Raw genomic sequence first — 114,511 nt, forward strand, 5'->3', positions numbered from 1 at the left:
GGGTAATCGGGGGCTGGGCAACCGGGTTTTCCGGTTGCGGTCCCGGCTGCGGCGTCCAGTTGGGCGTCACCAGACCGGCCGAAATCAGCAGCTTGATGCCCTCTTCCGGTGACATGTCCAGAAGCTTCACCTTGCTGCGTGGCACGAAGATCAGGAAGCCTGCGGTCGGCACAGGGGTCGGCGCCATGAACACCGCGATCATTTCCTCGCCATCCTCGTTGAGTTTGGCGGCGATCTCACCCTTGGCATCGGTGGAGACGAAGACCAGAGCCCAGCTTCCGGGGCCGGGAAACTCGATCAGGCCGACCTTCTTGAAGGAGCTCGACTGCTCTTTCAACACCGTCTCGAAGATCTGCTTGGTGCTTTTGTAGACCGTGCGGACCAGCGGCATACGATGCAGTACCGATTCGCCGTAGGCGACGATCGAGCGTCCGATCAGATTCTTGCCGAGGAATCCGATCAGGGTGATGGCGAACAGTGCCAGCAGCAAGCCGGTGCCGGGAATGGCGAACTGTATATAGTTTTCCGGGTTGTAACGGTCCGGAATATAGGGCTTCACCCAGCTATCGGCCCAGCGTATGAAGGTCCAGGTCAACCAGATAGTGATCGTGACCGGTGCGCAGATGATCAAACCCGTCAGGAAGTTGTTCCTGAGCCGTGTCGCAACCGAAATCGTATCAGAATTTTCAGTCATTAACCGCCGTTATTGTGCAGTGCCGTAAAAACCCGGATGGAAGGCGACAATGCCCAAGGCGTCCGGACCATGCAAGAGCAAAGCCTGGAAATGTCCCGGCGGAACGTCGGGAAGCACGAGACCGTGATCCAGACGGAAACCGAAGCGTTGATAGTAAGCCGGATCGCCGAGCAGGACGCAGCCGGCAGCGCCGAGTGCCCGCAGCTCATCCAGTCCCTCGGAGACGAGACGCGAACCAACTCCCTTGCCTTGATGTGCCGGCGCAACGCTGATCGGGCCGAGGCCGTACCAGCCTTCGTCTCCGCCAGAAAGCGATATGGGCGAAAAGGCGACATGCCTGACAATCGCTCCAGCCTCCTCGGCCACCAGCGACAGTGTCAGCGCACCGGCATCGCGCAATCGTTCGATAATCAGCGGCTCGGTCTGGTCGCTATAGAGCATGCCGGCAAAGGCCGCGGCGGTGACCATGCCGATGGCGGCCTGTTCACCTTCGCGCTCTGCCCGGATGATCATTCCACAGTGACCGACTTGGCCAGGTTACGCGGCTGGTCGACGTCCGTGCCCATGAAGACGGCCGTGTGATAGGCAAGCAACTGAATCGGCAGGGAGAAGACCATCGGCGAGATGATCTCGGCGACATTCGGCAAGACGATCGTCGCCATGGTCTCGAGCTTGGAGGCCGCCGCCCCCTTCTCGTCGGTGATGAAGATGATCCGGCCACCGCGGGCCGCCACTTCCTGCATGTTCGACACGGTCTTTTCGAAGAAGCGATCATGCGGCGCAATGACGATGACCGGCATGTTCTCGTCGATCAGCGCGATCGGACCGTGCTTCAACTCGCCGGCCGCATATCCTTCCGCGTGGATGTAGGAGATCTCCTTCAGCTTCAGCGCGCCTTCCATGGCGAGCGGATAGCTGGTGCCGCGGCCGAGATAGAGAACGTCCTTGAACTTGGCGAGATCGCGCGACAGGGCCTCGATCTGCGGCTGGATGCTGTTCAGCACCTGGCTCATGATCCGCGGCATTTCGGCCAGATGCTTGACCAGCTGCTTTTCCTCGGCTTCCGTCACAGTGCCGCGGGCAACACCGGCAGCGATCGACAGCGATGCGAGAACCGCCAGCTGGCAGGTGAAGGCCTTGGTAGAGGCTACGCCGATTTCAGGACCGGCCAGGATCGGGAAGATCGCGTCGGCTTCACGGGCAATGGTCGATTCCTTGACATTGACCACGGCGCCGATCTTCAGGCCGTTTTCCTTGCAATACCGCAGCGATGCCAGCGTGTCAGCGGTCTCACCCGACTGCGAGATGAAAAAGGCAGCCTGATCCTTGGACAGCGGCATCTCGCGGTAGCGGAATTCCGAAGCGACATCGATCTCGACCGGCAGGCGGGCATAACGCTCGAACCAGTATTTGCCGACAAGGCCAGAGAGATAAGCTGTGCCGCAGGCCGACATGGCGAGGCCACGCAGATTGGCGAAATCCAGTTCGCCCTCGAAGGGCTTGATCCTGTTGGCGGCGAAATCGACGTAGTGCGACAGAGCGTGAGAGATCACCTCCGGCTGCTCGTAGATTTCCTTTTCCATGAAATGGCGATGATTGCCCTTGTCGATCATGTATGCGCTGGCGGACGAGATCTGCATCTGGCGCTCGACCGGATTGCCGTCGAGATCAAAGATATGGGCACCACGGGCGCCGATCACCGCCCAATCGCCATCCTGCAGGTAGGCGATGCGATTGGTGAAAGGCGAAAGCGCGATCGCGTCGGAGCCGAGGAACATCTCGCCATCGCCGAAGCCGATGGCAAGCGGCGGACCCGAGCGCGCTGCCATGATGGTCGAAGGATCATCCTTGAAGATGACGGCCAGCGCATAGGCGCCGGTTACCTGACGCAACATCTTGTGCATCGCTTCCCGGCGGCCGAGGCCGTCGCGGAGATATTTCGCCAGAAGTTGCGCCACGACTTCGGTGTCTGTCTGCGTCGCAAAGGTTGCGCCTTCGGCAGAGAGTTCGTCCTTGATCTCGGAGAAGTTCTCGATGATGCCATTGTGAACGACGGCAACACCATCGACGAAATGCGGATGGGCATTGGTTTCGTTGGGCACGCCGTGGGTTGCCCAGCGAGTGTGGGCAATGCCGATATTGCCGGCCAGCGGCTCGGCGGCCAACTTGGTCTCGAGATTGAACAGCTTGCCTTCGGCGCGCCGCCGCTCCAGCGTGTTGTCATGGATCGTCGCAACACCGGCAGAATCATAGCCGCGATATTCGAGCCGCTTCAATGCATCGACGAGGCGCGCCGCGACCGGCTGGTTACCGACAATACCAACAATACCGCACATGAAATTCTCCGTCTGGCGTCAATAATTTGCGTCAGTCCTACCGGTTTTGCCGGAATGCGCAATCTTGGGTGAGGTCAAATTGCATTTCGTAGCGTAACGCAATGCAGCAATGGTGAACGCATTGCGATACAAGACTTAATTGCCAGCCTTCCTTGCTGCCTTGATCGCCAGGTTCTTCTCGCGGATCTTCTTGGCACCGCCTGGCTTCATCTCCTGGCGCGCGCGACCAAAAGCGAGTGCGTCCGCCGGCACATCCCTGGTGATGACACTGCCCGACGCGACCAGAGCGCCATCGCCGATAGTCACCGGTGCGACCAGCGACGAGTTGGACCCAATGAAGGCACCTTCACCAATGCGCGTCTCATGCTTGTTGACGCCGTCATAATTGCAGGTGATCGTGCCGGCGCCGATATTACTCTCGGCACCAACAAAAGCATCGCCGATATAGGTCAGATGGTTGACCTTGGCACCCTTGCCGATCTCGGCCTTCTTGACCTCGCAGAAATTGCCGACCTTGGAGCCCTCGGCCAGGTTCGCGCCCGGACGCAGGCGCGCATAGGGGCCGACGGTGGCGCCGGTCGCGACATAGGCACCTTCGAGATGCGAGAAGGCGTGGATCACGGCACCACCCTCTACGACGACGCCTAAGCCGAAGACGACATTCGGCTCGATCAACGCGTCCTGGCCGATTTGCGTATCGTGGCTGAGGAAGACGGTTTCGGGGGCAATCATGGTGACGCCGGACACCATCAGTTCAAGGCGGCGGCGCTCCTGCCAGAGGCGTTCGATGACAGCCAGTTCGGCGCGATTGTTGCAGCCTGTCAGTTCACTTTCCGGCGCATCGACGGCAACCGCGCGGCCACCGAGCGAACGGGCGATCTCGACCAGGTCGGTCAGATAGTACTCACCCTTGGTATTGGTGTTGCCGATGCGCGACAACAGGTCGAGTGCCTTGCGGCCATTGATGGCCATCAGGCCGCTGTTGCACCAGGTCACGGCGCGCTCGGCGTCGGTTGCGTCCTTTTCCTCCCGTATCGCCACCAGCTCGCCGTTTTCAACCAGCAGGCGTCCATAGCCGGTCGGCTTCTGCGTATGAAACCCGATCACGGCCACATCCGCACCATCGGCCAGCGCTTCGCGTGCGGCCATCAGCGGTCCGGGCGTAATCAGCGGCACATCGCCGTAGGCCACGAGGATTTCATCATAGCCGCGCGCAATCGCATCGCGGGCCATCAAGACGGCATGGCCGGTGCCCAGCCGTTCAACCTGCAGGATACTCTCCACGGTCATGCCCTCGAGGCTGCCCGCTTTTGTCACCCGCTCGGCATCGCGCCCGACGACAAGGGCGACGTCATTGATACCGGACGCCGCAATGGAAGCCATGACATGGGCAATCATCGGGCGTCCGGCCACGGGATGAAGCACCTTGGACATGGATGATTTCATCCGGGTGCTGTCACCAGCGGCGAGAATGACGGCGAGACATCTGCGTGCCATGAAAAACTCCGGGCTTTGCTCTGATGAAATTTCACTAGCGAGCCGCTGTCGAGGCCGCAAGCTGAAAAGCAATGCCGGTCAGGACGTGTGCACCCGTTCGACCGCATAGATCGCACTTCGACGGCCAAGCTGGATGACATTTTCCATCGCCGCGCGTGCCCCGTCCACGTCGCCGCGCTCCACCGCCTCAACGATTGCCATATGGGTGTCGCGCATTTCGGCGTCCCGGTTCGGCACCGGCGGCTTCAGCGCCAACGTAAACGCCCCCTCGAGCGCCGCGCGAATGAAGCCGACCATGCTTTCCATGAACGGGTTGCCGCCGACGAGCATCAGCAGCAGATGGAAACAGAGATCGGCTTCCACCTGAGACTGCCAATCGAATTCCGGCGAGCCGAGCTTTGCAGCAAAATGGCGCAATTGGGCACAGTCATCGGCGGTTGCCCGTTTCGCCGCATAGGCCGCCGCCGCAGGCTCCAGCAATAGGCGAATATCATAGAGATGGTCGATAAATGCGGCGGATACGCCACTTCTGAAATGCCAGCGCAGGACGTCCTCATCCAGCAGGTTCCAGAAGCACTGGTCCGTCACGCGGGTGCCGATGCGCGATTTCGCCACGACGAGGCCCTTGGCCGCCAGCGTCTTCATCGCTTCGCGCAGCACTGACCTCGAAACTTCAAAGCGCTGCTGCAGTTCCGGGTCGCCAGGCAGAACATCGCCGACGGCAAACTCACCAGCGACGATCGCCAAACCAAGCTGCTCGACAACCCGGGCGTGGTTCGTCCGTGGCTTCGAGGCCAATAACCAGCCGGCAATCGCTTCCTTGCGCATGCCTGTGCTCCCTTGTGTCTTTGCGATTCGCTACGTTCTGATGGCTTCTCGTAGCAATGCACAGCATCTGCAAGGGCTGTATCTTAGCATTTCCGTATTTTTGTATATCCACAACAAAGAAAGGGCGCCGAGGCGCCCCTTCCGTGATCGCGACAGAAATGTCCGACCGATTATTGCGGCAGCTTGTCGTCAACACCTTCGATGTAGAAGTTCATGCCGAGGATGGTGCCGTCATCGGCGCTTTCGCCTTCCTTCAGCCACGGCGTACCGTCCTGCTTGTTGATCGGCCCTGTGAAGGGCTTCAGTTCACCGGCCTTGATCTTCGTCATGGTCTCGGTTGCCATCGCCTTGACGTCGTCCGGCATGTTGGTGAACGGTGCCATCGTCAGGATACCGTCTTTCAGGCCGTCGAAAGTCTGCTGGCTGGCCCAGGTGCCGTCAATCACGGCCTGGGTGCGCTTGATGTAGTAGGCGCCCCAGGTGTCGACGATCGAACTCAGCTGGGCGGTCGGGCCGGCTGCAATCATGTCAGAAGCCTGGCCGAATGCCTGGATGCCGCGTTCCTGAGCAACCTGCATCGGCGCGGTGGTGTCGGTATGCTGGGTCAGGATGTCAACGCCCTGGTCGATAAGGGCCTTTGCGGCGTCAGCTTCCTTGCCGGGGTCGAACCAGGTGTTGACCCAGATGACCTTCAACTTGAATTCAGGGTTCACGGTGCGGGCACCGTGAAGGAAGGCGTTGATGCCGCCAACCACTTCCGGGATGGGGAAGGACGCAATGTAGCCGGCTACACCCTTCTTCGACATCTTGCCGGCGATCTGGCCGTTAATGAAGCGACCTTCATAGAAGCGCGAGTTGTAGGTGGCGACATTGGCAGCCGTCTTGTAGCCGGTCGCATGTTCGAACTTCACGTCCGGGAACTTCTCGGCAACCTTCAGGGTCGCATCCATGAAGCCGAACGAGGTGGCGAAAACCATGGCGCAGCCCGACCGGGCCATGCGCTCGATGGCACGCTCGGCGTCGGGACCTTCCGGAACGCTTTCGAGGAACGGCGTCTCGATCTTGTCGCCGAAATGGGCCTGCAGTTCCTGGCGGCCGATGTCATGCGCCTGGGTCCAGCCGCCGTCGGTCTTGGTGCCGACATAGACGAAGCAGATCTTCGTCTTGTCCTGGGCGGAGGCAGGCGCTGCGACCGCGGCAAGTGCCGCAGCCGAGGCGGCAAGCGCGAGGAGGAATTTCTTCATGATGTACCCCTGTCTGGTTAGGTTGAAGCTTTTGTTTTCGTTTAACGATCCGGCACGAAGGGCTTGCCCAGCGAGGCCGGTGTATTGATCAGCGTTGTGCGCCGATTATGGGAGATAATGATGAGGACGACAATGGTTGCGGCATAGGGCAGCGCCGATAGAAACTGTGATGGAAGACCGATGCCGAAGGCCTGGGCATGCAGCTGGCCGATGGTCACCGCGCCGAACAGATAGCCGCCGGCCAGCAGGCGCCAGGGCCGCCAGGCGGCAAAGACGACCAGCGCCAGCGCGATCCAGCCGCGGCCGGCCGACATGTTTTCCACCCATTGCGGCGTGTAGACCAGCGACAGCTGGGCACCTGCAAGGCCGGCACAGGCGCCGCCGAACATGACCGCGAGATAACGCGTGCGGATGACCGGCAAGCCTAGCGTATGGGCCGAACCATGACTGTCACCGATGGCACGCAGTTTCAGGCCGGCACGGCTCTTGAACAGGAACCAGTTGACCCCGACCACCAGGGCGATCGACAGATAGAAGATGATGTCCTGCCTGAAGAACAACGGCCCGACGACCGGAATATCGGCCAGCAGGGGAATGGCGATCGGGGCCAGCTTGACGCCGGGCACCCCGACCAGGCTCTCGCCGACCATGCCGGATACGCCAAGGCCGAGAATGGTCAGGGCGAGACCGGTGGCAACCTGATTGGCGACCAGGGTCAGTGTCAGGAAGCCGAAGAGCAACGAGAAGGCCGCCCCCGCCAGAATGCCGGCCAGAACGCCGATGAAGGGAGAGCCGGATGCCTGGGCCGCGGCAAAGGCGCAGACGGCGCCGATGATCATCATGCCTTCGACGCCGAGATTGAGCACACCCGAGCGCTCCGTGACCAGTTCGCCGAGTGCTGCAATGACCAGCGGGGTCGAGGCGGTGATGACGGTCAGCAAGATCGCTTCAACAATCATGATGCGCTCCTGCCGGCGAGCTTGCGGCCACGATCGAAGACGATGCGTACCTTGTAGAGAATGAGCGTGTCGCAGGAGAGCACGAAGAACAGCAGCAGCCCCTGGAAGACCCGGGTGACCTTGTCGGAGACGCCGATCGACAGCTGCGCGCCTTCACCGCCCAGATAGGTCAGCGCCAGCACCAGACCCGCGGCGACGATGCCGAGCGGATTGAGACGTCCGAGGAAGGCGACGATGATTGCGGTGAAGCCGTAACCCGGGGAGATCGACGGCTGCAGGTGGCCGATGGATCCGGACACTTCGGTTATCCCGGCGAGACCGGCCAGTGCGCCGGAAAACAGCAACGAGAACCATACCATGCCGCGCGACGAGAAGCCGGCGAAACGCCCTGCCCGCTCGGACTGCCCCAGCACCACGATCTGGAAGCCCTTGAGCGTGTAGCGCATCATCAGCCAGACGGCGACGGCGGCGAGCAGCGCGAAGGCGAAGCCCCAATGGGCGCGGCCGGAAGACGACAGGATTTCCGGCAACACGGCTTCGCTGACGAAGCTGCGGCTCTGGGGGAAATTATAGCCACCTGGATCACGCCAGGCGCCACGCACCAGCCAGTCGAGGAAAAGCTGGGCGATATAGACCAGCATCAGGCTGGTCAGGATCTCGTTGGTGTTGAAGCGGGTCTTGAGCAGGGCCGGGATGCCGGCATAGGCCGCCCCGCCCAACGCGCCCATGACCATCATCAATGGCAGCAGAAACGGCGAATGCCATTCGTAGAAGACGATCGGCAGAAGCGAACCGGTGATCGCGCCGACGGTGAACTGGCCTTCTGCGCCGATATTCCAGTTGTTGGAGCGGTAACAGACCGAGAGGCCGACAGCGATCAGGATCAGCGGACCGGCCTTGATTGCCAGTTCATGCAGCGACCAGACCTCGAGAAGCGGTTCGATGAAAAAGCTGTAAAGCGCAGAAACAGGATCCTTGCCGAGCAGCGCAAACATGATGCCGCCGAAGAACACGGTGAGTGCCAGCGCCAGCAACGGCGAGACGATGGCAAACAGCGCCGATTGGCGCGGACGGCGTTCAAGTTCAATGCGCATGCGCCGTCTCCAAGCCATGCATGCCGCCCATGAGGATGCCGATCTTTTCGCGGTTCATGCTGCCAGCCGGATGGACCGCCGACAGCTTTCCCTCGGAGATTGCCGCAATGCTGGAGGCGACCTCGAAGATTTCGTCGAGATCCTGGCTGATCACCACCACGGCCGACCCGCTCTTGGCCAGATCGACCAGCGCCTGTCGGATCCTGCTTGCCGCACCGGCATCGACACCCCAGGTCGGCTGGTTGACGACCAGCACAGAGGGCTGGCGGTCGAGTTCGCGCCCGACGATGAATTTCTGCAGATTGCCGCCAGATAATGAACCTGCAGCCGGATCATCGCCGCTTTTGCGCACATCCATCATCTCGGAGATGCGCCGTGCCGCCTGTTGCACAAGACCGTGGCGAATCAGTCCCAGTTTTCCGCCGGCCAGGTAGGCCTTGCGATCGGAGGCATTGCGCGACAGGAACAGGTTTTCCGACAGGCTCATCGCCGGCACAGCCGCATGGCCATGACGTTCCTCGGGGACGAAGCCGGCGCCGAGCAGGCGGCGTGCATTGATGCCGAGGCGGCCGACCGCGTGGCCGCGAATGCGGATCGCATCGGCGCTTTCGACCGGATATTCGCCGGACAGCGCGTCAAACAGTTCACTCTGGCCATTGCCGGCAACACCGGCGATCGCCAGGACTTCGCCGGCGCGCACTGTCATCGAGACCGATTTCAGCGGCATGGCAAAGGGTGAGCGAGGGCTTACCGACAGCGCAGTCACTTCAAGCTGGATGGCGCCATCGGCCGCCGGCTCTATTTTTTCGACGCCAGCAACCTCGGCTCCGACCATCATGCGGGCAAGCGAGGCCGGTGTTTCCTGGCGCGGGTCGCAGGCACCGGTGACCTTGCCATGGCGCAGTACGGTCGCCCGGTCGCAGATGCGCTGCACTTCCTCCAGCCGGTGGCTGATATAGAGGACGGAGCGGCCTTCTGCTTTCAGCTTGAACAAGGTCTCGAACAAGCGGTCGGCTTCCTGCGGCGTCAGGACGGAAGTCGGTTCATCGAGAATGATCAATCTGGGATTTTGCAGGAGTGCGCGGACGATCTCGATGCGTTGGCGTTCGCCGACCGACAGATCGGCGACGTGAGCGTCGGGATCGAGCGGCAGACCGTAGGCGATCGACAGTTCGGCGGCTTTCTTCGACAGTTCGGAAATCGAGATCTTCTCGTCGAGCGACAAAGCGATGTTTTCGGCGACGGTCAGCGCTTCGAACAGCGAAAAATGTTGAAACACCATGCCAATTCCAAGGCGACGTGCCTCGGCCGGATTGGCGACTGCCGTGTCTGTGCCCTGCCAGGAAATCGAACCTGCCGATGGCGCAAGGATGCCGAAAAGCATCTTGACGAGAGTGGATTTTCCCGCGCCGTTTTCACCGAGAAGCGCATGAATCTCGCCGTGGCCGATATCGAGATCGATGCCATCACAGGCCTTGAAGCTGCCGAACAGCTTGCTGAGGCCACGCACGGACAAGAGCGGCAATTCGCCTGTCGATTGGTCGTACGCCACATGTCCCCCTTGCATTGCCAGGCTCCCAGGCCGGGTCTTGCGCCCGGTCCGTAGCTCAATTCATAACCGGTTTTCCGCGCCGCACAATATATAGGCAGGAGTTTTTTTGGTTTTGCGCAGGCAAGGTTACCGCGTCAGTCTGCGGCGCGGCCAAGGCTCGGGAAAAACTGCAGGATTCCGCCTATCAGGTAGAGATAGAGGCCCGTGACAACCGTGCCGGCAACGACCCAGGACGGGGTGTCGAAATGCAACAGAAGGGCATATCCACCAAAGGCGCACCAGAGCAGAAACACCGCCATATTGAGCCCCCGCAACCGTTTGACGCGGACGGGATGAAGAAAATAGATCGGCAGGAATGTCAGGAAGACCGAGACCAGGACAGCAACAAGTGCCGTTGTCGCGCTTGCATCGATGACGAAGAGCGTGAAGACCAGCATGTTCCAGACCACGGGAAAGCCGGAGAAGAAATACTCATCGGTCTTCATGCCCATGTCGGCGTAGTAGATGGCGCTTGAGACGACGATCAGGCCAGCAGCGACGAAGGACCAGGGTTCACCGATCATCCCACTCTGATAGAGCGCAAACGCCGGCAATAGAACATAGGTCACGTAGTCAATGATATTGTCGAGTGTGTCGCCCGACCAGTTCGGCAGCACTTCCTTGACGCGCACCTTGCGGGCAATCGGACCGTCGATGCCGTCGACCAGAAGCGCCAGACCAAGCCACCAGAACATATCGACGAAGCGATGTTCGGCAGCAGCAACCACACCCAAGAAAGCCAGGAATGAGCCCGATGCGGTCAGGATGTGGACCGAAAACGCGCGGATTTCCGCGTAGGGAACCCGTTTGTAATTGAAGATCTTCATCCCTGCTCCAAGCTATCAGCCTTCCGGTGCCCTCGGTATCCGATGAAATCCTGTCATTTGCAACAGAGGACCGAAAACGCGACCGGTTTTACCGCGAAATCAACGGATGCACCAAGTTGGACGGAGACGTCCGGACTGCGCCAATACAGCCCATGGATTTCGCCGGCCAAGCGCTCTAAATAGCAGATGAGTTTGCCTGATCGGACGCAGAAACCATGAACCACTACGATATTGCCATCATCGGTGCTGGCCCCGCCGGCCAGATCGCTGCCATCGCCATGGCGCGCGGTGGCCGCCGCGTGGCGCTGATCGGCCCTGAGCCCGATGGCTCCGACCGGCGTACCACCGCGCTGATGCATCAATCGCTGACGATGATGGAGCGCCTCGGCCTCTGGGAGGGCCTGCGCGCCCAGGCGGCCGCACTGTCGACGATGCAGATCATCGACGGGACCAAGCGCCTGCTGCGCGCGCCGACGGTTGCTTTCCGCAGCGCTGAAATCGACCTCCCGGCTTTCGGGTTCAATATTCCGAATTCCGCGCTGGTCGCAGCACTCTCGCAGGCCGTTTCGACGGAACCGATGATCGAGCGCTTTTCCGTCGCGGCGGAGGCGATCGAGATCGCCGAGGATCGTGTGACCGTTCGCCTGCCGCAGGACGAGGTCATCATGGCGGACTTCGTCATCGGCGCCGATGGCCGAAAGTCGAAAACCCGCGACAGCGCCGGCGTCGGTGTGAAGACCTGGTCCTATCCGCAGACGGCCGTGGTGTTGAACTTTGGCCATACGCTGCCGCACCAGAACACCTCGACCGAATTTCACACCGAATCGGGTCCGTTCACGCAAGTGCCCCTGCCCGGCATGCGCTCCAGCCTTGTCTGGGTCGTCACACCTGCGGAAGCCGAGCGCCTGCTTGCCCTTGATACGGCCAGCCTGTCTGGAGAGGTGGAAAGCCGGATGCAGTCGCTGCTCGGCAAGGTGACCGTCGAGGATGGTGCACAGGCATGGCCGCTGTCGGGCATGACTGCCAACCATTACGGACGCGGCCGCGCCGCCTTTGTCGGCGAAGCGGGTCATGCCTTCCCACCGATCGGGGCGCAGGGCCTCAATCTCAGCCTTCGTGATATCGCAGCACTCGAGGACATCCTGATCGACCCCAACGGTGAGCAGATCAGAGCCACCGCCGGCGATCACTTCGACCGCAAGCGGCGCCTCGATATTTCCAGCCGCACCGTCAGTGTCGACCTGTTGAACCGCTCGCTTCTCTCGGGACTGCTGCCGGTGCAGATGATGCGGGCGGCGGGCCTGCAGGTGCTGGCAAGCTTTGCGCCGCTGCGCAATCTGGTGATGCAGGAAGGTGTAGCACCCGGCCGCGGGCTGAAAAGCCTGCCGCAGGTGTTACGGGAAAAGATCCGGCGGTAAGACGCCGCTTTTGATCGCAAACAGCAGGGCAGAGACGGACAATACCGAGATGACCGTGGTGATCAGGATTGTCGCCGAAGCGCGCTCCTGCCAGACGCCATATTGCTGGCCGATGACAAAGACATTGGTGGCGGTCGGCAGCGAGGCAAGCAGGATCGCCGTGTAGAGCCAGAGCGGATCGAAATTGCCGACGAAGCTCAAGACGACATAAACCAGGATCGGATGCAGAACGAGCTTGATCGGCACGATATAGCCGATCTCGACCGGGATACGCTTGAGTGGCCGCAGCGCCAACGTCACGCCCATGGCAAACAGCGCGCATGGTGCGGCAGCCTGTGCCAGGTAATCGATCAGCCGTTGCAGCGCGACGGGTGGCTCGAAGGCGAAGGCGGCGGCAACGAAGCCGACCAGTGTTGCGATGAATGGATGCGTGATGATCTTGCGCGCCACGTCCAGCGCCAAAAGCAAGGGCGGACGCCTGTCGCCGCCGGCAAAGGCCATCAGTGCCGGAGCCGCGATGAAATGCGCCGCATTTTCAAAGCAGAACACCAAAGCCACCGGCACGGCCGCCTTCTCGCCAAAGGCAAGCAGCGCAAGTCCCGGCCCCATGTAGCCGATATTGCCATAACAGCCCGCCAGCGCCTGGACGGTGCATTCGGCGATCGTGTTGCCGCGGATATAGCGGCCGATGGCGAAGACCAGCAGGAAGATCGTGTAGGTGGAAGCAAGGGCGGCAGCGATGAAATCGACACGGGTGAGTTCTTCGATCGGCGTGCGCGAGACCAGCTTGAAAAACAGTGCCGGCAATGTGACGTAGATCACGAAAAAATTCAGCCAACCGAGTGCACCGGCGGAATGGTCGGCAATCCTGCCGGAAACATAGCCGATCAGAATCAGTCCGAAAAACGGCAGCACCAGCGCGACAATGTCAGCCATTGGCAAAGTCTTTCTTCATCACGCTTCACTCGCCGCGCAAACCGTGCGCCCCATCCGGACTTAGCCGATTTGCGACAGGATGGGAAAGGTTTGCTGAAACCAGATGGCCATGTCGGAAATGTAGCCGAAGATGAAGGCAAGCCCGGTTGCCACCAGCAAGCCGCCCATGATCTTTTCGACCAGGCCGAGATGGTGACGGAAACGCGCCAGGAAACGCATGAAGGCACCGGAGAAACCCGCCGCGATCCAGAACGGCACGGCAAGCCCGAGGGAATAGATGGCGAGCAGCAACGCGCCGTCGCCAACCGTCTGTTTGGAGGCCGCAACGCCGAGGATAGCGCCGAGGACCGGACCGATGCACGGCGTCCAGCCGAAGGCAAAGGCAAGACCCATGACATAGGCGCCCGACAGCGTGGCCGGCTTGCCGCCGCCGGCGAATCGCATTTCGGACGACAGGAAGCCAAGACGGAAGAGGCCGAGGAAATTCAGGCCCATGACGATGATGATGGCTCCGCCGATCTTGGCGAGCAGGTCGAGATGCTGGCGCAACAGGCCGCCGATAGTCGAGGCACCAGCCCCCAGCGCGACGAAGACCGTAGCAAAGCCAAGCGTGAAGACGAGCGACGTCAGGAAAACGGTGCGACGGGCGGCGGCATTCTGCGTCTCTTCGCCGGCCCGGAACTGATCCACCGAAATGCCAGCCATATAACAGAGATAAGGCGGCACCAAAGGCAGAACACAGGGAGAAAGAAAGGACAGAGCTCCCGCCAGAAGCGCACTGACGAAAGAAATCTCGGCGATCGACACACGCAACTCCACAGTGAATGTTATTTGCCAGACGGATTGGCGCCCTTCCTATCCGGCAGAATGGAGGCTTGCCAATCACCTTTGCGTTCGTTGCGACAAAAGGACCTTTTCATTGCGGAGAACGCATTTTTCCGGTTGACCGGATGAGGTCGCCTGCCTATGTTCCGCGCACTTCCAAAGGCGGGGCACAAACCCTGCATGGAAGAGCGTGGCTCAGCCGGTTTGAGCAATGATTTTTAAGCTGTTTCAAGCGGTTTTTAGTCAAAGAGTCGCGCAACGGAAATTGTGTGAGAGGCTAGCTCAGCTGGTAGAGCAGCGCACTTTTAATGCGCGGGTCGTGGGTTCGAGTCCCACGCCTCTCACCACTTCCCAACCAATCGTCAGAATATATCCGGTTCTCGCCATGGCCGCGAAGACGGTCAAGCCTCTGGCTTCGACGACAACCAACCCATGTTCGGGCCATGTTCGGGCGGCTGCATTGCCGTTTCACCGCTGGACCCGCCCGCCTTGGCCGTGTAGGTCGATCACTGTGTTTCGAACCGCAGACTCTTTGCGCCCCTTTGCCCCCGAAGTCCAAATTCCATGGCTCATATCCGTTCGCCGAAAACTGAGAGATCTGATCCTGAACACCCGATCGAGTGTCAGGAAGCGATGGAAGATGCCTTTCTAGACATGGTCAACCGAGGCGTCAGGGCGGGATGGGATGTCGAGCAGGTGATCTCGGCAGTGATCGAGCTTGCCGATACGCAGATGGTCCTGCGCCAGGAGGATGCGCGGCTGGAAGGCACGCTGCGCCGGATGCGCAAGGATCCGACACTGGCGGAACTGGGGATTATCGCCTTTTTCGGCATCGTCGGCATCGCCCTTCTGGCGACCTTCATCCTGAGCATTTTCATGTGAATACAAGCGGATCGGTGCAAATGGCGCCGTTCAATTCTTACCAATTATTCACTGGGGTTTTGTCGCGATCCGTGGAAGAACCGCAACCACAAGCGGCAGGCCGCCCGGCAATTGATTTCAATCAAGATGAAAACTGCGGGAAACGGCATCCTCTCCGCGCAACAATATGACAATGGTGCCTTCGTGACGATCGACACAGACAGCCGCTCCAAAGACCCTAGCTCCAACGTAGAGGAGCTGAAGGCGCTGATCGGCACACCGCGTGGGAAAAAGCCTCGCTGGATCCTCAGGATTGTCACGCTGGTGCTGGTCGCGGGTGCCGCCTATGGCATCTACACGCTGACGACGCGCACGGCATCCTATACCTATGCCAGCGCCGAGGTGAAAAAGGGCGATCTCACCGTGATGGTCACCGCCACGGGTTCGGTCGAGCCAACGGTGCAGGTCGATGTGTCGAGCGAGCAGTCCGGTACCGTGCGCGAGGTACTGGTTGCAGAAAACACCCAGGTCACCAAGGGCGAAGTGCTGGCGCGGCTCGACACCGACAAGCTGACCGCGGAACTGAAAGGCTCGGAAGCAGCGCTGGCGGCGGCGAGAGCCAGTGTTTCCAAGGCCGAAGCCGACCGACTGTCTGCCAAGGTAAGTCTCGACCGGCAAAAGGCGCTGGTTACCAGCCGCGTATCGAGCCAGCAGGATCTGGATTCGGCAAACTTCAACTATGAAGCGGCGGTGGCCACCAAGGCGAGTGCCGAGGCCAATGTGCTGTCCGCCGAAGCCACGCTCGAGCAGTCGAAGCTGTCGCTGAGCAAGGCGACCATTGTCTCGCCGATCGACGGGATCGTGCTGGCACGTGACGTCGATCCCGGTGCGACCGTTGCCGCCTCACTCGAGGCTCCGACCCTTTTCACCCTGGCAGGCGATCTCAGAGAGATGGAACTGCAAGTATCGATCGACGAGGCGGATGTCGGACAGGTGGCCGTCGGGCAAAAGGCGACATTCACCGTTGATGCCTTTCCCGATCAACGGTTTCCGGCGGAAATCACCTCGGTGCGCTATGCCTCCGAGACCGTCAACGACGTTGTCACGTACAAGGGCATCCTGTCGGTGCGTAATGAAGACATGGTCCTGCGCCAGGGCATGACGGCGACGGCCGATATCGTGGTGAAGGCGATTTCCGGACAGCTCCTCATTCCAAACGCAGCCCTGCGCTATTCGCCGCCTGTTACCGCGACCCGCGAAGGTGGTGGCAGCGGCATATTCAGCCTGTTCCGGCCACCGCGCATGGGCTCGCTGACCACGGCCCAGCCAACGGGCAGCGAACGCACGGTCTGGGTCCTGCGCAATGGCGTGCCTGCCGCCGTCAATATCGAGATCGGTTCCAGTGATGGCCAGAACACCGTACTGGTGAAGGGCGATATTGCCGAAGGCGACCAACTGGTCACCGATTCCACCGAAAAGAAGAGCTGAGGACGCCCGTATGGCCCCTGCCCCTCTGATCCAGTTCCGCCAGATTTCCAAACTCTATGGGCGCGGCGAGGCCACGATCCGCGCGCTGGACAGCCTTGACCTGACGATCGAGGCGCATGAATTCGTCGCCATCATGGGTCCGTCGGGTTCGGGCAAATCCACCGCGATGAACATTCTCGGCTTCCTCGACGTGCCAAGCTCCGGCCAGTATCTGTTCCAGGGCATGGAAACGACGGGGTTCGACCGCTCACAATACACGTTGCTGCGCAGACACATGCTCGGCTTCGTCTTCCAGGGGTTCAATTTGCTGGCGCGCACCTCGGCCGTGGAGAATGTCGAGTTGCCGCTGATCTATCGCGGCATGGATGCACGGGAACGGCGCCAGCAGGCGCTCGAGGCACTGGCCCAGGTGGGTCTTGCCGGGCGCGAAAACCACACCACACAGGAACTTTCCGGCGGCCAGCAGCAGCGCGTCGCGATTGCACGCGCCATTGTTACCAAACCGGCGATCCTGCTGGCGGATGAGCCGACCGGCAATCTCGACACCCGCACCAGTCGCGAGATCATGGAGTTGATCACCTCGCTGAACCGGGATCGCGGCATCACCGTGATCATGGTCACACACGAGGACGACATCGCCGCCTATGCCAGGCGCACCCTGCGCTTTGTCGACGGGCATCTTCAGTCCGACAGCAAGACCACGGAGGTGGCGGCCGATGTTCACTGAAACGATCAAGCTTGCGCTTCGCGCGATTACCCGCAACCTGCTGCGCTCGTTCCTGACCGTGCTGGGCGTCGTGATCGGTGTTGCTGCGGTCATCGCCATGGTGACGATCGGCAATGGTACGACCGCACAGGTGACGTCGGAGATCTCCAAACTCGGGACCAATCTTCTGTTTGTCCGTCCCGGCCAGTTCGGCCCCGGCCGTGCCAGCGCGGATGCGAAGAAATTCTCCGAACGCGATGTCGACGCGATCCGCGACCAGATCAGCGGCCTGAGGGCTGTCGCCGGCGTCAATCAATCCAGCCAGACGGTGATCTTCGGCGGAGAAAGCCGGGCAACGACCATTGTCGGCACGGTCGGCGACTATCTTGTTGCACAGGACTGGACGCTTGCCACCGGCCGCACTTTCCTTGCCTCGGAAGAACGTGGCGGACAGGCCGTCTGCCTGATCGGCGAGACTGTACGCTCCAAGCTGTTCGGCTCGACACCGGCGCTCGAGCAGACTATCCGCGTCGACAATGTCGCCTGCGAAATCATCGGCACGCTGTCGAAGAAGGGCCAGAGCGGCATGGGCAGCGACCAGGACGATGTGGTGATGATGCCGCTCAAGGTGTTCCAGCGGCGAATCGGCGGATCACAGGATGTATCCAGCATCATGCTGTCGGCTGAAAACGGCGTCTCCACGTCCAAGGTACAGGCCAGCGTCGAATTGTTGCTAAGGGAGCGTCGCAAGATCGTTTCCGGGCGCGAAGACGATTTCAGCGTCAACGACATGACGCAGATGGCAGCCACCCTGACCGGTACCACGACATTGATGACCGGCCTGCTCGGAGCGGTGGCGGCGGTCTCGCTGCTGGTCGGCGGTATCGGCATCATGAACATCATGCTGGTTTCGGTTACCGAACGGACGCGCGAGATCGGCATCCGGCTGGCGATCGGCGCGGTGGAAAGCCAGGTGCTGATGCAGTTTCTCGTCGAGGCCGTGACGCTCTCCGTGTTTGGCGGCGTGGTGGGTATCGTGCTGGGGCTGACGATCGCCTATACGGCCGTCAGCCTGATGTCCGTCCCGTTTGTTGCCAGCCCGTCGATCGTTCTGCTGGCCTTCGCATTCTCGGCAATCATCGGCATGGTCTTCGGCTATTTTCCAGCGAGACGCGCGGCGCAGTTGAACCCAATCGAGGCATTGCGGCACGAATAATTCCATCGAGCCTTCTCAAACTTCCGGCATTCATCAAAGCCGACCGAGCACCCTGATATATCAGCCCGACTTGCCATTCCATCTGCGACATGCCACAGCTTGGTATATCAGTGGAGCGCGCATGCAGAACAAAAGCCCCTCGCAAAGCCATCTCGCCTATCTCGAGCTTGAACGGCAGATCGTCATGCTCAGGCTCAAGCCAGGTGCTACGGTCAGCGAAAGGGAACTGATCGAGGCGTCCGGTTTCGGACGAACGCCGGTCCGCGAGGCCATTCAAAAGCTGGAGTGGCAGGGTCTGATGCTGGTTCGTCCGCGTGTCGGGCTGCAGATCTCCGAGATCAAACCCTACGATCATCGGGCAATCATGGCGGTTCGCCTACGCCTCGAACCCTATGCCGTCCGGCTTGCGGCCGAGTCCGCCAATGCCGAGGTCAAGTCCGCCCTTGCCGACTGCGCCACCGCCATGACGACCGCCGCGACTGCCGGCGATTTCGATGCCTTCCTCAGGGCCGACAAGGTTTTCGACGTGCTGATCGAGAGCGCCTGTCCGAACTGTTTCCTGACCACAGCACTCGCGCCGCTGCAGACCCATTCGCGGCGCCTCTGGTACAGCACAGCGACCGTGGAAAAGATGGATCAATCGGTATCGATGCATGTCGCGGTAATCCGCGCCGTCCAACAGGATAAAGGCGTCGAGGCTGAACGCGCCACGGCCAATCTGATCGGCTATCTCAGCGAAAACTGACGCCCTTTATTGAAAACGCCCGGACAAGCCGGGCGTTTTCATCTCACTATCGTTTCGAGCTTAGCCGACGAAGGCGCGCTCGATAACGAACTCGGCCGGCTTGTTGTTGGCGCCTTCCGACAGACCCGCCTTTTCAAGGATCACCTTGGTATCCTTCAGCATGGCTGTCGAACCGCAGATCATGCCTCGGTCGATGGCCGGATCGAGCGTCGGCACGCCAAGATCGGCAAACATCTTGCCGTTTTCCATCAGGTCGGTGATACGGCCCATGAACGGATAGTTTTCGCGGGTCACCGTCGCATAGTGCTTCAGCTTGTCACCGACGACTTCAGCCAGAAACTCGTGGTTCCTGATTTCCTCGACCAGGTCGAAGCCGTATTTCAGCTCGGCAACATCGCGGCAGGTGTGGGTGAGGATGACTTCCTCGAACTTCTCATAGGTTTCCGGATCGCGGATCAGGCTGGCAAAAGGTGCGATCCCGGTACCGGTCGAAAACATGTAGAGCCGCTTGCCGGGGGTCAACGCGTCGAGCACCAGAGTGCCGGTCGACTTCTTGCGCATCAGAACCTTGTCACCCGGCTGAATGCGCTGCAGGTGCTGGGTCAGCGGACCATCCTGAACCTTGATCGAGAAGAATTCGAGTTCTTCGTCCCAGGACGGGCTGGCAATGGAATAGGCACGATAAATCGGCTTTCCTTCGACCATCAGGCCGATCATGGCGAATTCGCCCGAGCGGAAGCGGAAACCTGCCGGACGGGTCATGCGGAAGCGGAACAGATGGTCGGTATAATGCGTCACGCTCAGAACCGTTTCGGCATAGACGCCGTCGGGCACGATCATTTCGGCATTGTCGGTCTTCACAAGAGCATTCATAGGCTGTCGGTCCTATCGTTCGGTCACGTGGGGCAGCCTATAAAGCAGACTTCGCCATTCCACAATTCAGCCGGCATGCAGTTTTTGCAGCCATGGGATGCCTGAAAGCAAAGGCAGCGTCCTTGACCCCGGTCAAATCGCCGCCATCACATAGGCTATTTATTATATTTCAGGCGCCGGTCGAGCCGATCCGGCGCCAGCTATAGCCGGCAGCAGCCTTGGAAGACCGCGCCGTTGGCTGATATTGCTGGGCCACGCCCATCAGACAGTGTTCGTCCAGCCGTTTCAGCGCAGTTTCATTGGTCACGGCAAAGCTGTCGAAACCGGTGCGCAGCATCAAGGGCACCTGATCGATCAACACGTCGCCAACCGCACGCAATTCACCCTGATAGTCGAGGCGTTCACGCAGCAGGCTCGCATGGCTGAAACCACGACCATCACTGAACGCCGGGAAGGCAATGGCAATCAGGGCGATGCGGTCGAGATAAGGTTCGAGCTTGCTCACGTCATCGGCCGGTGCGACCAGAACACCCAAGCCACCCTCATTGGTATCGGCTGCCGCCGCCAGGAAGGCGTCGAGGCCGCGGATCGGCGTTTCGCCCTCGCCTGCCTTCACATCGTCAGTTTCGATGACCCAGGCATCCTTGGCGACAAAGCCGGTTTCTTTCCAAATCTTGGTCATGGTCTCAGTCATCCTTACGCGGCTTCCGCCGTCGCGCCGTAGAGGGCATCCTTGAACGGCTTGGGGCCGACGCGACGATAGGCCAGAAGGAAGGTTTCCTTCGGATCAAGGCGCAGGCCAAGATAGGTATCGACGATGGTCTCGATGGCGTCGGTCACCTTTTCCGGCTCGAAACCGCGGCCGATGATCTCGCCGATCGACGAGTTCTCGTCACCGGAACCGCCCAGCGTGATCTGATAGAGTTCGGCACCCTTCTTCTCGACACCCAAAAGGCCGATATGGCCGACATGGTGATGACCGCAGGCATTGATGCAGCCGGAAATCTTGATCTTCAACTCGCCGATTTCCGCCTGGCGCGCCTGGGAGCCGAAGCGCAGCGAGATTTCCTGGGCCACCGGGATCGACCGAGCATTGGCCAAAGCGCAGTAGTCCAGGCCCGGACAGGCAATCATGTCGGTGATCAAGCCGGCATTGGCTGTGGCCAGGCCTGACTTCTCCAGCGCCTGATAAACCGCGTAGAGATCGCCCATGGCGACATGCGGCAAGATCAGGTTCTGCTCGTGGCTGACGCGGATCTCGTCAAATGCGTAGCGTTCGGCGATCTCGGCGACCAGATCCATCTGCGCATCCGATGCATCTCCCGGCGTGCCGCCGATCGGCTTCAGGGAGATCGTGACCATGCCGTAATCAGGATGGCTGTGCGGCTGGACATTCTGTCCGACCCACGTAGCGAAGGCCGCATCGGCTTTCTTGGCGCGGGCGAGTGCTTCCCAGCCTTCGGCACGATCGGCGAGAGCCGGCGGCGCGAAATAGGCCTCGATCGACCGAATATCGGCCTCCGGCAGCTTCAGTTCGCTGTCGCGGATCTGGTCGAACTCAACCTCGACCTGGCGGGTCAGTTCCTCGACGCCGGTCTCATGCACGAGAATCTTGATGCGGGCCTTGTACTTGTTGTCGCGGCGACCATTGAGATTGTAGACGCGGACAATCGCCGTGACATAGGTCAGCAGATCGGCCTCCGGCAGGAAGTCGCGGATCTTCTTGGCGATCAGCGGCGTGCGGCCCTGGCCACCACCGACATAGACGGCGAAGCCGAGTTCACCCGCTTCGTTCTTCTTCAGATGCAGGCCGATGTCGTGCACCTGGATGGCCGCACGGTCGCTCGGCGCGCCGGTGACGGCGATCTTGAACTTGCGCGGCAGGAAGGAAAATTCAGGATGCAGCGACGACCACTGGCGCAGGATTTCGGCGTAGGGGCGCGGGTCGGCGACCTCGTCAGCGGCAGCACCGGCGAAATGGTCGGCCGTGACGTTGCGAATGCAGTTGCCGGAGGTCTGGATGGCGTGCATTTCGACACTGGCCAACTCGCTCAGGATATCCGGCGTGTCGGACAGTTTCGGCCAGTTGTACTGGATGTTCTGGCGGGTGGTGAAATGGCCATAGCCGCGATCATACTTGCGGGCGATGTGGGCCAGCATGCGCATCTGCTTCGCGTTCAGCGTGCCATAGGGAATTGCGACGCGCAGCATGTAGGCGTGAAGCTGCAGATAGACGCCATTCATCAGGCGCAGCGGCTTGAAAGCGTCCTCGGCCAGGTCTCCCGACAGGCGGCGGTCCACCTGGTCGCGAAACTGCTCTACGCGCGCCGAAACGAAGGCGTGGTCGAATTCATCGTAACGATACATATCTTACCTCAGGCCTTTAGGCGGCAATGAATGCGGGGTCGGCATAACCATGACCCTCGGCATATGCAATGGTGGGTCCTTCTGCGCGGATGCGTTCACGAAGGCGCAGCGGACGGAGAAGGCCGTCTTTTTCCTCAATGTCGATGACGTTGACATCGACAACGAGGTTGCTGGCGAAAGCCTGCTTGCCGGCGACTTCCAGTGCGTCGACTGCTTCTGCATGGCGTGCGACAAAAGCATCCTGCAGACGTTCGGTCCATTTGCCGTTGGCATCAAGCCAGACAGCGATGCCGTCGCTCAGCCGGTTGGCGGTCAAGACTTTGTCAGCCATGGTCAGTTCCTCACAGTTTCAAGTTCAGCCGACTGGCGCGCACCGAGCGGTTCGGAGCGGCTGAAGTCAGCGCCGGCAACAGCGTCGCCGATAATTACCATTACCGGCCCGGTCAGCTCAGTACGGGCTTCCAGTCCGGGCAATTCCTTCAAGGTGCCATGCATCCGGCGACTGTCGCGACGGCCAGCATTCTCGACGACGGCGACCGTCGTATCCTCGGCGAGGCCTGCGGCCATCAGCCGTTCCGCGACGGAAGCAGCAACTGTCCGACCCATATAGACGGCAACAGTCGTACCCGACAGTGCAAGGCGCGCCCAATCCGGCAGAATATCGCCATTGAGATCGTGACCGGTGGTGAAGACCAGCGAGGACGATACGCCGCGCAGGGTCAGCGGCAGCTCAAAATCGGCAGCTGCGGCGAATGCCGAGGTAACGCCCGGGACAATTTCATAAGGGATGCCGGCATGGCGCAGCGCCGCCATTTCCTCCCCTGCCCGACCGAAAATCAGCGGATCGCCGGATTTCAGCCGAACTACACGCTTTCCTTCGCGTCCGAGTTCGACCAGCAGGTCATTGATCTCGTCCTGCGACTTGGAATGGCAGCCCTTGCGCTTACCAACGGGGATACGGTCGGCATCGCGTCGGCCCATGTCGACCACTTCACGCGGCACCAAGGCGTCATAGACGATGACATCGCATTCCATCATCAAACGGTGCGCCCGCAACGTCAGCAGATCTTCGGCACCTGGACCGGCACCGACCAGGAACACCCGGCCCTCGCCCTCGGATGCAGCAGTCGCCCGCAACAGTCGCGTAGCCTCGCGCCGGGCCTGGCTGACATCATCCGCCTCGACCGCATCGGCGACCTTGCCCTTGAAGAAGTCACGCCAGAAAAGACGGCGAGCCACGCCACGGGGCACCAGCCGATCGACCGCACCGCGGTAGGAATTGGCCAGGCGGCCGAGCTTGCCAAGCGAACGTGGCAGCAGGCGATCAATATCGGCACGAATCATCTGCGCCAGAACAGGCCCAACGCCCTCCGTACCGATGGCAACCGCGATCGGAGCGCGATTGACCAGAGCAGGCGTGTAGAAATCGCAATAGTCGGGCTGATCGACGGCATTGGCCGGGATGCGAGCATCACGCGCAGCAGCGACGATATCGCGGTCGAGCGCCGCATTGCCGGTGGCGGCAAACACCAACCTTGCGCCATCGACCTGATCGGCGGCGAACGGTCCACCAATCCGGACAATTTCATGCTGGGCAAGAAAGGCCGCATAGTCGGCTTCGGGCGCTGCGGTGTAGGCGACGATCCGCACTTTGGTGTTTTTCAGCAACCGCACCTTGGCATAGGCTTCAGCGCCATCGCCAAAAACGGCGGCGACCGCATTCTCGACCTTGAAAAAGGCCGGAAAAACCGAAAGCTGTGTGTCGTTCTCTGCCATGGTCAACCCAATTCCAGTGGGCTGCACTATCACCTTTTGCGACCAGCATTTGAAGAAAGATAAATCCCTTCCCCACAGCCCGCAGGTATTTCTTTACTAGGCTTTTCGCCATTGCGAGCAAAACTCACCAGAAGCCGCAGAAACCGCGGTTCCCATGGACATTCGGCGGATCCGATCGCAGAAAATTGGAGACGGACAATGATTTCGCTTTCGGGGGCACCGTCGAGGCCGATATGCTTGCCAATATGATTGCAGGGCAAGATAGACCGGGGGCACGACTTTGACGACACTCGCCATCACCAAACGCCTTCTCGATGTGATCGAGAATGACATCCTGCCGCTGACGGCCAAAGGCGTGGCCTTGGGCAACAAGGTGTTTGGAGCCGCGGTCCTGCGCAAATCCGACTTGTCGCTGGTGGTTGCCGAGACGAACAACGAGTTGGAGAACCCGCTCTGGCACGGAGAGGTTCATACGCTCAAGCGCTTCTACGAGTTGGGGGAGCGGCCCAACACCAAGGATCTGATTTTTCTCTCGACCCATGAACCCTGCACCATGTGCATGTCGGCCATCACCTGGGCCGGGTTCGACAATTTCTACTATTTCTTCAGCCATGAAGACAGCCGCGATGCGTTTGCAATTCCGCACGACCTGAAAATACTCAAGGAGGTTTTCGGGCTGGAACCGGGCGGCTACCGCCGACAGAACGCCTTCTGGCTCAGCCATGCGATGATCGAGATGGTCGCGTCCGCCGACGATTCCGACCGCCCAGCCCTGTTCGAGCAGGTGAGCCGCATCCGCGCCGCCTATGACCGGCTGTCTGACACGTATCAGGCCACCAAGGGCGACAACGAAATTCCGCTCAACTGAGCCAGCGAGACACAGAACAGATCATGGAAGCTTCGACCGACATCACCCGCCTGCTCGACATCATGGCGGCGCTGCGCAACCCCGAGACCGGATGCCCCTGGGACATCGTCCAGACCTTCGCAACGATAAAGCCATATACGATCGAGGAGGCCTATGAAGTAGCCGATGCGATCGAGCGCAATGATCCGGACGATCTGTGCGACGAACTCGGCGATCTTCTGCTGCAGGTGGTGTTCCACGCCCGGATTGCCGAAGAGGCGGGGCTGTTCAACTTCGGCGATGTGGTCACCGCGATCACCACCAAGATGATCCGCCGGCATCCGCATGTGTTCGCCCGCTCCGACGCCGACACGCCTGAAACGGTGAAGCTGCAATGGGATGCGATCAAACGTCAGGAGAAGCAGGAGCGCGCCGAGCGGCGGGCGCATAACGGCGCCAATGAAGACTTCAAGCAAGGCCATCTCGGCGGTGTCCAGCGAAGCTTTCCGGCTCTGACCGAAGCGCTGAAACTGCAGGAACAGGCTGCCAAGGTCGGCTTCGACTGGACCGAGGCCGAACCTATTCTCGACAAGGTCGAAGAGGAAATCGGCGAATTGCGCGAAGCGCTGAAGGCGGGCAAGCAGGACAAGATCTCGGACGAGCTAGGCGACCTGATCTTCGCGCTGGTCAATATCGGCCGCCATGTCGGCGCGGAGCCCGAACAAGCGCTGCGCGGAACGAACTCAAAATTTCGCCGTCGTTTCAATCATATAGAAACAGAACTTCATGCGAATGGAGAAGACTTGAACGCAGCAACGCTGGAGCGGATGGAAGAACTTTGGCAGGCGGCGAAACAGATCGAACGTCGGCTCGTTTGAGGACGAAGCGAGCGCGAAGCGCTTGATGTCCATGTTGCCGGCGCCGCAATCGTCGGAATAGCGCCTGCGACCGTTGCGGCAAGAGCTCAGCCTACGTCCTGGTGTTAGTCAGAAAACCGGGAGCGCTATCGCTCCCAGTCTTCCTTGTCCGGCTTCTGGCCGGTTCCGAGCTTACGCTCCATTTCGTCGGCCTGCCGTTCGGTCAGGCGCACGTCGAGACTGACCGAACCGTCCTCTTGGTCCTCGCGACCTGTGACCACGGCATTTTCATAGGCCCAGGAGATCAGCGCGTGCTTGTCGGCTGGAATGGTGATCGTCGCCTCGGTCAGGACGCCCGAGAGACGCTGCGAGATGACATCGAGGAGCCTGTCGACCCCTTCGCCAGTGATTGCCGAGACGGACATGACGTTTTCACGGCCTTCGGCCTTCTGCATGATGGCGTCGTGGGTTTCCGGATCGAGCCGATCGATCTTGTTCCAGATCTCGATGATGCGCTCGGAGCGCTCCTTCTCGTCAATGCCGAGATCGTCGAGGATGCGCAGCACATCGGCCGACTGGGCACCATTGTCCGGATCGGCCATGTCGCGCACATGCAGGATCAGATCGGCTTCCAGAACCTCTTCCAGCGTCGCGCGGAAGGCGGCAACCAGATGAGTCGGCAGATTGGAAATGAAGCCGACCGTGTCGGACAGAATGACCGTGCGGCCATGCGGCAGCTTCATCCGGCGCAGGGTCGGATCGAGCGTGGCAAACAGCATGTCTTCGGCAAGCACGCCCGCGCCGGTGATGCGATTGAACAGGGTCGATTTGCCGGCATTGGTATAGCCGACCAGAGCGACGATCGGATGCGGCACCTTGCGACGCTTGGCCCGGTGAAGCTGGCGGGTGCGCACGACCTGCTCCAGCTCCTTCTCGAGCTTGACGATACGGTCCTGCAACATTCGACGGTCGGCTTCGATCTGGGTTTCACCGGGACCACCCATGAAACCGGCACCACCGCGCTGACGCTCCAGGTGGGTCCAGCTGCGGACCAGGCGGCCCTTCTGGTAGTTCAGGTGAGCAAGTTCGACCTGCAGCGTACCTTCCTTGGTGGAAGCGCGGCGGCCGAAAATTTCAAGAATGAGGCCGGTGCGGTCGATGACCTTGGCGTTCCATTCCTTTTCGAGATTGCGCTGCTGGACCGGGGTCAGCGGATGATCGACGATGACCAGGCCGGCATCGCGCTCGTCGAGCATGGCCGTCACTTCCTCGATCTTGCCGGAGCCGAGCAGCGTGGCCGGACGCGGCTGGTTGACCGGAACGATCATGCCGGCTGCAATCGTCAGGTCGATGGCACGTGCAAGACCCATCGCTTCTTCGAGGCGGGCTTCGTTCGAACGACTGGGAGCCGGTGGTGCGCCTTCCGGCAGGACCGGCTGGCGGCCCTGCTTCAATACAGGCACGAGCACAACCGCCCGCATGTCATCCCGACGCTTTTCGCCTTCCGGGATGATTGATTCGTTCTTGGTGTCGCGGTTTGTGATGATCTCAGTCCTGTCCGGAAGCGTTGTCTTCGCTCTCGAACATCTGCATCGGCTGGCCGGGCATGATGGTCGAGATGGCGTGTTTGTAGACGAGCTGGGAATGCCCGTCACGACGCAGGAGAACGCAGAAATTGTCGAAGGATGTCACAACACCCGTCAGCTTCACGCCGTTGATCAGGAAGATGGTCAGCGAGATTTTCTGCTTACGGACTGTGTTGAGGAAAAGATCCTGCAGGTTCTGAGAACGTTCCGCCATGGCGCCGCTTCTTTCTTTCTTGCCGGCCTTTTGGCCGGTGTGATTATTGTTATCGCTGGTCAGGTCGCGGGAAATGGCCCCCTCGCCCCTTCACCAGCAAAACTTGGTATCAAATCGCCGTCTTCTCCGCAACGTCGAAAAAAGCGGATCGGATCTTGTCGGAAACCGATCCCGGATGACCGTTTCCGATCGTTTGACCATCGATTTCGACGATAGGGAAACAAATACTGGTTGCTGCCGTGATGAACACTTCCCGTGCCGACAGCAATTCTTCGCGGGAAAATTCGCGCTCTGCAACCGGAATGCCGAGAAGAGCGGTGACATCCATCAATCCGGTTCGGGTGATGCCGCGCAGAATTCCGTGTTCGGCTGGCCTGGTGACCAAAACGCCATTTGCATCCACAATCCAGACATTGGTGGCGGCCCCTTCGGTCACCATGCCAGCAGCATCGACATAGATCGCCTCTTGAGCGCCAGCCTCCTTGGCAAGCTGCCGTGCCATGACATTTGGTAGCAAGCCGACCGTCTTGATATCGACGCGGTCCCAGCGATTGTCAGGCAAGGTAATTGCCTTCAGGCCCTTTTCGTTCTTGGCCATGATGATACCTGGATCGGTGATCTTGGCGGTGATGACAAGCGAAGGTGTGGTGTCTGCCGAAGGAAAGACATGATCGCGGCGGGAGACGCCGCGCGTGACCTGCAGATAGAAAAGGCCGTTTTTCACCCGGTTGCGGCGGGCGACCTCTCGAATGATCTGGGTCAGCGCCCTGCGGCTCATCGGACTTTTCATCCGAAGTTCGCCCAATGACCTGTCGAGGCGATCGAGATGCCTTGTCAGATCGACGATCATGCCATGGCGTATCTCGCAAACTTCGTAGACACCGTCGGCGAACTGATAGCCACGATCCTCAATATGAACGGCGGCATCGTCATGCGCCACATAGCGGCCATTCACATAGGCAATTCTCGGCATGGGTATGGGACCTGTCGGTTAGAAATACTGGATCGAGACTCGGAACATCTGCTCGACATGGCGCACTGCGGCCGCCGTCGCGAAGATCACGACACGGTCCTTGGCCTTGATCTTGGTGTCGCCATTCGGACGGATCACGGTCTTGTCGCGGTAGATCGCACCGATGCGCAGGCCGGCGGGAAGCTCCAGATCGCGGAACGGACGTCCGACCAGCGGTGACGTTTCCAGCGCTTCGGCCTCGATGACTTCCGCCGTGCCCTTCTGCACCGCATAGACCGCAAGAATGCGGCCCTTGCGAACATGCTGCAAAACACGGGAAATCGTCACTGCGCGCGGATTGATATAGGCGTCGATGCCGATCGATGCGGCAAGATCGTGGAAAGATGGGCTGTTGATCAACGCCATGCCCGACTTGCAGCCCAGGCGCTTGGCCATGGCCGCGCTCAGAATATTGGTCTGGTCGTTGTTTGTCAGCGTGATCATCAGGTCGGCGTCCTGAATGTCGGCCTGCTGGAGAATGTGCTGATCGAGCGCCGAACCATGCAGGACGATGCTTTCGCGCAATTGATCGGACACCGATATCGCGCGATCCCGGTCGCTTTCGATGATCTTGATGCGGGTCTTCGGCTGCATTTCCTCAATGGTGCGAGCGACATAGTGGCCGATATTACCACCGCCAGCGATAACGATGCGGGCCGCCTCCTGCTCCTCATGACCAAACAGCCCGAGCGTGCGCCGCGCGTGGTCGCGCTGGCAGATCACATAGGCCAGATCGCCGACAAGGAGATGATCCTCCGAGCGGGTCACCATCAGCTTGCCATTGCGATAGATGGCCGCAACGGTTGCCATCAGATCGGGAAAAAGCTCGCTGAGCTGATGCAGCGGCGTATCGACAACCGGGCAATCCTCCATGCATTCGATCGCCAGCATGGCGATGTTGTCGTCAGCAAAGCGCACGATATCCGTCGCCCCCGGAAACGAAATGCGGCGCAGAACCATCTTGCCGACTTCGATCTCGGGCGAGATCGTCACGTCGATCGGCAGGTTGTCGCGGGAAAACAGATCGGAATATTCCGGACGCAGGTAGTTTTGCGACCGGATACGCGCGATCTTCGTCGGCACGTTGAACAGGGAATGTGCCACCTGGCAGGCGGTCATGTTGATTTCATCGTAAAGCGTGACGGCGATCAGCATGTCTGCCTGATCAGCACCGGCCTTGGCCAGAACATCGGGATGTGCGCCATGGCCGACATAGCCGCGGACATCCAGCGTTTCGGTGATGTGGCTGACGAGCGATGCCGATGTGTCGATGACCGACACATCGTTGTCTTCCTGGGACAGGCGCTCGGCGATGCCGTAGCCCACCTGACCCGCGCCACAAATGATGACCTTCATGAATGCCTTTCCCGGCCGACCGGCTCAATCGCCCGGCACTGCCAGACTCAGTTATACGCCAAGGGATTTCAGTTTGCGATGGAGTGCGGAGCGCTCCATGCCGACGAATTCCGCGGTGCGCGAGATGTTGCCGCCAAAGCGATTGATCTGGGCAATCAGATAGTCACGCTCGAACATTTCGCGCGCCTCGCGCAAAGGCAGGGTCATGATGTGGGTATCGTTGCTGGCCGATACCTTCGGCAGCATGTCTGACAGGTCCTGCGGCAACATCTCCGCAGTGATCGCGGTATCCGGTGCGTCGCCGCGGGCGAGAATCATCAGCCGCTCGATATTGTTGCGCAACTGGCGAATATTGCCTGGCCAGTCGTTTGCCTGCAGCACCGCCATGGCGTCTTCGCCGATCTTGCGCTGGCGGATACCCGCCTGATCGGAGATCTGCCGCATGAACATATCGACGAGGAACGGGATGTCCTCTCGCCGCTCGGCGAGCGCCGGAACCTTGATCGGAACCACGGCAAGCCGATGGAACAAGTCCTCGCGGAACCGGCCTTCGGCGATCATGCTCTCAAGATTGTAGGCGCTTGACGAGATGATCCGGACATCGACCTTGACGCGCTTGGAACCGCCGACGCGCTCGAACTGCTGATCGACCAGAACACGCAATATCTTGTTCTGTGTCTCGCGCGGCATTTCCCCGATTTCGTCGAGGTAGAGAATGCCGCGATGGGCTTCTTCCAATGCGCCGATACGGCGCGGCTGGCCCGGCGTGCCTTCCGTGCCGAACAGCGCCATTTCCATGCGGTCCGGCGTGATGGCGGCGGCATTCAGCGACACAAACGGGCCGCCACTGCGCGACGAGCGCTTGTGGATCATGCGGGCAACGAGTTCCTTGCCGCAACCGGAGGCACCAAAAATCATGATGCGGCTATTGGTCGGCGCGACTTTCTCGATGGTCTGTCGCAATTGCGAAACGGCGACAGACGTCCCGATCAGCTCGACGGCATCGCCGGTGCGGCGCTTGAGATCGGAGACCTCGCGCTTGAGCTTGGAGTTTTCCAGCGCACGCTCGGCAATCAGGATCAGGCGGTCGGCCTTGAACGGCTTTTCGATGAAATCGAACGCGCCGCGCTTGATCGCCGAAACAGCCGTCTCGACATTGCCATGGCCGGAAATCATCACCACCGGCAGATCGGGATGACGTACCTTGATCTCGTCCAGCAGGGAAAGTCCGTCCAGACGGCTACCCTGCATCCAGATATCGAGAAAAATCAACCGCGGTGCCCGATCTGAAATCGCCGCAAGAGCGCTATCTGCGTCATGCGCCGTGCGCGTCTCGTGGCCTTCATCGCTCAGGATGCCGGAGACAATCTCGCGAATGTCCTCTTCGTCATCGACTACCAGAATATCAGAGGCCATAGACCTTTTCCTTATCGTTATCGCTTTCCATGGCGGCAGTCTCGATGCGCGGCAGGATGATACGGATCATCGCGCCCCTGCCCCGGTCGAAATCGGCCGGTGCGTCATGCAGCTCAAGCTGCCCGCCATGCTCTTCAATGATCTTCTTGACGATGGCGAGACCGAGGCCGGTGCCCTTCTCGCGCATGGTCATATAAGGTTCCAGAATACGGTGCCGGTTCTCCACCGGCAGGCCGCGGCCGTTGTCGATCACATCGACGGCAAAACGGTCGAGTTCCCGATCGAAATACGAGCGTACCAGAATCTTGCCACCGGCGCCGAGTTCCTCGGCGGGAACTGCCTCGATGGCTTCGACGGCATTCTTGACGATATTGCCAACGGCCTGCGACAGCATGCGGGCATCGAAGCTGCCTTCAAGCGCCTCAACGCCGAAGTCGCGCTGAAAATCGATCTCGGTGCTGCCCATCTCGCGCAGGAAGACCGCATCTTTCAGGATCTCGCGGAGATCGGTGCGCTGCTTTGTCGGCTTTGGCATGCGGGCGAATGCGGAAAACTCATCGACCATCCGGCCGATATCCTCAACCTGGCGGACAATCGTGTCAGTGCACTGATTGAAGACCGCCTTGTCGTCCTCGGCGATCTGCTTGCCATAACGCCGCTTCAAGCGCTCGGCCGATAGCTGGATCGGGGTCAGGGGGTTCTTGATTTCATGGGCAATGCGGCGCGCAACATCGGCCCAGGCTGACGATCGCTGGGCGATGACCAGATCGGTGAAGTCGTCGAGCGTGATCACGTAACTGTCGGCGGATCCCCGCGTTTCCTCGCGCGTGACCTGTACGTTCAGCGTCCGCTCCTTGCCGCCGCGGATCAGGTTGATCTGTTCGCGATATTCGCCGCGATGGCGAACGGCCGCTTCGGCGAGCACGCGGTCCACCTCCGGCGCGACCAGTGTCAGTTTCTCGCCGATCAGTTGATCCGCCGACAGACCGAGGAAGAATTCGGCCGACGGGTTGACGATGGTGATCACGCCGTCGTCCTCGACGCCGATCACCGCTGCCGTGACCCCAGACAACACCGCCTCGATGAACCGGCGCCGGTCATCGACCTCGTCCTTGGCCTCGAGGATCTCGTCACGCTGTGTGCGGATCTGGGTGATCATCTTGTTGAACGTGCGCGAAAGACTGCCGACATCGCCGTCTGCGGCGCGGACCGGCACGATCACGTTGAGATTGCCGGAGGCGATGCTGTCGGCGGCGCCGATCAACAGGCGGATGGGCCGTACGATGCGGTCGGCCACCGCAATGGCAGTCCAGATGGCGGCGAGCAGCACGATCAGGGCAAAGCCCAGATAGAGGATGGCAAAAGCGATCTGCAAGGTCGTGCGGCCATCTTCCATCGCCTGGTATTCGGCCGTGTTCTCTTCCATCAGCCGCATCGCGGCCATGACCTTCGGGTCCACCGCCCTGATCGTATAGAGGAAGGTTCCCGAAATTGAATCGAGCTGGATAATGGCCCCGACGAGGTTGGTCACACCGGGCGGGATGAGCGTCGGCTGGCCGGCAGATGCGCTCTGCAGCGCATCGCGCGGAATGGCTGGCAGCGGTTTTTCCGTCTGGATGTCAGCCTGGGTGATCGCCGAGCCATCTTCGCGGACCAGGAAGGCGCCGAGCATGCCGCGGCCGCGCGCCTGGCGGGTCAGAAGTTCGACGAAGCCGGTGCGATCGAGATAGAACAGCGACCGGTTGCGCTCCAGGTCATTGGCCATGGAGATGGTCTGACCCTGCAGGTAGCTGGCATTCTCCATCATATAGGCCTGCGCCACATTCATCGACGACGAGACAATCGACTGCGTGCGCAGCGAGAACCAGCGGTCCAGACCGACATTCAGGGTGATGGAGGCAAAAATTGCCACAAGAATCGCCGGGGTAATCGCAATGATCGAAAACAGCGCGACAATGCGCACATGCAGGCGGGCTGCCGCCCGACCACGGCTGCGAGCCCGAAACAGGCGGGTGACTTCCCGGCCGATCAGGAACATCAGGCCGACAATGAAAAGCGAATTGACCGCCGCAGAAGCAACCAGCACCTGCGAGGTCGGCTCGATCGGGGTCAGACCAAGGAGAACAGGCAAGGTGAAGATCGCGCAGATCAGCGCGCCGCTCGCAACCAGAAGGCCGGGCAGGGCAAACGACGCACGCCGATCATGAGCCAATGCGGCATCGGCGTCCGCAACCGACGCTCTTCTCAAGCTCACCATCTGTTTCCCCCGGACCCGTTCAGGGCCATTCACACGACAACCCGGGCGAGACCCAAGGTCGGTGCATTGTCATTTGCAAAAAAGCCGACTGCCGGTCCGGCAATCCGGACCGGACTGCAAGGAGCAAAGGCAACGTGGCTTTTGAGCAACGCAATGTGGCGAAATTGCAACGGGGGCTTTCGGCTTGTCAAGCCGAGCGCGAGCTTCGATAGACCGAGACACCCAGTTCGCGGATCTTTTTGCGCAGCGTATTGCGGTTTAGACCGAGAAGATCGGCCGCCTTGATCTGGTTGCCACGGGTGGCCGTGAGGGCCGCCAGAATCAGCGGATACTCCATTTCGGTCAGCACGCGATCGTACAGACCTGACGGCGGCAGGGCGTCGCCGAAGCCGGCGAAATAGGTCCGCATGTTTTCCTCGACGGCCTGGGAAATGGTCATCGAACCGGTCGGCATGCCCGCCTTGGTGATCGGACTGTCGGCAATATCGGCCCGCAGTTCCTGCTCCACCACTTCGCGTGCGATCACATCCTGCGGGTAAAGGGCCATCAGACGGCGCACGACATTCTCAAGTTCGCGCACGTTGCCCGGCCAGGCATAGGCCTTCATCACCTCCAGCGCTTCCGTTTCGAAACGCTTGGGATCAAGGCCTTCCCTTTCGCCCTGCTGGATGAAGTGGCGGACCAGATCGGGGATGTCCTCGGCGCGGTCTCGCAGCGGCGGCAAGCGCAACGGGACGACATTCAGGCGGTAATAGAGATCTTCGCGGAAAAGGCCCTGGTTGATCGAGTGTTTCAGGTCCTTGTTGGTGGCGGCGACGATACGGACATCAGTGCGGATCGGAGTGCGACCGCCGACAGTGGTGTATTCGCCCTGCTGCAGCACGCGCAGCAGCCGGGTCTGCGCATCCATCGGCATGTCACCGATTTCGTCGAGGAACAGCGTTCCGCCTTCGGCCTGTTCGAACCGACCGGTTGAGCGGTTCTGCGCGCCGGTAAACGCGCCCTTCTCGTGGCCGAACAGTTCTGATTCGATCAGGTCGCGCGGAATGGCGGCCATGTTGATCGCAACAAAGGGACCGTTGCGGCGCTTGCCGTAATCATGCAGCGCCTTGGCAACCAGTTCCTTGCCGGTGCCCGACTCACCGGTGATCATCAGCGTCAGGTCGGTCTGCATCAGACGCGCGAGCACGCGGTAGATTTCCTGCATGGCGGCGGAGCGACCGACGAGCGGCATGCCGTCCTGCATGTCGTCATCGAGGCGCGCCGGCTTCTTCTTCGGTTCGGCCAGAGCCCTGCCGATGATGGCGATCAGCTCGGTCAGGTCGAACGGCTTCGGCAGATAGTCATAGGCGCCCTTTTCCGATGCCTTGATGGCGGTCATGAAGGTGTTCTGCGCGCTCATGACCAGGACTGGCAGATCCGGCCGGGCTTTCTTGATCCTCGGCAGAAGGTCGAAGGCGTTTTCGTCCGGCATGATGACATCGGTCACCACCAGATCGCCCTCGCCTGCGGAAATCCAGCGCCAGAGTGTGGCGGCATTGGAGGTGATGCGCACATCATACCCGGCCCGGCTCAGGGCCTGGTTCAACACCGTGCGGATCGCTGCATCATCGTCAGCAACAAGGATCGTGGCTGTCATCAATTTGTTCCTGTGGATTTCGCGAAAGGCGCATCATCAAGCGCTATCTCTTTGGACATCGGCATAAGCACCCGGAAGGTCGTCCGGTTGGCCTGGCTGTCGCATTCGACAATCCCGCCATGGCCTCCGATGATCTTGGCCACCAATGCCAGTCCGAGGCCAGAGCCATTGGTCTTGGTGGTGATGAACGGATCGAAGAGATGCGGCAAAAGATCGGACGGCACGCCCGGCCCATTGTCATGGACGCAGAACTCGAGCGGTAGCGAGATCTTTTCACGCGATCCGGCAACCGACAGCCGGATGCCCGGGCGGTAGGCCGTGGTCAGTTGGATCTCGCCATCGGAGCGCTCGCCGATCGCTTCAGAGGCATTCTTCACCAGATTGAGGAAGACCTGCACCAATTGATCACGATTGGCAAAAACGGACGGCAGTGACGGGTCATAACTTTCGGTGATGCGAATGTTGCGGGCAAAGCCGGCCTTGGCAACCGCCTTCACCTGATCGAGCACCGAATGGATGTTGATCGACTGGCGATCAACCGGACGCTCGTCGGAAAACACTTCCATGCGGTCGACGAGAGAGACGATACGATCGGTCTCGTCGCAGATCAGACGGGTCAGCGCGCGGTCTTCGTCGGTGACGGCGGTTTCCAGAAGCTGGGCGGCGCCGCGGATGCCAGAAAGCGGGTTCTTGATTTCATGCGCCAGCATCGAAGCAAGGCCGGTTACCGAACGGGCTGCGGCGCGGTGGGTTAGCTGGCGGTCGATCTTGTCGGCCATCGAGCGTTCCTGAAACACGATAACGACATTGCCGGGCTGGCTGACGACCGGTGCGACATAGATGTCGACGAGCTTTTCCTGGCCGAGACGTGGCGAACTCAGATCGACGCGGTACTCGTTGACCGGCGCCAGACGCTCGCGCACCTGTTCGATTAGCGACAGGAGCGGGCTACCGAAAGGAATGAAGGTCGACAGGCGGTAGCGCGCAAGATGGCTCGCACTGGCGCCGAAAAACGCCTCTGCCTCCCAATTGGCGAAGGCGATGTGGCCATTGGCATCAACCATGACCACGGGATTCTGGATGGCGTTCAAGACAGCCATCGCCAGCCCGTTGCCGCTCGTGTTCGCCGTCATGCGGCCTCCTGTCTTGATTGCGGGGCATGCCCGGCAGAAAGTGCGGCCAGCATGGCATCGGCGACAAAATCCGCGTCTTTCGACGTCATGATGGCGGCCTTGGCCTCTGAAGGCACCGCAGTCGTGCAATGGCCGAGATACCAGCCGAGATGTTTGCGTGCATGTCGGATCCCGACGTCGGCGCCGTAGTGGGACAACATCATGCGATAGTGTTCGACGGCAAGGTTCGGGATATCCGCTGCGGCCGGAGCCGCCGCGCCGGCAAGCCAGCCGGCATGCCACGGCCGCCCCTGGCAAGCCCTACCTACCATGACGGCATCCGCCCCGGAACGACGCAGGATCTCGGCTGCATCCTCGCGGCTCTCCACATCACCATTGGCAATCAGCGGGATCCTGATCGCATCCCGGACCGCTGCAATCGCGTCCCAATCGGCCCTTCCTTCATAGAACTGCATGCGGGTGCGGCCATGAATGGTGATGAGCTGCACACCGGCCGCTTCGGCGCGGGCAGCGATCTGCGGCGCATTGATCGAATTATTGTCCCAGCCAAGGCGCATCTTGACCGTTACGGGAACCTTGACAGCCTTCACCGTCGCCTCGATCAGCGACAGGGCATGGTCCGGCTCGCGCATCAGCGCGGAGCCGGCATAGCCACCGATGACCTTCTTGGCCGGGCAGCCCATATTGATGTCGATGATATCCGCACCATTGGCCTCGGCGATCCTGGCGGCTTCGGCCAGCCAATGCGCTTCGCGTCCGGCCAGCTGTACCATATGCGGCGTCAGCCCTGCCCCCTTGAGGCGGCTCCAGCTTTCGGCGGCGTTAAACACCAGTTCGCGGCTCGCCACCATTTCCGTCACCACCAGGCCGGCACCGAAGCGAAAGGCAAGCTGACGGAATGGAAGATCGGTCACGCCAGACATCGGCGCGAGCGCCACACGATTGCGTATGGACACCGAACCGATGCTGAAAGGCGTATCTAACGCAACTGAAATCAACTGATTATCTTTCGGGCAATCGTTGGCTTTGCACTATTTTTAGCCAGTGTTCCACCGCTTGCCAAGAGGCATTGAGGGCTCATCGACAAAATTTCGGGCAAATGCTGGAAAAGACGATAACGAGCCGATAGAGCACGGGTGCGAAGAAAATGTGTCATGGACCAGTCGGGACGATGGAGCAAGAGTTGGTGCGCACAATCGGTATCGTGGTCGTGGCTGCCGGACGCGGCGAACGGGCGGGCGCTTCGGTCGAAGGGCCCAAGCAATACCGCAGGATTGGTGGTCGGCCAGTGCTCTGGCACACGCTTCGCCGCCTGCTGGATTGGCCCAAAACTGGTCCGATCGTGGTAGTCATTCATCCTGATGACCAATCGCTGTTTGATGCGGTGCGGGCGCAGCTTCCAACTGATGCTCCGCTGCTTTGCGTATCGGGCGGCGCCACACGGCAAATCTCCGTACAGAGGGGCCTCAAGGCGCTGGAGCCGGATGGTATCAGCCATGTGCTTATCCATGACGGCGTCCGTCCCTTTGTCGATCTTGCACTGCTCGAGCGAATCGAGGCCGGGTTTAGTCGAGGCTTGCCTGTCATGCTGCCGGCACTGCCGATTGCCGACACGGTGAAGCGGGGCATGGACGGACTGGTGACGGACACCGTTCCGCGTGCCGGACTCTATACGGCCCAGACGCCGCAAGCCTTCGCGTTTTCAGCCATTCTGGACGCGCATAACCGCGCCGCCGAACTGCCACACGCCGATTTTACCGACGACGCATCGATCGCAGAGTGGGCCGGACTTCCGGTGACGCTGATTGAAGGCTCCGTCGATAATGTCAAACTTACCGTGCAGAAGGACATCACCATGGCGGACGAGAAACTGGCGGCCAGAACGCTTCCCGATGTGCGCACCGGCAATGGCTATGACGTGCACCAGCTGGAGCCCGGCGATGGCGTGACGCTGTGCGGCATCTTCCTGCCACATGATCAGCGATTGAAGGGGCATTCGGATGCCGATGTTGCTCTGCATGCCTTGACCGACGCCTTGCTCGCGACATGCGGCGCAGGCGATATTGGCGACCACTTTCCACCGTCGGATCCGCAATGGCGGGGGGCGGCCTCGCGTATCTTTGTCGAGTACGCAGTGAAGATCGTCCGCGATGCGGGGGGCACGATCATGAATGCAGATATTTCGCTTATTGCCGAAGCGCCTAAGGTCGGACCACGCCGTCAAGAAATGCGCGAGAAACTGTCGGAGATGCTGGGGATCTCGCTCGATCGCTGCTCGGTCAAGGCAACGACCAACGAGACGATCGGCTTTGTCGGGCGGCGCGAAGGCATTGCCGCCATCGCAACGGCGACCGTGGTGTTTCAGGGCAAACCCGCATGAGCCTGTTCCCCGCCGAAACCGCCAGACTTGCCGAGCAGATCATTACGCTCTACCGGGCGCGCGGCTGGATGGTGGCGATGGCTGAATCCTGTACCGGCGGCCTGATCGCCGGCGCGCTGACCGATGTATCCGGCTCGTCCGCAGTCGTCGATCGCGGTTTTGTCACCTATACGAACGAGGCGAAAATGGAGCTGATCGGCGTGACGCCGGTCACACTTGCGACCTATGGCGCCGTATCGCGTGAAACCGCCCTGCAGATGGCGCATGGCGCACTCTACCGTTCGCGGGCTCATGTTGCCGTCGCCGTGACCGGTATCGCCGGACCCGGTGGCGGATCGGCCGACAAGCCGGTTGGGCTGGTTCATCTGGCGGCAAAGAGCCGGTCAGGTCTCATCCTTGACAAGGAAATGCACTATGGCGACATCGGTCGCGATGGCGTCAGGCTGGCCACGGTCGAGACAGCGCTCGAACTGCTAGTGGAAGCTGTTCAGACCGCCGCATAAATCTTGTCGGCACGCGCCTCGAAGGCTTCGGCAAACATGCGGAAGCCACGATCGAACATCGATCCCATCAGGGCACCGAGAATGCGGTTCTTGAACTCGTAGTCGATGAAGAAATTGACCGCGCAACCACCCTCGCCCGCATCTTCGAACCGCCAGCGATTGTCGAGATACTTGAACGGCCCCTCGATATATTTGACGTCGATGATATTCTCAGCGGGATTGAGCAGAACCTGGGTGGTGAACGTCTCGCGGATCGCCTTGTAGCCCACCGTCATGTCGGCGATCAGCAGTTCCTTGCCGTCTCGCTCACGGCGCGAGCGGATGACGAGCGCTTCGCAGAGCGGCAGAAATTCCGGATAGCGCTCCACATCGGCGACGAGATCGTACATCCGATCGGGAGAATGCGTGACAAGGCGACGGGTTTCGAACTGTGGCATGACGCCGACTTAAGCAGGCGCGCCGACAAGATCAAGCAGCAGGCGCATGTCTTTGCGGGTTTTCAGTACAAGAACATGAATGTCGGGACCGTAGAGGTCCAGTTCGCCAGCGATGCGCGGTGCAAATATCCTGTCGAAGGTCCAGATATAGCGCAGGAACTCGATATCGGGAAAGCGCTCGACGCATCCTGGTGCCATATCGGGGCGCGTGCGACCGATATAGCGGATCCCGCGCTTTGCGACACCCCACAGGCATGCCCAACGCGACCGCTTGACCCAGAGGACGAGATGGGTGCGGGGCACCCGCAGATCGAATGTTGACGGACCGGAACCATCCATCAGCCAACGATCCCTGGCGACAGCCTCGGAAATCAACCTACGCTCCTCGTGCCTAGCCCGTTTGACCCAGCCGGGTAGCCAGAAAAAGTCCCGATCCATGGAGATATAGGGCAAATCGAGATGGGCGGAGAGTTTTTGCGACAAGGTGCTCTTACCACCGCCCGAGCAGCCAATGACCATGATCCGGTCCGCAGCTTTCAGGAGGTCGGCGGCTGTTGTGCCAGCGGGGATGTAGTGCGGCATAACTCAAAGCTATGCTGCATGAACAGGCTGAATTCGATCCAGCCCCGTCGCCGTCTTCTGGGCGACCGACAGGTCATATGTACGTTGCAGGTTGAGCCAGAATTCTGGGGAGTTTGAGAAATAGCGAGAAAGACGGAGCGCAGTTTCTGCAGAAATCCCCGCCTTGCCAGCTTCAATGGCGGTAAGTTCCGATTCGGCAATTCCGGTATCGGCAGCTACCTTGTCGATCGCCAAGCCATAGTCTTCCAGAAAATCATCGAACAAGATTCGCCCCGGATGTACCGGATCTTCAGGAATGTGCAGCATGGCGCTCCTCAATGATAGTCACAGACCTCGACTTCAACCGCATCCCCCTCAACCCAACGGAAACAGACGCGCCACTGATCATTGATCCTGATCGAGTATTGCCCCGCTCGAACACCCTTGAGCATTTCAAGCCGGTTACTCGGAGGCACGCGAAGATCAGCCAGACCATTGGCAGCATTCAATGCCATCAACTTCCGCCGCGCACGCTCGATTACATCGGGCGGAAAACCGGGAACGTTCGTCGTTCGAAAAAGTCGCTCTGTCATCTTGTCTTTGAAATCCTTTATCATGATTTCTTCCCAACTGACAGAGTGAAGACCTAGCCCCGTGCCGCCTGCGCCTTTTCACGATTGGCCTTCAGCCTTGCGAAGTCATCGCCGGCGTGGTGCGAGGAGCGCGTCAGCGGGCTCGAGGACACCATCAGGAAGCCCTTGGCATAGGCCACAGTCTCGTAGGACTTGAATTCGTCCGGCGTGACGAAGCTCATCACCTTGTGGTGCTTGCGGGTCGGCTGCAGATACTGGCCAATGGTGAGGAAGTCGACGTCGGCCGTGCGCAGGTCGTCCATCAGCTGCAGCACTTCGTTGCGCTCCTCGCCGAGGCCGACCATGATGCCGGACTTGGTGAACATCGTCGGGTCGAGTTCCTTGACCCGCTGCAGCAGGCGCACGGAGTGGAAATAACGGGCGCCGGGGCGAACTGTCAGGTAGTTGCCCGGAACCGTTTCCATGTTGTGGTTGAAGACGTCGGGCTTGGCGGCGACGACTCGCTCGAGCGCGCCCGGCTTCTTCAGGAAGTCCGGCGTCAGGATCTCGATCGTGGTTTCCGGCGATGCCGCGCGGATCGCCCAGATCACCTTTTCGAAATGCTCGGCGCCACCATCTTCCAGATCGTCACGGTCCACCGAGGTGATGACGACATGCATCAGGCCCATCTGCTTGACGGCTTTCGCGACGTTCTCCGGCTCGGCCATATCGAGCGCATTCGGCTTGCCGGTCGCGACATTGCAAAATGCACAGGCGCGCGTACAGATTTCGCCCATGATCATGAAAGTCGCGTGCTTCTTGTCCCAGCACTCGCCGATGTTCGGGCAGCCGGCTTCCTCGCAGACGGTGACGAGCTTGTGGCTGCGCACCAGTTCACGCGTCTCATGATAGCCCTTGGATGTCGGCGCCCTGACGCGGATCCACTCCGGCTTGCGCATCACTTCCGTGTCGGGCCGGTGGGCCTTTTCCGGATGGCGCACGCGCTTTTCGTCGGCGAGATTGGTCCTGTCGAGGATCGTGACCATTATGGTAACCTGTCCTGGCCGCGAAACGTGGCGGCGGTAGAGAAATTAGCGCCGCACAAGCTTGGCGACGAAGAGAAGAAGGCTTGCGCCGACAAAGCTGGTGATCAGATAGCCCAACCAGTCGCCTTCGACGAAAATGCCGAGGCGGCGGAAGATGGCGGCGGCAACCGCTGCACCGACAATGCCGATGATGATGTTCATGAAGATGCCGAAACGCATGTCCATGAGCTTACCAGCCAGCCAGCCGGCCAAACCGCCGACGATAATGGTCAGGAACCAGCCAATTTCAAAACCCATCGTCCACTCCTCTGTCTACAATTCGCCGTCTATATAGGCGGCGAAACCCTGTGCCACAACTGCCAAGCAGTCGCGCGCCTCAGGCGTTGAGAACCTTGCCATAGGCGTCGAGCACGCTTTCCTTCATCGTCTCCGAAATGGTCGGATGCGGGAAGATCGTGTGCATCAGTTCTTCCTCGGTGGTTTCGAGGTTCATGGCGACGACGAAGCCCTGGATCAGTTCGGTTACTTCGGCACCGACCATGTGCGCGCCGAGCAGTTCACCGGTCTTCTTGTCGAAGATGGTCTTGACCAGACCCTGGTCCTCGCCGAGCGCGATCGCCTTGCCGTTGCCGGCAAACGGGAAGCGGCCGACGCGGATGTCGCGACCCTCTGCCTTGGCTTTCGCTTCCGTCATGCCGACAGAGGCGACCTGCGGGTTGCAATAGGTGCAGCCGGGGATCTTCAGCTTGTCCATCGGATGCACGTTCGGCAGGCCGGCGATCTTCTCGATGCAGATCACGGCTTCATGCTCGGCCTTGTGGGCGAGCATCGGCGGGCCGGCAACGTCGCCGATCGCGTAGACACCCGGTACGTTGGTCTTGCCATAGCCGTCGATGACGATGCAGCCACGATCGGTCTTGATGCCTAGGGTTTCCAAACCGAGGCCCTCGATATTGCCCTGCACGCCAACGGCCGAGATCATCCGGTCGGCGGTGATCTTTTCGACCGTTCCGTCCTTCTTCTCGACATGCGCGGTGATGCTGTCGGCACCCTTCTCGACCTTGGACACCTTGGCGTCGAGAATGATCTTCATGCCCTGTTTGTCGAACTGCTTCTTGGCGAAGTTCGAGATCTCGATGTCTTCCACCGGCATGACCTGGCTCATCAGTTCGACGACCGTCACGTCGACGCCCATGGTGCGGTAGAAGGACGCGAATTCGATGCCGATCGCGCCCGAGCCCATGACCAGTAGCGACTTCGGCATGGCTTCCGGCTTCATTGCATCGAAGTAGGTCCAGATCAGCTTGCCGTCCGGTTCGATGCCGGGCAGAGCGCGCGGACGCGCACCGGTGGCAATGACGATATGCTTGGCGGTATAGGTGCCTTCGGCCAGCGTGTTCTTCGGGAGCGGCGCCTGCGGCTGGACGATCGGCTTTGCGGTCTTCGACACGACAACCTCGCCCGGCTTGGTCAGCTTGGCCTCGCCCCAGATGATATCGACCTTGTTCTTCTTGAACAGGAAGCCGACGCCGGCATTCATGCGCTCGGCAATGCCGCGCGAGCGGGCGACGATCGCCTTCAGGTCCGGCTTGATCGAGCCCTCCAGCGTCAGGCCGAAGCTCTTGGCGTGCTGGGCGGCATGCAGGACATCTGCCGACCGCAGCAGCGCCTTGGTCGGGATGCAGCCCCAGTTCGAGCAGATGCCGGCCAGATGCTCGCGCTCGACCACCGCGACCTTCATGCCAAGCTGGGCAGCACGGATCGCTGCGATGTAGCCGCCAGGGCCGGAACCGATAATGATGACGTCATAAGCATTCGACATGGGGCTTCCACTCCTCGGTTTATGCGAGCCACCGACGTCAGACGCCGGCGGCTCTTTCGGGACTGGAAGCGCAATCCGCCTCAAGCGGCGGGCGTATCGGCTTCCGGCTCATGACGAACCAGCATCCCGTAGATTTCATCCTTGAGCTGCATCCGCTTCTTGCGAAGTTCGACAATGCGGAAGTCGTCTGCAGGCTCGATATTGGTCTCGGCGCGGTGGATGGTCCCGTTGACCTCATGATAGGTCTCGAACAATCTGGCAAAATGTCCATCCGTTTCCTTCAGATGGCGCATCAGCCCGACGTGTTCCGGAAATTCCGCCGCCAGTTCGTGCGGTGTATTCGACATGTTCCCGTCTCCTCTTCTAAGGTCCACGGCAACACCCTAAGCACAGCGCACATTCACTCCTTGATTTTGATCAATGGTGCCGGCCTTTGTCGCGCCGACCTCCATTCGCATAGTTCAGTCTATATCCCGAGCATCATGCGCGCGATCGGCTCCAGTCCACGGCCGATCGCACGGGTATTTTCGGCATCGAGATGGATGCCATCCAGCGGCGATGTCTTCGCCACCGAACCCGCATCGAAGAAACCGCAGCCTGCCTCATCCGCGAGATCGCGATAAAGGCTCGCCAACATCTGCGATTCCTCCAGTCCACCCCTGAACATGGCGGCGAAATGCACATTCGCCGTGTGGCAAATCACTGGCGGCGAAACGAGCAAAATGTCGGGACCTTCGTAGCCAAAGCCCCAGTCATGATGGCGGATCTGCTTGATCAGCCGATCGACGCCCTTGGTTGCGGCAATCGCCGATCCGCCAATGCCGCGCTTCATGTCATTGGTGCCGAGCAGCAGGATAACCAGATCCAGCGGCTTGTGGGTTTCCAGGATGCTCGGCAGCAGTTTGACACCATTGCGCTCGCAATCGGCGAGATGGTCGTCATAGGCGGTGGTGCGGCCGTTCAAACCTTCGGCAATCACCCTGACACCGTGCCCGAGCGCCTTTTGCAAAACGCTCGTCCAACGATCCTCGTAGGCATGACGACCCGGATTGACCGGATCGTATCCCCAGGTCAGGCTATCGCCGTAGCAGAGAACGGTTTTCATGCACCCGCTCCCTTGTCAGACCAGCATGCCCATCGGGTTCTCGATGTAGCGCTTGAAGGCGCCGAGCAGTTCGGCACCGAGCGCGCCATCGACGCAGCGATGGTCGGTCGACAGCGTCACTGTCATGACATTGGCGATCTTCATCTCGCCCTTCTTGACCACGACCCGCTCCTCGCCCGCGCCGACCGCCAGAATGGTGGCATGCGGCGGGTTGATGACAGCGGAGAAGCTCTTGACGCCCATCATGCCCATGTTGGACACGGCCGTTGTGCCGCCCTGGAATTCTTCCGGCTTCAGCTTGCGATCCTTGGCGCGCTTGCCGAGGTCCTTCATCTCGTTGGAGATCGCCGAAAGCGTCTTCAGCTCTGCGCTGCGGATGATCGGCGTGATCAGCCCACCCGGGATCGACACGGCAACGCCGACATCGGCGTGCTTGTGCTTGACCATGGCGCTTTCCGTCCAGGAGACATTGGCATCCGGCACGTCGCGCAGGGCAAGCGCCAGGGCCTTGATGACCATGTCGTTGACCGAGAGCTTGTAAGCCGGGGCGCTGTCCTTGCGCGGAGCGGCATCGTTGAGCTGGGCACGCAGTGCCAGAAGCGCATCGAGTTCGCAATCGACGGAGACGTAGAAATGCGGCACCGTCTGCTTGGATTCAACCAGACGCTTGGCAATGATCTTGCGCATGCCGTCATGCGGCACGAGCTCGTAGGAACCTTCGGCAAAGTTCTTCAGAACAGCCTCGTCGGATGCACCCTTTGCCAGAACCGGTGTCGGAGCGGCAGAAGGTGCGGCAGCAGCAGGTGCCGCCTTGGCGCCACCGGTGGTGACTGCCTTCTCGACATCGCTCTTGACGACACGGCCCTTGGGACCGGAGCCCGAAACGGCAGACAGGTCGAGACCGGCTTCCTTGGCGAGGCGACGCGCCAGCGGCGATGCAAAGACGCGGTCGCCAGAATGGGCAACAGCGGATGCAGGTGCTGCAACGGGTGCCGGTGCTGCGGCGGCGGCCGGAGTGGCGGCCGGTGCAGGAGCAGCAGCTGGTGCCTCAGCCTTGGCCGGCGCAGCAGAACCGCCGCCGGATGCGGCGGCCGCTACATCCTCGCCGTCGACGGCAAGAATGGCGATCAAGGCATTGACCTTGACGCCTTCGGTGCCGGCGGCAACGAGGAGCTTGGCAACAACGCCTTCATCGACGGCTTCCACTTCCATGGTTGCCTTGTCGGTCTCGATCTCGGCGATGACATCGCCGGACTTGACGGTGTCGCCTTCCTTGACCAGCCACTTGGCCAGATTGCCCTCTTCCATCGTCGGAGAGAGCGCCGGCATGGTGATATTGATCGGCATGACCTGAGCCTCCCCTTACTTGTAGCAGACGGTTTTGACGGCCTGAACCACTTCGCCGACATTCGGCAGAGCGAGCTTTTCGAGATTGGCCGCGTAAGGCATCGGCACATCCTTGCCAGCGATCGTCAGAACCGGTGCGTCGAGATAATCGAAGGCTTCGCGCTGGACGATGTTGGCAATGTAATCGCCAACGGAGGATTGCGGATAGCCCTCTTCAATGGTGACGAGGCGACCGGTCTTCTTCACCGACGCAATGATCGCCGGCATGTCCATCGGGCGGATGGTGCGAAGATCGATCAGTTCGACATCAATCCCCTCCTTCTCCAGCTCCGCCACGGCCTTCACGGCATAGGTCATGCCAATGCTCCAGGAAACCATGGTCACGTCCTTGCCGGTCTTGTGAATGCGCGCCTTGCCGATCGGCAGGACAAAATCATCCATCTTCGGCACTTCGAACGAGTGACCGTAAAGGATTTCGTTCTCTAGGAAGATGATCGGGTTCGGATCGCGGATCGCAGCCTTGAGCAGGCCCTTCGCGTCAGCCGCCGTATACGGCATGATGACCTTCAGTCCCGGGATCTGGCTGTACCAGGCCGCATAGTCCTGGCTGTGCTGGGCGCCGACGCGGGCAGCTGCACCATTGGGACCGCGGAAGACAATCGGCGCACCCATCTGGCCACCCGACATGTAAAGCGTCTTGGCGGCCGAGTTGATGATCTGGTCGATCGCCTGCATGGCGAAGTTGAAGGTCATGAACTCGACGATCGGGCGCAGGCCGGTCATCGCCGCGCCGACGCCGACGCCGGCAAAGCCGTGTTCGGTGATCGGGGTGTCGACAACGCGCTTGGCGCCGAATTCGGCAAGCAAGCCCTGGGTGATCTTATAGGCACCCTGATATTCAGCGACTTCCTCACCCATGATGAAGACGTCGGGATTGGCGCGCATTTCTTCGGCCATGGCTTCGCGCAGTGCTTCACGCACCGTCATCGTCACCATTTCGGTGCCCGCCGGAATATCCGGATCGGCGGCTACCTGCGAAACCGGAGCAGCCGGAACAGGCGTAGATGCTGCGGCCGGAGCCGGCGCTTCTACGGCAGGTGCTGCCTCGGCAGCCGCTGCCTTCGGTGCCGGTGCGGCATCGGCACTTTCTCCATCCTGCAACAGGATCGCGATCACGGCATTGACCTTGACGCCTTCGGTACCGGCAGCAACCATCTGCTTGCCAAGAACGCCTTCGTCAACAGCTTCCACTTCCATGGTCGCCTTGTCGGTTTCGATTTCAGCGATCACGTCGCCAGACTTAACGGTGTCGCCTTCCTGCTTGATCCACTTGGAAAGCGTGCCTTCTTCCATGGTCGGAGAAAGGGCGGGCATCAAAATTTCGATCGGCATGGGTTCCCTCCCCGATTACAGAAGAATGTCGGTGTAGAGCTCGGATACATCCGGCTCCGGATCGGCCTGGGCGAAATCGGCACTGTCGGCGACGATGTCGCGAACGTCCTTGTCGATTGCCTTCAGCTGATCTTCACTAGCCCAACCTTTTTCGAGAAGGCGAGCCTTCACCTGCTCGATCGGATCCTGCTCCGAGCGCATCTTCTGCACTTCTTCCTTGGAACGATACTTCGCCGGGTCGGACATCGAATGGCCGCGGTAGCGATAGGTCAGCATTTCGAGGATGATCGGACCCTTGCCGGAACGGCAATGCTCGAGCGCCTCGTCGGCTGCCGCCTTGACGGCGCGCACATCCATGCCATCGACCTGGATGCCGGGAATGCCGAAACCGATACCACGCTTGGAGTAGTCAGCCTGCGCCGTGGCGCGAGCCGTCGACGTGCCCATGGCATAACGGTTGTTCTCGACGATGTAGATGATCGGCAGCTTCCAGAGAGCAGCCATATTGAAGCTCTCGTAGACCTGGCCCTGGTTGGCAGCACCATCACCGAAATAGGCGACCGATACATTGTCATTGCCGCGATACTTGTTGGCGAAGGCGAGACCGGTGCCGAGCGAGACCTGGGCACCGACGATGCCGTGACCGCCGTAGAAATGCTTCTCTTTCGAGAACATATGCATGGAGCCGCCCTTGCCCTTCGACAGGCCGCTGCGGCGACCGGTCAATTCGGCCATGACGCCACGGGCGCTGAGGCCGGCGGCCAGCATGTGACCATGGTCGCGATAGGCGGTGATGACCTGATCACCCTCCTTCTGCGCCATCTGCATGCCCACCACGACGGCTTCCTGGCCGATGTAGAGGTGACAGAAACCGCCGATGAAGCCCATGCCGTACAGCTGGCCGGCCTTTTCCTCGAAACGGCGGATCAGGAGCATTTCACGGTAGGCGTGAAGCTCTTCGTCGGCACCAAATTCAGGCATATTTTTTCCGGTGAATTCCTTGCCGGCAACTTTTGCAGTCGTTTTCCGGCTGGAAGCAGTCGCGGATTTTCGCGGCGCCATTCATCCCTCCCATGGGTTATGCATGCTCTATCGTTGAACGCAGAATAAGCAAGAAAAGGCACGGCGGCAATGCTAGAAATGCATAGCTTGCATTCCCCGCAAGTAATTGTTTTTTCTTGCAGATTTTCGATTAACTTGATTTCAGTTAATTAGAAATAGGTATTGAAGATGACGATTTCATCCGGTCGCGACATATTCAACTGATAGCGCGCCTTCTCGTCAATGATGTCTTCATCGAGAGAGCCGTCACTCAACAGGCCGACTTCCTTCTCAAGGCTCGTACGCTGCGCGACAAGCACAGAAAGCTCGGAACTGCGCGCCACGCGCTGTCGCTCGAACTCCTGCGCAGCGCGCAGACCATAGTCGCCATGGAGGGAATGATAACCGAAGTAGGAGAGGAATGCGATGGTTACGGCAGGGAGAATGAGACGCCCGAATTTCTTCTTTTTATGATGCCTGGTCCACATGCCGACAACGCCCTGATACGCAAAACTTTTCGCCAAGTTAGCGCCGATGTCTTAACCGATCATTGACCTCGAATGGCGAGCAATAAAAAACCTGCGCCACGTCCGTGGCGCAGGTTCATTGACATGCGTTGAAAGCAGTATCAGCCGCGCAGGATCGACGTGCCTGCATAGCGGGCCTGCGGGCCGAGTGCTTCCTCGATGCGGATCAGCTGGTTGTACTTTGCAGTACGATCCGAGCGGGCAAGCGAGCCGGTCTTGATCTGGCCGCAGTTCGTGGCAACCGCGAGATCGGCGATCGTGGAGTCTTCGGTTTCACCCGAACGATGCGACATGACGGCTGTGTAGGCGGCGCGGTTTGCGGTCGAGACGGCGTCGAGCGTTTCCGACAGCGAGCCAATCTGGTTGACCTTGACCAGGATGGAGTTGGCAACGCCCATCTTGATGCCGTCGCGCAGGCGCGAGGAATTGGTGACGAAGAGATCGTCGCCGACGAGCTGGACCTTGGCGCCGATCTTGTCGGTCAGGGACTTCCAACCTTCCCAGTCATCTTCCGCCATGCCGTCCTCGATCGAGAAGATCGGGTACTTGCCGGCGAGTTCGGCAAGGTAGTCGGCCATGGCTTCCGGCTCGAGTGTGCGGCCTTCGCCTTCGAGAACGTATTTGCCGTCCTTGAAGAATTCGGTCGAGGCGCAGTCGAGCGCGATATGCATGTCTTCGCCCGGACGATAGCCGGCCTTTTCTATCGACTTCATGATGAAGTCGAGTGCAGCAGGCGCAGAGGCCAGACCCGGTGCGAAACCACCTTCATCACCAACATTGGTGTTGTGGCCGTCGGCTGCCAGCTGCTTCTTCAGCGTGTGGAACACTTCCGAACCCATGCGCACAGCATCGCGGATGGTTTCCGCGCCGACCGGAACGATCATGAATTCCTGGAAATCGATCGGATTGTCGGCATGCGCGCCGCCATTGATGATGTTCATCATCGGAACCGGCAGGACATGCGCGTTCGGGCCGCCGATGTAGCGATACAGCGGCAGCCCGGATGCCTGGGCCGCAGCCTTGGCGACAGCGAGCGAAACGCCGAGGATGGCATTGGCACCGAGGCGAGACTTGTTCGGCGTGCCGTCGAGTTCGATCATCAGATTGTCGATCTGGATCTGGTTCTCGGCATCATGGCCGCCGATGGCGTCATAGATTTCGCCGTTGACGGCTTCGACAGCCTTCTCGACGCCCTTGCCGAGATAACGCTTGCCACCGTCACGCAGCTCCATGGCTTCGTGGGCGCCGGTCGAGGCGCCCGACGGAACGGCCGCACGACCCATGCTGCCGTCCTCGAGATAGACGTCGACCTCAACGGTCGGGTTGCCGCGGCTGTCGAGAATTTCGCGGCCGATGATGTCGGTAATGGCGGTCATGTTCGCTCCCTGTAGAATGAAAGGACAAGGCTCGGTGGCAGATGCTCGGACGCCTATTTTCGCCCGGCCCAGCCTGTGAGTCTTCCTCTCTTAGCCTAAGATCCAGAAAATACAATGACAGGCTCGGGCCGACAATTCCGAAAACCTAATCGATTTAAAAGAATCGAATCCCTCTGCGGGCGCCGACCAATCGATTGAATGGAATTCAGGCGGCCTTGGCGATATCGTCGAAGGCGATCAGCTTTTCCAACAGGCGGCGCATGTGGTCGATGCGAACCATGTTCGGGCCATCGGACGGCGCATTGTCCGGGTCCTGATGGGTCTCGATGAACAGCCCGCCGACGCCGACAGCCACCGCCGCGCGGGCCAGCGTTTCGACAAATTCGCGCTGTCCGCCGGAGGAGCCGCCCTGCCCGCCCGGCTGCTGAACGGAATGCGTGGCATCGAACACGACCGGCGCGCCCATAGAAGCCATGATCGGCAGCGACCGCATGTCGGAGACCAGCGTATTGTATCCGAAGGACGCGCCGCGTTCGCAGAGCAGCACATTCGGGTTGCCCGTGGCATTGAGCTTGTTCAGGACATTCTTCATGTCCCAAGGCGCCAGGAACTGGCCCTTCTTGACGTTGACCACACGACCGGTCTTGGCGGCAGCGACGAGCAGATCGGTCTGGCGGCAGAGAAAGGCCGGGATCTGGAGCACATCGACGGTCGGCGCGACGGCAACGCACTGTTCCTCGGTATGGATATCGGTGAGAACCGGGATGCCGTATTCCTTCTTGATGTCGGCAAAGACTTCCATGGCCGTTTCCAGGCCGATACCGCGCTCGGCCGAAAGCGACGTGCGGTTCGCCTTGTCGAAGGATGACTTGTAGACGAGGCCGAGGCCGAGTTCGCGGCAAAGTTCGACAAGCTTTCCGGCGATCATGAAGGCATGGTCGCGGCTTTCCATCTGGCAGGGGCCGGCGATCAGGGCAAAACGACCCTTTTGCGAGAAGACAGCCTTTCCGGCACCTTCGCCGACGGTGACTTCGGAATTGGTCGGATTGCTCATGCTTGCTCCTCGAAAACGAATAGGACGCCCTGGCCTGGGGCAGGCGCCACGATCAGGCGCGCGCCCACTTTCTGATAAGCGATGGCATTAGCAGCGAGACAGGCTTCTGTCACGCCGATATCACGGCTGTGAAACACGACGGCGGCGCCCTCAAGGCCCCGGCCCTTTCTGCGCGGGGTAGAACCGAAATGCGCACTGAACCCTTCCGGTGTCAGCGCATCGACGCTGGCATTCGCGGTCAGAAGCGAGATACCAAACGAATGCGCTGTGACATCTCTCTGGCCAAGGCCGAGTTCGAGCAGATACTGGAAATCGCTGGGATTATCTTCGACCAGAACAACGCGCGAAATGCCGACGACGCCATTGCCATGCACTAGCAACGCGCCCCGGTCTGTCGGCAGGGCGTTGATCCGCTGACAGGCAAACAGGAAGAAATCGGGACCGCGCAAGTCGGCGGCAAAGGCCAGCCTGAAGGCGGCATTGATCTCGCGGCCATCGGGAAAGCGCATCTGTCGGGCGAATTCCAACATTTCACCGGCGCCGAACCCTTGCGTCCGAAACCGAATATCGTCGGCAGAAGCATCGTCCGTTTTGACGACGATGGCTGACAGGCCCTCACCCTTCCGGAACCGGAACGCCTGATCACGCGCCACGAAGACATTGCCGGCTTTGGCCGAGGCCTCGCAGTCCTCGCGACTGGCAACGGCCAGCGGCTCCAGGTAGGTCTCATCGGCGAAAAACACGCAAGCGTTTTCGGTACCGAACGGATGGATTGCGTCAGCGGCGACAGTAAAGCCGAGCGCCGACAGACGCGCTCTTGCGACATCCAGCGATCCCACCGGCAGGACAAGATGATCAATCGACCTCGGCGCCTGATGTTGCGTCTCCATATCGATCTCTCCTGCTATCAACATCCGTCTTACCTAGTGCTTATGACGGGGCAGCGAAAGGGCATCGATGCTCGCTTTTAGTTCGGCGATCTCCTGCCGGGTCTCCTGCAATTCCTTCAGAACATGCAGATCGATCTTGCGGTGCAGCCCGAGAACCTCGATCTCCGCCTTCAGGTTGATCTCATAATCCTTGGCCGCCATGAAGCGGTCGCGCTCTGCCTGGCGGTTCTGGCTCATCATGATGATCGGCGCCTGGATGGCGGCAAGCATCGACAGAATCAGGTTGAGGAAGATGAAGGGATAGGGATCCAGCGATTCGGTCGCCAGAACGACGGTGTTGAGGATGACCCAGACCACCAGAAACAGCAAAAAGCCGATGATGAAGTTCCACGATCCGCCGATACGGGCGATCGCATCGGCCAGACGCTGGCCTGTGGTGGACACCGCCAGAAAATCCTGACCGGCATCGGTGGACAGGGTGCGTTGTTCGCGCGCATGGCGCAGCACCCTTTTCTCCGCCGGGTTCAGTTCATGTACGGCCTTGCCGAACAGCGTCTTTTCCGTGTCCACCGACATCAATCACGATCTCCGTTTCGATTCGTCGCCAGTGTTTGCGCCAATATCCGGCAAAGACAATGGGCGACACTGTCACACACAGCCGATCGTCAATATGGGAGGGATTCGGCCGACCTCTGTCGGCCAGTGATCCGCAGCAGGTCAGATCGAGCAACGACTATTTGGGGAAGCCATACTTCTCGGTGATGCTCCAGAACGACTGGTTGATCCTGATAAGCGAGCGGATGCTCTCGCGGATCCGTTCGATTTCCTGATCGTCGAGTTCCTCGATCTTGCCGTATTTGATATCGTCCCGTCCTTCGAAAATACGCATGGACTGGGTCAATCCGCGGCCGCTGTCAGGGTCGAACGAATAGATGCAATGGTTATATTTGTTGCGAAGTTTGGCCTCTTCCGACAGACGTCTGGTTGAATCCAGTATATCGGCACGACAATCGGCCGGTGTCTTCTGCATCTTCGCCAGTCGCTCGACGAGATCGATGCGCGCGCGTGGCGTATTTAGCGTCAGAAAGATGACGATCGCCGTCTCCTTGTCCGACTGGGCGAGGCCGGCGATCATATGGATCAAGAGACTTTCGGTATTGGTCCAAGTGTAATTCAACTGCCCGATCAGCAGCAGCACATCCTGAAATCTACGCATCGCCGCCAGAAACCGGATTGCTGCCCGGCCTGTGGAGGTCGCCGGAGCCTGATCCGCCACTGTCCCTGTGTTCGAAATAGAGCGCGACCGCTTCGGTTCGATTGTGGACACCGAGCTTGGTGATGATGTTGTGGATATGGATCTTGACCGTGTGTTCGGACAAACCGAGTGCTGCCGCGATGATCTTGTTCTGGTTGCCCAAAGCGATCCTGGCCAGGATTTCGTTTTCGCGTTTGGTCAACTGGTGCATGATCTTGCCTTGGATTTCTTGCACAGGGTGCGGTTTCGCCTCGTCGTATGGGGTGTGCCCCTCGTTTCGCCAACTGATGCTGTCTTGATTCCGATAGGCGATCGACGGGAAATATGTCCCTCCCCTCAGGATTATCCGCAGCATTGAAAGCAGAACATCGAGACTGACATTGAGAGGCAGAACTCCCTTGACGTGGCTGGTATCGACGAGGTGAAAACGCTCCACACTGCCGCGCAGATCACTGTCCGTGACAATGGCAATCGCGGCGGAGGGGTGTTGGGCGAGCAGCTCGCCGGCACAATCACTCAGTTCGTGCGCATGCAGCAAATCGACAAGCACAAGCCGCAGCGGAATATCGAACTCCTCCAGAGCCGATAACATGCTGACACTGTGCGAAACCCGGATGAAGGGAAATTCTCGTTGAATGGCCGCAGCCATCGCCCCGGAGATAACATCCGGCGGACCAACATACAGAAGTGTCCGAAGATTTGGCATTGCCTCCAGAGAAGCCGCCAAATCCGCGCCACCGCTCCCGACGTGAGGCGCAAGTTGTTTCATGCAGCATGCCTCCCCGAAAATACAATCACAGAGTGCGCCACCTGTCGCCATCTCCGTTCCTTTAGAAAACGGTAAACCAAACGGCATCGGTTGGGAATAGTCCGAACGATCTAATGGGCGCGCTACTAGACATCATGAGCGACAACAATATCGCAGCACATTGCAAACGAAGCGCATTTCAGCGCGCGGCGACAAGTACAAGTCTAGATCATCTACACAAAACGAGGGGGAGATTGACGGCCGACTACCTCTTTTGATCCTAATCCGCAGCCAAATGCCAGAGTCGCCGGGCATAAGGCACGCGGTGCACTCTCCACACAATCGAGCCTTTTTCTGCGGGTAACCACCAAAAAACTCAACCCTGAGCAGAGTGACGTTCTAAACTGTTTCACTACGAACCACTCACCGGGTTACGCTCGCATTGATGCTTAGCATGTCAGCAACGGTCGATTGTACTGACTGTCTAGACCTCCATCACGGTTTGCTGCACTGCACATTACTAGCTCCATGTATCAGCTTATCTTCTGGCGCCAACAAGCACAGACTTGATTTGAGGCGACGACCTGGTTGTTCGCGTTGGGCATGATTCTCGGAGAGACTGCCTGAACAGAGATCGACACCTCATAACTGCATTCAGGAGGAGCACTTCATCAGCATCGACAATCGTCGCCGTGGCGACAGTGAAAGTGGCCTTTTGAGGCAATCGTCTTTCAACCGCAGATCAATCCGGAATTCGCATGTGAAGACCGTATAGAAGATGAATAACGGTCAAACAGTCGCGGAATCCGATGACGGAGGATACGACTATGGGTAAGCCGAAGAATAACTATTACGATCATGACGACGACAACAGTCAGGATCAGGATCAGGACCAATCCGAAGCGCAGGCACAGGCCCAACTTGAAGCACAGGCCCAGTTTGAGGCTCAAGCACAGGGTCAGGGTCAGGGTCAGGGACAGGGACAGGGGCAAGGTCAGTACCAGTCCAGTGAGTCCGAAAACCTCAACGGCAACGGCAATGGCAACCTGAACGGCAATGGCAATGGGAACCTGAACGGTAACCTGAATGCCAATCTCAACCTCAATGAAAACATCAGCACCACGACCGTTACAGTCGGCGTGGCTGTCGATGCCGGGCTCGAAGGCTACGTGCCGAGCGACGATGACTTCGCCGATATCGACGTTTCCAAAGGCTCCTCGGTCGAAGGCCTGTTCAATGTCCAGTTCAAGGACATCATGAACGATGCCCTCGACGGCGAAGGCAATGACGTCGGCAATGTCTTCAACCAGATCGCCAATCTCCAGGACAATGACAAACTGGAGAGCGCCGAAGTCAAGAATGATGCCACCTTCACGGTAAACGCCAAAGCCAATGGCGGGTTCGCCAAGGCTGAAGAAGGCATCAATGGCGGCGGTGAAGGCGGAAACGGCGGCGGCAACGCAGACGCAGACGGCGGCAACGGCGGCGAAGGCGGCAACGCTCTCGGCGGCACTGCTCTCGGTGGCATAGGTCTCGGTGGTCTGGCGCTCAGTGGCGCTGAAGGCGGCGAAGGCGATGGCGGCGATGCCGATGGCGGCGAAGGTGATTCCGGCAGCGCAGACTCAGGTGCGGCACTTGGCGGCATCGGCCTTGGTGGTGATGGCGGCAACGGCGCAGCAGGCGTCGGTCTCGGTCTGGGCCTTGGTCTTGGTCTGGGTGCCGGTCTGGCGCTGGCAGGCGAAGGCGCAAGCGGCAGCAACAGCACCGGCGCAGGTGGCGAAGGCGGCAACGGCGGTGACGCCGATGGCGGCGATGCTGAGGATGCCGGTGACAGCGAAGCCACGGGCGGTGAAGGCGGCAATGGCCTCGGCCTGTCACTTGGCCTGATCAATCCGATCCTCATCGACAACGAAGGCGGTGGCGCAGGTAGCGGTACCGGTGGCAGCAATGCCGGCGGTGCAGGCGGTGGCGGTGGCGCTGGCGGTGCCGGTGGCGGCTCTGGCGCAGCAGCCGATTCCGGCAACGGCGGCGATGGCGGCGATGCCGGTGGACTGGGCCTTGGCCTCGGTGCCGGTACAGGCGCTGGCCTCGGGGTCGGTGGTGACGGCGGCGCCGGTGCAGCAGGTACCGGCGGCGGCGGGACTTCTGGCACTGCGACCAGCGGCGATGCTTGGGGCGGGGATGCCTGGGCTGAAGGTGGTGATGGCGGCAGCGCTCTGAGTGGCGCCTGGACAGCCGGCACAGGTGGTGGAGCGGTCGGTGGCTGGGCTCTCGGCGGCGATGGTGCCCTCGGCGGCGCAGGTGGCACTGCGACCACCGGTTATGGCGGCGCAGGCGACGGCGGCTCCTGGGGATCGGACAATGGCGATGACGGCTACGTCACCGGCACAAGTTCGGCAAGCGCTGACGCTGGCATCGACACCAGTGCCTTCAACCAGGAAATCGTGATGGGTGCCAACCTGCAGCAGAATGCCATCGACATGACAGTCGTCGGCGGTGATCTGACCAGCACGGTTGTTGGCGAGGACGGCGACGACGGGGTGTAAGGGCCGGGATCGCATTTAGCCAAAGTTAGCAAAACGTCACGGGGCTGCGCAGGCTTCCTGCGCAGCTCGTTTGTGCCTCATGACAGGCGGTCATGGCGGCACCTCAGGAACAAGGAGTTACGGCCTTGACGATGATGGATAAATTCACCGAAGAGATCAGCCATTTTATCGGCTTCTTTCATATCAGCGTCGAGAATGCTCGGGCTCGGGAAGCTTATAACGAATTTGCCTTCACCAAGGCCGATGTCGACCTGGAGAAGCTGCCGGTCCATACGAGCGATTTTGCGGCTCCCTTTGATCTTTTGGGGTTTGAGCCGGGCTTCGGCTATCGCGCGCCGGCACCGGACCACTGGTATGTCCTGACCAGACCTGTGCATTCGCAGTCGGTCTCAGATACCAGAACCGTCGGCCATCACATTGACGGCCGCGTCCTACCGGATATTCCAAACTACGGTTTCGATACACCGATCGACTCGGTGCATTACCTCTACCCAACCCCGGAAATTCAAGCGCCTGGTTCGGTCGTCAACCATTTCCACCAAGCCATCTCGCTGTCCGATGACGATTATTTCAGCGTTGGCGGACATGGGCTGGCGTTCAATCCAGAGCCCATTGATGACGCTGCCGTGCTCGAAGGCTTCGAAGAGGCGGCTGCGCTGTCGCCTCTGGGCGACCTCGCACGTCCCGGATCAAGCACGGAGATGATCGGCGTCATCCAGACAGTCATTGACCAACTGGAAGACGTGCCCGCTGACAGTGACGCCGTTCAGATCCACATCAGCGCGACCTCGATCGACGGCATCTATGTCAACGGCGAAATTGTCGAGGAGGCGCCGAATATCGACGACTATCATTCCTTCGCCAAGGATGAGAGCGACGGAGACGATAACGCAGAGGATGTCAGCGAGGGAGAAGAGAGCGCAGAAGGCGAAAGCACCAATACCTGGACCAAGGACGACGGCACCGTCGCCATCGCGGTGTCGGTGGAAGTGCATACCGGCGGCAATACCCTGATCAACAATGTCGTGTTGCAGAACTTCTGGACAGGCGCGACGATTACCATCGTTGCCGAAGACCATGTCGAAGTGAACGCGATCGTCCAGATCAACGCGCTGTGGGACACCGACGCGATCACGTCAGCGGTCAGCGACTGGACCCATGACGCTGCCACCAACGAGATGTTCAATATCGCAACGTTCGATCATCTGGATATATCCGATGGCTCGGGGGGTGGCGCGAGCGGTAGCGACGACTATCCGGCGTTCTGGGCGGTCACCGAGATCCATGGCGATCTGATGATCGTCAACTGGCTCGAGCAGATCATTTTCATGAGCGACGACGATGTCGGTATTCTCTCCTCCTCTGGCGTGACCACAAGCGTCGTCGCCGGCGACAATTTCGGCGTCAACCACGCTTCGGTCTTCGAACTGGGCTTTTCCTACGATCTGATCATCATCGGCGGTTCGATCTTCGACGCGAACATCATCCACCAGATGAACGTCCTGTTCGACAATGATTTTGTCGGCGCGACGGCTGACTTCCAGACATCAGGCGAAGGCTCCGTTTCCTCATCCGGCAACCTGCTCTGGAACCAGGCACGCATCGGCACGATCGGCGATGCCGACCGCTTCGACAGCCTGTCGCAGGACCAACTCGGCACATTGGCGTCCTTCGCAAATGGCGAGGGCAGCATCTCGCCGGAACTTCTTTCCGATGAGGCCTTTGCGGGACTGCAGGGGTTGCGGGTCCTCTATATCAGCGGTGACCTGATCAACCTTCAATACATACGCCAGACGAACATCCTCGGCGACAGCGATCAGATCGCGCTGGCGATGGATGCAATCGCACCCAATCTCGATGCCGACTGGACAATCGAAACCGGATCCAACGCGCTGCTGAACAATGCCACGATCATCGATCTGGATTCCGTGGGGAAGACCTATGTCGGCGGCGAGCAATATTCGCAGGAAACGCTCTTCCAAGCCGAACTGATCTCCGGGCAACCGGACTTCGGCAACCCGGACCCCGATGCGCTGGTCAACGAAGCCGTGCTTTTTCTCGACGATTCCATGCTTGCTCCAGACGATCACTCGACGGCATCCGATGCCTCCTGCATGCCGTCCGATTATGACGGCCACACGGGTGATGGCGTGAACAGCATGATTGGACATTAAAGGGGACATAAATGTCGGAAATCCGCAAACGCCTGGAGCCACCGATTGAACCAACAGAAAACAGGGCAGGACCGAGATCGCCACGGCTGGAAGCATCGAATGACGCGGATGGAACCTATGCAAGGCTCGAAAGGGCCGTCGAAGATTACCTGAAAGCCGAGGTCGGCAATCCCAAGCCGCAATCGGCGACGGCGGCCCAGCCGATCCGTCCACCGCAAAACCTGCGGGTCGCCTACAGCCAGACGGATACGCCTGAAACTCCCGCGCCCGAGCCAACCGCCGAAATCAGGCAGGAACCGCCGCCGGAACCTGATGCACCGCAGAGCCGCCCGCTCGAATCGAGAGCCCCGGACGGCATGAAGGTGATCGATGGGGATTGCGGCCCGGTGAAGGCCGAAACAACCACAGTGGACAATCCGGTATCAACCCGGGGCGGCAAGGGATCGGGCGGAGGCGGCGGCACTTTCCACAAGCGGCTCGGCCAGGTCGACTTCAACGCCAGCCTCAAGGCCGGCATCCATGCGGTCAAGCGCAATCTGTTGATCGTGATGGTGTTCACGATTGCGAGCAATGTGCTCGTGCTGGCCATACCGATCTATCTGTTCCAGATTTCGGACCGGGTCCTGACCAGCCGGTCCACCGATACGCTGATCATGCTGACGATCGTGATCGTCGGCGCCATCATTCTCCAGTCCGCCTTCGACGCATTGCGCCGTTTCATCCTGATGCGAACGGCCGTGGAGGTTGCAGCCCAGCTCGGAGCACCGATCCTGAGTGCGGCGGCGCGGGCGTCCCTGCAGGGCAATGGCCGAGAATACCAGACGCTCGGAGACCTGCAGCAGGTCCGCTCGTTCCTCGTCTCGCGGACGCTGCTCGCCTTTCTCGATGCCCCGATCGCGCCGGTTTTCCTGCTCGCGGTTTTCCTCATTCATCCGCATCTCGGATACATCGTCGTGGTCACGGCGATCCTGCTGCTGATCTTCACCCAGATAAACCAGCGCGTGACGGCAGTACCATTCGCCGATGCCAACGCCGCACAGATCAAGGCCAACCTGCACCTTGATTCGATGACCCGCAATTCGCAGATCATCAATGCATTGGCCATGATACCGGAGGCTGTGCACATCTGGGGCAAGGATACGGCCGCATCGCTCAAGGCGCAGGTGATTGCACAGGACAGGAACATCGCGATTGCTGCGGTCTCGAAAGGTATCCGTCTTCTGACGCAGGTCACGATGCTCGGCTGGGGTGCCTATCTGTCAATCCAAGGCGAACTCACCGGTGGCATGGTCATCGCCTCCTCGATCATTGCCGGGCGTGCGCTGGCGCCGATCGAAGGTGCGATCGAGGGATGGAACCAGTTCAGCCAGTCGCGCGCCGCCTATGGTCGGATCGCCGCGCTGCTCAAAGCTTCGCCACTCAATTTCGAACGCCTGAACCTGCCGAAACCCGAGGGTCGGCTTGACGTCGAGCGGCTGCTCTATGTGCCGCAGGGCACCAAGCGGGTCGTGCTGAACGGGATCTCGTTTGCTCTCCAGCCGGGCGATTCGCTCGCCGTCATCGGAAATTCCGGCGCGGGAAAGACCACGCTTGGCAAGATGCTGGTCGGTTCCATCCTGCCGACATCGGGCAATGTGCGGCTGGACCTGATGGATCTTCGCAACTGGGACCAACGGCAATTCGGTGAAAACATCGGCTACCTGCCGCAGGACGTGCAACTCTTCCCCGGAACGATCAAGGCCAATATCGCCCGGATGCGCTCAGACGCCGACGACGAGCAGATCTACCGCGCCGCCATGCTTGCCGACGTGCACGAGATGATCGCGGGCCTTCCGCATGGCTACGAAACGATGGTCGCCGCCGATGGCTCGCCTTTGTCCGGTGGGCAGAAGCAGCGCATTGCACTGGCGCGCGCCTTCTTCGGCGACCCCCATCTGGTGGTTCTCGACGAGCCCAATTCCAACCTCGACAGCGCTGGCGACATGGCGCTGATGCGGGCGCTGCAGCATGCCAAGGAGCAAAAGATCACCATGATCACCGTGACCCAGCGCCCTTCCCTGCTCAACAGCGTCGACAAGATCCTGCTGCTGGCCAATGGCACCGTCGCCTTGTTCGGCATGCGCATGGATGTGTTGAAGGCATTGCAGGCCCGCGGCATCGATATCGAAGGCGGTTCATTCGGTCATCAGCTGCAATAGGAGGCGACGTGCATGGTAGACATCGCCAAGGTTCACGATATCGAGTGGTATTCCGAAGTGCCGCGGTCGATCAGCAAGCAGACGATTGTCGGCCTGGTTCTGATGGCCATCGCATTCGGCGGATTCGGCACATGGGCATCGACCGCGCCGCTTGCGGCTGCGGTGATTGCCCAGGGCAGCTTCGTCGCTACCGGCCAGAACAAGATCCTCCAGCATCTGGAAGGCGGCATTATCGAACAAATCCTCGTCAGCGAGGGTGATCAGGTGGTCGAAGGACAGGCTCTCGTGCAACTGGACGAGACTGCGGCCCAGGCGAAGAAGCGTGAACTGTTTCTACGCCGCATGCGACTGGATGTGACGGCGGCGCGGCTGACCGCACAGTTCGAGACCGTCGAGAAACTTGATCTCTCCTCTTTGCTGAAAGAACACCGCGGCGATCCCGACGTCTGGGCGATCCTGGTCAGCCAGCAGCTGAATTTCAGAGCGCAGCGGCAAAAGCTCTCCAGCGAGATCGCCTTGCTGCAACAGAACATCCGGGCACTCGAGTTCCGCGAAATCGGCTATACAAGGCAACGCGATGCGTCCATCCGTCAGCTTGAACTGCTGAAGGACGAATATGCCGCAAAGCAGATCCTGCTGGAAAAGGGCGTGGCGCGGGCCAACGAGGTCAAGGCGCTTCTGCGGGCCATCGCCGAGGCGGACGGCCAGATCGGACGGCTGGAGGCGGAAATCGCCGAGACCCAGGCGCAGCGCACGAAGGGCGAGCAGGAGGTGCTGCGCGCGGAAAGTGCCTATCGCGAAGATGCACTTGAGCGCCTGCAGGCCATACAGGGCGAGCGCGACATGGTGCGGGAGCAGCTGCGGGAAGCGGCCAATATCCTCGAGCGCGCGACGATCAATGCGCCCGTTTCAGGCACGGTTGTCCGGATACACTACCATACCAATGGCGGTGTCATCGAAAGCGGCAAGGCGATCCTCGAAATCCTGCCAGCCGGGGTGCCGCTGATCATCGAGGCACAGATCCCGCGCAACGATATCGACAGCGTCAAGCTGGGCCAGGCAGCAACCATACGGCTGGTTGCCCTGAACCAGAGAACGACGCCGGTGCTGACGGGCGACGTCTTCTACCTGTCGGCGGACGCGCTCCAGCAAACCGGCAATACGTCGTCTGCGCCGCACGACGTCTATCTCGCCCGGATCAACATTGCACCGACGGAACTGGCACGGGTTGATGGCTTCACGCCGACACCTGGCATGCCGGCCGAAGTGATGATCCAGACCAACGAAAGAACATTCCTCAACTATATCACCAGACCGATTACCGACAGCATGTCACGCGCCTTTTCGGAGCAGTGACACTTCGGCAAAAGACGGGCACGGTGGGCACCGCATTCTGGAAACATACGTCGCCGAGAGCGGCGACGCCTTGCAATCAGTCCTGGTTGTCGTGTCGATGCAGGGCGCTATTGTGCGCGTCGATGAGGTTTCATCAGCCCGATTGCTGACGAGGCTTCTGCCAACCGCCTCCACTTGACCGGAAACCGCTGTGAGCGATTTTTTCGTCATCGGTCAGCCGGGCACATGCAATGTTCACGGAAATTTATCCCCTTGCGGAACACATATGGAACATATAGTGTCTGTTCTGTATTTGTTTCACCAATGGGGCATCGCATATGCTGACGCGCAAGCAACAGGAACTGCTTCTTTTCATCCACGAACGGATGAAGGAATCCGGCGTGCCTCCCTCTTTCGACGAAATGAAGGACGCGCTCGACCTGGCGTCGAAGTCGGGCATTCACCGCTTGATCACGGCGCTCGAGGAGCGCGGATTCATACGTCGCCTGCCGAACAGGGCCCGCGCGCTTGAAGTCATCAAGCTGCCGGAGGCCTATACGCCAAGCCTGCAGCCACGGCGCGGCTTTGCGCCCAGCGTGATAGAAGGCAGCCTTGGCAAGATACCGCCAGCACCCGCTGCACCGACCCGATCTTCCAGTGATGGCAATTCCTTGTCGGTCAGCGTACCTGTCATGGGCCGTATCGCCGCCGGCGTGCCGATCTCGGCCATCCAGAACAACACACATGATATCACCGTGCCGGCCGAAATGATCGGCTCGGGCGAACATTATGCGCTGGAGGTCAAGGGCGATTCGATGATCGATGCCGGTATTCTCGACGGCGACACCGTGATCATCCGCAATGCCTCGAATGCCAATCCCGGCGACATCGTCGTTGCCTTGGTGGACGACGAAGAGGCTACGCTGAAGCGTTTCCGTCGGCGTGGCGCATCGATCGCGCTGGAGGCGGCCAATCCGGCCTACGAGACGCGGATCTTCGGGCCTGACCGGGTTAAGATCCAAGGTAAGCTCGTCGGTCTCATCCGGCGCTATCACTGACACATCGGGCCAGCATCTGCTGGCCCTTTTTTTGTTTGTGTCATTCGCGCTTGTCCTGGTTTCCCGGATTACTCGTCGAAGGATTGATCTGCCGAGTGGCTGCCGGCTTGCGAGCCGCTGCGCCAGTCATACAGGCGGTGGCGGGTCCAGGGACGCGGTGGACCGGCAAAGGACGGGATGATCGTCAATGTCCGGCTGGAGCGTTCACGAAGTAAAATTTCCAGACTTCCCGTGCTCCGCAGGCTATCGGCTGAAATCAGTCGCGCGCCGGAACGGCAACTGGCAAAACCCGGGCGCTGGGCAACGATGACAAGATCGGCAAGATCACAGGCAATGCCCGTCACCTCGTGACGATCGAGCGTGATGATGCGCCAATCGTGAAGCACGGCGGCGCAAGCGCCCTTGATACAGGTGAAATGCTGATCGTGGGCAGAGGCCAGAAGATCTCGGAGCCTCTGACGGGCCATCGAGATTTCCGCCTCGGACAGGGGCGTTCGTCTTGGCCTGTCTGGCGACACAAGCTCGGCTGCCGGACCGGTCATTGCCGGACCGGTCATTGCTGGGGTGGTCATCGGCTGCGGCGCGATGGCGGCAGTGAAGCCCAGAGCGGGCTGCCATTGATCGAAGATGAACGCGGGCGGTCGGAGGCGATTGGCGGCAATCTGGTCGCCAGCCGTCCGCATGGTCGCGGTACCCGGCCAAAAACCGACGAGCCGCCCGTCTTCGCTAACGGCCAGATCAGCCCTTGGTGCCTGGCTCGAAAGTCCCGCCACAAGCAGCGTGACAGCAATCACCAGCGGCCCTGCATGGCGCAAACGGGTGCGCAGCAGCGTCAACAGCAGAAAGCCGGCGACGGTCATCGGCAGGAGCCATGCGGGTTGACGCATGAAGGCATAGCCGTCTCCCCATCCGGAAATCTCCTCGGCAACAACCAGCACCCATTCCAGGCCAGACCCCATGACAATCAAAAACGGGGCGTCGAGCCCCAGCGGCATGAGGATCATCGCGATGAAGCCCGCCGGCATTACGATCAGCGAAATCAAAGGCATGGCTATCAGATTGGCCTCAAGGCTGTGGGTCGAGAGCCGATGAAAATGGCTGATCGCAAAAATCGCCGTGGCCAGTCCGCCGATCAGGGAGGTGGCGAGAGTCCCGCCGAAAAAACGACCCAACGTCGCAAGCAAGACGAATTTTCGCGCGCGAAAGCGTGGAAGGACATGCCTGGGCCTTGATCGCCAGCCGGCATAACCGGCGATCAAGGCGGCGGTTGCGGCAAAGGACATCTGGAAACTTGGCCCCAACACGGCCGATGGCTGGACAATCAGGATGAGGGTTGCAGCCAGAGCAAGGTTGCGCAGGCTGATCGCGGGACGGTCGACAAGTACCGCCACCAGCATGATCGAGGTCATCAGATAGGCCCTGACCGCCGAGACCTGATAACCGGAAATAAGCACATAGCCGGTGACCGCCAGAAGCGCGCCGGCGGCGGCGATCTTCTTTACCGGATAGGTCTGGGCCAAGACCGGAAACAGACTAAGGCCCGCACGCAGGCCGACAAAGAAGATGCCAGCAGCGAGCGCCATGTTGAGGCCGGAAATCGCCGTAATATGGGCAAGCCCGGATAGGCGTAGCGCGTCCGTTGAACCCTTCGACATCGAGCGCCTCTCACCGGTGATGATCGACGCCGCAAATGCGCCGGGATCGCCCGGCACGACGGTTCGGATGCGGGTGGAGATCTGGTCGCGCAGCGCAAACAGCGACTGATCTGCAGTCAGCCAGAATTCACGCCAGAAATCATGTGAAACTTCGGCTCCTGAGGCCACCGGGTGCGAAGATGTGACCTGAGCCCGAGCGACTGCGACCGGTGGCCCGAGAAAGAAACCAACGGCACCGATGCCGGAGAAATAGCTGGCGAAGGCGAAATCGTTCATTCCGGGCAGTGCTGGTCCTGACGGCGGCGACAGGCGGGCACGACCGGTTGCCGCTGCACCGATCGCCAACGGGTCATGGCGGCTGCGGGCAAGGACGGAAATACGTTCGGGCGGGCGGCGCAGCGTCGGCTCAACGGTGCCGGTCAGGCGCATGATATAGCGCCATTCGCCGGCAGATCCCGCCTCCCTGCGTTCGACGACCCCGGTGACGATCGTCACCACCGGCTGGTCAAGCATGGTGGTCGCGGCTCTCCGCGTTTCCCATTCCGCAAGAAGCATGCCGGCGCAGGTCAATGCCGCAGCACAGAGCATGGCATGTCTTGCCGTCGCGGGCGCCGTCTGGAACCAGATGCCGGCCAACAGGGCGGTAAATATGCAGGCGACGACGGTTGCCGGTGGTGGTGCCGGGAGCACGAACCAGACGGCGGCACCCGTCCCGAGGCATACCGGGACGAAGTGAAACAGATGGCCATGCCGCGCTTCAAGCGCGAGAGCGGCGGCACATGCAGCGGGAAGTCTGGCAACGCGCTCACGCCAATAGATCAAGGGCGGGTTTGTCCGCTTTACAGCGGTGGCCGGTCGCCTGACCGTAGGCGAACTTTCGGGCAGCGCAGCACCATCCTGCGCCGCTGCTTCGGCCATTGCGGTCTCGCCCTGCGCCAAGTCTGACACGTGCATCCGTCCTTCGCCGAAGCCGGAAAAAGCCCGGCTAAAGCCCAGAGACTAAAGGATTTCCGTCAACAATCAATGCGTGCATAGCGCCCCGCCCTGAAAGCCTTTGCGACTTCAATCGGTTAGAACCGATCGGTTCGATTGTTGCCGATTTCGCGATGCACAATTTGCCCTTTGGATAGCTTGGCATTAACTTCCGTATCATATAGCTACATCCATACGCTTAACCGATGGCGCCTTTTTATCGAGACGCCGTCCCGCCAATTCCGGAGGATTAGCATGACGGACAAGAGCGCTTCTTTGAAACTCGGGGAACAGACGGTTGACCTGACCGTCAAGGGCGGAACCATCGGCCCTGACGTGATCGACATCGCTGCCCTGTACAAGCACACCGGCGCCTTCACCTACGACCCCGGCTTCACGTCGACGGCGTCGTGCGAATCCAAAATCACCTATATCGACGGCGATGAAGGCGTTCTGCTGCATCGCGGCTACCCCATCGAGCAGCTGGCAGAAAAGGGCGACTTCCTCGAGGTTTGCTATCTGCTGCTCTACGGCGAATTGCCGACCGCTGCCCAGAAGAAGGACTTCGATCACCGCGTCACGCATCACACCATGGTGCATGAGCAGATGAGCCGCTTCTTTACCGGCTTCCGTCGCGACGCCCATCCGATGGCTGTCATGGTCGGCACCGTTGGCGCGCTCTCGGCCTTCTATCACGACTCGACCGACATCACCGATCCGCACCAGCGCATGGTCGCGTCGCTGCGCATGATCGCCAAGATGCCGACGATCGCCGCCATGGCCTACAAGTACCATATCGGCCAGCCGTTCGTTTACCCGAAGAACGACCTCGACTATGCGTCGAACTTCCTGCGCATGTGCTTTGCCGTTCCTTGCGAGGAATACAAGGTGAACCCGGTTCTGGCGCGCGCCATGGACCGGATCTTCATCCTGCATGCCGATCATGAGCAGAACGCCTCGACTTCGACCGTTCGTCTTGCCGGCTCGTCGGGCGCGAACCCGTTCGCCTGCATCGCGGCCGGCATCGCCTGCCTCTGGGGCCCGGCGCATGGCGGCGCCAATGAAGCGGCTCTCAACATGCTGATGGAAATCGGCACCGTTGACCGTATTCCGGAATATATCGCCCGCGCCAAGGACAAGAACGATCCGTTCCGCCTGATGGGCTTTGGCCACCGCGTCTACAAAAACTACGACCCGCGCGCCAAGATCATGCAGAAGACCATGTACGAAGTGCTGGAAGCGACCGGCCATGGTGACGACCCGCTGATGCAGGTCGCTCTTGAGCTCGAGAAGATCGCGCTCAACGACCCGTATTTCAAGGAAAAGAAGCTCTACCCGAACGTCGACTTCTATTCCGGCATCACGCTGCGCGCGCTTGGCTTCCCCACGACGATGTTCACCGTGCTGTTCGCGCTTGCCCGCACAGTCGGCTGGATCGCCCAGTGGAACGAAATGATCGAGGACCCGCAGCAGCGCATCGGCCGCCCGCGTCAGCTCTACACAGGTTCGCCGCAGCGCGACTACCTGCCGGTGCCCAAGCGCTGATCGTCCGCAATCCTGGACCAATGAAATAAAATGGGGCCGGCGGAGCAATTCGCCGGCCTCTTTGTTTGTCGCCTCGATGCTGGCCTCAGACGCGCATGCGGCGACGTTCAAGGGCCTTGTCGATCTCACTGACAGCCAAGACCAGCATTGCGATGCCGAGAAGCATGAGCCAGTCGGTTGCCGCGATCGGGGCAATGCCGAGCACGTCGCTCAGGCCCGGCAGATACATGGCCGCCAGATGCAGCGCCTGGGAGCCGAGGATGCCGAGCAGCAAATACGGATTGGAGAAGGGCGACTGGCTGAAGACCGAGCGCCGTTCGGAGCGGCTGGCCAGACACTGGACATTCTCGAAGAGGATAAACAGCACCAGCAGAAGATTGCTTGCCTGGAGTGACGTCATGCCGGCATCCAGCAGGGCATAAAACAGGGCGAAACCACCGAACCCCATGACCAATGTCGCCACGACAAGACGGCGCAGCATCAGCCGGTCGAAGAGCGCCTCATCCGGCCGTCGGGCCGGGCGGGTAAGTTCATCGCCTTCCGCAGGCTCGGTCACCAGAGCCACGTCCTGAACGCCATTGGTAACAAGGTTCAGCCACAGCAACTGCACGGCACTGAGCGGCATGGGCATTCCGAGCACCATGGCCAGCAGGAACAGCAGCACTTCTGCCGCACCGGTGGCACCGAGCATAAAGACGACCTTGCGGATGTTGCCATAAGCCACCCTGCCCTCGACAATGCCGGCGACGATGGAGGCGAAATTGTCATCGGTCAGGATGATGTCGGCACTGTCCTTGGCGACATCCGTACCCTTCAGGCCCATCGCCACACCCACATGCGCATGCTTGAGCGCCGGGGCATCGTTGACCCCGTCTCCGGTGACCGCAACGAAGTGGCCATTGCGGGCCAGTGACCGGACGATGGAGAGCTTCTGCTCGGGCTTCACGCGAGCAAAGACACGGATATGTCGTGTCAGCCGATCCAGTAGACCTTCGCCCTTTGCCAAGGCCTCTGCCACCTCGTCACCGGTCGCCACGGAACGATCATCGACCGCAATCCCCGCCCTTTCGGCAATCACCCTTGCCGTGCGCGGATCGTCACCGGTGACTACGACGACACCGATGCCCGCAGCATTGCAGGCAGCGATGGCGGAAGGAACCTCCGGCCGGATCGGATCCTGCATGCCGGCCAGTCCGAGGAATGTCAGATCCACCAGCAGATGACCACCGAGGCCATCCTGGCCGACATGCTCCATCTCGCCTTCGGCAAAGGCAAGCACACGCAGCCCGTCGCAGGCCATGTCGGCAATCTGGCGCTCCAGCAGATTTGGATCAAGCGCGACGACCTGTTCCCCGAACTGCATGCTGGAGCACATGGCCATCAAACGTTCCGGCGCACCCTTGGCAAAGATGCGCAGCCGATCTTCTGCATGGTGGAAGGAGGCGGCATATTTCTGCTCCGGCTCGTAAGGCAGGCGCCGATGCAGCGGGAATTCTTCCAGAAGCCTGGCTTTCGACATGCCAGCCTTATGGGCAGCGGCCAGCAAGGCGATATCGACGGTGTCGCCGCTCGGATCCCACAGACCGTCACGGCCCGCAAGCTCGGCTTCATTGGGCAGGCTTGCGGCGCGCAACAACAGTGATACGGCTTCGCTCGCCTGGGCATGTTTGCCATCGCGGGTGCGGATCGCGCCATCGGTCGCCTGACCGCCCGCATCGATCAGCCAATGGGTTTCGTCAGGTAGCCGGATGTCGGTGACGGTCAGTTCATTCAGCGTCAGTGTCCCGGTCTTGTCGGTCGCGATCATCGTGCAGGAGCCGAGTGCCTCGACTGCCGGCAGATGGCGGACAATGACATGGGCTTTCGCCATGCGACGCATGCTGATGGCCAGCGCCACCGTGATCGCAATCGGCAACCCCTCCGGGATGGCACTGACGGCCAGACCAACCGACATGGTCAGCAGGTCCACCAGCGGCATACCCCGCCAAAGCCCGATAAATACGAGAACGACGATCGCCACACCGACCGCATAGGCGATCTGGCGGGTAAACTGCTCCATACGGATCATCAAAGGCGGCTTGGCACTGGAAGGCGCCAGAATGGCACCGGCAATGCGGCCAAGCTCGGTGCGGCTGCCCGTTGCCTGAACGCGGCACGTCGCCCGTCCCCGTGTCACCATGGTGCCGGCATAGGCGAGTTCGCCGACCGCTTTCGCCACTGGCTTTGATTCGCCCGTATGGGCGGCTTCGTCGCATTGCAGGCTTTCCACTTCAAGCAACTCGATATCGGCGGGCGTTCTTTCGCCACTTTCCATGAGGACGATATCGCCGGGCACCAGTTCGACCGCGTCCAGCCTCTGGCGCACGCCATCCCGCACAACGGTTGCCTGTGGCTGCTCCAGGGCTCTCAAGGCCTCTGCGGATTTGCCTGCAGAATGCTCCTGAAAAGCGCCAATCATGCCGTTGATCGCAAGCACGATCGCGATGAAGCCGGCGTCCGCTGTCTCGCCAAGCAGAAGGGAAAGACCGGCGGCGGCCAGCAGGATGTAGATCAGCGGACTGAAAAACTGGCGCAACAAGACGTTGAAGAATGTTGGCGACGCCGCCACAGGCAAACGGTTCGCGCCCCATCTGGCGCGCAAATCGGCCACCTGAGAGGCATTCAGGCCGCGGGAGATATGCGGAGCGACTTCACGCATTCGTGTGTCCATCACGGCATATCCATCCCGGTTTCGACCATCTTGCCATGCAGTATGAAAGCATCAGGCACCGGCTGCTTTGCGCGATGTCAAGCGAATGGAACTTGCAAGCGTGGCCGCCGAGTCAGCCGGGCCGCGACGCCTTCGCCTCCGGTTGCAGGCTTTTCGCCAAACGAGCCTTCATTTCCTCGGCGGTTTGATTTAAGGAAGTCCACCCGCTTCGCCCGATGCGAAGGTTTGTCATGAGGTAATTGCGTTCCGATGCTCGTCATTTTGAGAAAAGCTTCCCAAACCCTGGTCGCCAAAGTGCTTATGTCGATGCTTGTCATCTCATTTGCCGTCTGGGGCGTTTCCGCCTCCCTGTTCAGCACCACGTCGAACTCCGTGGTTACCGTTGGCGATCAGACCGTATCGGCGAACGACTTCGCGTTTGCCTATCAACGGCAGGTCACCGATCTCAGCCGACGCTTCGGCACGCAGCTGACCACGGAACAGGCACGCGCGCTCGGCATCGAAACACAGGTGTTCTCGCAGCTTGCAGCCGGGGCCGCACTTGACCAGCTCGCAACCGACATGAATCTCGGCCTGTCGCAGGATCGCCTGGCACAGCTGATCGCCGAAGATCCGGCCTTCAAGAACGCCGCCGGTAGTTTCGATCGCCAGCTGTTTGCCTCGCGTCTCGCCAATGCCGGCCTGCGCCAGGACGACTATATCGAGGAGCGGTCGAAGGTGGCGATCCGCAGCCAGATCGTCGATGCGACGGCGGACGGGTTCACGGCCCCCAAGGTTCTTGTCGATGCGCTGAAGGCCTATCGCTACGAAAATCGCGACGTCAATTATGTTCTCCTGACCAATGCCAATATCGATCCGGTCAAGGCCCCGGACGATGCAACACTGGCCGCATGGTTCCAGACAGCCAAGGCCGGGTTTCGCGCGCCTGAATATCGCAGCTTCACCTATGTGAAACTGGAACCGGCCGACATTGCCGACAAGGCGGCAATCTCGGATGAAGCAATCCGCGCCGACTATGAGAAGCGCAAGGCAAGCTATGAAATCGCCGGGACGCGCACGATCGAGCAACTCACGTTCGAGACACGCGAACTGGCTGACGCCGCCGCCGCCGAACTGGCGTCAGGCACGCCCTTCGACCAGCTTGTGTCCGATCAGGGCAAGACCGCAAGTGACGTGCTTTTGGGCGATTTCTCGCGCGAGAAGCTGCCTGATGTTACACTCGCCAATGCTGCCTTTGCCGTCGTCAAGGAAGGCGGCACGACGCCTGTTGTCGAAGGCGCACTCGGGCCGGTGATCCTGCGCGTCACCAATATCAAGGAAGGCCGCACACGGCCGCTGGAAGAGGTCAAGGAAGAAATCCGCGAGGCGCTGGCGGAATCCGCCGCGATCGCCGATATCACCACGGTCCACGATCAGTTCGAAGACCTGCGGGCCGGCGGCACGGCACTCAAGGAAGCCGCCGAGCAGCTGAAACTCAAGCCGATCACGGTTGACCTCATCGATCGTCGCGGTCTGGATGGCCGTGACACGGAAGTTGCGGGCATCCCGGAACGTGATGCGCTGCTCGCCGAAGTCTTCAAGACCGATATCGGTGTCGAGGCCCTGCCGGTCAATGTCGGCAATAGCGGCTACATCTGGTTCGATGTGACAGACATCAAGCCGGAACGCGATCGCGAACTGGCGGAAGTGCGTGAAAAGGCTGTAGCCGACTGGACAGCCGAGCAGCAGAAGATTGCGCTTGGCGCCAAGGCCGAAAGCCTGCGCAAGCGCGTCGCAGACGGTGGAAAGCTGGAAGATATCGCGACCGAACTCGGTGTTGCGGTTGAAAGCAAGGCCGGCCTGACGCGCCGGAGCGAAGACGCCGTTCTCGGTTCGGCGGCCATCGTTGCTGCTTTTGGCGGCCCGGTTGGCACGGTTGCAAGCGCTGCAGGCGCCGACCCGACAACGCAGATCCTGCTGGTGGTCACTGCCGTGCGCGATCAGCCGAGTGGCAGTGTGCTCAATAATGAGGACGAGCAGATCGTGTCCATGGCCAATGCGGCCGGCGACGACATTCTCGACCAGATGGTGACCCAGCTGCAGACCGACTATGGCGTGACCTTCAATCAGGCACTGGCCCAGCAGGCCATGGTCCGCTAACAGCAGCCCGGGGGGAACTAAAATGTCCGGCTTGAAGCCCTTCATCGCGAAGATCGCCACCCGTCAGTCGCTGACGCGCCAGGAAGCGAGTGACGCCTTCGAAATCCTGATGTCCGGCGAAGCCAGCGCGGCCCAGATCGGCGGTTTCCTGATGGGGCTTCGCGTGCGTGGCGAAACCGTCGACGAAATCGCCGGCGCCATCTCGATCATGCGCCAGAAGATGGTCACCGTAGAAGCGCCGGCAGATGCGATCGACATTGTCGGGACCGGCGGCGACGGTACCAATACCTACAACATCTCGACGCTGGCCGCCCTGATCGTTGCCGGGGCTGGTGTTCCCGTTGCCAAGCACGGCAACAGGGCCTTGAGCTCGAAGTCGGGAACGGCCGACGCGCTTTCGCAATTGGGCGTCAAACTGGATATCGATCCCGACATGATCGCCCGTTGTATCCGCGAAGCGGGCATCGGGTTCATGTTCGCGCAGTTGCACCATCCGGCCATGCGCCATGTCAGCCCGACGCGGGTGGAGCTTGGAACGCGGACGATTTTCAACATTATCGGCCCGCTGTCCAGCCCGGCCAATGTCAAGCGTCAGCTGTTCGGCGTCTATTCGCCGGAATGGCTGATCCCAGGTGCGGAAGCGCTGCGCGATCTCGGACTGACGAGCGCCTGGGTCGTGCATGGCAGTGGCCTCGACGAAATCACCACCACCGGGCCGTCGCAGGTCGCGGCGCTGAAAGATGGCGAAATCACCACGTTCGAACTGACGCCGGCAGACTTCGGTGTGCCGACTGTCGGACTGGACGCCATTCGCGGCGGTGACGGTATCGTCAATGCAGCAGCGCTGCTCGATGTACTGAACGGGGCCAAGACCGCCTATCGCGACGTGGCTTTGTGCAATGCGGCGGCCTCGCTGATCGTTGCCGGCAAGGCTGCCGATATCACCGAAGGCATGCATCTCGCCAGCCAGTCGCTCGACACCGGCAGTGCTCGCTCTGCTCTCGAAAAGCTGATCGCCATTTCCAATTCTGCCGTGTCGAGCTAAGCTTCAGTCATGACCGACATTCTCAAACGCATCGAAATCTACAAGCGCGAAGAAATAGCAGCGGCCAAGGCCGCTCGCCCGATCGAAACTCTCAGGGCGACGATCGAGACACAGAGCGCGCCACGCGGCTTTTACAAGGCGCTGGTCAGGGCACAGGCCGAGGGGCGTTTTGGCCTGATTGCCGAAATCAAGAAGGCGAGCCCGTCAAAGGGCCTGATCCGTCCCGATTTCGATCCGCCGTCGCTGGCGGCGGCTTACGAGGCGGGCGGCGCTGCCTGCCTCTCCGTGCTGACCGACACGCCGAGCTTCCAGGGCGCACCGGAGTTTCTTGGGGCTGCCCGCGATGCCTGCGCGTTGCCGGCGCTGCGCAAGGATTTCATGTTCGAGACCTATCAGATCGTCGAGGCTCGCGCCTGGGGTGCCGACTGCATCCTGCTGATTATGGCTTCGCTGTCCGACGATCGGGCGGCCGAGCTTGAAGGCGAAGCACTGGCGCTCGGTATGGATGTGCTCGTCGAAGTGCACGATGCCGAGGAGATGGAACGGGCCCTGAAGCTCACCTCTCCGTTGATCGGCATCAACAACCGAAACCTTCGCACCTTCGACGTCAGCCTCACGGTCAGCGAAGAACTCGCGCCCATGGTGCCGGCCGACAGGCTGCTGGTCGGCGAGAGCGGTATATTCACCCATGCCGACTGCCAGCGAATGCAGGCGGTCGGTATCACCACCTTCCTGGTCGGCGAAAGCCTGATGCGCCAGGACGACGTGGCGGCAGCCACCCGTGCCCTGCTGACCGGCGCGTCCGGCGCGCTGGCCGCCGAATGAGCAGCGACCGAACCGGCCTCACCCATATCGGCGCGTCCGGCGAAGCGCATATGGTCGATGTCGGCGACAAGGCCGAGACGGTTCGCGTGGCGATGGCCGAAGGCCAGGTACGCATGGCAGCCGAGACGCTGCAGATCATCCGTGACGGCAATGCCAAGAAAGGCGACGTGATCGCCACGGCGCGCATTGCCGGAATCATGGCGGCGAAGCAGACCTCGAACCTCATCCCGCTGTGCCATCCGTTGATGCTGTCGAAGATCACAATCGACATCAGCGAACTGCCGGAACTGCCGGGCCTCAGGGTCGTCGCAACCGTGAAGCTGACCGGCAAGACCGGGGTCGAGATGGAAGCGCTCACGGCGGTTTCCATCGCCTGCCTGACGATCTACGACATGGCAAAGGCTGTCGACAAGACAATGGAGATCGGCAACATTCGCGTGCTGGAAAAGACTGGCGGCAAGTCAGGCCCTTTCCGCCACCCGGAGGCCGAATAGATGTCGCTTCTACCGGTCGAGGAGGCACAGGCTCGACTGCTGTCGACGGCAAGACCGATCGTCGATGTTGAGCACCTCTCTCTGCATGACTGTGACGGTCGGGTGCTCGCCGACGATCTGGAAGCGCGGCTGACGCAACCTCCCTTCGACGCCTCGGCCATGGATGGCTATGCGCTCAAGGCTGTAAATGCGGCAGAGCCCGGCGCTGTTTTGCGCGTTGTCGGCGAATCGGCCGCCGGCCATGGCTTTGCCGGCCTGGTAGGCGAAGGCGAAGCGGTTCGGATCTTCACCGGCGCGCCCGTGCCCGCGGGCGCAGATGCCGTACTCCTGCAGGAAGACGCCGAAAAGCTGGATGGCGACCTGATCCGGACTACGTTTCCGGTAACCCTCGGACGCCATATCCGGCCGCGCGGCCAGGACTTCAGGCAAGGTGACGTTGCGCTGAACGCAGGAACCGTCGTCGATTTCACCCGGATTACCCTGGCTGCTGCGATGAACCACGCGTCACTGCCTGTCTACCGACGGCCGCGCGTGGCGATCATTGCAACGGGAGACGAACTCGTTTCTCCGGGCGGCCAACCCGGCCCAAGCCAGATCATCGGCTCGAACACATTCGGCATTGCCGCACTTGCCCGGGCAATCGGCGCCGACGTCATAGATCTTGGCATCGTCACGGATGATCGCGCCAAAATCACCCATGCGATTGCGCAGGCACAGATGGCCAGGGCCGATGTCGTGGTCACGCTGGGTGGTGCGTCGGTCGGCGATCACGATCTCGTCCAGTCTACCTTTCTGGCGGCCGGCATGAGGCTCGATTTCTGGAAGATCGCAATGCGGCCGGGCAAACCGCTGATGGTCGGCAGTTTAGGTTCGACCCATGTGCTCGGCCTTCCCGGCAATCCGGTGTCGAGCATGGTCTGCGGTCTGCTGTTCCTCGAACCGCTCCTGGCCAGGCTCGGTCATCAACCATATCCCGATCGCATGACGACCGCCCGTCTTGCCGCGCCGCTTGCAGCAAACGACCGGAGACAGGACTACCTTCGGGCGCGGCTTTCCCGCAATCCTGCCGGGGAATTGCGGGTGGAGAGCTTCGGCAAGCAGGATTCGTCGATGATGAATATCTTCGCGCAATCCGACTGCCTGATCGTACGGCCACCGTATGCACCGGCACTGGATGCAGGCGAGTTCTGCCCGATCCTGATGCTTCGGCCATTTATCGGCTAGTTCTGCTCACGGTTTGACAGCCGTCACATGGAGCCATGTGGTGCTTTCACCATCATAGCCGCTACCGGGGTTCGTCTTTATGTGAAGGCTGTTCCACGACGAGTTGCGATAGATGTCCTCAAGCTGCGGCGCAGACGGATTGTTGTAGTAGCGACCGAAACGGTCCCTGCCCTCAGCCTGACCTGATTTGTAGCTGGCATAAAATCGACCCTCCGGTTTCAGGGCGGTGTTGATGCGTGCAATCACATCGGCGAGGTCCTGCAGCGGGACATGCAACAGGCAGGCGCTTGCCCATATCGCGTCAAACTCGGAAACTGCCGACAGGTCGCCGGCTGCCAAGACGGACACCGTGCGCGCAAGGCGGCTCGTTGCGCTTGCTGCCAGTTCAGGGGACGCATCCGTTGGGGTCACGTCAAAGCCGCGGGCAATCATGGCGGCGCTGTCGCTGCCAGCACCACATCCGAGTTCAAGGATTCGCGCATTCGCGCTGAGGTCTGACAAAAAGAGATCAAGGTGGCGGCTTGGCTCCGTGCAGGACCAATGAACGTAGGTTGTCGCTTCGCGAGCATAAAACTCCAGCGTCTGGCGATCCTCAGACACGTGTTGAACCATCCTCAGCGCCAGCATTCTCATCGAAGCCCAACTGGCGTTTGATCGACTGCTCGATCTCCGCCTCGATCGCCTTGCGCTCCTCTTCCGGGAGTGCAGCAAGATCCTCCTCCGTCATGCCGTGACTTTCAAGATAGTCGTCCCGGATTCTTTCGGCCGCAGTCTTGTCCGAAAGTTCTCGGAACTGGTTCGCAAGATCGTCTTTGCCCGCAGCCGCTGTTTCGGCATCTTTCGAATAATAGATATCGGTCTGGAGCAGCCAGAGGTTGCTGGTCAGGCTTTTTGCCGAGGTATCCGACTCAACCCCGACCGAAGACGTAGTCGCCGATGAGGTCGATGCGGGAAGTGCCGCATCAGCGGAACTCTTCTTCGGCTGGACGGCGTAAGCGTTGGAATAGATAGAATTTTCACCGATTCGCATGGCAATCTCCTTGAATATCCGCGGAGATTGCGTCGGATAACTTGCGCGGAGCTTGGACCGGGCAACAAAAAACCCGGCACAAAGGCCGGGTTTGTCGAATTGCGGTGACCTCGTCTCAGACGAGGCGGCTCTGGTCGACTGCCGCACCGATGAAGCTTGCAAACAATGGATGCGGATCGAGCGGTCGCGACTTCAGTTCCGGGTGATACTGGACGCCGATGAACCACGGGTGATCCGGGTATTCCACCGTTTCCGGCAGCAGTCCGTCCGGCGACATGCCGGAGAAGATCAGGCCACAGCTCTCCAGCCGGTCCTTGTAGTCGACGTTGACTTCGTAGCGGTGGCGGTGACGCTCGGAGATATCGGTCGAGCCGTAGATCTCGGCAATCTTGGTGCCCTTCTTCAGAGCCGCCTTGTAGGCGCCGAGACGCATGGTGCCACCGAGATCGCCAGAGGACGCACGCTTCTCGAGCTGGTTCCCCTTCATCCACTCGGTCATCAAGCCGACGACCGGCTCGTCGGTTTTGCCGAATTCGGTGGAAGAAGCCTTTTCGATGCCCGCCAGATGACGTGCCGCCTCGACGACCGCCATCTGCATGCCGAAGCAGATGCCGAAATACGGAACCTTACGTTCGCGGGCAAACTGGGCCGCCAGGATCTTGCCCTCGGAGCCACGCTCGCCGAAGCCGCCGGGCACGAGAATGCCGTTGACCTTTTCGAGCCACGGCGCCGGATCTTCCTTTTCGAAGATTTCCGACTCGATCCATTCGAGCTTGACCTTGACCCGGTTGGCGAAACCACCGTGGTAAAGTGCCTCGATCAGGGATTTGTATGCGTCCTTGAGGCCGGTGTATTTGCCGACGATCGCGATGGTGACTTCGCCTTCCGGCGTGTGGATCCGGTTGCAGACCTCCTCCCACTGGTCGAGACGCGGCTTGGGCGCCGGTTCGATGCCGAAGGCCGCCAGGACCTCGTTGTCGAGGCCTTCCTTGTGATAGGCCATGGGAACGTCGTAGATGTTGGCAACATCGAGGGCCTGGATGACGGCTGTCTCGCGTACATTGCAGAACAAAGACAGCTTGCGGCGCTCGGCCTGCGGGATCTCCCGGTCGGCACGCACCAGCAGGATGTCGGGATGAATGCCAAGTGCCTGCAGTTCCTTGACGGAATGCTGGGTCGGCTTGGTCTTCAATTCGCCCGCGGCCGGGATATACGGCATCAACGTCAGGTGAACGTAGACGGCCGTGCCGCGCGGCAGGTCGTTGCCGAGCTGGCGGATCGCTTCCATGAACGGCATGGCTTCGATGTCGCCGACCGTGCCACCGATCTCGCAGATGACGAAATCATACTCGTCATTACCTTCGATGACGAAATCCTTGATCTCGTTGGTCACGTGCGGAATGACCTGAACGGTCGCGCCGAGATAGTCACCACGACGTTCCTTGTCGATGATGTTCTTGTAAATGCGGCCGGTGGTGATGTTGTCGGTCTTGGTGGCCGAGCGACCGGTAAACCGCTCGTAGTGGCCAAGGTCGAGGTCGGTTTCGGCACCGTCATCGGTGACGAAGACTTCGCCATGCTGAGTCGGGCTCATGGTGCCCGGGTCAACGTTGAGATAGGGGTCCAGCTTGCGCAGCCGCACACGGTAACCACGTGCCTGCAACAATGCCCCGAGAGCTGCGGCCGCAATTCCTTTACCAAGAGAGGAAACCACGCCGCCAGTGATGAATACATATCGCGCCATGGGCTTCACCGGATACCGTTTAAGATGAGATTCCGCCAGCCCTTAATGACTCTGTCCCACATATTTTTATGGGATCGGCGGAATTCAGACAAAATAAAACCGGCGGACCCGAGAGTCCGCCGGAGCGATTGGATGCGTTCCGATCAGTTATTCGGAACAGCGTTGGGGTCTACCGGCGCCGGAGCAGCCGGAGTGGTTGCCGGTGCCTGGGTTGCAGGTGCTGCACCCGGAAGCTGGTCAAGAACGCTGCCGCCGCCCTGCGTCGTGCCGTTGCCCGTCGGGATCCGGTCGAGGATATCGGTCGGCTTTGCCTCGTAGCGGGCAAGAATGCCAAGCGCCAGGGAAATGACGAAGAACAGGGTCGCCAGGATTGCGGTGGTGCGGGTCAGCGCATTGGCCGTGCCGCGAGCGGACATGAAGCCCGAGCCGCCGCCGATGCCGAGACCTCCGCCTTCAGAACGCTGAATCAAGACGACGCCGATCAATGCGACGACGACCATGAGGTAGATAACAAGCAATACGGTCTGCATGGAATGTCCATCCTGCCCGAAAAGGCAAAATCAATAAGGTTGGCGGGTCTTTACATGAGAGATGCTGGCAAAGAAAGCCCCTTGCCCGCTTTTCCGGCCCGCTTTCAGGCGGTCAGCTCTTCATAGACCCGGTATATGGCGAGGAAGTCGCTTGCCTTCAAGCTCGCGCCGCCAATCAGCGCACCATCGACATTGGCGACGCCCATCAGTTCCTTGGCGTTCGACGGCTTAACCGAACCGCCGTAGAGCAAGCGCATGATCTTTCCTTCGGCGCCAAAGCGCTTGACCAGTTCGGCACGCAAGAAGGCGTGTGCTTCGGCAACGTCCGCCGTCGTCGGCGTCACGCCGGTGCCGATCGCCCAAACAGGCTCGTAAGCAATAACGGTGCGATCCGCCTTTGCGCCTTCAGGAACCGAGGCTGCCAGCTGGCGCTTGAGAATGTCGAGCGTCTGGCCGGCCTTGCGCTCATTGGCGGTTTCACCGATGCAGATGACTGCGGTCAGGTCTGCTGCATAGGCAGCTTCCGCCTTGGCGCGCACGAGATGATCTGTCTCGGCATGATCGGTGCGGCGCTCGGAGTGACCGACGATCACATGGGTACCGAAACAATCGGCAATCATCTCTGCTGCAATGTCGCCTGTGTGGGCGCCAGAGGCATTCTGATGGCAATCCTGGGCGCCGATCTGCAGGGCACTGTCGGTGCACAGCGCGGTTGCCACATAGAGCAGTGTGGCCGGAGGGCAAATGAGCGTCTCGACCTTTTGCGACAGCGGGCCTTGTACACCTTCTGCAATCGCCTTGATCTGGTCGAGCGAATCCCTCGTCCCGTTCATTTTCCAATTGCCTGCGACCAGCGGCCGAACATCTGGCGTCATATCTTTACCCACCTCTATTCATTCAAGCGGAACTAGCAAATTGCAGCTTCAAAAGAAAGATTGGCCTTCGCTTTTGGCCCGATTTTCGGGCTGTATGGTGAAAATGTGAACCAGAAATGCAAGAATTCACGGCAGACGGCAAAACATTAGAGAATTCAACTTTAGATCTTGCGCAAGACCAAGTCTTTGCGGCCCGTTATTCCGCCCTTTCGCGCGGCAAGATCCGCGCAAACAGGCCTGCTAAACGCCGATGCCGGGCCGGGTGAACAATGTCAGTGGACCGCCGGAGTGCGGTTACGCGCCTAACCTATCAGCCAGGACAGGATTGCGCGCCAGTCGCTCATGCGCACCGGCGTACCATGCGCGCCGGTCTCGAACAGGGTGAACCGCGTCGGGTAGCCGGATTTATGCAAACGGTCGTACAGTGCGACCTGATCGGCTGCTGCATAGACACTGTCGCGGCTTCCATGGGTGAACCAGATCGGCAATTTGCGCTTGGCCGCAGAGCTCTTGCCGAAATCGGGATCGGCCGCGCCGCCGAGGATCGCCATTCCGGACAGTTGCTCCACAGCCTTCGCATCGCGCGCGATGCCCCAGCAAATGAAGCTTCCCATCGAGGCACAGGCGAGCACGACCGGACGGCCACCGGAGGATACAGAGGCGTGGTCGATCAATGCTGCCACCGCAGACACACCGTTTTCGTCGAAACTGCGGATCGATGGCGCATAGTAAGTGCCGCCATTGGCAGCAGTGAGGTTCTTCAGCCGGTTGAAATTGCCGCCGAAGGTGATGTCGTTGTTGCCAAGCCGACGGTCACCGCCCCGCCCGTGGATGAAAATCACGGTAAAGCCCTGTCCGGTATCCTTGCCGATACGGGCAACATCCAGAGGGCCGCTCGGCAATTCAAGTGTCTGATTTTCCTGTACCCGTCGGACGGCCAGTGAAACGTATCTGTCCCTGACCCTGCGCTCGGGAATGCTGTCGCGACCGTTGATGTCGCGTAGCTCTTGATAGTCAACAATGGTAAAATCGCCGCCATCGCGGCTTTCCAGCACCGTCTGGTTGGAAAACAGGTCGTCCTTGAACGGTTTCAGCGGTTCCGCGGCGAATGCCGATGACAACAGAAACGGAAAGAGAACGCACGAAATCGCCGCAGTGCGGAAATGAGCTGTGGACATCTGCATCGAAGAGGAGCTTCCCTTTGGCTCGCGCCTTGCCATCGACAAGTCAGGCACGCAAAGCTTGACCGATTTCACCACGTACCGGCTGCCAAGCCCTTCGCGTATGCCCCGCTTTTCTGGCACATTCCCGGTGATTCGCAAGAGCGATCGGGCCAGCAGATGCGGCAGTTCGAAGCGAGCAGGTTGATCCGGCACAGCAAAGACAAAGTATCGAACGACGCCATGGACGACAACGATCTCTTTTCCGCCCTGCCAACGGCGCAGAAGGTTGAGGCCGATTCGGCCCCTGCCCCAACAGCTCCGGCACAGCCACGCCCAGTGGCGGCACAGGCCCCCCTATCAGCCACGCCCGCACCGCCAACGACGAGCGGCGGCGATGACTATGGCGCGTCCTCCATCCGGGTACTCGAAGGCCTCGAGCCTGTGCGCATGCGTCCGGGCATGTATATCGGCGGCACCGACGAGAAGGCGCTGCACCACCTGTTTGCCGAAGTCATCGACAATTCGATGGACGAAGCCGTAGCGGGTCATGCAAATTTCATCGACGTGCATCTCGATACCGAAGGCTTCCTGACGGTTACCGACAACGGTCGCGGTATCCCGGTCGAACTGCATCCGCAGGTTCCCGGCAAGTCGACGCTCGAAGTGATCATGACCAAGCTGCACGCTGGCGGCAAGTTCGACGGCAAGGCCTATGAGACCTCCGGTGGTCTGCACGGCGTCGGCGTTTCCGTGGTCAATGCGCTGTCGGACCTGCTCGAAGTCGAGGTCGCCCGCAATCGCAAGCTCTACCGCCAGCGCTTTTCGCGCGGCGTGCCGATCGGCGGACTGGAAGAACTTGGCGAAGTCCACAATCGGCGCGGTACCCGCGTGCGTTTCCATCCCGATCCACAAATCTTCGGTGACCATGCAAAATTCGATCCGGGCCGGATCTTCCGCATGGCACGCTCCAAGGCCTATCTGTTCGGCGGCGTCGAAATCCGCTGGTCCTGTGACCCCGGCATGGTGGCGGAAGGTGGCGACATTCCGGACAAGGCAGTCTTCCACTTCCCCGGCGGCCTGAAGGATTACCTTGCGGCAACGCTCGGCAAGGAATTCACCGTCACCCGCGAAATTTTTGCCGGCAAGACGGAAAAGACCGGCGGCCACGGTGCCATGGAATGGGCCGTCACCTGGTATGGTGGCGATCCGGCTCTGCATTCCTATTGCAATACGATCCCGACGCCCGAGGGCGGCACGCACGAAGCGGGTCTGCGCATCGCGCTGACCAAAGGCCTGAAGAACTACGCGGAACTGACCCAGAACAAGCGCGCCAAGGAAATCACCACCGACGACGTGATGATTTCTGCCGTCGGCATGCTGTCGGTATTCATCCGCGAGCCGGAATTCGTCGGCCAGACGAAAGACAAGCTGGCGACCGTCGAGGCCCAGCGCCTTGTCGAAAACGTGCTGCGCGACCCGTTCGACCACTATCTCGCCGACAATCCCAATGAGGCGGCCAAGCTGCTCGAATGGGTCATCGAGCGCTGCGAGGAGCGACTGCGCCGCCGCAAGGAGAAGGAAGTCAACCGCAAGACCGCCGTGCGCAAACTGCGCCTGCCGGGCAAGCTGGCCGACTGCGCACAGAACACCGCCGAAGGTGCTGAACTGTTCATCGTCGAGGGCGACTCGGCCGGTGGCTCTGCCAAGCAGGCGCGCAACCGAAAGAACCAGGCCATCCTGCCGCTGCGCGGCAAGATCCTGAACGTCGGTAGTGCCAGCCGTGAAAAGCTGATGGCAAACCAGCAGATCGCCGATCTGATCCAGGCGCTGGGCTGTGGAACGCGGACGAAATATCGCGAAGAAGACCTGCGCTATGAGCGCATTGTGGTGATGACGGATGCCGATGTCGACGGCGCGCATATCGCATCGCTGCTGATCACGTTCTTCTATCAGGAAATGCCGGAACTGATCCGTGGCAACCATCTCTATCTGGCCGTGCCGCCGCTCTATGTCATCCGCCAGGGTGCCAAGACCGTGTATGCCCGCGACGACGCACATCGCGCCGAACTGATGGAAACCACCTTCAAGGGCAAGAAGGTCGAAATCGGCCGTTTCAAAGGCCTCGGCGAAATGATGCCGGCGCAATTGAAAGAAACCACCATGGATCCGGCCAAGCGCACCCTGCTCAAGGTCGAGATCGACGATGTGGATTTCGAAGGCACGCGCGACGCGGTCGATGCCCTGATGGGCACCAAGCCGGAAGCCCGTTTCAGGTTCATCCAGGATCGTGCGGCGTTTGCCGAGAATCTGGATATCTGAAGATCGCGCATCATCCGAACACCGAGGCCCAGACGACCGGCACTATCCCGCGTCTGGCGGGTTTTCGCATCCGGTGACACAGCCGCGACATTTTCGAGCACTATGGTGGATTTGCGCTGGTGCGCGAGACACACTATGTGAAAGCAGCCAAGTGCGTCTTGCATGGCGTTGCCACAATCGCCCATAGTGTGAGACTGAAACAACCAGAAAGTGTGAACGTGCGTAAGAAAGAGGATCGCAAGCTGCAGGATGCGCCACGCTGGCTTGGGCCTGTGGCTCCGAGCAGAACGGCACTCGTTACGCCGATTTCGGCTGCACGCTGGCTTCTCGTGCTGATTGCGATCGCCGCCATCTATTTCTTCCACGGTTTTATCGTGCCGGTTCTGGCCTCACTGGTCATCGCCTTTGCCAGCTGGCCGGTCTACCGGAAGATTCTCAATCGTGTCGGCGGCAATACCACGATCGGCGCAACGATCGCGATCATTCTCATCCTCGCGTTCCTGATCGTGCCGATCGGCATTGCCGCCACCTATGCTGTCGGCGAATTGCGCGACTGGATCGGCTGGGCGCTCGAGGTCAACAAGCATGGGGCTCCGCCGCCGGAGTGGATCCTGGCACTGCCAGGTGTCGGCGAATGGCTGGCCGACCAGTGGATACATCGCATCGGCTCGCCCGGCGCGATCGGCGAACTGGTCCAGATCGTCAGTGGTGCCAATATCGGCAATATCTACCGGGCAGTGATTGCGCTCGGTGACGGTGCGTTCCATCTGCTTCTGACCATGCTGTTCATGCTGATCGCGCTGTTCTTCGTCTTCCGCGATGGAGCCTCCTTCACACGCCAGCTGGACCTGCTCGGCGAACGCATCCTACCAGCCCGTTGGGAACGCATCTCGCGCGTTGTGCCCGCGACGATCAGCTCGACCGTCACCGGCATGACGCTGATCGCGATCGGCGAAGGCATCGTGCTCGGCATTGCCTACTGGCTCGCCGGCGTGCCCTCACCCGTCACCCTCGGCGTGCTCACCGGCGTCATGGCTCTGATCCCCGGCGGAGCGCCGCTTTCCTTCACGCTGGTCAGCGTCTATCTGATGGCAAGCGGATCGCTGTTCGCCGGCATCGCCCTGTTTGTCTGGGGAACGGTCGAACTGTTCATCGTCGACAAGACGGTGCGGCCGAAGCTGGTCGGCGGGCCGATCAAACTGCCCTTCCTGCCGACGTTTTTCGGCCTGATCGGCGGCGTGAAGACGATGGGCTTTCTCGGATTGTTCATCGGCCCGGTCCTGATGGCTCTGATCGTCTCGATCTGGCGCGAATGGATGCGGGAGGTCGAGCTTTCCGACATACCGGATCCGATGGCGCTTGAGCCACAGCCGATGCCGAAGACCGCGGACGTGATCGTGACGAAGCAGACCACAGCAGTCTGACCCGGCTCAAACGGTCCAGCGAATACCGGACCGACCTTCCGTGATGGGCCGCAACGCTTTGGCGCCAGCGGCAAGCTTTCCCTCTATTCAGCCGCTTCGGCACCGAACTGCGCATGGTAAAGACGCGCGTAAGCGCCGGGTTGGCGCAGAAGCTCGTCATGCGTCCCGGTTTCAGCAATTCCGCTCTGATCGACCACGACAATACGTGCTGCGTCGCGAATGGTGGCAAGACGATGGGCGATCACCAGCGTGGTCCGGCCTTCGGACAGCTCCGACAGCGATTGCTGGATTGCCCGCTCTGTTTCGGTGTCGAGCGCCGAGGTCGCCTCGTCCAAGATCAGGATCGGCGGGTTCTTGAGGAACATGCGGGCAATGGCAAGACGCTGCTTCTGGCCACCGGACAGCTTGACGCCACGCTCGCCGATCACCGTATCAAGACCATCCGGCATGGTGGCGATCACGCCATCGAGCCTTGCCCGACGGGCCGCTTCCAGAATGTCGAAATCGGAGGCGTCCAGCCGGCCATAGGCGATGTTTTCACGCACGGTGCCGCCGAACAGGAATACGTCCTGCTGGACAATGCCGATCTGGCCACGCAGGGAGGCCAGGGAGAGCTTGCGGATGTCGATACCGTCCACGGTGATTGAACCACCGGAAACCTCGTAGAAACGCGGCAGAAGCGAACAGAGTGTGGTCTTGCCCGCACCCGAGGGGCCGACGAAAGCGACAGTCTCGCCTGCGTGGATCGACAGGTCGATGTCGCGTAGCACGGACTTGTCGGCAGAGTAACCGAAGGAAACCTTGTTGAAGGCGATATCGCCCTTCAGCGCCGGTGCCTCGATCGCGTCCGGCGCATCCTCGATATCCGGCTCGGTTTCCATCAGTTCCGTGAAGCGGCGGAAGCCGGCAATGCCCTTGGGATAGGTTTCAATCACCGAATTGATCTTTTCGACCGGGCGGAAGAAGACGCCGACCAGCAGCAGGAAGCTGACGAAGCCGCCATTGGTCAGTTCACCCCAGAGCACCAGATAGGCCCCGACGATCATCACGATCATCTGGATCAGCCGCATGCTCATGTAGGACATCGAGGTGCTGGCCGCCATGATCCGGTAGGCTTCGAGCTTGGTGGTGCGGTAGTTTTGGTTGTCGCGTTCGAACAGTGCGCGCTCATGGGCCTCGTTGGCAAAGGCCTGCACGACGCGGATACCGCCGACATTCTCTTCGATGCGGGCGTTGAAATCGCCGACACGGCCGAAGAGCGAGCGGAAATTGTCGGTCATGCGGCGGCCGAAGCGGCTGGTGACAAAGGCGGTCAAAGGTACGACAACGGCGGTCAGCAGTGCCAGCTGCACATTGATCGACAGCATCAGCGCGAAGGCGCCAAGGAATGTCATCACCGCGATGAACAGGTCTTCCGGGCCGTGATGGGCCACCTCGCCGATCTCTTCCAGGTCCTTGGTCAGGCGCCCGACGAGATGACCGGTCTTCTGGTTGTCGAAATAGCGGAACGACAGCTTCTGAATGTGGCTGAAGGCGAGCCGGCGCATGTCGGTCTCTATATTGATGCCGAGCATGTGGCCCCAATAGGTGACGACCGCCATGAGGCCGGTATTGATCACGTAAATCACAAGCAGGCCGATCGACGCGGCCAGAATGACACCCCATTGCGCACTCGGCAGCAGGATATCGACAAACAGCTTCACCGCCATCGGAAAACCAAGCTCCAGCAGGCCGGAGATGATCGCGCAACCGAAGTCGATCAGGAACAGGCCCCGATACGGGCGGTAAAAGGCGAAGAATTTCTGGAGCATGATCGTCCAATGCAACTGTAAAGACACAAGCGACCGCGCACGGCCAAAACCTATGCGCTGATCTCATATTTTCATGACACGGCCAAGTGCGCTTGCATGCAAACACCGGGATTTTACCAAGAACCGGATTTGACAGCGCCAGATTTGCACCAGAACAGCAATATTGGCCACATGCGGCACCCGCTCGCTGGGCCGGTCGTATTCAGAGCCGCTTTTCCATGAACAGGCTGAGCGGATCCTGCTCGTAGTCGTCAAAAGGTGCAATATCCACATAGCCAAGCCTGCGATAAAGCGCGATCGCTTCCGGTTGATGAATACCGGTTTCAAGCCGAATCGCGGATAGATTCGACTGCCGCGCTGCCTGCTCGACAGCCTGCATCAAACACTTGCCGAGCGATTGACCGCGCGCCTGTGCAGCGACGAACAGCCGCTTGATCTCGCCGGTGCCGTCGGGCTTGCGAACCAAGGCGCAACAGCCTGCAATCTCTCCGTCCCAGCGCGCGACGAAGAAGGATACCCCCGGTTTGTCGAGGCTATCGAGGTCGGGCGCATGATTGCTGTCGGCCGGGTAGAGCGTCGCCATGTAAGAATCCGACAATTCCAGCAACCGGGCGATGTCGGGTTGGCGAACAGGCTCGCATGCGACTTTGACAGTCATAAAATGCTTCTCCCGCTGGCTTGCAATTTTCTGTCTTGCTTTGGCTGCAATCGTCTTGTTTCGTCAAGCCTGCATTCCAACCGACACTGCCGCGCAAGGAGCCATTCCGCAATGAAGACAGCTTTGATCCTGATGACGATCCTGGGCTGCGACGACAGTGTCAACGAATGCGAATATGTGGAGACCCCACCGGAGCGTTTCGTTTCAATCTCGCTCTGCGATGCGGCGGCCGAAACCGTGCTGGAGCGCTATTCCAACATCAGCTACCCGACAGCGGTTGCCGTGTGCCAGGAACCGCATCCGGACGGCATTCCTGTCGCCATGCCTGCTCCATCCGTCGAAGCAACGGCTCCGGACGTTGAACCGCCAGAGGCTGAAAAGAAGACACTTGCTGCGCGCGCTATGGACACGATCCGCGAAGTGCTGCCGGGCACGGCGCAAATCAAGATGATTTTCGAGACACCCATTCATGTCGTTTCCGACAGCTACTCCTGGGTGGCGAAGAAGATTGTTCGATAGCGGGTCAGGCCGCAGCCAGCGCAATGCCTGAGGCGTAGTCACGAGCGAGGCGACGCTCCTCGGCGATTGCCAGACGCTCCACCACATCGAGAAGTGCTCTTGCCGCATCGCTGAGATTTGCTTCATTGCGATAGCGGCGGATCAACCTGTCGGCGATGTGATCAAGATCGAGCCCATGGGTCGATTGGATGAGATCACGCCATTGCATTATGGCATCGACGAACAGTGCGCTCAGATCGCGGCCGAGGCCTGCTGCTTCCAGCAAGGCACGAACCGCATGAAAACGGCCCGTCGCCAGAATGGAGCGCACCCGGCGCTCTTCCAGGCCTGAAATCGAGACGATCGCCGAGGCAAAGAAATCGGTACGGCCGGCGCAGAGCGCATGCATGAGAAAGGCCGGTGTCAGGCGACCTGCCTCGCGCAACTGCTCGACAAGCGGCCCCAGTTCATCGCCGAGAACCGTGCCGACGATCGCCATGGTCGCCGTATCGCTGGCTTCACGCGCCACCCGCTCGATGCGGCGCATTCCAACAGCGCCACGGACGAGATCCGAGCCTGCCAGGGCTTCAGCGACAAACTGGACCAGCAGCTGTCGAACACCGGCAGGAAGGTCTTCGCGCTCTAGCAGAAGCGCACGGATATGTTCGTTGCGGCCGTGACGCTCGGCAATGCGGCGCAGGGTGAAACGGGTAAAACAGACGCCGGAATTTTCCAGCAAAACCTCAAGTTCGGCCGCATCGCCGATCTCGGCAAGGGCTGCAGCTACGCCGACACTGACGGTCTGGCGCGCGGCTACCAGCGCGCGGGTCTCCACCGTGCCACGCCCGGCGATATCGACGAGATCGGCATCGGCCAGCACCGGCGAGAGGAGAATGACGGCAGAGGCAATCTCTGGCTGATCCTCGGCCAGGGAGATCATGATCGCGCGAGGTGCATTGGGCTCGCAAGCCAGAACCTCGGCCAGCGCCAGACGAACCTGTGGCGACGGATCGTCGAGAAGGTAAGTCATGGCCGCCTGGGCTGCCTGCCGCTCGCCGGGAGTGATTGCTGTGCGCAGATAGGCTCTCGCCAGCGTATTGGCTGCTCGGGCTCGATCCTGAGTCCTTGCCGTTTCAACCCAACGCAGAAAAGTTGCCACGATCACTGTCAAACCCACTCGCTACGAGAAATGCCATAGGCCCGAAGACCTTGATTTCGACGCTAGCGACAAAGTCTTTATGAATTGTTCACCACGTTCGTTAACCGGCTGCATCTGTCGAATTTTGCGCCCTGACGGCTGGATCAGATGAAATCACGGCGGACAACGAGACCAAGGAGCACGCCGCAAGGCCGCCGTCAGCTGGCGATTTTCGATTCGGATGCGGACTGGCGATCAGCCAGCTGTGGGAAGTTTCGGCCTGCCAAGCTCAAAAATGGGACCAATCCCGGCGTAGTCCATATAACCAAGACGCATGATCGGCTGGGCGAGCGCCAGGTCGAAACGACCTTCACGGATCACGCTTTCATCGATGTGAATGCCGACGACCTGGCCAAACACTGCATGACTGTCGGTGTCGGCGCCGTTCATGTCCTTCAATGTCGTGATCGTCGTTACCCGACATTCGAGAGCGGCGACAGCTTCGGCAACGTAAGGCGCATCGACGACGCGGCCATCGACCGGTGTCAGACCGGCAATCGCGAATTCGTCAGTGCCATAAGGTACTGCCACCGAAGAGGCGTTCATCGCACCGATCAAAGGGCCAGAGACGAAGTTTGCTGTAAACACGCCGGTCTCCTCGACATTTCGCAGCGAATCCTTGCGTCCGCTCGACGAGAACATGACGATCTTCGGTCGGTCACTGACGGCATTGAAGAAGGAGTAGGGCGATAGATTGCGGCTGCCGTCCCTGCCCCTGGAGCCGATCCAGCCAATCGGACGCGGCGCCACGATCGCCTTGAAGGGATCGTGGGCCATGCCGTGGGCGTTGCTTTGCGTGTCGTAGAACATCAATCGTCACCGCCCTGCCAGGTCACGACATCGGCAAGTGCCGGACGCGGACGCTCGATGATCGGAAAGGTCGTCGAGCCGATATGAATGAAGCCGGCTACCTTCTCACCCGGATTAACGCCCAGCAAAGGATAGGCCTGCTGATCGAAGGCGAACCATTCGCTCAGCCAATTTGAGACGTATCCATGTGCATTGGCAGCCATCAGCAGATTGAGGCATACGGCACCGGCCGACATGATCTGCTCCCATTCCGGGATCTTGAAATGGGGAGCCGCTGTCGAGATCACGGCGATGACGACCGGCGCACGGGTAAACCGGTTGCGCTCGACCTCGATCATTTCGGCCGACAGGTCGGGATTTTTTGTGATGGCCATGGCCAGAAGCTCCTCGCCAAGGCGAGCCCGCTCTGCGCCGCGATAGACCACAAAGCGCCAAGGCGCGATCTTGCCATGGTCCGGTACGCGTACTGCCAAAGTCAGAATCGCTTCGATCTCTTCGCGATTCGGACCGGGCTCACACATCTGAAAAGCAGGGACAGAGCGACGGACGCTCAAATAATCCACTAATTTGATATCATTTTTCATCTTGAAACACCTTAGAAAGCCTTCGGGTGGCAGACTTGTCTTGAAATTGCCACCACGTTCGGATTGAACTTGCTGGCATTGGACAGGAAGTCAACCAACAGTGCATCGCATGACAGGCCATCGAAATGTGACCCGGCTCGCTCTCGGGTTTTGCGCGACCCTCGTGGTCGCGGGAACAAGTTATGGTCAGGAAGCCTTCGAGACCTTCAAGCAACTCAACGGCTCGACCAAAATGCCGAAGCTCAAAGCGTTCTCGGCACCAGATGCCACAGCGCTCGCACCGGTGATCCAGAGCCGCAGCGTCAAGCTTGAAGCCAAGCTGACCAATGACGGCGACCCGATGCAGCATGGCCTGTCCTGGCGCGTCTTCAGCCCTATTCCCGGCCCGGACGGAAAACTGCCGCTTCTGGCCAGTGCCGAAGGCGGTTCTGCCGATTTCCAGCTCGCCCCGGGAGACTACTTCGTCAATGTTTCGTTTGGACGCGCCGGCGCGACCAAGAAACTCTCGATCCCGAACCAGGGCGATGTCGCGGATCAGGTCATGGTCCTGGATGCGGGTGGTCTGCTGCTCAGCGCGATATCCGGGCCGGACACGCAGATCCCGGACAAGGACCTCAGCTTTGACATCTACTCGACCGAGATGAAGGAGGATGGCGAGCGAGGCCTGGTTCTGGCCGACGTGAAGCCGAACACGATCATCAGGCTCAATGCCGGGACCTATCACGTGGTATCGGAATATGGGACGATCAATGCAGCGGTGCGCGCCGATATCAAGGTCGAAGCCGGAAAACTGACCGAAGCGACGATCCAGCACCGCGCATCCCAGATCGGCTTCAAGCTGGTCTCGGACGAAGGCGGCGAGGCAATCGCCGACACGGCCTGGTCTGTCCTGACATCCGGTGGCGACGTCGTTGCCGAAAGCGTCAGTGCATTTCCGTTCATGGTCCTGTCGGAAGGCGACTATACCGCCATCGCGCGCAACAAGGACAAGATCTACCAGCGGGATTTCAAGGTCGTGGCAGGACGCAACAGCGATGTCGAACTGCAGCTGACCAAATAGGCTTCAGCCCGCCTTGCGGAATGCCCGGCGCGGCGGTGGCGCCATGCTGAACACGGCACCAAAGAGCTTCGACAGAAGATCCTTGCGATCCTGCAAGGCGCTCAATTCGTCCCATGTCATCATCTGGCCGACACGCGCACGGATGGTCGAGCCGGAGAGCCGGCGAAATTCGCGAATGAGCAGCGAGACGCGCAGGGTCAACGAGAGCTTGCTGGCCAGGTGGAAAAGTCGGCCATTCTGGCCTTCGAAAAACACCGGAACGACGTTCGCCTTGGCTGCCTGGATGAGTTTGGCGGGAAAGATCTTCCACGGCAGGTCTTCGGCTCGGCCAAAACCCTTTTTTGCGGTTGCGACGCCACCAGCGGGGAAAATCACCACGGTGACGCCTTCCTTCAACAGCCGCACCGCTTCATGGCGGGTCCGCATGTTGATCGCCAGCGCATCCTTGGTCTCCTCGAACGACACCGGTAGTGAATACGGCGCCAGTTCCGGAACCTTGAGAAGCTCGTTATTGATGAGGACGCGAAACGGACGGCCTAGTTGCTCGGCAAGCGCCAGCACAGCAATGCCATCGCCGATGCCGAACGGATGGTTGGCGACGATCACGATCGGGCCATCCGGTATCCTGGCAGGTGGCCATTCGCCCTGCACTTGCAGGTCGACATTGATCAGATCGAGCATCTTGCCGAAGACACGCTCGGTCTTGCCGACAATGTCATGGCGCCAGATGTCATAGAGGCGGGTATATCGGTCGCGTCCGGAAAGGCCTTCGATGGACCGGATGAACCATCGCTTCAGGCGCGGATCGCGTTCGTTGGCATAGGAGAGTTCTTTGAACTGCACTGGCCACCTCAATCGACCGTCGGACTATCTTGCCAATTGCATTATCGCATTTCGATGACACATTTCTGACAGGGCCGGACACGTCCCGGCCCTGTCAGCGGTTCTTTTGCCGCCTATTGTCGTGTCAGCGGGCTGCCCGGGCCGCGAGCTTGCGCTTGACGTCCGGCGGGGTCGCCTCACCGGCCAACACGGCAACAGCTTCGGCCAAGTTCATCGACACCTGCTCCTGCGAGCCGAGACGACGGATATTGACCGTCTGCTCTTCCGCTTCGCGCTTGCCGCAGACGATGATCACCGGAACCTTGGTCACCGAATGCTCGCGGACCTTGTAGTTGATCTTCTCGTTGCGGAAATCGGTCTCGACCTGCAGACCGGCATCGCGCAGTTGCTCGGCGACTTCACGACCATAGTCGTCGGCATCCGAGGTGATGGTGGCAACGACGACCTGCAGCGGCGCAAACCACAGCGGCATGTGGCCGGCGAAGTTTTCGATCAGAATGCCGAGAAAACGCTCCATCGAACCGCAGATGGCACGGTGGATCATCACCGGCTGCTTCTTTTCCGATGCCTGGTCGATGTAGAAGGCGCCGAAGCGTTCCGGCAGATTGAAGTCCACCTGCGTCGTGCCGCACTGCCATTCGCGTCCGATTGCGTCCCGCAGGGTATATTCGAACTTAGGACCGTAGAACGCGCCCTCGCCCGGCATGATGCCGGTCTTGATACGGCCACCCGACTGTTCCTCGATAGTCTTCAGAACATCCAGCATGACGCTTTCGGCGCGATCCCAGAGGTCGTCGGAACCGACGCGTTTCTCCGGACGGGTCGAAAGCTTCACGACGATCTCGCTGAAGCCGAAGTCCTCGTAGACCGAGAGAATCAGGTCGTTGATGCGCAGGCATTCGGCTGCCATCTGCTCTTCCGTGCAGAAGACATGGGCGTCGTCCTGCGTGAAGCCGCGCACACGCATCAGGCCATGCAGCGCGCCGGATGCCTCGTAGCGATGGACCGTACCGAACTCGGCGAGCCGAACGGGCAATTCCCGGTAAGACCTCAGCCCGTGCTTGAAGATCTGCACGTGGCCAGGGCAGTTCATCGGCTTGAGCGCGAAAATCTTCTGGTCCGCTTCCTTGTCATCCGGATGGGTGAAGGCATGCGCCGATTTCACCGCGAACATGTTCTCCTGGTACCAGCCCCAGTGACCGGACGTTTCCCAAAGCGACTTATCGAGAACCAACGGTGCGTTGACTTCCTCGTAGGAGCCATTCAGGCGGCGGCGCATGTAGGCGGTGAGGGTCTGGAACATGCGCCAGCCCTTGCCATGCCAAAAGACGACGCCCGGACCCTCTTCCTGGAAATGGAAAAGATCCATCTCGCGGCCAAGCTTACGGTGGTCGCGCTTTTCCGCTTCCGCAAGAATGTGCAGATAGTTGTCGAGTTGCTCCTGCTCGGCAAAGGCCGTGCCGTAGATGCGAGTCAGCATGGGGTTGTTGCTGTCGCCGCGCCAATAGGCGCCGGCGACCTTCATCAGCTTGAACGCCATGCCGATCTGGCCCGTGGAGGCCATGTGCGGACCACGGCACAGGTCGAACCAGTCGCCCTGATAGTAAATCTTCAGATCCTGGTCTGCCGGGATCGCATCAACCAGTTCGACCTTGTAGGCCTCGCCCTTGGCCGCGAAAACTTCCCGGGCCTTGTTGCGCGGCCAGATTTCCTTGGTGAACGGCTTGTTGCGCTGGATGATCTCCTTCATCCGCTTTTCGATCTTGGGCAGATCTTCCGGCGTGAAGGGCTCATTCTTGGCAAAGTCGTAATAGAAGCCGTTCTCGATGACCGGGCCGATGGTCACCTGGGTGCCGGGCCAAAGCTCCTGCACGGCTTCGGCCATGACGTGAGCCGCATCGTGACGGATGAGTTCCAAAGCGCGGGCGTCGGTGCGGGTGACGATTTCGATCAGGCCGTCGACGACGGGATCGGACAGGTCGCGCAAAGTGCCGTCCAGCGCAATCGCGACAGCCTTCTTTGCAAGCGACTTGGAAATGGCTTCGGCGACCTCGCGACCGGTCGTGCCTGCGGCATACTCACGGACGGAACCATCGGGGAACTTCAGGGAAACGGTATCAGACATGGTAGTCTCCTTATCCAGTCCCGCCAACGAATGCGGGTGGTGAAAGTTGCCGGGTGATTTGCCCGGCCATTGAACGCCGGCTTGATAAGCCGAAAGGCGCTTTGAGTAAAGGAATTTGCTGGCGTCTCCAGGCGGCTCAGTCGTGGCTCTGGCGGCCGATTTGCCAATAGGTCCAGGGCGCATACCAGCGGATGGAAAGCGGCATTGCTTCCGGCACGGGGTCTACACCCCAGGTACCACCTGGGCCACAACGGGAAACGCGAAACAGCGTCATCCAGCCGCCGCCCCACAGGCCGTGACGGGCGACAGCTTCATAGCCATATTCCGAACAGGTCGGCATGTGGCGACAGGAACTGCCGATCAGGCTGGAAAGGCTGAGCTGGTAGAGCCTGATCATCGCCATGCCGAAAATGCGGCCGGGTGTCTTGCGGAAAGGGCCGGACCAGTTGCGGCCTTTCGACAAAGACCGCGACGGCGGGTGCTGGCCACAATCAGACCCGTCACACATGATCAGCTGGCCTGAGCCGGCATGGCAGCATGCTCGATCTGATCGAGACAGTCGACCACTGCGTCGAAGGTCAGCATGGTCGAGGCATGGCGCGCCTTGTAGTCGCGAACGGGCTTGAGGAATCGCATGTCTTCAAAGCGTCCGCTCGGCCCCTCGCCGCCCTCTTTGAGCATTGCCAGCATATCGACGCGGGCCTGGCGTATCTCCGCCGGTGTCGCACCGATGACATGCCTTGCCATGATCCCGGACGAGGCCTGGCCGAGCGCGCAGGCCTTCACCTCATGGGAGAATTCACTGACCATGTCGTTGTCGACCGACAGATGCACGCGCACCCGCGATCCGCAAAGCTTCGAGTGTTTCTCCGCCGTTGCCTGCGCATCGGGCAGAATGCCGACATGGCTGATATTGCCGGCAAATTCGAGGATTTTGGTGTTGTAGATGTCGTCCATTGTCGATCCGTGCAGCCCGTAGATGTCATATATTGCGCGGTGTGGATGCTGCCAGGCTGTCAGCACCTTTGCCACAGTCCGTCGCAATCCATTCCCTTTTCAGGGCCTTTGGTGAAACTATATTGCATGTGTGTCGCTGCGCCAAATGTTACAAGAGTGCTGGCCGCAGATGATGTGTCGCAGATGTTAATTGGCAGAACGGACTTGCAATATGAACCGCATTGCGCATTTACAGTCTGAAAAAGCGAAACAGGCGGTCCGCGACAGTCAGGACCGGGAGATCAAAGGCATGGATGCCATCGTCAAGAAGTTGACCGCGGAAGCGCCGCGCCCGACGCGCGAGGAAGCCGAACAGGCCGTTCGCACCCTGCTGCTCTGGGCCGGCGATGATCCGGAGCGCGAAGGCCTGCAGGATACGCCGGCGCGCGTTGCCAAAGCCTATGGCGAACTGTTTTCAGGTTACGGGGCGGATATCGAAGAGGTTCTTGGCCGGACGTTCGAAGAGGTCGGCGGATACGATGACATGGTTCTCGTCCGCGACATTCCGTTCTTCTCGCATTGCGAGCACCATATGCTGCCGGTGATCGGCAAGGCTCATGTAGCCTATCTGCCGAAGGGCCGCGTTCTCGGCCTCTCCAAGATTGCCCGTGTCGTCGACGTCTTCGGACGGCGCCTGCAGACGCAGGAAAACATGACGGCGCAGATCGCCCATGCGATCGAGGGTACCTTGAAGCCACGCGGGGTTGCGGTTTTCATCGAGGCCGAGCATATGTGCATGGCCATGCGGGGCGTCCAGAAATCTGGCTCCACGACACTGACCACAACCTTCACCGGCGCTTTCAAGGACAATGCTGCCGATCAGGCGCGCTTCATGTCCATGGTGCGGAGCCGGTGAGCCTCTGAGGGTTTCGCCTGCCAATGACCAGCATCGACTTCGACGCCCCCTCCTCCGACAAGACCGTTCTTGAAGAGGGGCTGGCCTTCACGCCTAAATTTGACGCTCATGGATTGGTGACCGCCGTTGTCACCGACGCGCGCGACGGCGTCCTGCTGATGGTGGCCCACATGAACGCCGAAGCGATCGCGCTGACGCTGGAGACGGGCATTGGCCACTATTACAGCCGTTCGCGGGCTAAGATCTGGAAGAAGGGCGAAAGCTCCGGAAATCTGCAGTCGGTCAAGGAAATCCGCGTCGACTGCGACCAGGATGCGCTCTGGCTGAAGGTCGAAGTGGCCGGCCACGATGCCACCTGCCACACCGGGCGACGTTCGTGCTTCTATCGGCAGGCGCTGATCGTCGATGGAGCGCCGGCGCTGACGATTGCCGACGATCACCGGCACTTTGATCCGGATTCTGTCTACAAGGCTTAGTCCGGTCACCTTGAACTAAACGAAATCGTAAGCATAGAGTGTCCTAATACGAGCCGGAGTGTTCAGCTTGTGAGGGATACGGAGATGCTGAACTGGAGTTTAAGATCCAGCGGAGCCGGGCGTGAAGCGCCTTCGGTCGGGGAAGCGAGCGGCCTGGGATCCGGTCTGCCGACCCAACCCCAACCACCGAAGAAACCCAAGGTCGCCTTGGCTCTTGGCGGGGGAGCGGCCCGCGGATGGGCCCATATCGGCGTTCTGCGTGCCCTTGACGAGGAAGGCATCGAAGTCGGCATGATTGCCGGCACGTCGATCGGTGCGCTGGTCGGCGGTTGCTATCTCGCTGGCAAACTGGACGAGCTTGAAGTTTTCGCCCGCTCGCTGACCATGCGCCGCATTGCCTCCCTGCTCGACCTGACAATCGGCGGCGGCGGCCTGCTCGGCGGCATGCGCCTGACCAAGCGGATGCAGGAACATCTGCAGGGGCTGATGATCGAGGATCTGCCCAAGCCATTCGTGGCGGTGGCATCGGAACTCAACAGCGGTCATGAAGTGTGGATCGACGGCGGACACCTGATCACGGCGTTGCGGGCATCGTACGCCCTGCCCGGCATTTTCGAGCCTGTGCGCTGTAACAATCGCACGCTGATCGATGGAGCGCTGGTCAATCCGGTACCGGTCTCTGTGTGTAGGGCGCTCGAGCAACCGATCGTCATGGCGGTCAACCTCAACTACGACCTGTTCGGCCGCTCGGCCGTGGTCAAGCATCGCGCTGGCGAACTGGTGGAAACCACCAGCGAACCCGTCCGGGATCCGAACCGCATGGGCCTGACCGGCGTCATGGTCCAGGCTTTCAATATCATCCAGGACCGGATTTCGCGGGCTCGCCTTGCCGGAGACCCGCCGGATCTGGCGCTTCATCCGCGCGTCAACGATATCGGACTTTCGGAATTTCACCGGGCTGGCGAAGCGATCGAGCGCGGTTATGCGGAAACCAAGTCCCGAATCACCGAAATTCGACGCATGCAGGAAGCAGTCGCCCGCTGACCGGACGGATTGCGACAGCGAGCGGCGCCTTAATCCTGCACGCAGAGGTGCATGAGAAATCCGGGGTAACGCTGTCGGGCGTTACTTATCCCGCAATATAAGCCTTGATCTGTTCGGCCTCAGTCTCGATCTCGCGGATGCGGGACTTTACCACGTCGCCGATCGAGATGATTCCCGACAATTTGCCATTGTCTTCCACCGGCACGTGGCGAAAACGCCGGGCGGACATCATTTCCATCAGTTCATTGACGCTGGTGTCCTCGCGGCAACGATAGACGTTGGCGGTCATCAAGGTGGAAATCGGCTGATCAAAGGCATCACGGCCGTTCTGACCGATGGCACGCACGACATCGCGTTCCGTGAAAATCCCGACGATCCGGTTCTCCATGCCGACAACCACGACCGCACCGATCTTGTTTTCTTCCAGGATATGGGCGGCTTCACCCAGTGTGACGTTCGGACCGACAGTTACGACGTCACGGCCCTTCTGTTCGAGTATGCTTCTGGCAGATGCTGTCATGCTTTCCTCCTCACATTCATCACGTCTGGACTCACCGCTAGCCCGTCCCAAAGCGGCGATCCACAAATGGTGCATGTTATTCAAGAGGAATGCAATATTTAGATATTTTTAGCGATTTCGCACCGATCTGCTGTAGGGATCGAAGGGGCGGAAGCAGAGGAATCCGAACAGGAAACCACCGATATGTGCGTCCCAGGCGATCATGCCGGCATAATCTCCGAACAGTGGCAAGCCGAAGGCGACGGCGACATTGCCGAGAAACCAGACGATGATGAAAACCCGGACCGTGCGATCGGCCAGTGCCGCCGGCACCGAAAGCAAGGGCGGCTCGATGCCGAATGCCTGCAGGTAACCGCGCTGGCGTCCACCAAAGGCAAAGCGGCAGGCTGCTCCCATGAGCGCCGAGATCACGCCGGAGGCGCCGACCATCAATGACGGCGAGCCCCAGTTGACGACAGCGTGCAGGCCCGCCCCAGCCATGGACGAAATCACCCAGAAGATAACAAAACGAACTGCCCCGATCCGGCGGTAGACCGGGGTGCCGAAGGCTGCGAGCCAGAGGCCGTTGAAAGCCAGATGTTCAAAACTGCCATGCAGCAGCGAGTAGGTCACCGGCGTCCAGATCCAGGCCAGCGTCTGGTCTGCCAGCGGATAGACATAGCGCAGCGGCGAGAAACCGAATTCAAATGCGATCCAGGCATTGGTATCTTCGCTGAAGACCAGAGCCTGCAGGGCATAGATGACACTGAGCACTGCGAGCGACAAAAGGATGCCGCCCGGCAGGTTGAAGATCGGCACAGAGCCCTTTTGATGCGCGGTGTCGGCCGGCCCGGCTTGGGGCTCTTCGGGCGGCCCTGAATTTTCCTGCATCTCTGGCTCCTTGCGGCATTGCTAAGCAACCTGTTAGCCCAGACGCGCACCAAAAAAAAGCCACCCGGAACGTCCGAGTGGCTGCTGGGGCATGCTGCGGAACCTCCGCGCGCCTCGAGTTGGTGCCGAAAGCGAACCTTCGGGAAGTGATGGCCGTTTTTGCCACAGTCCCGCCGCAGCCGCAATCTCAACCAATCCTTAACCTTAACCGCCGGACATAAATCGGAAAAGGCGGAACAAAACCAAGGGTCACAGCAAACGTTATGTTAACGGCTTGCCGATAATCATTTCGTAACCGCGAAATAGACAGATCGCCCATGATGTATTCATCGCAGACCAGCCAGAGCAACACGATCGCCTCGCCGGGACAGCAGCGCGCCTTCCAGCGCGTCGCGGTCAGCCTGCAGGGTCGTCTTATGATGGCCGACTACGAAGAATATGTGTGCAAGGTCATCGACATGTCGCCGGGCGATGTCCGCTTCGCCTGCGCCGGCCGGCCGCGCCCGAATGAACGCATCATCGCTTACATCGACCATCTCGGCCGGATCGAAGGCACAGTCGTCAAGCTGACCGAGGACGGTTTCGTCATCTCGATCAACGCGACCGTGCGCAAGCGCGAGAAGCTTGCGGCGCAATTGACCTGGATTGCCAACAAACATGAACTCGGCCTGCCGGAAGACCGTCGCCACGATCGTCTGACGCCGCGTAACACGCGGACGGAACTGACGCTCGAAGACGGCAAGCGCTATCCTTGCCGCCTGATGGACCTTTCGCTGTCCGGTGCCGCCGTCGATATCGACATCCGTCCGCCGCTCGGCACAGCCGTTCGTCTGGGCAATATGCGTGGCCGTGTGGTTCGCCATTTCGCGGAAGGTGTTGCGGTAGAGTTTCTGTCGCTGCAGTCACGCGAAGCGCTTACCGAGTTTCTCTGATTTAATTTGCTAGTTGCCTTTGCGGCGTCAGCGGTCCCTCCGCTGGCGCCGCATGTCGTTCAAGCACGGTCCCGCATCTCGATGTACCGGCGTGTATTTTTTGCCCTCGGCAAAAAATAAATTTCTGCATCAAAATAGAACATCGCCTCACCACTTCTATCAGATCGCCCTCAAGGCACCGATGTCACCACGGATGCGCCGACGGCAGATGTCCGACGCGGCGGCAGCGCGGTGTGATCATCTCGGAAACACCGTCAACGCACGGCATATTAAATCCCATATTTTCAACAACTTGCAGAGATTTCATCGCGAATGAAACGCATGCGGAATCCAAATTTGGCTCAAATTTGATTGGAATTTTATTCTTATTTTCTTCAAAAAATACTCAAACAATAATTAAATACATCTAAATATAAAATCGTCTTATCATCAACTTTACCTCGATTTGTACTTCGGATTTTCGCGAGAGATCAAAAACTCGATGTCATGTTGGCTCCATCACGGGGAGACAACCAATGACAACAAAGATAAATCTGGGTATTGGACTTCTGACCGCCGCAATCGTCGGCTGCCTGGCAATGCCGGCTGCGGCCACATCTGCGAACATGCGCGTCATCGGCAAGGCCAATCCGCCGATCGGCCACTACGAATTCTGCAAGACCTATAGCGGCGAATGTTCGAAAACCGGAAGCGACACTGGCCCACTAGGCCTGACCGAGCCGCTGTGGAAAGAGATCCTCGAGATCAACTACACCGTCAACAGCCAGATCACGCCACTGACCGATATGGAGATCTATGGCGTAGAAGAACGCTGGGCCTATCCGCGCACCGTCGGCGACTGCGAGGACTACGCGCTTTTGAAGCGCAAGATGCTGATCGACAAGGGCGTGGATCCATCCAACCTGCTGATCACCGTCGTCCTCCAACCGAATGGTGAAGGCCACGCCGTGCTGACGATCAGAACCGATCATGGCGACTTCGTACTGGACAACATGCGCAACAAGGTGCTGCTCTGGTCCGACACCGAATATACCTATCTGAAGCGCCAGTCGTCTGAAGATCCCGCGCGTTGGGTCAAGCTTCAGGATGGACGCGCGAGCGTTGTCGGCAGCGTCTCGTCCAACTAGCGCGCACCTGCCAGCAACTCGTTTTACAATCTGGCCCGGTCTGTCCCCCGCATACCCGTCCCCCGACCGGAGCCACTGAGCCGGTCCCGTCCAACCGGGACCGGCTCTCCTTTTGTCACGCCGCCACCAATGATCATTTACGCAAGATTAACCATAATCGCCGAACGTCTGGCCTTCATGATATGGAATCGGCGCTCGCACATCTTGTTGCCGTCCGCCATACAGGCGAGGTCAGGCATGCAGAGCGAAACAGCCGAAACCGATCCTCACGATCACGCGCCGTTGATCTCGACACGGTTCCTGGTCGTCGCAACTTGTCTGGTGTTTTTTCTTGCCATCGCATCGGTCGCCATCAGCTATGCAGGGCGAATCTATGGCGAGCAGCTCTCCCTCGCCGGCCATAGCGGAAGCCGCGAGATCCTGACCATCACGATTGGTCGCGACCAGCTTAGTCTTCCCACGAATACGATCCGGTTCGAACAGCAGCGCGTCAGCGGCCCTGCCGAACAGATCGACCTCTACCTGCTCTGGCCGGAAATGACGGGCTACGACAAAGGCCTGCGCCGGCGGTTCGACGATCTTGCCCAGGAAAAATCCCTGATTTTCCTTCAGATTTCCCAAAGCACCATGTCTCGCGATATGTCGGGACGGGTCGGCGCAATTTACGCACACCTTCTCGAATCCCGATCGGAACCCGGGCCTGCCGGTCTCACTCTGAAGCGCTTTGAGCGGGGCGCGGGATACGACGGCGAGGCATTGCTCACCGCCAGCCGGGTCGGAGATGACGACTACGCGGTTCGCTGCCTTTTGCCGGCAAAGGCTTCACAAGCTACCGACGGCGACTGCCAGCGGGACATCCATGTCGGCGACGACCTGACCGTCATGTACAGGTTCTCAAGCCGCAGACTCGGCGACTGGGCGAAAATCGATCAAGCCGTTCGCAGCTATGTCGGCACGCGCGCAACGCCGGCACCCAGCGACAGCTCGCATAAAATGCGCCCGATCACGTCAACTAAAAGTTCATCATAAACCTCTTGGTAAGGCTAAGACCCTACCTTGTGCGGAAGTGGTCGCGATGGGGGAGCGTCCGGTCCGCAATGGTCATAGCTTGAAGAGTCTCGTGGTGCATAAATTATACGGAAACCTCTATTTCGCCTCTCGTATCCGCAGGCTGGCCGTTGCCACCCTGACGCTTGTGATGATGACGAGCTTCAGTGTCTCCGTCGCGCAAGCGGCGCCGAAATATGCGGGCGTGGTCATCGACGCCAAGACCGGCAAGGTGCTTTACAGCGAAGATGCCGACAGTCTCCGCTACCCTGCGTCATTGACCAAGATGATGACCCTTTACATGGTCTTCGAGGCGCTTGAGGCCGGACGGATCTCGCTGGATACCAAAGTACCGGTATCCAAGCATGCTGCCGCAGAGCCTCCGTCAAAACTCGGTGTCGGTGCTGGTCGCAGCCTGACTGTAGAGCAGGCCATCCAAGCGCTGGTCACCCGGTCCGCGAATGACGTCGCGACCGCTCTTGGCGAATTTCTCGGTGGCTCGGAACAGCGTTTCGGCCAGATGATGACGGCCAAGGCGCGCAACCTCGGCATGACCAAGACGACCTATCGCAATGCCCATGGCTTGCCGAACACGGCCCAGATGACGACCGCTCGCGATCAGGCGCGCCTCGGCATCGCCCTTCGCCAACACTTTCCGCAGTATTACGGATACTTTTCAACCCGCAGCTTCAAGTTCGGCAAGCAGGTGATCGGCAACCACAACCGTCTTCTCGGCAATGTGCGCGGCGTCGATGGCATCAAGACCGGTTACACACGCGCCGCCGGCTTCAATCTGGCAACGTCTGCCGAAGCTGATGGACGCTCGATCGTCGCAGTCGTCCTTGGCGGCAAGTCCGGCGGCAGCCGGGACACCACGATGCGCAAGCTCGTCGCCGCCTATCTGCCGAAAGCCTCAGGATCTCGCAGCGGCAGCAATTTGATTGCCGAAACCAATACGTCTGTTGCCCCGGGCATGGCGGCGACAGCGTCGCTCGCAACATCGGCCCCGAGCCTGCCGTCCACCGGTCCGATGCCGGAAACCCGGTATGAAACAGCACCCGAGACCGCATTTGCGGCACCTCAGCTCGGAAACGCTGCCAGTGCGGCCTTGGCCAAAGCAACGACAACACAGACGAATTCACAGGCTGAATCATCTGCAGCAGCCATTCCTGTGCCGCAGCCGGCTCCGGCCTATATGCCCGACAGCGGTGCGTCGATCGCGCCGGTGGCGCCGACACAATCCGTTGCCGAGTCTGCAGCAACGCCGCAGGGCATCGACACGACAACCACTGCCTCCACCGCGCCGTCTGCCGGCTGGGTCGTCCAGATCGGCACCTCACCGGACAAGGACATGGCAATGACCCTTCTGCGCAATGCGCAGGAAAAAGGCGGAAAGGTATTGCGTTCCGCCACCCCCTTTACGGTCGCCTATGATGCGGGTTCGCAGCAGCTCTACCGGGCACGGTTCGGCGGCTTCGACGACCAGAAAACAGCGGTCAACGCATGCAAGGCTTTGAAGAAAAAGGGGATCGGATGCTGGGCCGCTGCCCAGTAAACGATCCTGCCGGTAACCCTCGATTTGTATTGCGTACGAGGTAGTCAATATGGCGTTGAACGAGACCCACTTCGGTCGCACGAGCGACCAGGATAACCACGGTGACCTGGCTGCGAGCCACGGGCTTCATCCGCTGCATCAGGCGGCCTTTGGCCTTGCCGAGCTTGGATTGAAGCCGAAGCGCTCGAAGACCAAGGATCTGATCGGATTGTTGTTGTGTCATGGCGCGCGTGCATGGCGCTATTCCCAGCCGGAGGCGAAGATCCATTTGCATGTGTCATCGCAAAGCGGACGGTTTCCGATTATTCTGCGCCTGCGCTAATTAGCGAAAGGCCTAATCATGCCCGTCTATGCTCTCGGGGACCGCACCCCTCGCCTGCCCGCACAGGGCCGATTCTGGATCGCGCCGGATGCCCATGTCATCGGCGACGTGACCTTGGGCGATGATGTCGGGATCTGGTTCGGGGTGGTGCTGCGCGGCGACAATGATCCGATCGTGATCGGCGCCGGCAGCAATATCCAGGAAGGCACGATGGTGCACACGGATATCGGCTTTCCCGCCACCATCGGTGAAGGCTGTACCATCGGCCACCACGCCATCATCCATGGCTGCTCGATCGGCAACAACTCCCTGATCGGCATGGGCGCAACGGTGCTGAACGGTGCCCGTATCGGCGACAATTGCCTGGTTGGTGCCAATGCGCTGGTCACCGAAGGCAAGCATTTTCCGGACAATTCCCTGATCGTCGGATCGCCGGCACGGGTCATCCGGACACTGGACGACACCGCCATTGCCGGGCTCAGGCGCTCGGCGGAAAACTATGTGTGCAACTGGCAGCGCTTCGCGCGTGACCTGCGACTACTCCCCTGATCAGGCGCATTCGGCGCACAGTCCGCGAATTTCGATCGTTGTCTTCTCTGCCTTGAACTTCATGTCCCTGGTAATATCATCGAGACGGTGATCGATGGCGTGATCGTGGAACTCGGTGACACGGGTGCATTTGTGGCAGATCACGAAGGCAACCGTGCCGTGGCCGGAGCAGCCGTCATGCGGATGGGCGCAGGCGACGAAGGCATTGATGCTTTCCAGCCGGTGCACCATGCCGAATTCAACCAGTTTTTCGAGAGCCCGGTAGACCTGCAGGGGCGCCCGGAAACCATGATCGCGCAAACGGTCGAGCAGCGTATAGGCTGACAAAGGACCATCGGATGCCGACAGAGCGTCAAACACCAGAGACTGGTTCTTGGTGAGATCGGTCTTGGCCATGGTTATCCTCGTGAATTGGTATCAACAGCTTTCGACCCCGGACGGGGTAGAAGGCTGATCAGGAACAGCAGCAAAGCCGCGACGACGATCGACGGGCCGGATGGTGTGTCATAGGTCAGCGAACCGAACAGGCCGATGATCACGGCAAAGGCACCGATCACCGAGGCCATCACGGCCATCCATTCGGGCGTGGCGGCAAAACGTCGGGCCGCCGCCGCCGGTATGATCAGCAAAGATGTGATCAGCATGATGCCGACAATCTTCATGGCAATCGCGATCACCAGCGCCATCAGCAGCATGAAGATGACACGCGCTCGCTCGGGCTGCAGCCCCTCAGCCTCGGCAAGCTCGGCATTTACTGTGGCGGCAAGCAGCGGACGCCAGAGATAGGCAATGACAGCGACCACAATCACGCCGCCGATCCAGACAAAGGCAACATCCGCCGGCGTCACGGCCAATATGTCGCCGAACAGGAAGGCGATGAGATCGAAGCGAACCCAGGTCATAAAGGCGACCATGACCAGGCCGATCGCCAGCGTTGCATGGCTGAGAATGCCGAGCAGCGCGTCGGCGGAAAGCCCCTGTCGCTTCTGCAGCACGATCAGGATCAGCGACACGAGAGCCGCAACGACGAAGACGCTGACCATCAGGTTGAGCGAGAAGAAAAGCGACAGCGCCACGCCAAGCAAGGCGGAATGCGCCATGGTATCGCCGAAATAGGCCATGCGGCGCCAGATGACAAAACAGCCGAGCGGACCGGTGGTGAGTGCCAGACCAATGCCGGCCAGCATGGCGCGGATGAAGAAATCATCGAACATGGACGTGCTCCTCATGTCCGGAATTCTGATCCTGAGACTCCGACTGGTGATGATCATGATGCCCGTGATCATGGTCATGGTCATGGTCATGATGGTGACCGTCGTCCGGATGGCAATGATCCGTCACGGAACCGTCACCATGCAGGACACGACCATCGGGCAGATGGGTGTGGTCGTGATCATGGCTGTAGACCGCAAGCGTGCTGCCGGCCTTGGCACCGAAGAGCCGCATATATTCCGGGCTGCTGCTGACGGCGGCCGGGGTACCGCGGCAGCAGACATGGCCATTCAGGCAGATCACTGTATCGGTCTCGGCCATCACCACATGCAGGTCATGGGAGATCAGCAGGATGCCGCAACCTGTCGAATTGCGGATCGAGGTGATCAGATCATAAAGCGCGATCTCTCCGGAAAAATCGACGCCCTGGACCGGCTCGTCGAGGACAAGGATATCGGGCTTGCGGGCGATCGCGCGGGCGAGCAGCGCGCGCTGGAATTCACCGCCGGACAGGTGCTGCACCTCGGCGCCGGCCAGATGGCCGATACCCACGGCATTCAGTGAGGCGTCGATATCTGCCGGTGGCAAAGGCCCGGTGAGCGTCATCAGGCGGCGCACGGTCAGTGGCATGGTCCAGTCGACGGCCAGCTTCTGCGGCACATAGCCGACGCGCAGGCCGGGCTTGCGCTCCACCCTGCCCTCGTCGGCCCGCAATACACCGATGGCGAGCTTGGCACTGGTCGACTTGCCGGATCCGTTCGGGCCGATCAAGGTGACGATTTCACCCGGGCGGACGGAAAAATCCACGCCTCTGACCAGCCATCGGCCATTGCGATAGACCCCGGCACCGTTGAGCGAAACAAGCGGTGCGGCCTGATTGTTTTTCAATGCGGACATCACATTCCCGGAAATTTGCTGTTGCGTGAAGCTATGCCACACGTTATAGCATTACGCAATCAATGTAATATTATTACATAACGACTTCAATCGGAGCATCCCGCATGAAACGCACCCGCCTTGCCCTTGCTGCCACAACGGCAACTCTCCTGTTTTCGCCGGCGCTGGCCTTGGCCGCGCCACAGGTCGTGGTGTCGATCAAGCCGATCCATTCGCTCGTCGCCTCGATTATGAAAGGCGTCGGCGAGCCGGCCCTGATCGTCGAAGGGGCGGCCTCGCCGCATACCTACAGTCTCAAGCCATCCAACGCGCGTGCACTGGAGAATGCCGATGTGGTCTTCTGGGTCGGGCACGGGCTTGAGGCATTTCTCGAAAAGCCGCTGGAGGCGCTTCCCGCAAAGGCCAAGATCGTCGAACTGGAAGATGCGCCGGGACTGGTGAAGCTGCCCTTCCGCGAGGGTGGCGCATTCGAGGCCCATGACCATGGCGAGCACGGATCCGTAGAGCATGCGCATTCAGAGGAAGGTCACGACCATGCCGAGGAAGGTCATGACCACGCAGAGGAAGCCGGGCATACCGGGGAAGAACATGCCGGGGAAGAACGCGCGGCAGAAGAGCACGAGCATGGCGGGACCGACATGCATCTGTGGCTTGATCCGGCCAATGCCAAGGCAATGGCGGCGGAAATCGCCAGCACGCTGATTGAGGCCGATCCGAACAACAAGGCGATCTATGCAGCGAATGCCAAGGCGCTGGACAGCGAGATCGATGCGCTGGATGCAGAGATCGCCGCAACAATCGCACCGGTCGCGGACAAGCCTTTCGTGGTCTTCCACGATGCCTACCAGTATTTCGAGAAGCGCTACAAGGTGCGGGTTGCCGGTTCTGTCACGGTCAGCCCGGAGACGATGCCGGGCGCCGAGCGTCTGTCGCAGATCCATGCAAAGATCGCTGAACTGAAGGCCGGTTGCGTGTTCGCCGAACCGCAGTTCGAATCCAAGCTGATCGCTGTTGTCACGGAAGGCACTGATGCCAAGAGCGGCACGCTGGATCCGGAAGGCGGTGCACTCACCGAAGGGCCAGACCTCTATCCGCTACTGATGCGAAATCTTGCAACCTCAATGGCCGCGTGCCTGTCGAAATAACACGATCCTCCCAGGTCGGCGGAGGCGGGGCTGAGGTTCCGCCTTTTTTCACATCAGTATGTGTAATGTTATTACATTAATCGGAGCAAAATATGCAAAAGCTTCCCGTCACAGTCCTGTCCGGTTTTCTCGGCGCCGGCAAGACAACCCTGCTCAACCATGTGCTCGCCAATCGCGACGGCCTGCGCGTGGCGGTCATCGTCAATGACATGAGCGAAGTGAATATCGATGCGGCGCTGGTTCGCGGTGGTAATGCGGCACTGTCGCGCACCGACGAGCAACTCGTCGAGATGAGCAATGGCTGTATCTGTTGCACGCTGCGGGATGACCTTTTGAACGAGGTGCGGGCACTGGCCGAACAGGGACGCTTCGATCACCTGCTGATCGAAGCAACCGGTATTGCCGAACCCCTGCCGATTGCCACCACGTTCGACTTCCGCGACGAGGACGACCGCAGTCTCTCCGATATCGCCCAGCTGGACACAATGGTCACTGTGGTCGATGCCGCCAATCTCGTGCGTGACTATTCGTCCAGCGATTTCCTGGCCGACCGGGGCGAGACCGCAGGCGACGACGACAAACGGACGCTGGTCGACCTGCTCGTCGAGCAGATCGAGTTTGCCGATGTCATCATCCTCAACAAGATCGGTACGGCGACGCCGGTGCAGCTCGACGCCGCGCGAAAGATCATTGCCGGATTGAATGCCGATGCACGCGTGATCGAAACCGATTTTGCCGAAGTTTTGCCGAAGGACATTCTCGGGACCGGACTGTTCGACCTGGCAAAAGCCGAGACACATCCGCTGTGGTTCAAGGAGTTGCACGGTTTTCGCGATCATGTGCCGGAAACGGAAGAATACGGCATCCGCTCCTTCGTGTATCACGCCCGAGCGCCCTTCGATCCCGGCCGGTTCCAGGCATTTATCAACCGTACCTGGCCGGGCGTTATTCGCGCCAAGGGATTTTTCTGGCTGGCAACACGACCGCACTATGTCGGCGAGCTCAGTCAGGCGGGACCACTGGTGCGCACCAGCCGCATGGGCCGATGGTGGGCATCCGTGCCAAAACAGAACTGGCCGGATGATCCGGGCTTCCACAAGGCCATGGCCCCGTACCTCGACAAGGAATGGGGTGATCGCCGGCAGGAAATCGTCTTCATCGGTGCGGACCCGATGGACGAGACGCAATTGCGGGCGGAACTCGATGCCTGCCTTGTTGCGGCTGAGCGTTTCACACCGACGGCCTGGGAAGCCATGGCCGATCCGTTCGCCGCGTGGAGTTAAGCTGGACTGGGAGGCCGGTTACAGCTTGCCCTTCTGCTGCAGAAGTTGAATGAGGATCTCAGCACCGGCCTCACCGGCCGGTGTCTCGGTGCTGAGGCGATCCCAGACATCATCATAGCCGGAGAGCATTGACACACGCTGCGGCGTGTCGCCGGACATACGCTCGGCCCAGCGCACCATGCTGGCAGGACGCACGACCTCGTTCAGGTATTCCGGCACGACGGCATAATCGGCAATCAGATTGGGCAGCGCACCGGTCCAGGTCTTGATCCGGTGGCTGATCAGCTTGATGATCCAGTCGGTCTTGTAGGTCGACATGACCGGTACATAGGCCAAGGCCAGTTCGAGGATCACCGTTCCGGACGTTGCGATCGCGGCATCCGCATCGGCAAAGGCCTGCCATTTGGCGGCATCACCGATGAGGATCTCCGGCCGCAAGCTCCAGCCAGCCACGATCTCACGCACGCGCGCCTCCTGGCGCGGCACAGTCGGCAGCAGAAAGCGGGTCGGCCCGTTGCGGCGGACAAACTCCTGCATCGCGTCGCCGAAAATGGGCAGCATGGTGGTGATCTCGCTGCCTCGCGAACCGGGTAGAAGCAGGATCGTGTGCTGCTCGCCCTTTGCCTTTGGCGCCTTCACCTTGCGCGCATTGCGAACCCTGACGATATCGGGATGGCTGCTGAGGCGGTGGCCGATGAAATGCGTTTCTGGACCGCCAAGACGGCGCATGACCTCCGGCTCGAAGGGCAGAACGGCGAGTACCGCGTCGACATAGGCGAGCATCGCGGTTGCACGATATTCCTTCCAGGCCCAGACGCTCGGGCAGACATAGTTGACCACCGGCAGGTCCGGCAATTGCTGCCTGACCTTCTTCGCGACCCTATGGGTAAAATCGGGGCTGTCGATGATCAGCAGCACATCCGGCTTTGCTTCGACAATGGCCTTCGCCGTCTTCGATATCAGACCGATCAGGCGCGGAAGCTTGGACAGAACTTGGGTTATGCCCATGATCGACAGTTCGGAGAAGTCGAACATCGACTTCAGTCCCTCGGCCTCCAGCGCCTCCCCGCCGACGCCGATCAACTCGATCGGTCCGCCATGGCGCGCCTTGAGTGCTGCAATCAGATCACCGCCGAGCAGATCCCCGGACACCTCTCCTGCAATCACCGCGATCTTCAAGGGCATGGGTGTCATTCTCCGGCTCCCTTGAGACCCCGATCGATACCGACGACAAACATGCCCGCTGCATTGGCTGCGGCGACCATGGCCTCGCGTTCGATGACCAGCGCCCGGCCGGCCTCGACCGCGATGCCGGCAAGGCCGGCAGCACGGGCATTCTCCACCGTCGATATGCCGACGGCCGGCAGATCTGCGCGCACATCCTGCTGTGGCTTGCAGAGCTTGACCAGAACACCCTTGCGGCGCTGCGATATGCGCCCCTCGGTGCGCAAACGCGCCACGCGGGCAAGCATGGCATCTGTGCCTTCGACGCCTTCGAGCGCAACGATCCGGCCTCCGACACAGACAGCACCCTGACCGACGTCCAGACGTCCCAGCGTCTCGGCGGCGTCCGCAGCGCGCTCGATATCGCGCCAATCGTCACTTGAAGGCTCCACGTTGCCGATCGGCCCCGTCGTCGCCAGCAGAGCGGGCAGGATCTCATGCGCACCGATGACATGGCAGCCTTGCGCCTCGATCAGCGAGATGACCATCTTCAGCACCGCATCATCGCCGCCGGCCAGAAGGGTCCTGAGTGCCATCGGCAATTTCAAGATCGATTTCCAATTCACATGGATTTCGCCAAGCGACGGACGCTTCTTCACAGCGCCCGACATTACGACGCGGCTGATCCTGTGCTTCTGGAAGAGAGCCGAAAGTCCCGACATGTCGCCGACGCCGACGAGCGCAGAATCGAAATCGTCCCAGATGGGATCGGCTTCGTTCTTCAAACGCAGAATGAAGGGGTTCTCGCCGGCCTCGCGCGCCGCTTCGGCAAGAAAGAGCGGCAGCTTGCCGCTGCCCGCAATGATCGCCAGACGGCCTTCGGTTGCCCCGGCCAGTGCCATGCTTCAGCTCTTGCCGCGAAACGGCGACGACAAGGCGCGGTCGCTCTCAGCCGCGATGAAATCGAGAATCTCGATCACCTGCGGGCACTCGAGATACTCGTCCCGGATTGCTTCGGCATTTTTCCGGGCAGAACCTTCGCCTTCGAAGATCTGCTTGTACGCACGGCGCACGGTGTGAATGACCGAACGCTCGATGCCCGCACGGGTCATGCCGACCACGTTCAGACCGCCGAGTACCCCGGGGTTGCCGTTCAGAATGCCGTAGGGAATGACATCATAGGCAACCGCCGACAGTCCGCCGATAAAGGCCTGCCGGCCGATCCGGGTGAACTGGTGCACGGCGCAACCGCCGCTAAGGATTGCACGATCTTCGATCCGCACATGGCCCGCAAGCATTACGTTGTTGGAAAGAATGATGTCATTGCCAAGAATGCAGTCATGCGCGACGTGGGAGTTCGTCAGCAAATGGCAATTGTCACCAATGCTGGTGATACCACCGCCACCGACCGTGCCGGCATTCATCGTAACGCCTTCGCGCATCGTGCAGTTTTCGCCAACCACCAGGCGCGAATCCTCTCCGGCCTCATGCAGGCTCTGGGAAACACCGCCGATAACCGCCATGGGATAAATCCGGCAGCCTCGGCCGATCTCGGTCAAACCGGTGACGACCGCGTTCGATACGAGTTCAACATTGGCGCCCAGCGTTACCCGCGGACCGACATGGCAGAATGGCCCAATGCGCACGTTTTCACCGATCTGGGCGCCGTTTTCGACGACGGCCATCGGGTGAATCACGGCACTTGCTGCAATCTGGCTCATTTCGCATCCTTGCGCATGATCATCGCGCCGATATCGGCCTCCGCTGCAAGGGCGCCATCGACCTTGGCTTCGCAGTGGAATTTCCAGATATTGCCGCGCTGCTTCTGCTTGACGACATGGTATTCGACCCGATCACCCGGAACGACAGGCTTGCGGAAGCGGGCATTGTCGATGGTCATGAAGTAGACGAGGTTGCCGCCCTCACCCTGCTTGCGCGCGCAGATGGCGCCAGCGGTCTGGGCCATGCCTTCAACCAGCAGCACGCCGGGCATGATCGGCGAATCAGGGAAATGGCCGGTAAAATGCGGCTCGTTCGCGGTCACATTTTTGATCCCGATGGCGGAATCATCGCCGTTAATCTCGATGATCTTGTCCACCAGCAGGAACGGATAGCGGTGGGGCAGAAGCTTCATGATCTCGAGGATATCAGCCGATCCCAATTCGCTGGTCGCGATGTCAGTCATTGCTGGTTCCTTTTTCCTTGGCGCGGGCGTCGTAGCGGCTCAGCGTATCGGCCACCTCGCGCAGATAATCCTTCATCGGGCGGGCCGGAACACCGCCATAACGTTCACCCGGTGGAACATCCGACAGGACGCCGCTCATCGCAGCGATCTGGGCACCATCACCGATCGTGATATGGCCATTGATGCCACAGGCACCGCCGATCATCACACCATCGCCAAGGCGCGTGCTGCCGGCAATGCCGACCTGGCTGACGATGCCGCAATGGCGGCCGATGCGAACGTTGTGACCAATCTGGACAAGGTTGTCGATCTTCGTGCCTTCGCCGATCACCGTGTCATCCATGGTGCCACGGTCGATCGTTGTATTGGCGCCGATCTCGACGTGATCCTGGATGATGACACGCCCAACCTGGACGATCTTGATCATGCCGCGCGGTCCCGGCGCATAGCCGAAACCGTCCTGGCCGATCCGCGCACCGTTGTGGATGATGACATTGTTGCCGATCAAGGCGACCTGAACGGTGGCGCCGGCTGCAATGGTGCAATCGCGGCCGATGCGGACGCCGGGGCCAATGACGGCACCAGGACCAATGCGGGTCCCCTCGCCGATCTCGACATCCGCGCCGATGACCGCCATCGGCTCAACTTCGACGCCCGCCTCGAGGCGCGCGGTCGGATCAACAAATGCGGCTGGCGAAATCGCCGAAGCTTCGCTGGTCATGCGCGTCGGACGCATAGCCGGCGGATGAAACAGCGCGCCTGCCAGAGCAAATGCCGTGGCTGGAGCCTTGGTCAGAAGAACGGGAATATGATCGGGGATCAGCGAAAGCAGTGCCTTGTCGCAAAAGATCGCCGAAGCCTCGCAGGTCTTCAACTCGTCCTTGCTACGGCGCGACAGGATGTAACATACATCGCCCGCCTTGGCGCGAGATACCGGCGACACGGATCCAACGATCCGTTCGCCAGCCTCTGCATTCTGCAAATCCGCCCCCGTGTGTGCCGCAAGCATTGCAAGCGTCACCCCGGCATGGGGCGGAAAGAAATGATTATGCTCCATCAGAAAACGCTCCAGAACGTCATTCAGT

At 60.2% G+C, this 114,511-nt stretch carries 108 protein-coding genes and 1 tRNA gene; 37 read left to right on the forward strand and 72 right to left on the reverse strand.

From position 1 onward, the window contains the following. The 10 genes from GVK95_RS14990 to pcsA form a co-directional block, all read right to left on the reverse strand. Positions 1-694, reverse strand: a 694-nt coding sequence (locus GVK95_RS14990) for a DUF502 domain-containing protein (protein WP_159951021.1), incomplete at its 3' end; no start/stop codon positions are given. 9 nt (positions 695-703) lie between these two features. After that, positions 704-1,207: an N-acetyltransferase gene (locus tag GVK95_RS14995; protein WP_159951023.1), complete on the reverse strand. Its 504-nt coding sequence runs from the start codon at positions 1,205-1,207 to the stop codon at positions 704-706. Then, positions 1,204-3,030 (reverse strand): glutamine--fructose-6-phosphate transaminase (isomerizing), encoded by a 1,827-nt coding sequence (gene glmS, locus GVK95_RS15000; protein WP_159951025.1) that lies wholly within the window; start codon positions 3,028-3,030, stop codon positions 1,204-1,206. The genes GVK95_RS14995 and glmS overlap by 4 nt, the downstream gene beginning before the upstream one ends. 135 nt (positions 3,031-3,165) lie before the next feature. Continuing rightward, entirely contained in the window at positions 3,166-4,527 is a 1,362-nt protein-coding gene (gene glmU / locus GVK95_RS15005) for a bifunctional UDP-N-acetylglucosamine diphosphorylase/glucosamine-1-phosphate N-acetyltransferase GlmU (protein WP_159951027.1), read from the reverse strand. A 78-nt stretch (positions 4,528-4,605) separates the two neighbouring features. After that, a complete protein-coding gene (locus GVK95_RS15010) occupies positions 4,606-5,355 on the reverse strand; it encodes a FadR/GntR family transcriptional regulator (protein ID WP_159951029.1) in 750 nt (249 codons plus the stop codon). Between the two features lie 170 nt (positions 5,356-5,525). Next, complete coding sequence (locus GVK95_RS15015) at positions 5,526-6,599, reverse strand: BMP family ABC transporter substrate-binding protein (protein ID WP_159951031.1); 1,074 nt, start codon at positions 6,597-6,599, stop codon at positions 5,526-5,528. A 41-nt stretch (positions 6,600-6,640) separates the two neighbouring features. Further along, a complete protein-coding gene (locus tag GVK95_RS15020; protein WP_159951563.1) occupies positions 6,641-7,561 on the reverse strand; it encodes an ABC transporter permease in 921 nt (306 codons plus the stop codon). After that, a complete protein-coding gene (locus GVK95_RS15025; protein WP_159951033.1) occupies positions 7,555-8,652 on the reverse strand; it encodes an ABC transporter permease in 1,098 nt (365 codons plus the stop codon). Before GVK95_RS15025 ends, GVK95_RS15020 begins: the two co-directional genes overlap by 7 nt. Beyond that, a complete protein-coding gene (locus tag GVK95_RS15030) occupies positions 8,642-10,219 on the reverse strand; it encodes an ABC transporter ATP-binding protein (protein ID WP_200844297.1) in 1,578 nt (525 codons plus the stop codon). Before GVK95_RS15030 ends, GVK95_RS15025 begins: the two co-directional genes overlap by 11 nt. 119 nt (positions 10,220-10,338) lie before the next feature. Further along, the gene (gene pcsA, locus GVK95_RS15035) at positions 10,339-11,070 is read right to left on the reverse strand and encodes a phosphatidylcholine synthase (RefSeq protein ID WP_159951035.1); all 732 of its coding nucleotides are present in this window, start codon (positions 11,068-11,070) and stop codon (positions 10,339-10,341) included. Between the two features lie 215 nt (positions 11,071-11,285). Here pcsA and GVK95_RS15040 point away from each other — a divergent pair, with 215 nt between their 5' ends. Further along, positions 11,286-12,488 (forward strand): UbiH/UbiF family hydroxylase, encoded by a 1,203-nt coding sequence (locus GVK95_RS15040; RefSeq protein WP_159951037.1) that lies wholly within the window; start codon positions 11,286-11,288, stop codon positions 12,486-12,488. Here GVK95_RS15040 and GVK95_RS15045 read toward each other — a convergent pair. Continuing rightward, positions 12,465-13,424 (reverse strand): AEC family transporter, encoded by a 960-nt coding sequence (locus GVK95_RS15045; RefSeq protein ID WP_159951039.1) that lies wholly within the window; start codon positions 13,422-13,424, stop codon positions 12,465-12,467. The two genes, GVK95_RS15040 and GVK95_RS15045, sit on opposite strands and share 24 nt — an antisense overlap. 60 nt (positions 13,425-13,484) lie before the next feature. Next, positions 13,485-14,231, reverse strand: coding sequence for a cytochrome c biogenesis CcdA family protein (locus GVK95_RS15050; protein ID WP_159951041.1), 747 nt, complete (start codon positions 14,229-14,231; stop codon positions 13,485-13,487). Between the two features lie 289 nt (positions 14,232-14,520). Between GVK95_RS15050 and GVK95_RS15055 the strand changes: the two genes are divergently transcribed. From GVK95_RS15055 to GVK95_RS15080, 6 genes are all read left to right on the forward strand, one after another. Beyond that, positions 14,521-14,596: transfer RNA gene (locus GVK95_RS15055), tRNA-Lys, on the forward strand. Between the two features lie 286 nt (positions 14,597-14,882). Continuing rightward, a complete protein-coding gene (locus GVK95_RS15060) occupies positions 14,883-15,131 on the forward strand; it encodes a hypothetical protein (protein WP_159951043.1) in 249 nt (82 codons plus the stop codon). Between the two features lie 126 nt (positions 15,132-15,257). Continuing rightward, the gene (locus tag GVK95_RS15065) at positions 15,258-16,598 is read left to right on the forward strand and encodes an efflux RND transporter periplasmic adaptor subunit (RefSeq protein ID WP_159951045.1); all 1,341 of its coding nucleotides are present in this window, start codon (positions 15,258-15,260) and stop codon (positions 16,596-16,598) included. A gap of 10 nt (positions 16,599-16,608) precedes the next feature. Continuing rightward, positions 16,609-17,325: an ABC transporter ATP-binding protein gene (locus tag GVK95_RS15070; RefSeq protein WP_159951047.1), complete on the forward strand. Its 717-nt coding sequence runs from the start codon at positions 16,609-16,611 to the stop codon at positions 17,323-17,325. Next, positions 17,315-18,520, forward strand: coding sequence for an ABC transporter permease (locus GVK95_RS15075; RefSeq protein WP_159951049.1), 1,206 nt, complete (start codon positions 17,315-17,317; stop codon positions 18,518-18,520). Before GVK95_RS15070 ends, GVK95_RS15075 begins: the two co-directional genes overlap by 11 nt. Positions 18,521-18,641: 121 nt before the next feature. Then, entirely contained in the window at positions 18,642-19,265 is a 624-nt protein-coding gene (locus tag GVK95_RS15080; RefSeq protein ID WP_159951051.1) for a GntR family transcriptional regulator, read from the forward strand. A gap of 60 nt (positions 19,266-19,325) precedes the next feature. Here GVK95_RS15080 and GVK95_RS15085 read toward each other — a convergent pair whose 3' ends face one another. From GVK95_RS15085 to cysG, 5 genes are all read right to left on the reverse strand, one after another. Then, positions 19,326-20,138, reverse strand: coding sequence for a ferredoxin--NADP reductase (locus GVK95_RS15085; protein ID WP_159951053.1), 813 nt, complete (start codon positions 20,136-20,138; stop codon positions 19,326-19,328). A 169-nt stretch (positions 20,139-20,307) separates the two neighbouring features. Further along, positions 20,308-20,820 carry a DUF934 domain-containing protein gene (locus GVK95_RS15090; RefSeq protein WP_159951055.1) on the reverse strand — a complete coding sequence of 171 codons (513 nt, stop codon included), beginning with the start codon at positions 20,818-20,820 and terminating at the stop codon, positions 20,308-20,310. A gap of 14 nt (positions 20,821-20,834) precedes the next feature. Beyond that, positions 20,835-22,505 (reverse strand): nitrite/sulfite reductase, encoded by a 1,671-nt coding sequence (locus GVK95_RS15095; RefSeq protein ID WP_159951057.1) that lies wholly within the window; start codon positions 22,503-22,505, stop codon positions 20,835-20,837. A gap of 16 nt (positions 22,506-22,521) precedes the next feature. Beyond that, positions 22,522-22,836, reverse strand: coding sequence for a DUF2849 domain-containing protein (locus GVK95_RS15100; RefSeq protein WP_159951059.1), 315 nt, complete (start codon positions 22,834-22,836; stop codon positions 22,522-22,524). 2 nt (positions 22,837-22,838) lie between these two features. Beyond that, positions 22,839-24,281, reverse strand: coding sequence for a siroheme synthase CysG (gene cysG, locus GVK95_RS15105; protein ID WP_159951061.1), 1,443 nt, complete (start codon positions 24,279-24,281; stop codon positions 22,839-22,841). A 280-nt stretch (positions 24,282-24,561) separates the two neighbouring features. Here cysG and GVK95_RS15110 point away from each other — a divergent pair, with 280 nt between their 5' ends. Beyond that, positions 24,562-25,149, forward strand: a complete 588-nt coding sequence (locus GVK95_RS15110; protein ID WP_159951063.1) for a nucleoside deaminase — start codon at positions 24,562-24,564, stop codon at positions 25,147-25,149. Between the two features lie 23 nt (positions 25,150-25,172). Continuing rightward, positions 25,173-26,006, forward strand: a complete 834-nt coding sequence (gene mazG / locus GVK95_RS15115; protein ID WP_159951065.1) for a nucleoside triphosphate pyrophosphohydrolase — start codon at positions 25,173-25,175, stop codon at positions 26,004-26,006. A 125-nt stretch (positions 26,007-26,131) separates the two neighbouring features. Here the strand turns inward: mazG and hflX are convergent, their stop codons facing one another. From hflX to dusB, 9 genes are all read right to left on the reverse strand, one after another. After that, entirely contained in the window at positions 26,132-27,466 is a 1,335-nt protein-coding gene (gene hflX / locus GVK95_RS15120) for a GTPase HflX (protein ID WP_159951067.1), read from the reverse strand. Between the two features lie 67 nt (positions 27,467-27,533). Beyond that, positions 27,534-27,785 carry an RNA chaperone Hfq gene (hfq, locus tag GVK95_RS15125; protein WP_007604043.1) on the reverse strand — a complete coding sequence of 84 codons (252 nt, stop codon included), beginning with the start codon at positions 27,783-27,785 and terminating at the stop codon, positions 27,534-27,536. Positions 27,786-27,894: 109 nt separating this feature from the next. Beyond that, positions 27,895-28,758, reverse strand: coding sequence for a D-amino-acid transaminase (locus GVK95_RS15130; RefSeq protein ID WP_159951069.1), 864 nt, complete (start codon positions 28,756-28,758; stop codon positions 27,895-27,897). An 18-nt stretch (positions 28,759-28,776) separates the two neighbouring features. Then, a complete protein-coding gene (trkA, locus tag GVK95_RS15135; RefSeq protein ID WP_159951071.1) occupies positions 28,777-30,153 on the reverse strand; it encodes a Trk system potassium transporter TrkA in 1,377 nt (458 codons plus the stop codon). 51 nt (positions 30,154-30,204) lie between these two features. Beyond that, on the reverse strand, positions 30,205-31,569 hold the full coding sequence (locus GVK95_RS15140; RefSeq protein ID WP_159951073.1) for a sigma-54 dependent transcriptional regulator: 1,365 nt from the start codon (positions 31,567-31,569) through the stop codon (positions 30,205-30,207). Next, positions 31,559-33,826, reverse strand: coding sequence for a PAS domain-containing sensor histidine kinase (locus tag GVK95_RS15145; protein WP_159951075.1), 2,268 nt, complete (start codon positions 33,824-33,826; stop codon positions 31,559-31,561). The genes GVK95_RS15140 and GVK95_RS15145 overlap by 11 nt, the downstream gene beginning before the upstream one ends. Positions 33,827-34,013: 187 nt before the next feature. Beyond that, on the reverse strand, positions 34,014-35,465 hold the full coding sequence (gene ntrC, locus GVK95_RS15150; protein WP_159951077.1) for a nitrogen regulation protein NR(I): 1,452 nt from the start codon (positions 35,463-35,465) through the stop codon (positions 34,014-34,016). Beyond that, on the reverse strand, positions 35,465-36,598 hold the full coding sequence (locus GVK95_RS15155) for a nitrogen regulation protein NR(II) (protein ID WP_200844298.1): 1,134 nt from the start codon (positions 36,596-36,598) through the stop codon (positions 35,465-35,467). Before GVK95_RS15155 ends, ntrC begins: the two co-directional genes overlap by 1 nt. Further along, positions 36,595-37,596 (reverse strand): tRNA dihydrouridine synthase DusB, encoded by a 1,002-nt coding sequence (dusB, locus tag GVK95_RS15160; protein WP_159951079.1) that lies wholly within the window; start codon positions 37,594-37,596, stop codon positions 36,595-36,597. Before dusB ends, GVK95_RS15155 begins: the two co-directional genes overlap by 4 nt. A 173-nt stretch (positions 37,597-37,769) precedes the next feature. On the opposite strand from dusB, the gene GVK95_RS15165 reads away from it, so the two are divergent. Then, positions 37,770-38,978, forward strand: a complete 1,209-nt coding sequence (locus GVK95_RS15165; RefSeq protein WP_159951081.1) for a bifunctional 2-C-methyl-D-erythritol 4-phosphate cytidylyltransferase/2-C-methyl-D-erythritol 2,4-cyclodiphosphate synthase — start codon at positions 37,770-37,772, stop codon at positions 38,976-38,978. Then, positions 38,975-39,481 (forward strand): CinA family protein, encoded by a 507-nt coding sequence (locus GVK95_RS15170; protein WP_159951091.1) that lies wholly within the window; start codon positions 38,975-38,977, stop codon positions 39,479-39,481. Before GVK95_RS15165 ends, GVK95_RS15170 begins: the two co-directional genes overlap by 4 nt. Here GVK95_RS15170 and GVK95_RS15175 read toward each other — a convergent pair. The 19 genes from GVK95_RS15175 to GVK95_RS15265 form a co-directional block, all read right to left on the reverse strand. Further along, positions 39,466-39,918 carry a type II toxin-antitoxin system RatA family toxin gene (locus GVK95_RS15175; protein WP_159951093.1) on the reverse strand — a complete coding sequence of 151 codons (453 nt, stop codon included), beginning with the start codon at positions 39,916-39,918 and terminating at the stop codon, positions 39,466-39,468. The genes GVK95_RS15170 and GVK95_RS15175 overlap by 16 nt on opposite strands. A gap of 9 nt (positions 39,919-39,927) precedes the next feature. Continuing rightward, complete coding sequence (locus GVK95_RS15180; protein WP_159951095.1) at positions 39,928-40,500, reverse strand: AAA family ATPase; 573 nt, start codon at positions 40,498-40,500, stop codon at positions 39,928-39,930. 9 nt (positions 40,501-40,509) lie between these two features. After that, positions 40,510-40,806, reverse strand: a complete 297-nt coding sequence (locus tag GVK95_RS15185; RefSeq protein WP_159951097.1) for a HigA family addiction module antitoxin — start codon at positions 40,804-40,806, stop codon at positions 40,510-40,512. A gap of 8 nt (positions 40,807-40,814) precedes the next feature. Further along, positions 40,815-41,096 (reverse strand): type II toxin-antitoxin system RelE/ParE family toxin, encoded by a 282-nt coding sequence (locus GVK95_RS15190; RefSeq protein WP_159951099.1) that lies wholly within the window; start codon positions 41,094-41,096, stop codon positions 40,815-40,817. 29 nt (positions 41,097-41,125) lie between these two features. After that, positions 41,126-42,097 (reverse strand): lipoyl synthase, encoded by a 972-nt coding sequence (gene lipA / locus GVK95_RS15195; protein WP_159951101.1) that lies wholly within the window; start codon positions 42,095-42,097, stop codon positions 41,126-41,128. 45 nt (positions 42,098-42,142) lie between these two features. Further along, positions 42,143-42,394: a GlsB/YeaQ/YmgE family stress response membrane protein gene (locus GVK95_RS15200; RefSeq protein WP_159951103.1), complete on the reverse strand. Its 252-nt coding sequence runs from the start codon at positions 42,392-42,394 to the stop codon at positions 42,143-42,145. Positions 42,395-42,473: 79 nt separating this feature from the next. After that, positions 42,474-43,919: a dihydrolipoyl dehydrogenase gene (lpdA, locus tag GVK95_RS15205; protein ID WP_159951105.1), complete on the reverse strand. Its 1,446-nt coding sequence runs from the start codon at positions 43,917-43,919 to the stop codon at positions 42,474-42,476. Positions 43,920-43,999: 80 nt separating this feature from the next. Further along, complete coding sequence (locus GVK95_RS15210) at positions 44,000-44,266, reverse strand: YdcH family protein (protein WP_159951107.1); 267 nt, start codon at positions 44,264-44,266, stop codon at positions 44,000-44,002. Positions 44,267-44,385: 119 nt separating this feature from the next. Continuing rightward, positions 44,386-45,024: an SGNH/GDSL hydrolase family protein gene (locus GVK95_RS15215; protein ID WP_159951109.1), complete on the reverse strand. Its 639-nt coding sequence runs from the start codon at positions 45,022-45,024 to the stop codon at positions 44,386-44,388. Between the two features lie 15 nt (positions 45,025-45,039). Further along, entirely contained in the window at positions 45,040-46,371 is a 1,332-nt protein-coding gene (locus GVK95_RS15220) for a pyruvate dehydrogenase complex dihydrolipoamide acetyltransferase (RefSeq protein ID WP_159951111.1), read from the reverse strand. Positions 46,372-46,386: 15 nt separating this feature from the next. Next, entirely contained in the window at positions 46,387-47,763 is a 1,377-nt protein-coding gene (locus GVK95_RS15225; RefSeq protein WP_159951113.1) for a pyruvate dehydrogenase complex E1 component subunit beta, read from the reverse strand. 15 nt (positions 47,764-47,778) lie between these two features. Beyond that, positions 47,779-48,825, reverse strand: coding sequence for a pyruvate dehydrogenase (acetyl-transferring) E1 component subunit alpha (gene pdhA / locus GVK95_RS15230; protein ID WP_159951115.1), 1,047 nt, complete (start codon positions 48,823-48,825; stop codon positions 47,779-47,781). 149 nt (positions 48,826-48,974) lie between these two features. Continuing rightward, positions 48,975-49,292 carry a septum formation initiator family protein gene (locus GVK95_RS15235; RefSeq protein WP_159951116.1) on the reverse strand — a complete coding sequence of 106 codons (318 nt, stop codon included), beginning with the start codon at positions 49,290-49,292 and terminating at the stop codon, positions 48,975-48,977. 140 nt (positions 49,293-49,432) lie between these two features. After that, on the reverse strand, positions 49,433-50,707 hold the full coding sequence (gene eno / locus GVK95_RS15240) for a phosphopyruvate hydratase (protein ID WP_159951118.1): 1,275 nt from the start codon (positions 50,705-50,707) through the stop codon (positions 49,433-49,435). Between the two features lie 205 nt (positions 50,708-50,912). After that, positions 50,913-51,761: a 3-deoxy-8-phosphooctulonate synthase gene (gene kdsA / locus GVK95_RS15245; RefSeq protein WP_159951120.1), complete on the reverse strand. Its 849-nt coding sequence runs from the start codon at positions 51,759-51,761 to the stop codon at positions 50,913-50,915. Continuing rightward, positions 51,758-52,651, reverse strand: coding sequence for a VOC family protein (locus GVK95_RS15250; RefSeq protein WP_159951122.1), 894 nt, complete (start codon positions 52,649-52,651; stop codon positions 51,758-51,760). Before GVK95_RS15250 ends, kdsA begins: the two co-directional genes overlap by 4 nt. Positions 52,652-52,684: 33 nt before the next feature. Next, on the reverse strand, positions 52,685-53,227 hold the full coding sequence (locus GVK95_RS15255) for a DUF1003 domain-containing protein (RefSeq protein WP_159951123.1): 543 nt from the start codon (positions 53,225-53,227) through the stop codon (positions 52,685-52,687). 157 nt (positions 53,228-53,384) lie between these two features. Then, positions 53,385-53,867, reverse strand: a complete 483-nt coding sequence (locus tag GVK95_RS15260) for a hypothetical protein (RefSeq protein ID WP_159951125.1) — start codon at positions 53,865-53,867, stop codon at positions 53,385-53,387. Then, positions 53,860-54,675 carry a response regulator transcription factor gene (locus tag GVK95_RS15265; RefSeq protein WP_159951127.1) on the reverse strand — a complete coding sequence of 272 codons (816 nt, stop codon included), beginning with the start codon at positions 54,673-54,675 and terminating at the stop codon, positions 53,860-53,862. The genes GVK95_RS15260 and GVK95_RS15265 overlap by 8 nt, the downstream gene beginning before the upstream one ends. Before the next feature lie 806 nt (positions 54,676-55,481). Between GVK95_RS15265 and GVK95_RS15270 the strand changes: the two genes are divergently transcribed. From GVK95_RS15270 to lexA, 5 genes are all read left to right on the forward strand, one after another. Next, on the forward strand, positions 55,482-57,200 hold the full coding sequence (locus tag GVK95_RS15270; RefSeq protein ID WP_159951129.1) for a hypothetical protein: 1,719 nt from the start codon (positions 55,482-55,484) through the stop codon (positions 57,198-57,200). Positions 57,201-57,331: 131 nt separating this feature from the next. Next, positions 57,332-59,374: a hypothetical protein gene (locus tag GVK95_RS15275; protein WP_244618792.1), complete on the forward strand. Its 2,043-nt coding sequence runs from the start codon at positions 57,332-57,334 to the stop codon at positions 59,372-59,374. 11 nt (positions 59,375-59,385) lie between these two features. Then, positions 59,386-61,572 carry a type I secretion system permease/ATPase gene (locus GVK95_RS15280; protein ID WP_159951133.1) on the forward strand — a complete coding sequence of 729 codons (2,187 nt, stop codon included), beginning with the start codon at positions 59,386-59,388 and terminating at the stop codon, positions 61,570-61,572. A gap of 12 nt (positions 61,573-61,584) precedes the next feature. Next, the gene (locus GVK95_RS15285; RefSeq protein ID WP_159951135.1) at positions 61,585-62,928 is read left to right on the forward strand and encodes an HlyD family type I secretion periplasmic adaptor subunit; all 1,344 of its coding nucleotides are present in this window, start codon (positions 61,585-61,587) and stop codon (positions 62,926-62,928) included. A gap of 317 nt (positions 62,929-63,245) precedes the next feature. Beyond that, the gene (gene lexA / locus GVK95_RS15290; RefSeq protein WP_159951137.1) at positions 63,246-63,965 is read left to right on the forward strand and encodes a transcriptional repressor LexA; all 720 of its coding nucleotides are present in this window, start codon (positions 63,246-63,248) and stop codon (positions 63,963-63,965) included. 68 nt (positions 63,966-64,033) lie between these two features. Here lexA and GVK95_RS15295 read toward each other — a convergent pair whose 3' ends face one another. Continuing rightward, positions 64,034-66,574 (reverse strand): ComEC/Rec2 family competence protein, encoded by a 2,541-nt coding sequence (locus GVK95_RS15295; RefSeq protein ID WP_159951139.1) that lies wholly within the window; start codon positions 66,572-66,574, stop codon positions 64,034-64,036. A gap of 273 nt (positions 66,575-66,847) precedes the next feature. Here GVK95_RS15295 and gltA point away from each other — a divergent pair, with 273 nt between their 5' ends. Beyond that, the gene (gene gltA / locus GVK95_RS15300) at positions 66,848-68,137 is read left to right on the forward strand and encodes a citrate synthase (protein ID WP_159951141.1); all 1,290 of its coding nucleotides are present in this window, start codon (positions 66,848-66,850) and stop codon (positions 68,135-68,137) included. Positions 68,138-68,222: 85 nt separating this feature from the next. Here the strand turns inward: gltA and GVK95_RS15305 are convergent, their stop codons facing one another. Next, on the reverse strand, positions 68,223-70,835 hold the full coding sequence (locus GVK95_RS15305; RefSeq protein ID WP_200844299.1) for an HAD-IC family P-type ATPase: 2,613 nt from the start codon (positions 70,833-70,835) through the stop codon (positions 68,223-68,225). A gap of 261 nt (positions 70,836-71,096) precedes the next feature. Here GVK95_RS15305 and GVK95_RS15310 point away from each other — a divergent pair, with 261 nt between their 5' ends. Genes GVK95_RS15310 through glp form a run of 5 tightly spaced genes read left to right on the forward strand, consistent with a single transcriptional unit; the run spans position 71,097 to position 76,574 of the window. Next, on the forward strand, positions 71,097-72,986 hold the full coding sequence (locus GVK95_RS15310; protein ID WP_159951145.1) for a peptidylprolyl isomerase: 1,890 nt from the start codon (positions 71,097-71,099) through the stop codon (positions 72,984-72,986). Positions 72,987-73,008: 22 nt separating this feature from the next. Then, positions 73,009-74,031 (forward strand): anthranilate phosphoribosyltransferase, encoded by a 1,023-nt coding sequence (trpD, locus tag GVK95_RS15315; RefSeq protein ID WP_159951147.1) that lies wholly within the window; start codon positions 73,009-73,011, stop codon positions 74,029-74,031. A 9-nt stretch (positions 74,032-74,040) separates the two neighbouring features. Beyond that, on the forward strand, positions 74,041-74,856 hold the full coding sequence (gene trpC / locus GVK95_RS15320) for an indole-3-glycerol phosphate synthase TrpC (RefSeq protein WP_159951149.1): 816 nt from the start codon (positions 74,041-74,043) through the stop codon (positions 74,854-74,856). Further along, positions 74,853-75,350, forward strand: a complete 498-nt coding sequence (gene moaC, locus GVK95_RS15325; protein ID WP_159951151.1) for a cyclic pyranopterin monophosphate synthase MoaC — start codon at positions 74,853-74,855, stop codon at positions 75,348-75,350. The genes trpC and moaC overlap by 4 nt, the downstream gene beginning before the upstream one ends. After that, the gene (gene glp, locus GVK95_RS15330; protein ID WP_159951153.1) at positions 75,351-76,574 is read left to right on the forward strand and encodes a gephyrin-like molybdotransferase Glp; all 1,224 of its coding nucleotides are present in this window, start codon (positions 75,351-75,353) and stop codon (positions 76,572-76,574) included. It begins immediately after the preceding gene. A 6-nt stretch (positions 76,575-76,580) separates the two neighbouring features. On the opposite strand, the gene GVK95_RS15335 is transcribed toward glp, so the two are convergent. The 6 genes from GVK95_RS15335 to GVK95_RS15360 form a co-directional block, all read right to left on the reverse strand. After that, positions 76,581-77,174, reverse strand: a complete 594-nt coding sequence (locus tag GVK95_RS15335; RefSeq protein ID WP_159951155.1) for a class I SAM-dependent methyltransferase — start codon at positions 77,172-77,174, stop codon at positions 76,581-76,583. Then, positions 77,167-77,604, reverse strand: a complete 438-nt coding sequence (locus GVK95_RS15340) for a hypothetical protein (RefSeq protein WP_159951157.1) — start codon at positions 77,602-77,604, stop codon at positions 77,167-77,169. The genes GVK95_RS15335 and GVK95_RS15340 overlap by 8 nt, the downstream gene beginning before the upstream one ends. A gap of 115 nt (positions 77,605-77,719) precedes the next feature. Then, positions 77,720-79,357, reverse strand: coding sequence for a CTP synthase (locus GVK95_RS15345; protein WP_280178077.1), 1,638 nt, complete (start codon positions 79,355-79,357; stop codon positions 77,720-77,722). Between the two features lie 134 nt (positions 79,358-79,491). After that, positions 79,492-79,878, reverse strand: a complete 387-nt coding sequence (gene secG, locus GVK95_RS15350; protein ID WP_159951161.1) for a preprotein translocase subunit SecG — start codon at positions 79,876-79,878, stop codon at positions 79,492-79,494. 104 nt (positions 79,879-79,982) lie between these two features. Further along, positions 79,983-80,753: a triose-phosphate isomerase gene (gene tpiA / locus GVK95_RS15355; RefSeq protein WP_159951163.1), complete on the reverse strand. Its 771-nt coding sequence runs from the start codon at positions 80,751-80,753 to the stop codon at positions 79,983-79,985. Positions 80,754-81,055: 302 nt separating this feature from the next. Beyond that, positions 81,056-81,931: an alpha/beta hydrolase gene (locus GVK95_RS15360; RefSeq protein WP_159951570.1), complete on the reverse strand. Its 876-nt coding sequence runs from the start codon at positions 81,929-81,931 to the stop codon at positions 81,056-81,058. Between the two features lie 225 nt (positions 81,932-82,156). On the opposite strand from GVK95_RS15360, the gene parE reads away from it, so the two are divergent. After that, positions 82,157-84,235 (forward strand): DNA topoisomerase IV subunit B, encoded by a 2,079-nt coding sequence (parE, locus tag GVK95_RS15365; protein WP_159951165.1) that lies wholly within the window; start codon positions 82,157-82,159, stop codon positions 84,233-84,235. A gap of 218 nt (positions 84,236-84,453) precedes the next feature. Continuing rightward, complete coding sequence (locus tag GVK95_RS15370; protein WP_159951167.1) at positions 84,454-85,659, forward strand: AI-2E family transporter; 1,206 nt, start codon at positions 84,454-84,456, stop codon at positions 85,657-85,659. A gap of 83 nt (positions 85,660-85,742) precedes the next feature. On the opposite strand, the gene GVK95_RS15375 is transcribed toward GVK95_RS15370, so the two are convergent. Both GVK95_RS15375 and GVK95_RS15380 read right to left on the reverse strand, forming a co-directional pair. Continuing rightward, the gene (locus GVK95_RS15375; RefSeq protein ID WP_159951169.1) at positions 85,743-87,470 is read right to left on the reverse strand and encodes an ABC transporter ATP-binding protein; all 1,728 of its coding nucleotides are present in this window, start codon (positions 87,468-87,470) and stop codon (positions 85,743-85,745) included. A gap of 202 nt (positions 87,471-87,672) precedes the next feature. Further along, positions 87,673-88,128: a GNAT family N-acetyltransferase gene (locus tag GVK95_RS15380; RefSeq protein ID WP_159951171.1), complete on the reverse strand. Its 456-nt coding sequence runs from the start codon at positions 88,126-88,128 to the stop codon at positions 87,673-87,675. A gap of 111 nt (positions 88,129-88,239) precedes the next feature. On the opposite strand from GVK95_RS15380, the gene GVK95_RS15385 reads away from it, so the two are divergent. Further along, on the forward strand, positions 88,240-88,647 hold the full coding sequence (locus GVK95_RS15385) for a hypothetical protein (RefSeq protein ID WP_159951173.1): 408 nt from the start codon (positions 88,240-88,242) through the stop codon (positions 88,645-88,647). A gap of 4 nt (positions 88,648-88,651) precedes the next feature. On the opposite strand, the gene GVK95_RS15390 is transcribed toward GVK95_RS15385, so the two are convergent. The 3 genes from GVK95_RS15390 to GVK95_RS15400 all read right to left on the reverse strand — a co-directional run bounded on the left by GVK95_RS15390 (position 88,652) and on the right by GVK95_RS15400 (position 91,218). After that, on the reverse strand, positions 88,652-89,791 hold the full coding sequence (locus GVK95_RS15390) for a DUF2336 domain-containing protein (RefSeq protein WP_159951175.1): 1,140 nt from the start codon (positions 89,789-89,791) through the stop codon (positions 88,652-88,654). Between the two features lie 228 nt (positions 89,792-90,019). Continuing rightward, positions 90,020-90,634 carry a flavin reductase family protein gene (locus GVK95_RS15395; protein WP_159951177.1) on the reverse strand — a complete coding sequence of 205 codons (615 nt, stop codon included), beginning with the start codon at positions 90,632-90,634 and terminating at the stop codon, positions 90,020-90,022. After that, positions 90,634-91,218 (reverse strand): nitroreductase, encoded by a 585-nt coding sequence (locus GVK95_RS15400; protein WP_159951179.1) that lies wholly within the window; start codon positions 91,216-91,218, stop codon positions 90,634-90,636. Before GVK95_RS15400 ends, GVK95_RS15395 begins: the two co-directional genes overlap by 1 nt. A gap of 109 nt (positions 91,219-91,327) precedes the next feature. Here GVK95_RS15400 and GVK95_RS15405 point away from each other — a divergent pair, with 109 nt between their 5' ends. Further along, positions 91,328-92,278, forward strand: a complete 951-nt coding sequence (locus GVK95_RS15405) for a hypothetical protein (protein WP_200844300.1) — start codon at positions 91,328-91,330, stop codon at positions 92,276-92,278. A gap of 3 nt (positions 92,279-92,281) precedes the next feature. On the opposite strand, the gene GVK95_RS15410 is transcribed toward GVK95_RS15405, so the two are convergent. The 4 genes from GVK95_RS15410 to GVK95_RS15425 form a co-directional block, all read right to left on the reverse strand. Then, entirely contained in the window at positions 92,282-93,121 is an 840-nt protein-coding gene (locus tag GVK95_RS15410; RefSeq protein WP_159951181.1) for a lysophospholipid acyltransferase family protein, read from the reverse strand. Between the two features lie 124 nt (positions 93,122-93,245). Then, positions 93,246-95,246: a threonine--tRNA ligase gene (thrS, locus tag GVK95_RS15415; protein WP_159951183.1), complete on the reverse strand. Its 2,001-nt coding sequence runs from the start codon at positions 95,244-95,246 to the stop codon at positions 93,246-93,248. A gap of 136 nt (positions 95,247-95,382) precedes the next feature. Then, positions 95,383-95,754, reverse strand: coding sequence for a membrane protein insertion efficiency factor YidD (gene yidD, locus GVK95_RS15420; RefSeq protein ID WP_159951185.1), 372 nt, complete (start codon positions 95,752-95,754; stop codon positions 95,383-95,385). A gap of 2 nt (positions 95,755-95,756) precedes the next feature. Then, positions 95,757-96,203 (reverse strand): iron-sulfur cluster assembly scaffold protein, encoded by a 447-nt coding sequence (locus GVK95_RS15425; protein ID WP_159951187.1) that lies wholly within the window; start codon positions 96,201-96,203, stop codon positions 95,757-95,759. 289 nt (positions 96,204-96,492) lie between these two features. On the opposite strand from GVK95_RS15425, the gene folE reads away from it, so the two are divergent. The 3 genes from folE to GVK95_RS15440 all read left to right on the forward strand — a co-directional run bounded on the left by folE (position 96,493) and on the right by GVK95_RS15440 (position 98,618). Further along, positions 96,493-97,098 carry a GTP cyclohydrolase I FolE gene (folE, locus tag GVK95_RS15430; RefSeq protein WP_159951189.1) on the forward strand — a complete coding sequence of 202 codons (606 nt, stop codon included), beginning with the start codon at positions 96,493-96,495 and terminating at the stop codon, positions 97,096-97,098. A gap of 23 nt (positions 97,099-97,121) precedes the next feature. Next, positions 97,122-97,574, forward strand: coding sequence for a phosphoribosyl-AMP cyclohydrolase (gene hisI / locus GVK95_RS15435; RefSeq protein WP_159951191.1), 453 nt, complete (start codon positions 97,122-97,124; stop codon positions 97,572-97,574). Between the two features lie 84 nt (positions 97,575-97,658). Further along, entirely contained in the window at positions 97,659-98,618 is a 960-nt protein-coding gene (locus GVK95_RS15440) for a patatin-like phospholipase family protein (RefSeq protein WP_159951193.1), read from the forward strand. Positions 98,619-98,703: 85 nt separating this feature from the next. Here the strand turns inward: GVK95_RS15440 and GVK95_RS15445 are convergent, their stop codons facing one another. Together GVK95_RS15445 and GVK95_RS15450 are read right to left on the reverse strand one after the other, a co-directional pair. Continuing rightward, positions 98,704-99,138: a CBS domain-containing protein gene (locus GVK95_RS15445; RefSeq protein WP_159951195.1), complete on the reverse strand. Its 435-nt coding sequence runs from the start codon at positions 99,136-99,138 to the stop codon at positions 98,704-98,706. A gap of 108 nt (positions 99,139-99,246) precedes the next feature. Continuing rightward, positions 99,247-100,008, reverse strand: coding sequence for a rhomboid family intramembrane serine protease (locus GVK95_RS15450; protein WP_159951197.1), 762 nt, complete (start codon positions 100,006-100,008; stop codon positions 99,247-99,249). A 320-nt stretch (positions 100,009-100,328) separates the two neighbouring features. On the opposite strand from GVK95_RS15450, the gene GVK95_RS15455 reads away from it, so the two are divergent. From GVK95_RS15455 to GVK95_RS15480, 6 genes are all read left to right on the forward strand, one after another. Next, a complete protein-coding gene (locus GVK95_RS15455) occupies positions 100,329-100,940 on the forward strand; it encodes a PilZ domain-containing protein (RefSeq protein ID WP_159951574.1) in 612 nt (203 codons plus the stop codon). A 578-nt stretch (positions 100,941-101,518) separates the two neighbouring features. Further along, entirely contained in the window at positions 101,519-102,067 is a 549-nt protein-coding gene (locus GVK95_RS15460; RefSeq protein ID WP_244618793.1) for a transglutaminase-like cysteine peptidase, read from the forward strand. A 237-nt stretch (positions 102,068-102,304) separates the two neighbouring features. Continuing rightward, positions 102,305-103,096, forward strand: a complete 792-nt coding sequence (locus GVK95_RS15465; protein WP_159951201.1) for a hypothetical protein — start codon at positions 102,305-102,307, stop codon at positions 103,094-103,096. A gap of 169 nt (positions 103,097-103,265) precedes the next feature. Then, positions 103,266-104,669, forward strand: a complete 1,404-nt coding sequence (locus GVK95_RS15470; protein ID WP_244618794.1) for a D-alanyl-D-alanine carboxypeptidase — start codon at positions 103,266-103,268, stop codon at positions 104,667-104,669. A gap of 49 nt (positions 104,670-104,718) precedes the next feature. Next, positions 104,719-104,991 carry a hypothetical protein gene (locus GVK95_RS15475; RefSeq protein ID WP_159951205.1) on the forward strand — a complete coding sequence of 91 codons (273 nt, stop codon included), beginning with the start codon at positions 104,719-104,721 and terminating at the stop codon, positions 104,989-104,991. Positions 104,992-105,009: 18 nt separating this feature from the next. Beyond that, positions 105,010-105,540, forward strand: coding sequence for a gamma carbonic anhydrase family protein (locus GVK95_RS15480; protein ID WP_159951207.1), 531 nt, complete (start codon positions 105,010-105,012; stop codon positions 105,538-105,540). Here the strand turns inward: GVK95_RS15480 and GVK95_RS15485 are convergent, their stop codons facing one another. The 3 genes from GVK95_RS15485 to GVK95_RS15495 are packed head-to-tail and all read right to left on the reverse strand — an operon-like array spanning position 105,541 to position 107,649. Further along, positions 105,541-105,936 carry a Fur family transcriptional regulator gene (locus GVK95_RS15485; protein WP_159951209.1) on the reverse strand — a complete coding sequence of 132 codons (396 nt, stop codon included), beginning with the start codon at positions 105,934-105,936 and terminating at the stop codon, positions 105,541-105,543. Positions 105,937-105,938: 2 nt separating this feature from the next. After that, positions 105,939-106,754: a zinc ABC transporter permease subunit ZnuB gene (gene znuB, locus GVK95_RS15490; RefSeq protein WP_159951211.1), complete on the reverse strand. Its 816-nt coding sequence runs from the start codon at positions 106,752-106,754 to the stop codon at positions 105,939-105,941. Then, positions 106,744-107,649, reverse strand: coding sequence for a metal ABC transporter ATP-binding protein (locus GVK95_RS15495; protein ID WP_159951213.1), 906 nt, complete (start codon positions 107,647-107,649; stop codon positions 106,744-106,746). The genes znuB and GVK95_RS15495 overlap by 11 nt, the downstream gene beginning before the upstream one ends. 104 nt (positions 107,650-107,753) lie before the next feature. Between GVK95_RS15495 and znuA the strand changes: the two genes are divergently transcribed. Together znuA and GVK95_RS15505 are read left to right on the forward strand one after the other, a co-directional pair. Then, positions 107,754-108,794 carry a zinc ABC transporter substrate-binding protein ZnuA gene (gene znuA / locus GVK95_RS15500; protein ID WP_159951215.1) on the forward strand — a complete coding sequence of 347 codons (1,041 nt, stop codon included), beginning with the start codon at positions 107,754-107,756 and terminating at the stop codon, positions 108,792-108,794. 92 nt (positions 108,795-108,886) lie between these two features. Further along, entirely contained in the window at positions 108,887-110,077 is a 1,191-nt protein-coding gene (locus GVK95_RS15505) for a GTP-binding protein (RefSeq protein WP_159951217.1), read from the forward strand. An 18-nt stretch (positions 110,078-110,095) separates the two neighbouring features. On the opposite strand, the gene lpxB is transcribed toward GVK95_RS15505, so the two are convergent. Genes lpxB through lpxD form a run of 5 tightly spaced genes read right to left on the reverse strand, consistent with a single transcriptional unit; the run spans position 110,096 to position 114,483 of the window. Beyond that, entirely contained in the window at positions 110,096-111,271 is a 1,176-nt protein-coding gene (lpxB, locus tag GVK95_RS15510; protein WP_159951219.1) for a lipid-A-disaccharide synthase, read from the reverse strand. Beyond that, complete coding sequence (locus GVK95_RS15515; RefSeq protein WP_159951221.1) at positions 111,268-112,143, reverse strand: LpxI family protein; 876 nt, start codon at positions 112,141-112,143, stop codon at positions 111,268-111,270. Before GVK95_RS15515 ends, lpxB begins: the two co-directional genes overlap by 4 nt. A gap of 3 nt (positions 112,144-112,146) precedes the next feature. Next, positions 112,147-112,962: an acyl-ACP--UDP-N-acetylglucosamine O-acyltransferase gene (gene lpxA / locus GVK95_RS15520; RefSeq protein ID WP_159951223.1), complete on the reverse strand. Its 816-nt coding sequence runs from the start codon at positions 112,960-112,962 to the stop codon at positions 112,147-112,149. Continuing rightward, a complete protein-coding gene (gene fabZ, locus GVK95_RS15525) occupies positions 112,959-113,426 on the reverse strand; it encodes a 3-hydroxyacyl-ACP dehydratase FabZ (protein WP_159951225.1) in 468 nt (155 codons plus the stop codon). The genes lpxA and fabZ overlap by 4 nt, the downstream gene beginning before the upstream one ends. After that, positions 113,419-114,483 carry a UDP-3-O-(3-hydroxymyristoyl)glucosamine N-acyltransferase gene (lpxD, locus tag GVK95_RS15530; protein ID WP_159951227.1) on the reverse strand — a complete coding sequence of 355 codons (1,065 nt, stop codon included), beginning with the start codon at positions 114,481-114,483 and terminating at the stop codon, positions 113,419-113,421. The genes fabZ and lpxD overlap by 8 nt, the downstream gene beginning before the upstream one ends. Positions 114,484-114,511: the final 28 nt, after the last annotated feature.

Origin of the sequence: Rhizobium sp. 18065 (genome assembly GCF_902706095.1) — a bacterium.
In the GTDB taxonomy this organism is placed as follows: Bacteria; Pseudomonadota; Alphaproteobacteria; order Rhizobiales; family Rhizobiaceae; genus Allorhizobium.

Excerpts from the sequence above, each read along its gene's own strand:
- GVK95_RS14995 (WP_159951023.1), bottom strand. The coding sequence starts at position 1,207 with ATGATCATCCGGGCAGAGCGCGAAGGTGAACAGGCCGCCATCGGCATG.
- glmS (WP_159951025.1), bottom strand. The coding sequence starts at position 3,030 with ATGTGCGGTATTGTTGGTATTGTCGGTAACCAGCCGGTCGCGGCGCGC.
- glmU (WP_159951027.1), bottom strand. The coding sequence starts at position 4,527 with ATGGCACGCAGATGTCTCGCCGTCATTCTCGCCGCTGGTGACAGCACC.
- GVK95_RS15010 (WP_159951029.1), bottom strand. The coding sequence starts at position 5,355 with ATGCGCAAGGAAGCGATTGCCGGCTGGTTATTGGCCTCGAAGCCACGG.
- GVK95_RS15015 (WP_159951031.1), bottom strand. The coding sequence starts at position 6,599 with ATGAAGAAATTCCTCCTCGCGCTTGCCGCCTCGGCTGCGGCACTTGCC.
- GVK95_RS15025 (WP_159951033.1), bottom strand. The coding sequence starts at position 8,652 with ATGCGCATTGAACTTGAACGCCGTCCGCGCCAATCGGCGCTGTTTGCC.
- GVK95_RS15030 (WP_200844297.1), bottom strand. The coding sequence starts at position 10,219 with ATGCAAGGGGGACATGTGGCGTACGACCAATCGACAGGCGAATTGCCG.
- pcsA (WP_159951035.1), bottom strand. The coding sequence starts at position 11,070 with ATGAAGATCTTCAATTACAAACGGGTTCCCTACGCGGAAATCCGCGCG.
- GVK95_RS15040 (WP_159951037.1), top strand. The coding sequence starts at position 11,286 with ATGAACCACTACGATATTGCCATCATCGGTGCTGGCCCCGCCGGCCAG.
- GVK95_RS15045 (WP_159951039.1), bottom strand. The coding sequence starts at position 13,424 with ATGGCTGACATTGTCGCGCTGGTGCTGCCGTTTTTCGGACTGATTCTG.
- GVK95_RS15060 (WP_159951043.1), top strand. The coding sequence starts at position 14,883 with ATGGAAGATGCCTTTCTAGACATGGTCAACCGAGGCGTCAGGGCGGGA.
- GVK95_RS15065 (WP_159951045.1), top strand. The coding sequence starts at position 15,258 with ATGAAAACTGCGGGAAACGGCATCCTCTCCGCGCAACAATATGACAAT.
- GVK95_RS15070 (WP_159951047.1), top strand. The coding sequence starts at position 16,609 with ATGGCCCCTGCCCCTCTGATCCAGTTCCGCCAGATTTCCAAACTCTAT.
- GVK95_RS15075 (WP_159951049.1), top strand. The coding sequence starts at position 17,315 with ATGTTCACTGAAACGATCAAGCTTGCGCTTCGCGCGATTACCCGCAAC.
- GVK95_RS15080 (WP_159951051.1), top strand. The coding sequence starts at position 18,642 with ATGCAGAACAAAAGCCCCTCGCAAAGCCATCTCGCCTATCTCGAGCTT.
- GVK95_RS15085 (WP_159951053.1), bottom strand. The coding sequence starts at position 20,138 with ATGAATGCTCTTGTGAAGACCGACAATGCCGAAATGATCGTGCCCGAC.
- GVK95_RS15090 (WP_159951055.1), bottom strand. The coding sequence starts at position 20,820 with ATGACCAAGATTTGGAAAGAAACCGGCTTTGTCGCCAAGGATGCCTGG.
- GVK95_RS15095 (WP_159951057.1), bottom strand. The coding sequence starts at position 22,505 with ATGTATCGTTACGATGAATTCGACCACGCCTTCGTTTCGGCGCGCGTA.
- GVK95_RS15100 (WP_159951059.1), bottom strand. The coding sequence starts at position 22,836 with ATGGCTGACAAAGTCTTGACCGCCAACCGGCTGAGCGACGGCATCGCT.
- cysG (WP_159951061.1), bottom strand. The coding sequence starts at position 24,281 with ATGGCAGAGAACGACACACAGCTTTCGGTTTTTCCGGCCTTTTTCAAG.
- mazG (WP_159951065.1), top strand. The coding sequence starts at position 25,173 with ATGGAAGCTTCGACCGACATCACCCGCCTGCTCGACATCATGGCGGCG.
- hflX (WP_159951067.1), bottom strand. The coding sequence starts at position 27,466 with ATGCGGGCGGTTGTGCTCGTGCCTGTATTGAAGCAGGGCCGCCAGCCG.
- hfq (WP_007604043.1), bottom strand. The coding sequence starts at position 27,785 with ATGGCGGAACGTTCTCAGAACCTGCAGGATCTTTTCCTCAACACAGTC.
- GVK95_RS15130 (WP_159951069.1), bottom strand. The coding sequence starts at position 28,758 with ATGCCGAGAATTGCCTATGTGAATGGCCGCTATGTGGCGCATGACGAT.
- trkA (WP_159951071.1), bottom strand. The coding sequence starts at position 30,153 with ATGAAGGTCATCATTTGTGGCGCGGGTCAGGTGGGCTACGGCATCGCC.
- GVK95_RS15140 (WP_159951073.1), bottom strand. The coding sequence starts at position 31,569 with ATGGCCTCTGATATTCTGGTAGTCGATGACGAAGAGGACATTCGCGAG.
- GVK95_RS15145 (WP_159951075.1), bottom strand. The coding sequence starts at position 33,826 with ATGGTGAGCTTGAGAAGAGCGTCGGTTGCGGACGCCGATGCCGCATTG.
- ntrC (WP_159951077.1), bottom strand. The coding sequence starts at position 35,465 with ATGACAGCCACGATCCTTGTTGCTGACGATGATGCAGCGATCCGCACG.
- GVK95_RS15155 (WP_200844298.1), bottom strand. The coding sequence starts at position 36,598 with ATGACGGCGAACACGAGCGGCAACGGGCTGGCGATGGCTGTCTTGAAC.
- GVK95_RS15165 (WP_159951081.1), top strand. The coding sequence starts at position 37,770 with ATGGAGCAAGAGTTGGTGCGCACAATCGGTATCGTGGTCGTGGCTGCC.
- GVK95_RS15170 (WP_159951091.1), top strand. The coding sequence starts at position 38,975 with ATGAGCCTGTTCCCCGCCGAAACCGCCAGACTTGCCGAGCAGATCATT.
- GVK95_RS15175 (WP_159951093.1), bottom strand. The coding sequence starts at position 39,918 with ATGCCACAGTTCGAAACCCGTCGCCTTGTCACGCATTCTCCCGATCGG.
- GVK95_RS15180 (WP_159951095.1), bottom strand. The coding sequence starts at position 40,500 with ATGCCGCACTACATCCCCGCTGGCACAACAGCCGCCGACCTCCTGAAA.
- GVK95_RS15185 (WP_159951097.1), bottom strand. The coding sequence starts at position 40,806 with ATGCTGCACATTCCTGAAGATCCGGTACATCCGGGGCGAATCTTGTTC.
- GVK95_RS15190 (WP_159951099.1), bottom strand. The coding sequence starts at position 41,096 with ATGATAAAGGATTTCAAAGACAAGATGACAGAGCGACTTTTTCGAACG.
- lipA (WP_159951101.1), bottom strand. The coding sequence starts at position 42,097 with ATGGTCACGATCCTCGACAGGACCAATCTCGCCGACGAAAAGCGCGTG.
- GVK95_RS15200 (WP_159951103.1), bottom strand. The coding sequence starts at position 42,394 with ATGGGTTTTGAAATTGGCTGGTTCCTGACCATTATCGTCGGCGGTTTG.
- lpdA (WP_159951105.1), bottom strand. The coding sequence starts at position 43,919 with ATGTCGAATGCTTATGACGTCATCATTATCGGTTCCGGCCCTGGCGGC.
- GVK95_RS15210 (WP_159951107.1), bottom strand. The coding sequence starts at position 44,266 with ATGTCGAATACACCGCACGAACTGGCGGCGGAATTTCCGGAACACGTC.
- GVK95_RS15215 (WP_159951109.1), bottom strand. The coding sequence starts at position 45,024 with ATGAAAACCGTTCTCTGCTACGGCGATAGCCTGACCTGGGGATACGAT.
- GVK95_RS15220 (WP_159951111.1), bottom strand. The coding sequence starts at position 46,371 with ATGCCGATCAATATCACCATGCCGGCGCTCTCTCCGACGATGGAAGAG.
- GVK95_RS15225 (WP_159951113.1), bottom strand. The coding sequence starts at position 47,763 with ATGCCGATCGAAATTTTGATGCCCGCCCTTTCTCCGACCATGGAAGAA.
- pdhA (WP_159951115.1), bottom strand. The coding sequence starts at position 48,825 with ATGGCGCCGCGAAAATCCGCGACTGCTTCCAGCCGGAAAACGACTGCA.
- GVK95_RS15235 (WP_159951116.1), bottom strand. The coding sequence starts at position 49,292 with ATGTGGACCAGGCATCATAAAAAGAAGAAATTCGGGCGTCTCATTCTC.
- eno (WP_159951118.1), bottom strand. The coding sequence starts at position 50,707 with ATGACCGCCATTACCGACATCATCGGCCGCGAAATTCTCGACAGCCGC.
- kdsA (WP_159951120.1), bottom strand. The coding sequence starts at position 51,761 with ATGAGCAATCCGACCAATTCCGAAGTCACCGTCGGCGAAGGTGCCGGA.
- GVK95_RS15250 (WP_159951122.1), bottom strand. The coding sequence starts at position 52,651 with ATGGAGACGCAACATCAGGCGCCGAGGTCGATTGATCATCTTGTCCTG.
- GVK95_RS15255 (WP_159951123.1), bottom strand. The coding sequence starts at position 53,227 with ATGTCGGTGGACACGGAAAAGACGCTGTTCGGCAAGGCCGTACATGAA.
- GVK95_RS15260 (WP_159951125.1), bottom strand. The coding sequence starts at position 53,867 with ATGCGTAGATTTCAGGATGTGCTGCTGCTGATCGGGCAGTTGAATTAC.
- GVK95_RS15265 (WP_159951127.1), bottom strand. The coding sequence starts at position 54,675 with ATGAAACAACTTGCGCCTCACGTCGGGAGCGGTGGCGCGGATTTGGCG.
- GVK95_RS15270 (WP_159951129.1), top strand. The coding sequence starts at position 55,482 with ATGGGTAAGCCGAAGAATAACTATTACGATCATGACGACGACAACAGT.
- GVK95_RS15275 (WP_244618792.1), top strand. The coding sequence starts at position 57,332 with ATGATGGATAAATTCACCGAAGAGATCAGCCATTTTATCGGCTTCTTT.
- GVK95_RS15280 (WP_159951133.1), top strand. The coding sequence starts at position 59,386 with ATGTCGGAAATCCGCAAACGCCTGGAGCCACCGATTGAACCAACAGAA.
- GVK95_RS15285 (WP_159951135.1), top strand. The coding sequence starts at position 61,585 with ATGGTAGACATCGCCAAGGTTCACGATATCGAGTGGTATTCCGAAGTG.
- lexA (WP_159951137.1), top strand. The coding sequence starts at position 63,246 with ATGCTGACGCGCAAGCAACAGGAACTGCTTCTTTTCATCCACGAACGG.
- GVK95_RS15295 (WP_159951139.1), bottom strand. The coding sequence starts at position 66,574 with ATGCACGTGTCAGACTTGGCGCAGGGCGAGACCGCAATGGCCGAAGCA.
- gltA (WP_159951141.1), top strand. The coding sequence starts at position 66,848 with ATGACGGACAAGAGCGCTTCTTTGAAACTCGGGGAACAGACGGTTGAC.
- GVK95_RS15305 (WP_200844299.1), bottom strand. The coding sequence starts at position 70,835 with ATGCGTGAAGTCGCTCCGCATATCTCCCGCGGCCTGAATGCCTCTCAG.
- GVK95_RS15310 (WP_159951145.1), top strand. The coding sequence starts at position 71,097 with ATGCTCGTCATTTTGAGAAAAGCTTCCCAAACCCTGGTCGCCAAAGTG.
- trpD (WP_159951147.1), top strand. The coding sequence starts at position 73,009 with ATGTCCGGCTTGAAGCCCTTCATCGCGAAGATCGCCACCCGTCAGTCG.
- trpC (WP_159951149.1), top strand. The coding sequence starts at position 74,041 with ATGACCGACATTCTCAAACGCATCGAAATCTACAAGCGCGAAGAAATA.
- moaC (WP_159951151.1), top strand. The coding sequence starts at position 74,853 with ATGAGCAGCGACCGAACCGGCCTCACCCATATCGGCGCGTCCGGCGAA.
- glp (WP_159951153.1), top strand. The coding sequence starts at position 75,351 with ATGTCGCTTCTACCGGTCGAGGAGGCACAGGCTCGACTGCTGTCGACG.
- GVK95_RS15340 (WP_159951157.1), bottom strand. The coding sequence starts at position 77,604 with ATGCGAATCGGTGAAAATTCTATCTATTCCAACGCTTACGCCGTCCAG.
- secG (WP_159951161.1), bottom strand. The coding sequence starts at position 79,878 with ATGCAGACCGTATTGCTTGTTATCTACCTCATGGTCGTCGTCGCATTG.
- tpiA (WP_159951163.1), bottom strand. The coding sequence starts at position 80,753 with ATGACGCCAGATGTTCGGCCGCTGGTCGCAGGCAATTGGAAAATGAAC.
- GVK95_RS15360 (WP_159951570.1), bottom strand. The coding sequence starts at position 81,931 with ATGTCCACAGCTCATTTCCGCACTGCGGCGATTTCGTGCGTTCTCTTT.
- parE (WP_159951165.1), top strand. The coding sequence starts at position 82,157 with ATGGACGACAACGATCTCTTTTCCGCCCTGCCAACGGCGCAGAAGGTT.
- GVK95_RS15375 (WP_159951169.1), bottom strand. The coding sequence starts at position 87,470 with ATGCTCCAGAAATTCTTCGCCTTTTACCGCCCGTATCGGGGCCTGTTC.
- GVK95_RS15380 (WP_159951171.1), bottom strand. The coding sequence starts at position 88,128 with ATGACTGTCAAAGTCGCATGCGAGCCTGTTCGCCAACCCGACATCGCC.
- GVK95_RS15385 (WP_159951173.1), top strand. The coding sequence starts at position 88,240 with ATGAAGACAGCTTTGATCCTGATGACGATCCTGGGCTGCGACGACAGT.
- GVK95_RS15395 (WP_159951177.1), bottom strand. The coding sequence starts at position 90,634 with ATGTTCTACGACACGCAAAGCAACGCCCACGGCATGGCCCACGATCCC.
- GVK95_RS15400 (WP_159951179.1), bottom strand. The coding sequence starts at position 91,218 with ATGAAAAATGATATCAAATTAGTGGATTATTTGAGCGTCCGTCGCTCT.
- GVK95_RS15405 (WP_200844300.1), top strand. The coding sequence starts at position 91,328 with ATGACAGGCCATCGAAATGTGACCCGGCTCGCTCTCGGGTTTTGCGCG.
- thrS (WP_159951183.1), bottom strand. The coding sequence starts at position 95,246 with ATGTCTGATACCGTTTCCCTGAAGTTCCCCGATGGTTCCGTCCGTGAG.
- yidD (WP_159951185.1), bottom strand. The coding sequence starts at position 95,754 with ATGTGTGACGGGTCTGATTGTGGCCAGCACCCGCCGTCGCGGTCTTTG.
- GVK95_RS15425 (WP_159951187.1), bottom strand. The coding sequence starts at position 96,203 with ATGGACGACATCTACAACACCAAAATCCTCGAATTTGCCGGCAATATC.
- folE (WP_159951189.1), top strand. The coding sequence starts at position 96,493 with ATGGATGCCATCGTCAAGAAGTTGACCGCGGAAGCGCCGCGCCCGACG.
- hisI (WP_159951191.1), top strand. The coding sequence starts at position 97,122 with ATGACCAGCATCGACTTCGACGCCCCCTCCTCCGACAAGACCGTTCTT.
- GVK95_RS15440 (WP_159951193.1), top strand. The coding sequence starts at position 97,659 with ATGCTGAACTGGAGTTTAAGATCCAGCGGAGCCGGGCGTGAAGCGCCT.
- GVK95_RS15445 (WP_159951195.1), bottom strand. The coding sequence starts at position 99,138 with ATGACAGCATCTGCCAGAAGCATACTCGAACAGAAGGGCCGTGACGTC.
- GVK95_RS15450 (WP_159951197.1), bottom strand. The coding sequence starts at position 100,008 with ATGCAGGAAAATTCAGGGCCGCCCGAAGAGCCCCAAGCCGGGCCGGCC.
- GVK95_RS15455 (WP_159951574.1), top strand. The coding sequence starts at position 100,329 with ATGTATTCATCGCAGACCAGCCAGAGCAACACGATCGCCTCGCCGGGA.
- GVK95_RS15460 (WP_244618793.1), top strand. The coding sequence starts at position 101,519 with ATGCCGGCTGCGGCCACATCTGCGAACATGCGCGTCATCGGCAAGGCC.
- GVK95_RS15465 (WP_159951201.1), top strand. The coding sequence starts at position 102,305 with ATGCAGAGCGAAACAGCCGAAACCGATCCTCACGATCACGCGCCGTTG.
- GVK95_RS15470 (WP_244618794.1), top strand. The coding sequence starts at position 103,266 with ATGATGACGAGCTTCAGTGTCTCCGTCGCGCAAGCGGCGCCGAAATAT.
- GVK95_RS15475 (WP_159951205.1), top strand. The coding sequence starts at position 104,719 with ATGGCGTTGAACGAGACCCACTTCGGTCGCACGAGCGACCAGGATAAC.
- GVK95_RS15480 (WP_159951207.1), top strand. The coding sequence starts at position 105,010 with ATGCCCGTCTATGCTCTCGGGGACCGCACCCCTCGCCTGCCCGCACAG.
- GVK95_RS15485 (WP_159951209.1), bottom strand. The coding sequence starts at position 105,936 with ATGGCCAAGACCGATCTCACCAAGAACCAGTCTCTGGTGTTTGACGCT.
- znuB (WP_159951211.1), bottom strand. The coding sequence starts at position 106,754 with ATGTTCGATGATTTCTTCATCCGCGCCATGCTGGCCGGCATTGGTCTG.
- GVK95_RS15495 (WP_159951213.1), bottom strand. The coding sequence starts at position 107,649 with ATGTCCGCATTGAAAAACAATCAGGCCGCACCGCTTGTTTCGCTCAAC.
- znuA (WP_159951215.1), top strand. The coding sequence starts at position 107,754 with ATGAAACGCACCCGCCTTGCCCTTGCTGCCACAACGGCAACTCTCCTG.
- GVK95_RS15505 (WP_159951217.1), top strand. The coding sequence starts at position 108,887 with ATGCAAAAGCTTCCCGTCACAGTCCTGTCCGGTTTTCTCGGCGCCGGC.
- lpxB (WP_159951219.1), bottom strand. The coding sequence starts at position 111,271 with ATGACACCCATGCCCTTGAAGATCGCGGTGATTGCAGGAGAGGTGTCC.
- GVK95_RS15515 (WP_159951221.1), bottom strand. The coding sequence starts at position 112,143 with ATGGCACTGGCCGGGGCAACCGAAGGCCGTCTGGCGATCATTGCGGGC.
- lpxA (WP_159951223.1), bottom strand. The coding sequence starts at position 112,962 with ATGAGCCAGATTGCAGCAAGTGCCGTGATTCACCCGATGGCCGTCGTC.
- fabZ (WP_159951225.1), bottom strand. The coding sequence starts at position 113,426 with ATGACTGACATCGCGACCAGCGAATTGGGATCGGCTGATATCCTCGAG.
- lpxD (WP_159951227.1), bottom strand. The coding sequence starts at position 114,483 with ATGGAGCATAATCATTTCTTTCCGCCCCATGCCGGGGTGACGCTTGCA.